This is a genomic window from Shinella sp. 1A1 (genome assembly GCF_055379515.1).
Genome location: NZ_AP039671.1, coordinates 2,326,143 through 2,437,627, shown reverse-complemented (window position 1 = coordinate 2,437,627; position 111,485 = coordinate 2,326,143). Strand labels below are relative to the sequence as shown.

Sequence of the window (111,485 nt, the reverse complement as noted above, 5' to 3'; positions counted from 1 at the left end):
CGCCGCTTCTCGTCGATTCGCGCGAGACCAAGCGCAGCCTCATCGAGAAATGCGGCCTCAAGACCCTGTTCGAACTTGCCGAGAACATGGATATCGCGGTGGTGAGCTGCGGCGATATCGGACCGGAGGCAAGCTCGCTGTCGCGCGACTTCATCGCCCGGCGGGAGCTGGAGGAGCTGATCGCGGCGGGCTGCGTGTGCGATACGATGTGCAATTTCCTCGATGCGGAGGGGCACACCATCGACCATCCGATCCGCCACCGGGTCATGTCGATCGATCTCGATACGGTGAAGAAGGCGCGACATATCGTGCTCGTCTCCGGCGGGGCGCATCGGGCGCCGGCCATCCGCGCCACCATCCGCCGCGTCGGCTGCAACACGCTGATCACCGACGAGGGCGCCGCGAAGGCGATGCTGGCGCTTGCCGAAACCTCCGCCGCGGCCTGACCGGATCATCGTGGGATTTGATTGCGGCACCGCCTGCTGCTAAGCGGAGCGAAAAGCAGCGGGAGACATCCGTGACACCGAGGGAAGAGAAGGCGGCCATCCGCAACGAGCGGCTGGCCCTGCGCGACGCGATGACGCCGGAGGCGCGCATCGAGGGCAGCCTTGCCATGGCCGGGCATGCGGGCGACCGCATCGAATTCGATCCCGGCACGGTGATCTCCGGCTTCTGGCCGATCCGCTCGGAGGCCGACATCCGGCCGCTGATGGCGCATCTGCGCACGCGCGGCGCGCGGCTCTGCCTGCCGGTGGTGCTCGACCGGGAGACGATCGTCTTCCGCGAGCTTGTCGTCGGCGCGCCGGTGGTCAAGACCGGCTTCGGCACGACCGGGCCGGGGCCGGAGGCGGCGGTCATCGATCCCGACATCCTCCTGATGCCGCTTTCCGCCTTCGACGCGGCGGGCAACCGCATCGGCTATGGCGCCGGCCATTACGACCGGGCGATCGACCGGCTGAAGGCGAAAGGCCGCACGCCGATGCTGATCGGCATTGCGTTCGACTGCCAGGAAGTGGCATCAGTACCGGCCGAGCCGCACGACGTTCCGCTGGATGCGATCCTCACGGAAAGCGGCTTGCGGATGTTCCAACAGGTTTCATAAGGCAGTTCGATGCGTTTTCTCTTTCTGGGCGACATGGTGGGCAAGACCGGGCGGACGGCCGTCTGGGAGCGCCTGCCGGGCCTGATCGGCGATTTCAAGCTGGATTTCGTCGTCGTCAACGGGGAGAACGCGGCCGGCGGCTTCGGCATCACCGAGGATATCTTCCTGGAGACGATCAATGCCGGGGCCGACGTCGTGACGACCGGCAACCATGTCTGGGACCAGAAGGAGGCCGTGGGCTTTGCCGGCCGGCACGACCAGTTCCTGCGGCCCGCCAACTATCCGGCCGGCACGCCCGGCCGCGGCGCCAACCTTTTCATCGCCCGCAACGGGGCACGCGTGCTGGTCGCCAACATCATGGGCCGCGTCTTCATGCATCCCGAGCTGGACGATCCCTTCACCGCGGGCGAGGCGATCCTGGCGTCCTGCCCGCTCGGCGAGCAGGCGGACGCCATCATCTTCGATTTCCATGCGGAAGCGACCAGCGAGAAGCAGTGCTTCGGCCATTTCGTCGACGGGCGCGCCAGCGTCGTCGTCGGCACGCATACCCATGTGCCGACGGCCGATTGCCAGATCCTCAACGGCGGCACGGGCTACATGTCGGACGCCGGCATGTGCGGCGACTACGATTCCTCGCTCGGCATGGACAAGGAAGAGCCGCTCAACCGCTTCATCTCCAAGATGCCGCGCGGACGCTTCGAGGCGGCCTCCGGCCCGGCGACGATCTGCGGGTTGGCGGTCGAGATTTCCGACCGCACCGGCCTTGCCGAGAAGATCGCGCCGCTGCGTCTCGGCGCGCGCCTTGCCGAGACGGTGCCGGATTTCTGGAACTGACAGCCCGCGTCAGATCATGTGGCGCAGGTGATCTGCCGAGCCGCTGCTGAAGGTCACATGCGCCTTCACGCCGACATCCGGCTCGTCGTCCGGGTTGAGGTTCGCCTTGGCGATCTCCCAGCCGAATTTCAGCCTGCTGCCGGTCGAGGCCCAGATTTCGGCGTCCTCGATCTCCAGCGCCAGCATGGTGAGCTGCGGATCGTGCTTGCCGTGGTCGAACCAGGCTTCGATGACGGAGCTCCAGTATTCGTCGATCTTGGCGGGATCCTTGCGAACGGAAATACGGCCGGCGACGCAGGCATGGTAATCGTGGTCCTTGCCGACCACGCAGAAATGCGCGCGGGCGCCGGGCGTGATCGCCTCGACGATCTCCGCATCCGTCTTGGTGAAGAACCAGATCGTCGCGGTCTGGCGATCAAGCTGCGGCGCCATCGGCTGCATGTGCATGTGGCTGCCCTCGATGCCGAGCATGCCGGCATGGATCCGGTCGATCTCGTCGAAAAGCTGTTCCTTCGGGTGTTCGCGCGCCCGGGTGAGGTTGGACATGGCTGTTCCTCTCATTCGTTGGGTTGACGCCCGGAGGAACGTGGGGCGGCGGACAAGGTTCCGGCGGCGCATGATCGCACGGCTTGCCGAAGCGGCTGGCGCTTTCTATTCTCCGCGGCTCCAGAGACCGGGATTTCTTCATGCGTCTTCTTCTTTCCGCTTCCCTCCTGCTCGTTTCCTCCGCCATCGCGCTTGCCGACGGCGCGCCGATGCCGGGCGGGCCGGCAGCGGAATCCGGCCAGCCGCACGGGGCGGCCAGGCAGCCGGTGGAGAAGGCGCCGGCGCGCTCCCTCGGGGTCGCGCAGGAATTTTCCATGCCCTCGGGCAATATCGGCTGCGTCTACATTCCCGAGGGCGGCACGGACGTCTACCAGCCGGAGGACGGCGGGCCGGAGCTTTCCTGCGACCGGATCGAGCCGAAATATGTGCGCGCCATTCTCGGCCGCAGCGGCAAGGGCAGGGTGCTTTCCAATGTCGGCGACCAGGGCTGCTGCGGGGCGAAGACGATCCTCGACTATGGCGAGGTCTGGCGCGGCGGTCCCTTCACCTGCCATTCGGAGCGCACGGGGCTGACCTGCGAGCGTGAGGACGGCCATTCCTTCCTCCTCAGCCGCGCACGCTTGAAGGCCGACTGAAATCCTCCTTCGCTTTGTTCGCCGGACTGCTGGACGCGCGGCGACAATGAAATTATAAGGCGGCATTCCAAAAATCGGGGCAGCAAGCCGGCGCGTCACCGCGGTCGTCCTGTCCCGCTCAAAGACCGGCGACCGAAACAAAGGGCGCCAAACCAAGACAGGGGTGCCATGGCTGGCCATTCACAGTTCAAGAATATCATGCACCGCAAGGGTCGGCAGGACGCCGTGCGGTCGAAAATGTTCTCCAAGCTCGCCCGTGAAATCACGGTGGCGGCGAAGACGGGCATGGCCGATCCGGCGATGAACCCGCGCCTGCGCCTGGCGATCCAGAACGCCAAGGCCCAGTCCATGCCGAAGGACAATATCGAGCGCGCCATCAAGAAGGCCTCCGGCGGAGATGCGGAGAACTACGAGGAAGTCCGCTACGAGGGTTATGGCCCGGGCGGCGTCGCCGTCATCGTCGAGGCGCTGACCGACAACCGCAACCGCACCGCCTCCTCCGTCCGCTCGACCTTCTCCAAGGCCGGCGGCGCATTGGGCGAAACCGGCTCGGTCTCCTTCTCCTTCGACCGCGTGGGCGAGATCACCTACAAGCTTTCAGCCGGCAGCGCCGACGCCGTCATGGACGCCGCCATCGAGGCCGGCGCCGAGGACGTGACGACGGACGAGGACGGCCACTCGATCATCTGCGGCTTCGAGGATATCGGCGACGTTTCCAAGGCGCTGGAAGACACGCTCGGCGAGGCCGAGACCGTCAAGGCGATCTGGAAGGCGCAGAACACCGTGCCGGTCGACGAGGAAAAGGCGCAGTCGCTGATGAAGCTCATCGACACGCTGGAAGACGACGACGACGTGCAGAACGTCTATTCGAATTTCGAGGTCTCCGACGAGGTCCTGGCCAAGCTTTCGGCCTGATCGGGGGAGCTGCGACGGCCCCTCATCCCGCTGCCGCGACCTTCTCCCCGCAAGCGGCGAAGGCGGCAGACGGGAATGGCTTCCTTCCCACCCATCGTCGAGATGGGAAGACGCCGGTACAACGAAACTCCTTCTCCCCGCTTGCGGGGAGAAGGTCGCGGCAGCGGGATGAGGGGCAATCCCTTACTCTGCCTCGGCCAGTTTCCTCTGCGCCCCTGCAAACAACCGCAGCGACTTCACCCGCGCCTCCATGTCGTGGACCGGCATGGAGACGATCAGCTCGTCCGCTTTGGTGAGGGAGAGGAAATCGGCGATCCGGCGCTCGATCTTCTCCGGCCCGCCGACGACGGCATATTGCAGAGTATGCTCCACCATGATGCGCTCCTGCTCGTTCCAGAAGCCGTCCATGCTGTCGACCGGCGGCGGGAAGGCTCCGGGCGTGCCGCGGCGAAGGCGCACGAAGGATTGCTGCATGGAGGTGAAGAGGTAATCGGCCTCCGCATCCGTATCGGCCGCCGCGCCCATCACGCCCACCATGACATGGGGCTTGTCGAGATATTGCGAGGGCTCGAAGCGCTCGCGGTAGATCTCCAGCGCCGTCAGCAGCATGTCCGGCGCGAAATGCGAGGCGAAGGCGAAGGGCAGGCCGAGCATGCCAGCCAGATGCGCCGAATAATGGCTGGAGCCGAGCAGCCAGACCGGCACGTTGCTGCCCGCGCCCGGCACGGCGACGACCTTCTGGTCCGGCGCGGGCGGTCCCATGAGCTGCATCAGCTCGATGACGTCCTGCGGGAAATTGTTGGCGGCGCTGTCGAGATTGCGGCGCAGCGCCTGCGCGGTGCGCATGTCCGTGCCCGGGGCGCGGCCGAGGCCGAGGTCGATGCGGTCCGGGAAGAGCGCGGCGAGCGTGCCGAACTGCTCGGCGATGACGAGCGGCGAATGGTTCGGCAGCATGATGCCGCCGGAACCGACGCGGATCGTCTCGGTGCCCGCCGCGACATGCTGGATGACGAGGGAGGTGGCGGCGCTGGCGATGCCGCGCATGCCGTGATGCTCGGCGAGCCAGAAGCGCTTGTAGCCGTGCACCTCGGCCTCCTGCGCCAGACGGCGGGAATTTTCCAGCGACTGGGCGACGGTGCCGCCTTCGATGACCGGGGACAGGTCGAGGATGGAGAAGGGCACCATGGGAGCGGCCTCTTTGTAAGGGATTTTGATCGCTTCCCCATGTAGGTTCAGTTTTCTCGAATCCAAGCAAGGAATTCCGGAATTCGCATAGTGATGCTTTGTTTTTGTTTTGTTCACATTTCGCTGGCAGGGTCCGGCGGACAGGGTTAGGGTTGGACAATGCAGGACACGATTCGCATCATCGGCATCGATCCGGGGCTTCGCCGCACCGGCTGGGGCATTATCGAGACGCTCGGCAACTCCCTGCGCTTCGTTGCCTCGGGCACCGTGACGTCGGATGGCGACATGGATCTCGCTTCGCGCCTCTGCCAGCTCCATGACGGCCTTGCCGAGGTCGTGCACAGCTACCAGCCCGACGAGGCTGCCGTCGAGCAGACCTTCGTCAACAAGGACGCGACCGCCACGCTGAAGCTCGGCCAGGCGCGCGGCATCGCCATGCTGGTGCCGGCCCGCGCGGGCCTGCGCGTTGCCGAATATGCGCCGAACGCCGTCAAGAAGGCGGTGATCGGCGTCGGCCACGGCGAGAAGCAGCAGATCCACATGATGCTGAAAGTGCTGATGCCGAAGGCCACTTTCGTAGGCAACGACGCGGCCGATGCGCTCGCCATCGCCATCTGCCACGCCCACAACCGCCAGGGCCTCTCCGGCCGCCTCGCCAAGCTCGCTGGTTGATTTGTTCTTGACTTGTTCCGGTTGCGACGATAAGTAATACCGCAGAGGTATTACCATGCGTGTGACGGAAAAAGGTCAGGTGACGATCCCGAAGGATATCCGCGACCGGCTCGCCATCGAGCCCGGTTCGGAGGTGGACTTCGTTGTCTCGAACGACGGCGTGATGCTGGTGAAGGTCGGCGACGGCAAAGGCGATTTCAAGGATTTCGACGCCTGGGCGGCCAGCGTCAGGGGAACGTGGGATCTCGACGGCATGACGCCCGACGAATATTTCGAATGGCTGCGGGGGCCGCGTGATGACCTCGACCGTCGTTGATACCAATGTTCTGATCGACATCCTCGGGCCGGATCGTCCGGAACGGGTCTGGTCACTTGCCGCCCTGAAACGGTGCGTGGAAGAGGGGGAGTTGGTTCTCCATTCCGTTGTCTGGTCGGAGCTTGCGGCATCGCCGCTCAGCGAACTGGAGCTGAACCTCGCCTTCGGTTGGCTTCGCATGCGGCGGGAACCCTTTTCCTATGAAGCGGCATTCGCTGCCGGCAAGGCGCACTATGCCTATCGCCGGGCGGGTGGGCTGCGGGAACGTACGCTGCCGGACTTCCTTGTCGGGGCGCATGCTTGCGTGCGTTCCCACCGGCTCCTCACCCGCGATGCCGCCCGCTACCGTACCTATTTCCCCGCGCTCGACATCATCTCCCCCGAAACCCATCCCTGACGGACCCATCCATGATCGGCAAACTCAAAGGCACCATCGACGAGATCGGCGAGGATCATGTGGTTCTCGACGTGCACGGCGTCGGCTATGTCGCCCATTGCTCGGCGCGCACGCTCGGCAGGCTCGGCTCGGCCGGGGAGGCGGCCGCGCTGTTCATCGAGACCTATGTGCGCGAGGACCAGTTCCGCCTGTTCGGCTTCCTGACGGCACTGGAGCGGGAATGGTTCCGGCTGTTGCAGAGCGTGCAGGGCGTCGGCTCCAAGGTGGCGCTGGCGGTGCTTTCCACGCTGACGCCGGGAGAACTGGCCAATGCCATCGCGCTGCAGGACAAGACGGCCGTCTCGCGCGCGCCGGGCGTCGGGCCGAAGGTGGCCGTGCGCATCATCACCGAGTTGCGCAACAAGGCGCCGGCCTTTGCGGGCGAGGCCTCGGCCGCCATCGGGCTCAAGCAGGAGATCGGCGAGGGCGTCGCCTCCGCGCCGGTCGCCGATGCGGTGTCGGCGCTCACCAATCTCGGTTACTCGCGCGACCAGGCGGCCAATGCCGTCGCGGCGGCGCTCAAGAATGGCGGGGAGGGGGCGGACAGCGCCAAGCTCATCCGCCTCGGTCTCAAGGAATTGTCGCGGTGATGCCGTTGCCTTCCTCCGCGGACAATGGGATTAGGGCTCAATGAGCGACGAGACGAGACTGCTTTCGCCGGACAAGCGCGGCGAGGACATCGACACGGCCCTGCGCCCGCAGACGCTGGACGACTTTACCGGCCAGGCGGAGGCGCGCGCCAACCTCAAGATCTTCATCGAGGCGGCGAAGAACCGCGGCGAGGCGCTCGACCATGTGCTCTTCGTCGGACCGCCCGGCCTGGGCAAGACGACGCTGGCGCAGATCATGGCCAAGGAGCTCGGCGTCAATTTCCGCTCGACCTCCGGCCCGGTCATCGCGAAAGCCGGCGACCTTGCGGCGCTGCTGACCAATCTGGAAGAGCGCGACGTGCTCTTCATCGACGAGATCCACCGCCTCAACCCGGCCGTCGAGGAAATCCTCTATCCGGCCATGGAGGATTTCCAGCTCGATCTCATCATCGGCGAAGGCCCGGCCGCGCGCTCGGTGAAGATCGACCTGTCGAAATTCACCCTCGTCGCCGCCACCACGCGCCTCGGCCTGCTGACGACGCCGCTGCGCGACCGTTTCGGCATTCCGGTGCGGCTCAATTTCTACACCGTCGAGGAGCTGGAATCGATCGTGCGCCGCGGCGCGCGGCTGATGGGGCTCGGCATGACGGATGGCGGCGCGCGGGAGATCGCCCGGCGCGCCCGCGGCACGCCGCGCATCGCCGGCCGCCTGCTGCGCCGCGTGCGCGACTTCGCCGAGGTGGCGCGGGCGGAGGCGGTGACGCAAAAGATTGCCGACGAGGCGCTGACGCGGCTTCTCGTCGACAATATGGGCCTCGACCAGCTCGACCGGCGCTACCTCTCGATGATCGCCCACAATTTCGGCGGCGGGCCGGTCGGCATCGAGACCATCGCGGCGGGGCTGTCCGAGCCGCGCGACGCCATCGAGGACATCATCGAGCCCTACATGATCCAGCAGGGCTTCATCCAGCGCACGCCGCGTGGCCGTGTTTTAACCGCAAATGCCTGGAAACATCTGGGCCTCACGCCGCCGAAGGATATCGAGGCGTCACAGTTCAGGCTCTTTTCCGAGGACGACTGAGTGATCACCCGCCGCGGTTTGCTGAAGGCCTTTGGAGGCTTGGTTGCCGCGGGTTTCGCCACTTCCGCCTACGCCGTCGGCGTGGAGCCGGTGCTGCGGCTCGGCACGACGATCTATCGCATCCGGCCGCCCGGCTGGCCGGAGGGGCAGAAGCTGCGAATCGTCGCGCTGGCCGATGTCCATGCCTGCGATCCCTGGATGAGCGTCGGGCGGATCCGCGCCATCTGCGAGCATGCGAACGCGCTCGGCGGCGATATCATCGTTCTCCTCGGCGATTATGTCTCCGACATGCGTGCCGTCTGGAACCATGTGCCGGCCGACGCATGGGCCGGGGCGCTGTCGATCCTGAAGGCGCCATATGGCGTCCATGCCGTCATCGGCAATCACGACTGGTGGAAGGACGGGGCGGCGCAGGCGGCGGGCGGCGGCGAGACGTTCAGCCACCGGGCCTTGCGGGATGCCGGTATCGCGGTCTATGCCAACCGCGCCGCGCGGATCGAAACGGCATCCGGCGCTTTCTGGCTGGCAGGCCTCGAAGACCAGCAGGCGCTCCATCCCGGGCGAAAATGGAACCGCACGCAGTTCGCCGGGCTTGACGACCTGCCCGGCACGCTCGCGCAGGTGACGGATGACGCGCCCGTCATTCTGATCGCCCACGAGCCCGACATCTTTCCGAGCGTTCCCGCGCGGGTTTCGCTGACGCTGTGCGGCCATACCCATGGCGGCCAGGTCCGGCTTTTCGGCTATGCGCCTGTGGTGCCGTCGCGCTACGGAAACCGCTATGTCTACGGCCATATCGTCGAGGAGGGCCGGCATCTGTGCGTTTCCGGCGGGCTTGGCTGTTCCGGCCTGCCGGTCCGCTTCGGCTCGCCGCCGGAGATCATGGTGATCGAACTCGGCTGAGCGCCGGCCTTGCATTTGCTGCCGCTTTGCGGGAGAGAGGCGGAAAATTCTTGCCGGACACCGATCATGACAGACCTCCCCCATCATCTTTCTGGCGAACTCAGCGAGGCAGGCCACCGGCTCGTGCAGCGCGTCTATTACGAGGACACGGATTTTTCCGGCGTCGTCTACCACGCCCGCTACCTGCATTTCATGGAGCGCGGGCGGACGGATTATCTGCGTCTGCTCGGCGTCGAGCAGGGCAGCCTCGTGCTGGAGGAGGACCGCGAGGGCCTCGTCTTCGTCGTTCATCGCATGGAGATCGACTTCAAGGCGCCAGCGCGGATGGACGATATCCTGACGATCCTGACGTCCACCGAGAAGGCGGGCGGGGCGAAGATGATCCTCAACCAGGAAATCCGCCGCGGCGACCAGCTTCTGATAGCCGCGCGCGTCATCATCGCGGTCATCAACGCGGCGGGCCGGCCGCGCCGGCTGCCGGAGGCGCTGGCGGCGCGTTTTCTTGCCAGGACGCAAGAAGTTTCGGCCGCGCATTAGCGGTAACACTCCCTTAACCATAATGATGTCTTACTCGACGGGTGAGGATTTTGTGCACTGCACGTCATCCTTTAACCAAAATTGCCGTGAAGAAGGCAGGTTGTAAGCGTTTGACCGGCATGGCGGCCGGCGGCATCAACCGGACATTCTTGACGGACTGCGAAGCGGGTGCGGGACGAAAACCCTGACTGCGACGCGCGTTATTGAATGCCGTAGCGGGTTTATCCTCCCAGAGGCCCGCCACGGCGGAATGTTACCCGGTTGGGCCGCAAAGCGCCCGTGCCGGGTGTTTGGATTCGGGGACATAGGTCTATGGAACAAGTGGGTTTGGAAGCGGCTGGCAGCGTGACCCTGTGGGGTCTCTTCATCCAGGCCGGATTCATCGTGAAGCTGGTCATGCTCGGCCTTCTCGCCGCGTCCGTCTGGACCTGGGCCATCGTGGTCGACAAGTCCGTGAGCTACGGCCGCGCGCGCCGCCAGCTCGACAGCTTCGAGCAGGTCTTCTGGTCGGGCCAGTCGCTGGAGGAGCTCTATCGCACGCTCTCCGACCGGCAGACCTCCGGCATGAGCGCCATCTTCGTGGCGGCGATGCGGGAATGGAAGAAGAGCTTCGAACGCGGGGCGCGCTCGCCCATAGGCCTGCAGATGCGTATCGACCGGGCGATGGACGTGACGCTGTCGCGCGAATCCGAAACGCTGGAAGCCCGGCTCGGCTCGCTCGCCACCATCGGCTCGGCGGCGCCCTTCGTCGGCCTCTTCGGCACGGTCGTCGGCATCATGACCTCCTTCCAGGCCATCGCCGGCTCCAAGCAGACGAGCCTTGCGGTCGTCGCGCCGGGCATCGCCGAGGCGCTGCTCGCCACCGCCATCGGCCTCGTCGCCGCCATTCCCGCGGTCATCGCCTACAACAAGTTCTCCGCCGACGCCGGCAAGCTGACGGCGCGCATGGAGGGCTTTGCGGACGAGTTCTCGGCCATCCTCTCGCGCCAGATCGACGAGAAGCTGCAGCCGCGCGCTGCGGCGCAGTAAAGCGCGGCGTTCAGGACAGACGGAGACGACGCCATGGGCATGTCAGTCGGAGCGAAGAATTCAGGCGGCGGTCGCCGCCGCCGCGGGGGCGGCAAGCGGGCCCCGATGAGCGAGATCAACGTGACGCCGATGGTCGACGTCATGCTGGTGCTGCTCATCATCTTCATGGTCGCAGCCCCCTTGATGACCGTCGGCGTGCCGCTCGACCTGCCGAAGACGCAGGCCAAGGCCCTCAACGCCGATACGCAGCCGATCACCGTTTCGGTCAAGGCCGACGGCCAGGTCTTCCTGCAGGAAACAGCGATCCCGATCGAGGAGGTCGCCGCCAAGCTCCAGGCCGTGGCCACCACCGGCTATACCGAGCGTATCTTCGTGCGCGGCGACGGCAATGCGCCCTATGGCGTCATGGCCGACGTCATGTCGCGCATCCAGGCCGGCGGCTTCACCAATATCGGCCTCGTCACCGAGCAGAAACCGGACAGGTAATCGCACGCCATGAAGGGCAGCCTTGCCACATCCGCCGTCATCCACGCCGTGGTCCTCACCTGGGCGCTGGTTTCGCTCGGCAGTCCCGAGAGCTTCGACGTCGCCGATGTCGAGGCCCTGCCGGTCGATATCGTGTCGATCGAGGAGCTGACGCAGATTCAGCAGGGCGACAAGAAAGCCGAAATGAAGGAAAAGGCCGCCCCCGTTCCGACCAAGAAGCAGACGCCGGTCGAGAACGCGGAAAATGTCGGCGACAACGAGATCGACCTGAAGAACCTGCCGACGCCGGAAGAAAAGCCGCGCGACATCGAGACCGCCGCTTCGCCGGAAAAGGCCGAGAAGGTCGTCCAGACGCCGGACAGCAAGCCCGTCGAGGAGGCAAAGCCGGTCGAAAAGGCGAGCGAGCCCTCGACCGAGGTCGCGGCCCTTCCCGAGGCCAAGCAGGAGGTCAAGCCCGACCCGAAGCCCGAGGCCAAGCCGGCTGAAGACAAGCCCGCCGAGGACCCGGAAGCCGAGGCGCTGCCGGACAAGGTGCCGCTGCCCGAGATGAAGCCGAAGGTCGAGACGGCCAAGGCCGAGCCGGAGAAGAAGCCGGAAGAGAAGAAGACCGAGACGGCGAAGGCCCAGACGGCCAAGACGCCCGACCGTAAGAAGGACGAGAAGAAGAAGCAGGAGAAGGCGAGCTCGCTGAACGACAGCGACTTCAACGCCGACGAGATCGCTGCGCTTCTCAACAAGGAAAAGGCGGCCGGCGGCGGCGCCAAGCGCTCGCAGGAACAGGCGGCGCTCGGCGGCAAGAAGACGACGACCGGCACCAAGCTTTCGATGAGCGAGATGGACGCGCTGCGCGGCCAGATCCAGAACAACTGGTCGATCATCCCCGGCCTTTCGGATGCCGCCGACGTGCGCATCAAGGTCACGATGCAGCTCGACCAGAACGGCGACATCATCGGCGAGCCGGAAGTCGTGGCGACCGGCGGCTCGGAAGCTGCCCGCCGGGCGCTTGCCGGCGGCGCGCGCCGCGCCATCATGAAATCGCGGCCTTTCAAGGGGCTGCCGCCGGAAAAATACGATGCCTGGAGCGAAGTCGTCGTGAACTTCGATCCGAGCGAAATGATGTAGGAACTAGGAAGGCCTAGATAGATGTACAGACGCAATCTTCTTCGTTTGCTGGTCGTGCTGACCGGCCTTGCGGTCTCTCTGCCGCAGGCCTTTGCGAAGGTCGAAATCAACATCAACAAGGGCAATGTCGAGCCGCTGCCGATCGCCGTGACGGACTTCGTCGCCGGCGGCGACCTCGGCCAGCGCATCACCGACGTCATCGCGGCCGACCTCAAGCGCTCCGGCCTCTTCGCGCCGGTCAACAAGCAGGCCTTCATCGAGAAGATCTCCAACCCGGACCAGCCCCCGCGCTTCGACGACTGGAAGGTCATCAACGCGCAGGCGCTCGTCACGGGCCGCGTGACGCAGGAGGGCGACGGGCGCCTGCGCGCCGAGTTCCGCCTCTGGGACACCTTCGCCGGCCAGCAGCTCACCGGCCAGCAGTTCTACACGCAGCCGGAAAACTGGCGCCGCGTGGCGCATATCATCGCCGACGCGATCTATGAGCGCCTGACGGGCGAGAAGGGCTACTTCGACACCCGCATCGTCTATGTCGCCGAAAGCGGCCCGAAGACGGCCCGCAAGCGCCAGCTCGCCATCATGGACCAGGACGGCTTCAACGCCCGCGCGCTGACGAATTCCAACGAGTTGGTCCTGACGCCGCGCTTCTCGCCGAGCCGCCAGGAAATCACCTACATGTCCTTCGAGGGCAACCAGCCGCGCGTCTACCTGCTCCAGCTTGAGACGGGGCAGCGCGAGGTGGTCGGCAACTTCCCGGGCATGACCTTTGCGCCGCGCTTCTCGCCGGATGGCCAGCGTGTCATCATGAGCCTGCAGCAGGAAGGCAACGCCAATATCTACACGATGGACCTGCGCTCGCGCACCACGACGCGGCTGACCTCCACCGCCGCGATCGACACCTCGCCCTCCTATTCGCCCGACGGCAGCCAGATCGTCTTCGAAAGCGACCGCGGCGGCCGGCCGCAGCTCTACGTGATGGGTGCCGACGGCTCGGGCCAGCGCCGCATCTCCTTTGGCGACGGTTCCTATTCCACGCCGGTCTGGTCCCCGCGCGGCGACCTCATCGCCTTCACCAAGCAGTCGGGCGGCAAGTTCTCCATCGGCGTGATGAAGACGGACGGTTCGGGCGAGCGCATCCTGACCTCGGGCTTCCACAATGAAGGCCCGACCTGGGCGCCGAACGGCCGCGTGCTGATGTTCTTCCGCCAGTCGGCCGGCGCGGGCGGCCCGCAGATCTACTCGATCGATCTGACGGGCTACAACGAGCAGCTCATCCAGACGAAGGGCTTTGCTTCCGACCCGGCCTGGTCGCCGCTGCTCGAATAGTCTTCGGAGCATCACAATTCGAAGCGGGTCTGCCGCGTTCTTGCCGCAAAGTCCTGTAAATCAGGCCATACGGCGAGAGGCGGCAGGCCCGCTTCCGTTTCTGCATGTCGCGCGGACATGTGCTCTGGTTTCGCGCTCCGACATGCAAGGCATGATGAAATGCGAGGGGCCGGGGACGGTCTTACAAGCAATCGTTAACCATAACCGTTGAAGGCGGATTAACCGCTCCGGGTTACAGTCTGGCAACCCTGATTGAAACCTGACGCTTCAACGAACTTGACGCAAGAACTGATGCAAGGAGACCGGCTCATGAGCCGCATTCATACTCCGGCCGCTGGCCGCATGCAGACCATCGCCCGCAACCCGGTGATGATCGCGCTCGTCATGACGCTCGCCCTGGCGGGCTGCGCCTCCAAGAAGAACCTGCCGAACAGCGCCGGCGACCTCGGCCTCAACGGCGCCGGCGGCGCTGCCACGCCCGGCTCGCAGCAGGACTTCACGGTCAATGTCGGCGACCGCATCTTCTTCGACACCGACTCCACGTCGATCCGCGCAGACGCCGCCGCGACGCTCGATCGCCAGGCCCAGTGGCTGCAGCGCTACCCGAACTACGCGATCACGGTCGAAGGCCATGCCGACGAACGCGGCACGCGCGAATACAACCTGGCGCTCGGCGCACGCCGCGCGGCTTCCACCCGCCAGTATCTCGCTTCGCGCGGTATCCCGGCAAACCGCATCAAGACGATCTCCTACGGCAAGGAACGTCCGGTCGCCGTCTGCGACGACATTTCCTGCTGGTCGCAGAACCGTCGTGCCGTCACCGTTCTCGGCGGCGCGGGCATGTAATTCCCCTTCCGGGAACGCATGGAAAAGGCGGCCCTTGCGGCCGCCTTTCTTTTTTCAACACACTTTGGCCGAACTCCGTTGCTTTTTGAGAGTATTTGGAAAACTCTTCGGCAGCGCTTCGGCGCACAATCGGACCAACAGGACGAAGATAGATGAAGAAACTTGTCGCGGCAGGCGTTCTCAGTCTCGCAGCGGTTGCAGGCACGGTCGGGCCGATCAGCGCATCGCCGCTTTCGACTCTGGCGAACGGCTTCCTTTCCCACAAGAGCCAGGGAGCGGGCAACGGAAACGTGGTTCTCGCGCAGGCCATGGACCCGCGGGTCGGCCAGCTCGAGGAAGAGATCCGCAACCTCAACGGCCGCATCGAGGAAATGAGCTACCAACTCCTGCAGATGCAGGAACAGATCCGCAAGGCGCAGGAAGACAACGAATATCGCTTCCAGGATCTGGAAAGCGGAAAGGGCAAGGCGGGCGGCAAGAGCGGCGCGCTCGACAAGCCGGTCAATGGCGGAACGCCCGACCAGCAGACCGCCTCGAACCGGGTACCGGCGGATGACACCGCCGGGGCCGCCACGCTCGGCCAGCAGGGCGGCGGTGGCGGCGGCGCGCAGCCGCAGGAACTCGGTTCCATCAAGTTCGACGAGAACGGCAACCCGATCGGCGCCGAGACCAATCCGGACCTGAACAACCAGAGCGCCTCCATCGGCAGCGACAACACGGTGCCGGGCGCCGATACCGGCCTGCCGCAGGCCTCGCAATCCTCCACCGCCTCGCTGGACAATCCCGACGATCTCTACCAGGCGGCCTATGGCCATGTGCTTTCGGGCGACTACCAGGTCGCCGAGCGCGAGTTCCGCGACTATCTCGATGTCTTCCCGAAGAGCGAGAAGGCCGCCGACGCGAACTTCTGGCTGGGCGAGGCGCAGTATTCGCAGGGCAATTTCAACGAAGCCGCCAAGACCTTCCTCAACGCCCACCAGAACTTCTCCAAGTCCAAGAAGGCGCCTGAAATGCTGTTGAAGCTCGGCATGTCGCTCGCCGCCCTCGACAACCGCGAAACCGCTTGCGCGACGCTGCGCGAGGTGAACAAGCGCTACCCGAATGCCTCCAAGGCCGTGAAGAATAAGGTTTCTTCCGAACAGAGCCGCCTGTCCTGCTGATTGCGGACGGAGGCAAGGCCGTGGCCCGCGCGGACAATCCCGTCGTCGAGGCAGCCGGTCGCCTGCTGACAAGTTTCAAACGCCCCGCCCGCCTGATGATCGCCGTTTCCGGCGGCAGCGATTCGACAGGGCTTCTCGTGGCGCTCGCCACGCTCTGCGCCACCGGGCGCCATCCGCACATTACCCTTTCGGCCTGCACCGTCGACCATGGCCTTCGCGCCGGCTCGGACGACGAGGCCGCCGCCGTCGCAACGCTTTGCGCGAGCCACGGTGTTTCCCATGTCATTCGGCGCTGGCAGGGTGCAAAGCCGCAGGCCGGCCTCCAGGCCGCCGCCCGCGCGAAACGCTACGAACTTCTTTGCGACGCGGCCGTGGAAATGCAGGCGGATGCCATCCTCTCCGCCCATACGCGCGACGACCAGGCCGAGACCGTCGCCATGCGCGCGGCGCGGGCGGCGGACGGCATCGGGCTTTCCGGCATGGCGGATGCGGTTCTCCTCGACGGTGCGGTCTGGCTGCTGCGTCCCTTCCTCGGCATCGACCGGGAGGCGATCCGCTCGTTTCTTCGCGAGAAGGGTGAAGGCTGGATCGACGACCCGAGCAATGCCAATCCCCGTTTCGAGCGGGTGCGTATCCGCACACGGGGCGATGCGGCGGCCGTACCGCCGACGCCGGGCGAGCGGATTTTGCTCGCGCAGCGCGCGGCAGGGTTCCTTTTCGGCAATGTGCGGGCGGAGCAGGGCCTTTTCGTGCTTGCGCCGGCCGCGGTCGAGGCGGCGCTCGCCGATCCCGCCGGCTGGCGGGGCCTGCTGCTGCTGGCGGCGACCGCCGGCGGGCGGGTGCATGTGCTGGAAACCCGCTCGGCCGGCCGGCTGCGGACCTTCCTTGCCAGCGGCACACTGTCGCGGATGACGGCCGGGCGCGTCGTGTTCGACCGCCGCCGCGACGGGCTCTATCTCTACCGCGAGTGCAGGGAGATCGCTCCTCTCGTCCTGCCCGCCGGGGCGGCGGGCGTTTGGGATGGCCGGTTTCGCCTCGCCAACGGCTCGCGGCGCACGATCATCGTCTCGGCGGCCGGGCAGGTGGCGGTGGAAGGCCTTCAAGGCCCTGCTCTCAGGGCCCGCCATGCCGCGCCCTGCCTGAAATTCGAGGACGGTGCGCCGGTGGGGGCGGGCATGGTCGATATCGCGCCGGTGATCGCGCCCTATGCGCGATTCCTTCCCCGATTCGACCTGCCGGCCGCGCAGGCGCTCGCGCAGCTTGCCGGCTGCCCATCTTTTGCGTCTCCGCCGAACGAATGAAGGCGCAGGCTGAAGCGTTGTGGTAGCATGACGTCAAGCGCCGGCATCGGGATGGTCCGCAAGGGGCCGTTCGGCCCGGCCTGTTGACGATAGTTTGAGAAAAGCCCCCGGGGCCGAGCGCTTTGCCTTGGCAAGGCCGCAAGGCGACCCTATGTTAGGCGGGAAAGAAGCGGTCAGGAGCCCTTGGCCGAGAAAGTGCCCGGAAAGCTCGATGAATCCTAACTTCCGAAACTTCGCCCTCTGGGCGATCATCGCCCTTCTGCTGATCGCGCTGTTCAGCATGTTCCAGACGAGCCCGACGCAGACCGGCTCGCGGGAAATCCCGTATTCGCAGTTCCTCAAGGAAGTGGACTCGAGCCGGGTCAAGGAAGTCGTCATCACCGGCGAGAAGATCGTCGGCAGCTATGTCGAGACCGGCGCGACCTTCCAGACCTATGCGCCGAACGGCGACAATTCGCTCGTCCAGCGTCTGGAGGCGAAGAACGTCGTCGTCAGCGCGCGTCCCGAGACGGATGGTTCCTCCGGTTTCCTCAGCTATATCGGCACGCTGCTGCCCATGCTGCTGATCCTCGGCGTCTGGCTGTTCTTCATGCGCCAGATGCAGGGTGGCTCGCGCGGGGCGATGGGCTTCGGCAAGTCCAAGGCGAAGCTTCTGACCGAAGCGCATGGCCGCGTCACCTTCGCGGACGTCGCGGGCGTGGACGAGGCCAAGCAGGATCTGGAAGAGATCGTCGAGTTCCTGCGCGATCCGCAGAAGTTCCAGCGCCTTGGCGGGCGCATTCCGCGCGGCGTGCTGCTCGTCGGCCCGCCCGGCACCGGCAAGACCTTGCTTGCCCGCTCGGTCGCGGGTGAGGCGAATGTGCCGTTCTTCACCATTTCGGGCTCCGATTTCGTGGAAATGTTCGTCGGCGTCGGCGCGAGCCGCGTGCGCGACATGTTCGAACAGGCCAAGAAGAACGCGCCCTGCATCATCTTCATCGACGAAATCGACGCCGTCGGCCGCCATCGCGGCGCCGGCCTCGGCGGCGGCAACGACGAGCGCGAGCAGACGCTGAACCAGCTCCTCGTAGAGATGGACGGCTTCGAGGCGAACGAGGGCATCATCCTGATCGCCGCGACCAACCGTCCCGACGTTCTCGACCCGGCGCTGCTGCGTCCCGGCCGCTTCGACCGCCAGGTCGTCGTGCCGAACCCGGACATCGTCGGCCGCGAGCGCATCCTCAAGGTGCATGTGCGCAACGTGCCGCTGGCGCCGAATGTCGACCTCAAGGTTCTTGCGCGCGGCACGCCCGGTTTCTCCGGCGCCGATCTCATGAACCTCGTCAACGAAGCTGCCCTGATGGCCGCGCGCCGCAACAAGCGCCTCGTCACCATGCAGGAATTCGAGGACGCCAAGGACAAGATCATGATGGGCGCCGAGCGCCGCTCCTCGGCCATGACCGAGGCGGAAAAGAAGCTCACCGCCTATCACGAGGCCGGCCACGCCATCGTCGCGCTCAAGGTTCCGCTCGCCGATCCGCTGCACAAGGCCACGATCATTCCGCGCGGCCGCGCGCTCGGCATGGTCATGCAGCTTCCCGAGGGCGACCGCTACTCGATGAGCTACAAGTGGATGGTCTCGCGCCTCGCCATCATGATGGGCGGCCGTGTCGCCGAAGAGATCACCTTCGGCAAGGACAACATCACCTCGGGCGCGTCCTCGGACATCGAGCAGGCCACCAAGCTTGCCCGTGCCATGGTCACCCAGTGGGGCTTCTCCGACCAGCTCGGTCAGGTCGCCTATGGCGAGAACCAGCAGGAAGTGTTCCTCGGCCATTCGGTCGCGCAGCAGAAGAACGTGTCCGAAGCGACCGCGCAGAAGATCGACAATGAGATCCGCCGGCTGATCGACGAGGCCTATGCCGAGGCCAAGCGGATCATCACCGAGCAGAACCACGAATTCGTGGCGCTCGCCGAAGGCCTGCTCGAATACGAGACGCTGACGGGCGACGAGATCAAGGCGCTGATCCGCGGCGAGAAGCCGGCGCGCGACCTTGGCGACGACACGCCGCCGCATCGCGGCTCGGCCGTTCCGAAGGCCGGCCAGAAGAAGGGCGGCGAACCGGAAAGCGGAATGGAACCGCAGCCGCAGTAATCGCCGCGACAGGAAACATGAAAACGGCCGGGAAATCTTTCCCGGCCGTTTTCTTTCGGTAACGCAGTGTAATGAATTCTGATTCCGGGATGGGTGTTCTTTGCCCGGTTTTGTGGCAAAGAAGCGCAAAAGCTGCGCGTCTTAAGCTTAAGGTTACCCGAGGGGGCTAGTATGCTCGCCTCGTTGGTGCCTCACGGAAGGCACCTTGGACGCGGCAGATGGGGCGCGTATCGCGTCGGCACGGCGGCATGCCGCCCGGCCGGCGAATTCAGGAGCGAACATGAAACGTCGTTACTTCGGCACGGATGGCATCCGGGGTCAATCCAACACCTTCCCGATGACGCCGGACCTTGCCATGCGGGTCGGTATCGCCGTCGGCACGATCTTCCGGCGCGGCGCGCACCGGCACCGCGTGGTGATCGGCAAGGACACGCGCCTTTCCGGCTACATGCTGGAAAACGCCATGGTGGCGGGCTTCACCGCGGCCGGCATCGACGCCTTCGTCCTCGGCCCGATCCCCACGCCGGCCGTCGCCATGCTGACGCGGTCGCTGCGCGCCGATATCGGCGTGATGATCTCGGCCTCGCACAATCCCTTCTACGACAACGGCATCAAGCTCTTCGGCCCGGACGGCTACAAGCTCTCCGACGAGCTGGAGATGGAGATCGAGGACCTGCTCGAAAAGGACATGATGGCGCAGCTCGCCAAGTCCGCCGAGATCGGCCGGGCCAAGCGCATCGACGGCGTGCACGACCGCTATATCGAGCATGCCAAGCGCACGCTGCCGCGCGATGTCACGCTGCAGGGCCTGCGCGTCGCCATCGACTGCGCCAATGGCGCGGCCTACCGGGTGGCGCCGGCCGCGCTCTGGGAGCTCGGCGCGGATGTCGTGACCATCGGCAACGAGCCGGACGGCCTCAACATCAATCTCGAATGCGGCTCGACCCATCCGGAAACGCTGCAGCGCAAGGTGCATGAGGTGCGCGCCGATATCGGCATCGCGCTCGACGGCGACGCCGACCGCGTGCAGATCGTCGACGAGAACGGCAAGATCATCGACGGCGACCAGCTGATGGCGGTCATCGCCGAAAGCTGGGCGGAGGACGGCATGCTGCGTGGCGGCGGCATCGTCGCGACCGTCATGTCCAATCTCGGCCTCGAGCGCTTCCTTACGGACAAGGGCCTCGGTCTCCAGCGCACCAAGGTCGGCGACCGCTATGTCGTCGAGCATATGCGCCAGCACGACTACAATGTCGGCGGCGAGCAGTCCGGCCATATCGTTCTGTCCGATTTCGGCACGACCGGCGACGGCCTCGTGGCGGCGCTGCAGATCCTTGCCTGCGTCAAGCGCAGCGGCAGGACGGTAAGCGAGGTCTGCAACCGTTTCGAGCCTGTGCCGCAGGTCCTGAAGAATGTCCGCGTCCAGGCCGGCCAGCCGCTGGAGGATGCGACGGTTCGTCAGGCCATCGCGGATGCGGAAAGCCAGCTCGCCAGGAACGGCCGCCTGCTCATCCGTCCCTCCGGCACGGAGCCGCTGATCCGCGTGATGGCGGAAGGCGACGACCGCGCCCAGGTGGAGCGCATCGTGGACGAGCTCGTCGGCGTCATCGGCGCGGTGCGCAGCGCCGCCTGAACGGATCGACCGCTATTTTTGAAGGCCGGGGCTTCGCTCCGGCCTTTTCTATTGGCTGCAAGTCGAAGTGTACTCTTTACTTAAAGATTTTCCGAGTTTGTGAACGGTTGTTAACGGATAGAGTAAACTTTTGTAGTTAATCGGGCCTTAACCTTTCTTCGCCATTATCCATAGCCGATCGAGGGACTTGGAAAGCCGGCTTGCCGGGCGTGCCAAGCACAAGCCTATTGGAGCAAGGCCATGAGGAAAGTTTTGAGTGGCATCGTCGCCGTCCTGCTGACAGGCACGTCGGGTTACGCGGCCGATCTGTATGAGCCGCAGGTCATCGAGGCCCCGGTGCAGGAGACCGCCATTGTCGAGACCAGCGGCTGGTATCTGCGCGGCGATGCGGGCTGGTCGTTTAACAAGATGCGTGGGGCGCATTATTTTCAGGGATCGAATAATACCGACGCCGATTTTGATACCACGCGGCTAAAAAGTGGTTTCACCCTTGGCGGCGGTGTCGGCTATCAGATCAACGACCATTTCCGTACCGATGTGACGCTCGACTATATGTTCAAGTCGAAGTTTCGAGGTTCCACGTCTTCAGCTGGTGGTGCGGTTGCTGGCGCATGCGTTGGCCCTTGTACATCAACCGATATAGCTTCGATGACGGCTCTCAGCCTGCTTGCTAACGCCTATGTCGATATCGCCACCTATGGCTCGATAACGCCCTACGTGGGCGCCGGTATCGGTGGTACTTATGTAAACTGGGGCGGGCTCAAAAATACTTCGTGCCCGGTTGGCGGTGGCCCTTGCGATCCGACCGAAGAACACGGCGGCAAGAAGAGCTGGCGCTTTACCTATGCGCTCATGGCTGGTGCTTCGATCGACCTGACATGCAACCTCAAGGCCGATGTCGGTTATCGCTTCCGTCATGTCACGAAGGGCGCGATGTTCGGCTACAAGGCTAACGGCGGTCCCGGCTACGACAAGGGCTTCTACAGCCACGAGGCTCGCGCCGGTCTTCGCTACTCGTTCAACGGCTGCGAAACGGCGACCTATATCCCGCCGGCCGATATTCCGATCGAGCAGCCGGTCTACAAGTAAGCCGCCTCGCCGGATGGATTTCAGGGCCGCCCTTCGGGGCGGCCTTTTGCATTCCAATGCGGCGGGGAGGGGCTTAACGGTTTCTTCATTCCTTAAGAAATATGGTTAACCGACGGTGTATGGCGGCGTGAGGCGGCCGGCACCGGGTCACCGCCGGGCTATCCGGTCTTCAGGGAATCGAGACATGTTCCGCCGCTTCGCATCGTTTGGCATGGCCGCCGTCGCAGCTTTCATCGCGACAAGCGCCGTTGCCGGCGACATCGAGATCATCGACGCGCCGGAAATCGACGTGTCGAAAAGTGCCAGCGCGCAAGGCTGGTACATTCGCGGCGATCTCGGCTATTCCGGCTGGATCAAGGGCGACCGTCCCCGCCTGACGGACGCGGGCGGCACGCGGGATTTCGATACGGCGCGCTTCTCCCGGCCGCTCTCCTACGGCGTCGGCATCGGCTACCAGTTCAGCGACCTGCTGCGTGGCGATGTGACCGCCGATTTTTCCAAGGACGGCTTCAAGGGGAGCGCGGCCTGCGCCGGCGGTCCCTGCGCCTTCAAGGCGGATTATTCCGCCGCCGGCCTGATGGCGAACGGCTATATCGACCTCGGCACGCTCGCCGGCTTCACGCCTTATCTCGGGGCGGGGCTCGGCGCGACCTGGCTCGACTGGCGGAACCCTGCATGCTCGGGCGCGGGTTGCCCCGGCGTGGAAGGGCGGGATGGCCTGCGCTTCACCTATGCGCTGATGGCCGGCGCCTCCGTGGATCTCACCTCCCGCGTCAAGCTCGATTTCGGTTATCGCTTTTCCGGCATGGGCGGCGGCAAGGCCTTCCGCTCCGCCGCAGGTGACGTGGATATCCGCGACCACGGGCTGCACAAGCACGAATTCCGTGTGGGGCTGCGCGTTCCTCTCTGGTAAGACATCGTCCAGCAGTTTTCGCGGCGCGTCGGGCAACCGGCGCGCCGTTTCCATTGCGCCCTATTATTTTTCGATCGCGACATATTCCGCTTGACTTGAAAACGGCTCTCCCATATCCACGGCGGCGGGACACTCCTCCCCAACGAGGAGCTATCTATCTGGAAGGATAGCGATCATGACGAAGACCGTCACACCGCCGGACGTGCGTCCGAACAATACCCATTTCTCTTCTGGCCCGTGCTCGAAGCGCCCCAACTGGTCGCTCGAAGCGCTTTCCGATGCTCCGCTCGGTCGTTCGCACCGCGCCAAGATCGGCAAGACCAAGCTCAAGCAGGCCATCGATCTCACCCGTGAAGTCCTGGAAGTGCCGGCGGATTACCGCATCGGCATCGTGCCGGCCTCCGATACCGGCGCCGTCGAAATGGCGCTGTGGTCGCTGCTCGGCCCGCGCGGTGTCGACATGGTCGCCTGGGAAAGCTTCGGTTCGGGCTGGGTTTCGGACGTCGTGAAGGAGCTGAAGCTCCCCGACACCCGCAAGATCACGGCCGATTACGGCCTGCTGCCCGACCTTTCCACGATCGATTTCGACCGTGACGTGGTCTTCACCTGGAACGGCACGACCTCCGGCGTGCGCGTTGCCAATGCCGACTTCATCCCGGCGGACCGCCAGGGCCTCACCATCTGCGACGCGACTTCGGCCGCCTTCGCGCAGAACCTCGATTTCGCCAAGCTCGATGTCGTCACCTTCTCCTGGCAGAAGGTTCTCGGCGGCGAGGGCGCACATGGCGTCATCATCCTGTCGCCGCGCGCCGTCGAACGCCTTGAAAGCTACACGCCGGCCTGGCCGATGCCGAAGATCTTCCGCATGACCAAGGGCGGCAAGCTGATCGAGGGCATCTTCCAGGGCGAGACGATCAACACGCCCTCCATGCTCTGCGTCGAGGACTATATCGATGCGCTTGTCTGGGCGAAGGACGTCGGCGGCCTCAAGGGCCTGATGGCCCGCGCCGATGCGAACGCCAAGGTCATCTTCGACTTCGTCGAGAAGAACGACTGGATCGCCAATCTCGCCAGGGACCCGGCGACGCGCTCCAACACCTCGGTCTGCCTGACGATCGCCGACAAGGACGTGCTGGCGCTCGACGCGGATGCACAGGCGGCTTTCGCCAAGGGCCTCGTCTCGCTGCTCGATAAGCAGGGTGTCGCTTATGACATCGGTGCCTATCGCGATGCCCCGTCGGGTCTTCGCATCTGGGCCGGCGCCACCATCGACACCGCCGACCTCGAGGCGCTGATGCCCTGGCTGACCTGGGCCTTCGAGACCCAGAAGGTGACGCTTTCCAAGGCTGCGGCCTGATTTCGCGACCGGCTTCGTCCCAGAGGCGGAGCCACCCTTTATCTCATCTTCCAAGACCGATTTAAGGAGGCCATCGTGGCACCTCGCGTACTCGTATCCGACGAACTCTCGGAAACCGCCGTCCAGATCTTCCGCGATCGCGGCGTAGACGTCGATTTCCAGCCGAAGCTCGGCAAGGACAAGGAAAAGCTCGCCGAGATCATCGGCAACTATGACGGCCTCGCCATCCGCTCCGCCACCAAGGCGACGGAAAAGCTGATCGCGGCGGCGACCAACCTCAAAGTCATCGGCCGCGCCGGCATCGGCGTCGACAATGTGGATATCCCGGCCGCCTCGCGCCGCGGTATCATCGTCATGAACACGCCCTTCGGCAACTCGATCACCACCGCCGAGCATGCCATCGCGCTGATGTTCGCCGTCGCCCGCCAGCTTCCGGCCGCCGACACCTCCACGCAGGCCGGCAAGTGGGAGAAGTCGAAGTTCATGGGCGTCGAGATCACCGGCAAGACGCTCGGCGTCATCGGCGCCGGCAATATCGGCGGCATCGTCTGCAAGAAGGCCATCGGCCTCGGCATGCATGTCATCGCCTACGATCCCTTCCTGTCGGCTGAACGCGCCGTGGAAATGGGCGTCGAGAAGGTGGAACTGGACGACCTGCTCGCCCGCGCCGATTTCATCACGCTGCACGTTCCGATGACGGACAAGACGCGCGGCATCCTGGGCAAGGAAGCGCTCGCCAAGACCAAGAAGGGCGTGCGCATCATCAACTGCGCCCGCGGTGGTCTGGTCGATGAGGCGGCGCTTGCCGAAGCCATCAAGTCCGGCCATGTCGCCGGTGCAGGCTTCGATGTGTTCGAGGTCGAGCCCGCGACCGAAAGCCCGCTCTTCGGTCTGGATAATGTCGTCTGCACGCCGCATCTCGGCGCGTCGACCACGGAAGCGCAGGAGAACGTCGCCCTGCAGGTCGCCGAACAGATGTCGGATTACCTCGTCAAGGGGGCCGTCTCGAACGCCATCAACATGCCGTCGATCACCGCCGAGGAAGCGCCGATCCTGAAGCCCTTCATCCGTCTTGCGGACGTGCTCGGCGCCTTCGTCGGCCAGGTCACGGAAAGCGCGATCAAGGAAATCGAGATCCTCTACGATGGCGCGACTGCTTCGATGAACACCAAGGCGCTGACCAGCGCGGTGCTTGCCGGCCTCATCCGCTCGCAGGTGGCCGACGTCAACATGGTCTCGGCCCCGGTGATGATCAAGGAGAAGGGCATCATCCTCTCCGAGGTCAAGCGTGACAAGTCGGGCGTCTTCGACGGCTATATCCGACTGACGGTGAAGACCGCCAACCAGACCCGCTCGGTCGCCGGCACGGTCTTCTCCGACGGCAAGCCGCGCTTCATCCAGATTAAGGGCATCAACCTCGATGCCGATGTCGGCCACCACATGGTCTACATCACCAACACCGACGTTCCCGGCATGATCGGCTTCATCGGCATGACGCTCGGCGAGGCCGGCGTGAACATCGCCAACTTCCAGCTCGGCCGCGAGAAGGAAGGGGGCGACGCCATCGCGCTGCTCTATGTCGACGGTGCGCTTTCCGATGAGGTGGTCGCCAAGCTCGGCGCCAACCCGGCGATCCGCCAGGTCAAGCCGCTCGTCTTCAACGTCGACTGATCTTCGTCCCTCCCAAGACGGAAATGGAAAGGCCCGCCGGAGCGATCCGGCGGGCCTTTTCCGTTTCAGCCGTTCTTTTCCTTCGGCCGGCCCCATTCGGCGACAGCGATGCCGCCGAGGACGAGGAGAAGGGCGAGGACATGGAAGAGCTGGATCGTCTCGCCGAGCAAAAGGACGGAGAGAATGGTGCCGAAGACGGGAATGGCGTTGATGAAGAGGCCGGCGCGGTTCGCGCCGATCATCTCGACGCCCCGCACATAGAGCACCTGCGAGAGCAGGGAGGGGAAGATGCCGGCATAGAGCACGACGCCCCAGCCGGTGGCGTCCGGGAAGATGGCCGCGCCGCGCGACAGTTCCCAGATGAAAAGCGGGATGGCGCTGAGGAGGGCACCGAAGGCGGGGGCGGCGATGAAGCTCTGCCAGTGCAGGTCCGGCTTCCAGCGCAGCGACACGGTATAGCCGGCATAGACGATGCAGGCGACGAGCATCAGGGCGTCGCCGAAATTGAACTGAAGTTCCGCCAGTGCCGAGAATTCGCCATGAGCGGCTGTTAACAGCACGCCGACAAGGGTCACGGTAAAGCCGAGAACCTGCGCGAGCGACGCCTGGATGCGGAAGAGCAGGAAGTTGAAGACGAAGATCAGCATGGGAATGCCGGCCTGTTCGATGACCGCATTGATGGCGCTGGTATAGCCGACGGCGGTGTAGAGCAGGGCGTTGAAGGCCGTGAAGCCGAAGACGCCGTAGAGCAGGAGCTGCAGCCAGTGGCGGCGGATCTTCGGCCAGTCGCGCTTCACCTGCGGCAGCATGAAGGCGAGGATGACGAGAAGGGCCACGATCCAGCGGAAGGTCGTCAGCACCATCGGGCTGACATGGCCGACGGCGAGCTTGCCGGCAACCGAGTTCGCGCCCCAGAAAAGCGTGGTGACGGACAGATAGATATAGGCTCTGCTGTTCAAGGCGGCTTGTCCGGGTGAGAAAGGCAGGGGCGGGATGGGTAGGCGGCGCCTCACATAAGGCGAAAATCCGCGCCATGTCATGCAAAAAGCGGATGCCGGCCGCCATAACAGGGTCGCATTCCCAAAGACAACACAGTATAGATGCGCGGGTTTCAGGTCAGGCGCACGTGCACGTGCGCGTAAACGAGTGAAGCGCTCGCGCGCGAAAACGGGAAAGATGAAATGGCAAGTGTCGTAGTTGTCGGTTCGCAGTGGGGTGACGAAGGCAAGGGCAAGATTGTCGACTGGCTTTCGGAACGGGCGGAGGTGATCGTTCGTTACCAGGGCGGCCACAATGCCGGTCATACGCTCGTCATCAACGGCATCAGCTACAAGCTGGCCCTGCTTCCGTCCGGTCTTGTGCGCGGAAAGCTCAGCGTCATCGGCAACGGCGTCGTCGTCGATCCTCACCATTTCGTCGCGGAAGTGGAAAAGCTGCGCGCGCAGGGCGTCGCCGTGACGCCGGAGGTGCTGCGCATCGCCGACAACGCGCCGCTCATCCTGTCGCTGCACCGCGATCTCGACGCGCTGCGCGAGGACGCTGCCTCCAGCAACGGCACCAAGATCGGCACGACCCGCCGCGGCATCGGCCCGGCCTATGAGGACAAGGTCGGCCGACGCGCCATCCGCGTGATCGACCTTGCCGAGCCGGAGACGCTGCGGCCGAAGATCGAGCGCCTGCTGACGCACCACAATGCGCTGCGCCGGGGCATGGGCCTTGCCGAAATTTCCGTCGAATCCATCGAGGAGGAACTGACCTCCGTCGCCGCGCAGATCCTGCCCTATGTCGACCGGGTCTGGGATGTTCTCGACAAGCACCGCAAGTCCGGCGCGCGCATCCTCTTTGAAGGCGCGCAGGGCGCGTTGCTCGACAACGACCACGGCACCTATCCGTTCGTGACGTCCTCCAACACGGTTGCCGGGCAGGCGGCCGCCGGTTCGGGCCTTGGCCCGACGGCGATCAGCTATGTGCTGGGCATCACCAAGGCTTATACGACCCGCGTGGGCGAGGGCCCGTTCCCCTGTGAGCTGGATGACGAGATCGGCAAGCATCTTGCGACCGTGGGCCGCGAGGTCGGCGTCAATACCGGCCGCCCGCGCCGTTGCGGCTGGTTCGATGCCGTGCTGGTGCGCCAGACGGTCAAGACCAACGGCATCAGCGGCATCGCGCTCACCAAGCTCGACGTTCTCGACGGGCTGGACGAATTGAAAATCTGCGTCGGCTACAAGCTGGATGGCAAGGAGATCGACTACCTGCCGGCGAGCCAGAGCCAGCAGGCCCGCGTCGAGCCGATCTATGTCACGCTCGAAGGCTGGAAGGAATCGACGGTCGGCGCGCGCAGCTGGGCGGACCTGCCGGCCCAGGCGATCAAGTATGTCCGTCAGGTCGAAGAGCTGATCGGCGCGCCGGTCGCCCTGCTTTCGACCAGCCCGGAGCGCGACGACACCATACTTGTGACCGACCCGTTTGAGGACTAATCTCAAGCTCAACACCAGTTCCGTGACCTATTCCAATAGGATAGCACGCGAACACGACGGAAAGTTCTGATGGCGGATTTTGTAGCAGTCATTCGAAGGGCCGTGGATGGCCTCTCGGACAACAATGCCGAGATGCGGCAGAAGGTTTACGAGAAAGCCCGCGGCGCGGTCCGCCGGCAGCTCGAATCCATGAACCCGCGCCCCTCCGATGAACTCATGAAGCGCCAGCTCGACAAGCTGGAAGCGGCGATCACGGACGTCGAGGGCGATCATGCCGAGGCGCTTCCGGCCGAGGAGCCCGCCTTCGAACCCGTCGAGGAACCCGTTGCAGCCGCGCCGGTGGCGGAAGAGCCCGCCGCCGTCGCGCAGCCGGAAGAAGAGCCTGTCACAGCCGCCGAGCCGGAGCCTTACGAGGAGCCGGCGGCCGTCGAGCATCATGCGGAAGAGCTGCCGGCGGAAGAGCCGGTCGCTTACGAGCCTGTCGCTCATGAACCCATTGCGCACGAACCGGTGGCCGAAGAGCCGGCTGCCGAGGAGCCCGTCGCCGTCAGCGAGCCGGACGCCGAGCCGGAGCCCGAACCCGTCGTCGAGGAGCAGATCGTTCATCACGAGCCGGTCGCCGTCGCAGCCCATGTCGAGCCGTCCTGGCAGGCGGAGGCCGAGCCGACGGAAGACTACGTTCCCTCCTGGCACGAGCCCGAGCATGACGTGACCGCCGAGGCGGGGGCCGAGACGGTGGAGGTCGTCGAGCCCGAGCCGGTCGCCTATCCCGTTCACGACGTGCAGGCGCCGGAGGCCGATCCGCTGGCGGAAGCCCGCATGCCGGCCGCAGAGGCCGCATGGGACTGGAACGAGGCGGCCACCACCGCGACCGTCGCCGAGAACCGCGACCAGCCCGCCGTCGAGCCCGATCCGCTCGCCTGGGAATGGCCCGAGGAAAAGGCCGTCCCGGCGGAAGCCCAGCCGGCCGACACCGCGAAGAAGAGCGATTGGGACGACCTCGACGACCTGATGGGCTTCCCGGCCAAGACGGAACCGTCCGTCACGGCGACGCCGCCGGCCTTCGATGACGGCCTTGCGGGGATCACCTCGACGGCAGCGGCAACAGCAGGCGCTGAGACGGCTCGCGCGCCGCAGCGTTCGTTCCGCGCCGAGCCGCGCAAGTCGCGTTTCGGCCTCGGTGCGCTTGCCGCCACCGTCGCGTTCCTGGCGATCGTCGGCGGTGCCGGCGCGGCCTACTGGTTCAACCGCGATACGGTGAACGGCTGGGTCAACGAGAAGATCGCCTCCTTCACCGCCCCGGCGGAAAAGACGCCCGCGGAGACGAAGCCGGCCACCGACACGGCGGATGGCGCACGCGACCTGCCGGCGAACACCACGCCTTCCACCCAGCAGACGGGCGATAATAATGCTGCCGGCACCACGGCGAACACCGAGGTCGCTTCCGCAGCGCAGAACGCCAGCGGCAAGTTCACCCAGCGCCTGATGACGGACGGCTCGGAGGTCGACAACGGCCCGGCGCCGGCGCTCGACGGCAACGGGACCGAAGAGGGCAAGTCCGTCGCGGCCCAGTCCACGGAAACCGCCTCGGCCGGGAACGACGGCAATGCCGGCGTGGCCGCGGGCACGGAAACGGCGCAGCAGACCCCGGCCGGTAACGGTACGGCGACGACGACTGGCGAACAGGTCCCGGCCGCAACCAGTGAGCAGCCCGCCGCGGGCGTGTCGCAGAAGATGTTCCTTTACGAGGAGCGTCTCGGCCAGACCTCGCCGACGGCCATCGAAGGCACGGTCGCCTGGTCGAGCGCCGAGGAATCGCCGGGCGGCGACGCCAAGCCCGAGCCGGTGGTGCGCGCGCAGATCAACGTGCCCTCGAAGGGCCTGACGGCGCTCATCACCTTCCGCCGCAACGCGGACAAGTCGCTGCCGGCAAGCCATATCGTCGAGCTGGTCTTCTCGCTGCCGGAGAATTTCGAGGGCGGCGGCATCGAAAGCGTGCAGCGCGTGGCGATGAAGCGGACCGAGCAGGACCGCGGCGATGCGCTCATCGCGGTGCCCGCCAAGATCACCGACGATTTCCACATGATCGCGCTCAACGACTTCCCCGAGGCGATCGCCAAGAACACGGAACTCATGCGCACGCGCTCGTGGATCGATATCCCGATCACCTACCGCAACGGCCGCCGCGCGCTGCTGACGCTCGACAAGGGCGCGGCCGGCACGGAAGCCTTCGACAAGGTGATGAAGGCCTGGGCCGCGGCCGGCAGCGCCGGCCAGTAAGGCTCCGCCAACAGGCAAAAAGAAAGGCCCGGCATTGCTGCCGGGCCTTTTTCATGTCGGGATGCCGTTCGCCTTATGCGTCTTCGATGACGCGGACGGCGCGGGCCTGTTCGGCCGCGTATTTCTGCACGGCTTCCTGCACCTTCTCGAAGGCGCGCACCTCGATCTGGCGCACGCGCTCGCGGCTGATGTCGAACTCGCTGGAAAGCTCTTCCAGCGTGACCGGATCCTCGGCGAGGCGGCGGGCCTCGAAGATGCGGCGCTCGCGATCATTGAGGACGCTCATCGCGCGGGCCAGCATGGCGCGGCGCGTTTCCAGCTCGTCCTGCTCGATCAGAGTCTGTTCCTGACTGTCGTGGTCGTCGACGAGCCAGTCCTGCCATTGGCCGCTATCGCCTTCAGACGCCTTGATGGGCGCGTTCAGCGAGGCGTCGCCGGACAGGCGGCGGTTCATCGAGACGACTTCGTCCTCGGAGACCTTGAGCTTGGTCGCGATTTCCTTCACCTGGTCGGGGCGCAGGTCGCCATCGTCGATGGCCTGGATCTTGCCCTTCATGCGGCGCAGGTTGAAGAACAGGCGCTTCTGGTTGGCGGTCGTGCCCATCTTCACCAGCGACCAGGACCGCAGGATATATTCCTGGATCGAGGCCTTGATCCACCACATGGCATAGGTCGCGAGGCGGAAGCCGCGTTCCGGGTCGAATTTCTTGACGGCCTGCATCAGGCCGACATTGCCCTCGGAAACGACTTCGCCGATCGGCAGGCCGTAGCCGCGATATCCCATGGCGATCTTTGCCACGAGACGAAGGTGGCTCGTGACGAGCTGATGGGCGGCGTTGCGGTCGCCGTGCTCCTGGTAACGCTTGGCGAGCATGTATTCCTGCTGCGGCTCAAGCATCGGAAACTTGCGGATTTCATCGAGATAGCGGTTGAGACCACCTTCTCCGGCCGTGATAGACGGCAGCGTATTGCGGGCCATTCAGCACCCCTTTCTGAGACGGCTTCCATTCCGGCAAGCCTTGGTTCGGAGCTTGATCCCGAGACCGGATCCCCGTCAGCGACCATGCTCCCCGTGGGTCATGGCGACCCCACTGATCCTACAGATAGGTATGGCGAAACAATGATTCAAGATTGCGCGCGCCTTCACGGCTGCGTGAAGGCGGCGGCGGAAAGGAATTTATGGCACATCCCCAAGATGGGGTCCGCCGCCTGGAAATCAAGGGGTTTACGCCTCATCCATGCTGCGCAGGGCGCCGATCAGCCGTTCCATGTCCGCCGGCGGGGGCGCCTCGAAATGCATGGTCTCGCCGGTCGAGGGATGCTCGAACTGGAGGAGGAAGGCATGTAGTGCCTGGCGGCGGAAGCCGTTGACGATCTTTCGCGCCTCGTCCGGCAGGCGGTTCGCCTTGGTGCGGAAGGCCGCGCCATATTCCGGATCGCCGATCAGCGGATGGCCGATATGGGCCATGTGTACGCGGATCTGGTGCGTGCGGCCGGTCTCCAGGTGGCACTCGACCAGCGAGGCGAGGCTCGTGCCGTCCTCGGTCTCGCCGTAGCGCTCCACCACCTCGTAATGGGTGATCGCCTCGCGGGCGTCGTCCGCATCCTCGCGCTTGACGGCGCGCTTGGTGCGGTCGGCGCCGCGGCCGAGCGGGGCGTCGATCGTGCCCTTGATCTGGCGCGGGCGGCCCCAGACGATGGCCTGGTAGGCGCGTTCCAGCGGGCCGGTGCGGCCGTGGTCGGCGAACTGGTCGGAGAGATGGCGGTGGGCCGCGTCGTTCTTGGCGACGACCATGACACCGCTCGTCTCCTTGTCCAGCCGGTGCACGATGCCCGGGCGGCGCACGCCGCCGATGCCGGAAAGGCTCGCCCCGCAATGGTGGATGAGGGCGTTGACCAGCGTGCCCGTCCAGTTGCCGACGGCGGGGTGCACGACGAGGCCGGCCGGCTTGACGAGCACGATCAGGTCGTCGTCCTCGTAGAGCACGTCGAGCGGGATGTCCTCGCCCTTCGGCTCGGGGTCGCGCGGGGCGGGCATGGTGAATTCGATCACGTCGCCGGGATGCACCTTGCGCTTCGGCTCGGTCATCGCCACGCCGTTGACGATGGCGGCGCCTTCCTCGATCAGCGCCTTGATGCGGCTGCGCGAATAGTCGCCGGCAAGCGTGGCGGCCAGCCATGCGTCGATGCGTCCTTCCGCATCTTCCGGCGCGGTCAGGACTTTTCTTGTGGCCTCGGCTTCTTTAAAGGGGTCGGTCATCGTTTCACTTATACTGATTGCCGGAAGGGCGCCCGACATGTCCAATATCGAAAACGACGATCAGGAAGACAAGCCGCTCGACCCGGTCATGGAGAATGTGCGCCGCAAGATGATGCGCCTGCAACTCGTTTCGGGCGGCATCATGCTTCTGATGTTCATGGCGGTGCTCGCGGCCATTGTCTATAAGATCAGCAACCGGGATGGCAAGCCGGAAGCGGTGGCGACCGCAAGTGGCCTTTCGGTGCCGAGCGATGCGCCGGTCAAGGCGACCGCGACGCTGCCGGCCGGTTTCGCCGTTTCGGCCGTGTCGCAGTCGGCGGGGCAGATCCTGTTCTACGGCGCGATGGCCGATGGCGCGCGCAAGGCCTTCCTCTTCGATATCGCCGCCGGCCGCGTCGTCGCCGAAATCGACATTGCGGGCAACTGATCCGGCATGGCCGCCGCGCCGATCCGCATATACGATCCCGGCGATCCGCGCATTGCCGGCTTCGTCTCGATCCGCGAGCGGGACCTGACGGGCCGCGACGGGCTTTTCATTGCCGAGGGCACCGTGGTGCTGCGCATGCTCGGGCAGGGCGCGGCGCGAGGCAACGGCTTTGCGGCGGAAGCCATCCTGCTTCTCGAAAACCGGCTGGCCGGGCTTGGCGACATGCTCGACGCCTTTCCCGAAAGCGTGCCGGTCTATGTCGCCGCGCAGCCGGTCTTCGATGCGATCGCCGGGTTCAACATGCATCGCGGCGTGCTGGCGCTCGGCCGCAAGCCGGCTGCGGACATCGGCGCCTCGCTGCTCGGCCGGTTGCCGGCGGCGAGCCTCGTCCTGGCCGGCTGCGGCCTTTCCAACCATGACAATGTCGGATCGATCTTCCGCAACGCCGCCGCCTTCGGCGCGGATGCGGTCTTCCTCGACGAGACGTCCTGCGATCCGCTCTACCGCAAGGCGATTCGCGTCTCGGTCGGCTCCGTGCTGACGGTGCCCTTCGTACGCGGCCTTGCCGCCGAGGCCATGCTGCGCGGGCTTTCCGAGGCGGGCTTCGAGATCTGGGGGCTTTCGCCGCGCGGTGCGGTACCAGTGACCGCCATCCCCGCCGCGCGCCGGATCGCGCTCGTGCTGGGGACGGAAGGCGAGGGGCTGCCGGACAGCATCCTTTCCTCGTTCCGCACCGCCCGCATCCCGCAACGTCCCGGCCTCGACAGCCTCAATGTCGCGACGGCGAGCGGCGTCGCGCTTTACCAGATCGCCCTGACGATGGGACGGGTGAGCTAGAGCATTTCCGCTTTTTTCGAATCGCGAAAACGCCCTAACTCTTTATTTCTACGCAATCCGGGACGCAAAACCGCTTCGCACTTTTGCTGGAACTGCTTCAAGCGGGACGATAGGTCAGCCGGATCACATTCTCGCCGATGCGGTCGCTCGCCACGAGGCGCAGCGGCGGGCGCGGGCCGGCGAAGAACGGCTTGCCGTGGCCGAGCACGACGGGGTGGAGATACAGCCGGTACTCGTCGACGAGGCCTAGATCGGTCAGGCTTCTCGCCAGTTCGGGTCCGGCAACCTCGATCTCTCCGTCGCGGTCGGCCTTCAGTTGCCGTATCGGCGCCTCGATGTCTCCGGCAAGAAGCGTGGCGTTCGGGCCGACGGATTTGAGCGAGCGCGACACGACCCATTTCGGCCGGCTGCGCCATGCCGCCGCATAGTCGCGCTCCGCCTCGCCCCATTCCGGGCGGTCGTCGTCCCAATAGCGCATCACGTCGTACATCCGTCGGCCGTAAATCATGCCGGTGAGGCCTCGTACGTCATCGATGAAATGAAGAAACACCGCCGGCTCCGGCGCAAATGCCGTGTGATCGACATAGCCGTCCAGGGACTGGTTCAGAGCGAATACGAGCTTCGCCATCCGCGGGACTCCTCAAAAGCGCTGGAAGGGCGTGGGGAATGCTACGCAGAAAAGGCACCGGCGACAATCCGGTGCTGTTTCGCGAGGCCACTCCGCTTCCGACTCGGCCCGCCCGCGGTCAGCTCTCGTCGTGGCCCATGCGCTCGCGCGCCCGGCGAGCGAGGCTCTGGTCGTCGCCCTCGAGATCGGGCTCGATGGTCGCGATGAGGTCGTGGACGGGGGAGCTTGCGCCTTCACGTGTGGCGGTCAGCACGATCATCTTGCTGGCGAGGTCGGCCATCTCCTCGCGCAGCGCGGCGTCGTTCGCATCGGTCCTGGCCGCCAGCAGGCGTTCCGTGAGCGCGGTGCTCTGGTTACGGGCATCCTCCTCCAGCGCGACGATGTCGATCGGCGGGACGGGCTGGAGCACCTTTTCGGCGCGGCGGTTGGAAATGCGGCTTGCCGCGATGTTGCGGGAGAGGCCGGTGGCGTGGCTGGCCTTCGCCGCTTCCTTGCTTTCTGCCGTCAAAGTCTTCACCTTCTCGCGCAGGCGGCCGATCTCCGCGATGCGCCGCTCGATCGCATTGTCCTTGTCGGCGCTGCCGGCCAGTTCCCGCGTCAGTTTCGCCTCGAGCTGGCGGGTCCGGCCTTCCTCGCGCGAAAGGCGGATTTCGAGCGCCTTCGCCTTCTCGATGGATGCCTTGATATCCTCGCGCAGCTTGTCCCGCTCGTCCTTCAGGTTGCCGATGCGGCTCTGGAGGTTCTCCATCACCGTGTCGCGCGCGGCAAGGTCGATCTTCATGTTGTCGAGATCGGCGCGCAGGCGGCCGATCGTGCCTTCGAGCTTTTCGATATCCGCCGCGCGCGCGCGGATCTCGCGATCGGCGCCGACGAGGGCGTTTCTCAATTGCTCGCTCTTCATTTCCTCGCGCCGGAGCGCCGAGCGCCGGTCGCCGGCCTCGATGTTCATGTCGGCGATCTGGGCGTGAAGTTCGGCATTTTCCGTGCTGATCGCGCCGGCCTCGGCGATCAGCTTCTCGGTGCGGACCATTTCCAGCGTATGCTTCTCGCGCGCGCGGCGGACATCCTGGGCGAGGCGGGCGTTTTCGGCGGCGAAGGCGGCGCGCGCCATGTCCTTCTGCGCGCGCACTTCCTGCGGGCTGAGCGGCATGGTGGCGAGCATGCGCTGTTCGGTGAACCTGACGATACGCTTCTGGATCGCCGGGGCGACAAGAAGGCCGGCCAGCGTGGCGGCGAGAAAGCCGAGTGCGAAGAGGAGGGCGTACTCGATCACGGATCCACTCGTTCCAAACATGGCCCAAAACGGGTCTCGAACGAGCGCACTATAGCGGCTCGTTCGAGCTTGCACAGGGGGCGTTCCCGCGAAATCGGCCTGCTTTTGCCTGACGGACGAGGCGTCGGCTTCATTCGTGTCAGAAAGGATTCCAGGTGGGCTGGCGCGTCAGCTTCAGATAGCCGGCGTTGATGCCGAGCCGGGCGCCGACGCCGGTGCGGATCGGCACGAGCACGATGTCGCGGTTGACGTTGACCTGCATGCCGAGGCCGGCAATGATATAGGCCGAGCCGGAGACGCCACCAAAGCGATCGTACAGCGAATCGACATTCGGCAGGTTGTAGACGAGCATCATGGTGCGGCTGCCCTGGCCGCCCCAGTCGAGGCCGAGCGAGGGACCCTGCCAGAAGACGGAGTGCTGGCCGGCATTCTTGGTGTTGAGCGTGCCTTCGCCATAGGTCAGGCCGGCAACGAAGGCGCCGGAGCCTTCCTGGCCGAGAATGTAGCCGTTCGGCAGGCCGTAGGATTCGAAGGCGCGTTCCACCAGCTTGGCAAGGCCGCCGGAGGTCTCGCCGAAGAAGCTGTGACCGGTGTCGACGATCTCCTGCATGGTATACTGGTTGCTCTGCTGCGCAGCCGCCGGCAAGGCGAAGAAGAGGGGCATGCACGCCGCTGCGGCGAGCCCCAATACCTTCGTCACCAGATGTGAAATAGCCATGTCCGTCCGCCTTCCTTCATGTCCCGGCCCCGTTCCATCAGCAATTTGACCCGATGATCTTAACAATCGGTTTACCAAATGTGGTGTCATTATGGCTGTCTTGAAATCGAGCACGCCTCGCGCAATTCCGGCGTGCTATGCGTCGCGCGGAATGTCCCCGCGTGTGCCCGCAATGGGCGGCCCGCGATGAACGAATGCGTGGATCTGGGAGAAATTTATGGCGAAAAATCCGAACCTTACGCTGACCGGTCCCGATCTGGCAGCGCTTCTGTGCAGCCGCGTCTGCCATGACGTCATCTCGCCCGTCGGAGCGATCAACAATGGCCTGGAACTGCTCGACGAGGGCGGTGCCGACGCCGAGGCGATGGATCTCATCCGCGCCAGCGCCCTCAACGCCTCCGTGCGCCTGAAATTCGCGCGCCTCGCCTTCGGCGCGTCCGGCTCGGTCGGCGCCTCGATCGATACGGGCGAGGCGGAAAAGGCGGCGCGCGACTTCGCGGCGGCCGAGAAGAAGACGGAGATCACCTGGACGGGGCCCCGCGCCATCGTCGCGAAGAACCGGGTCAAGCTGCTGCTCAACCTGTTCCTCATCGCCTATGGCGCGATCCCGCGCGGCGGCTCGATCGACGTGACGCTGGAAAACCCGGAATTCGACGCGGTGTTCAAGCTCGCCGTGAAGGGCCGCATGCTGCGCGTGCCGCCGAAGTTCATGGAAATCCTTTCCGGCACGCCGGAAGAGGCGGTCGATGCGCATTCCATCCAGCCCTACTATACGGTGCTGCTCGCCGACGAGGCGGGAATGGAACTCGACGTGACGGTGCATCCGGAAGAGATCGTCTTCTCCGCCCGCATGGTTGCGGCATCGGAATGATCGGTGGGCGGCCATGGTTCGTTAACCATGGCCGCTAACGCTTTGTTTGCCAGGTGCCGGTAGAGTTGCATCCTGTATCGTTCCCGCTCTGCGAGCGGGAGACCTAGGAGCAGCTAATGCAGCGGTTGATGATCGCCGACGGTTCCGATGTCGTCCGTAAGGTCGGCAAGCGTATTCTTTCCGGTTTCGATTTCCTCGTGCTGGAAGCCTCTAGCTCGCTTGAGGCGCTGGTGCGCTGCGAAGCCGAACTGCCCAACATCCTGATCGTCGATTCCACCATGGATGGCGCGCTCGAGCTGATCAGCAACGTGCGCAACCTGCCGCAGGGCAAGTCCGTGCGCATCTATTATTGCGTGGTCGAGGCCGACCTCAAGAAGATGATGATGGGCAAGCGCGCCGGCGCCGACGACTTCCTGCTGAAGCCGTTCGACCGGAAGATCCTGACCCAGGTCTTCGGCAATCTTTCGATCGCCGCCTGAAGAGATTTCCATAGCTGAACGAAAACGCGGCCGCTCCCAGGGAGCCGGCCGCGTTTGCTTGTTGAGCCTTATTTTCCCACCCACTGCCGTCATCCTCGGCCTTGAGCCGAGGATCCATCGTTTTCCAACGGCTTATGGATCTTGTCTGCGGTCTGGCGGCTGCCTCCGGAGGAGCCAGCCGCTGCTGCGTCTGGCCCGTTCTCGCAAACCCGACATTCGCGCAAAAGAAAACCCGCCGGCGAGCGGCGGGTCTGATGCGGGAGCGGGGAGGGGCGCTATCAGGCGCTTTCGAGATAGTCGCCGCCTTCGGGCTCGCGCAGCACGTAGCCGCGGCCCCAGACCGTCTCGATGTAGTTCGCGCCGCCGGCGGCGTTGGCCAGCTTCTTGCGCAGCTTGCAGATGAAGACGTCGATGATCTTCAGTTCCGGCTCGTCCATACCGCCATAAAGGTGGTTCAGGAACATTTCCTTGGTGAGCGTGGTGCCCTTGCGCAGCGAGAGCAGCTCGAGCATCTGGTATTCCTTGCCCGTCAGGTGCACGCGCTGGCCGCCGACTTCGACGGTCTTGGCGTCGAGGTTGACGATGAGCTCGCCCGTCGAGATGACCGACTGGGCATGGCCCTTGGAGCGGCGCACGATGGCGTGAATGCGGGCGACGAGCTCGTCCTTGTGGAAGGGCTTCGTCATGTAGTCGTCGGCGCCGAAGCCGAGGCCGCGCACCTTGTCCTCGATGCCGGCCATGCCGGAGAGGATGAGGATCGGCGTCTTGACCTTGGACAGGCGCAGCGTGCGCAGGACCTCGTAACCCGACATGTCGGGGAGGTTCAGGTCGAGCAGGATGATGTCGTAATCGTACAACTTGCCCAGATCGACACCTTCCTCGCCGAGGTCGGTGGTATACACATTAAAACTTTCGGACTTCAGCATCAGTTCGATGCTCTGCGCTGTCGCGCTATCGTCCTCAATGAGTAGAACCCGCATATCTGTCCCCTTTTCCGCCGCTCAAGGTACCTGGCCCCCTACGCGATACGGATCCAGTCGTTGCCTGATTTGGAGGCTGCCACGAAATGGTTAACAAATCCTGATTCACTTTGGCAAGAGCGTATCGGTCTGTTAATTATTTTAGGCAGGCTCCTGATTTCACACATGAATCGGAAATGTGTCTCTTAAACACAATTTTTAAGAAAACACGTTAACCGACTCTTTCGACTCATCAATGTGGCCACCTCGTTTTTCGCGAACCGCATTTACTGAGCCTTAAATCATCATCGCTATGATTAACGATGCCCGTAAACGAAAGGTTACCAGCGGTAGGATTTCATTAATCTCGCTGAATTTTTTTACGGTTCGGCAGGGTTTGCCGGTTACGGGTTGTCGTGACGGTCGGCGGTGCGCGGTGGAATGCCGCGCTTTCCAAAGGCCGGGTTGGAATGCCGAGTGGAGGTCCGCCAGCGTTTTCGGCGGCGTCCGCTCCAATGCCGGGGTCTCGCTATCCACGGGAGTATTGCGTATGAAGTCGCGTGAGAGCCTAGTTCGCCTGAAGGAATTTCAGGTGAAAGACAAGAGACGGCAGCTGGCACAGCTTCAGTTGATGATGTCCGAATTCGAACGGATGTCGAAGGAACTGGAAAGCCAGATCGCCATCGAAGAGAAGAAATCCGGGATCACCGATCCGGGCCACTTCGCTTATCCCACCTTTGCAAAGGCGGCGCGGCAACGCTCCGACAATCTTCAGGTCTCCATCCGGGAACTGAAGGTGCAGCAGGACGCGGCCGAACTGGCGCTGGAAGAGGCGGAGGCGGAATTCGCCAAGGCTTCGGCGCTGGAAGAGCGCGACAACGCGGTCCGGATGCGCGCCTGATTTAAGGTGCCATCCTGAAGAACCCTCGCGAGCGGCCGCAAGACCGCTCACGAGGGCTCTTCGCGTTTTTTTGGCGCGCCCGACGTGTTTGCGCGTGAAAACTGCCGCCTTGACGCTTCAGAGATTGACGACGTCGTGCCATTCCTTGTGGCGCATGGCCTGCGCCCGGAAGAACGGGCAGAGCGGCATGATCTTCCAGCCGCCCTTGCGGGCCTCTTCCACGGCATGGGCCGCCAGCGCCTGGCCGACGCCCTTGCCGCGCAAGGCGTCCGGCACGCCGGTATGGTCGATGATGATGAGCTGCGGGGAGGCGCGGGAATAGGTCATTTCCCCCTCATGCCCCTCGATGACCGCATAGTAGCGGCCCTTCGTGCCGCTGTCTTCGTGCAGGATGTCCATGACGCTCTCCTCGCTGTCGTTGCGCTGGAGGCATCCTTTCCTGTCCCGCGTGATCCCGCAAGCAGTGCGGCTGTGAACAGTGCGTGCTCTATCGAGGCATGATGCTCCGCCCCGGGGGCGGGCTTTCCGCAAAAGCATTGCGGCCGCATGAAGCGGCCGCAGGGTCTTGATCCGGAATGAAATGGTCTAGTGGCGGTACTGCTGGATGCGCGTGGTGCGCAGGCCGGCAAGGCCATGATCGTTGATGGAGGACTGCCAGGACAGGAATTCTTCGACCGTCAAAGTATAGCGTTCGCAGGCTTCTTCGAGGCTGAGAAGGCCACCGCGCACGGCGGCGACGACTTCGGCCTTCCGGCGAATCACCCAGCGCCGCGTATTGGCCGGCGGCAGATCGGCGATCGTCAGGGGGCTGCCATCGGGGCCGATGACGTATTTAACGCGGGGTCGTATCAGATCGGTCATTGGACTCTCTACATAAACTCAAGACCATATGTGAGGGACTCTAGCCTGCCACATTTAAGAATTGCCTAAGCGCATGCTAACAATTTTCTAATCTTTTGAGCGGCTTCGCCGGCACGGCAGCGAGGCGGAAAGGCCTGCCTTCCCTTACGTCCGGCGGTTTTCGCTGCCCTTTGCCTGCATGGGAGCCATGCAAATATTCCGTTTCCATTTTACTTAAATACTGCTATCAGGCCGCAAAATTCGGGGCGGCGTCGGGTCGATGCCATCGGAAGCCCCCAGGATGCATCCAAATGAATTGCCACTCCAAGCTGTTCCTTCGCGGGATACGGCTTTCGCGGCGTTTTTTCTTTTTCGCCTGTCGAGCGGGATGCGCCTGAAATTTTCCGGACCGGGAATGTACTGGAAACCCGGCGTTCACGCGCCGGTTGTTGGAAACGGAAAATGAGAGACCCAGACAACATGCTCGCGCAGCAGGGCCGGTCGCCAGAGTTCCTCTCCTCGGCCACTATCGAGGCGGTGCAGACCGAATACGAGGTGCTGCACCTCATGCGCCAGTGCGCCGGCCATTTCGGCTTCAGCCATTTCATGGTCGCACGCTTCCCGGCAAACGATCAGCAGCGGTTCGCCGAGCGCCTGCTCGTCAGCAACTGGCCGGCCGAGCTCGTGCGCAAATACGATGCGATGAGCCTCTTCCATGTCAGCCGGCTGGCGGTCGATACCGGCATGACCAAGCTGCCGGTGCAGGGCGACAGCGCGCTGATGGCGCCGGCCGACTGGGAAAACGCGCAGGCCGGCGAGGCGATCGCGCTCGCCGAGAGCCATGGCCTTTCCGCCTCGACGGCCTTCCTGCTGCATTCGACGACCGCCGATCCCTACCTGATGGTGTTTTCCGGAACGCGCGCGCCGCTCGCCCGGCCGGAGCTGGCGGAGCTGCATTTCGCCGCCCTCCAGCTTTTCGAATGCCTGGAAAAGACCTTCGTCGCCATGACGGCCGGGCGCGAAAAGCTCTCCAGCCGCGAGGTCGAGTGCCTGCGCTGGGCGGCGGCCGGCAAGAGCAGCGACGAGATCGCCATCATCCTCGGCATCTCGGTCTATACGGTGAGCAGCTATTTCAAGAGCGCGACCCGCAAGCTGCAGGCCGTCAACCGCATGCAGGCCATCGCCATCGCCCTGCGGCTCCGGCTCATCTGATCTTGGTTCGCGAGCCGGGGAGGAGGAGCTTTCCGGCCTTCTCTTGCCCTCGATGCGGCAAGTTTCTATATGTCGCCCGAAAGGCGTTCCGCGGATCGCGGGATGCCGCAACGGCCGGTTTCGGCCCCAATTCAAAGGTGCAGGACGGCAGCCTCGGCGCGGCCGGCACCGGAACGGACCTCGCGTGAACAGTCTCGATTTCGATCGCAAGCCGGAAGATACGCGCGTCGTCGTCGCCATGTCGGGCGGCGTCGACAGTTCGGTGGTGGCCGGCATCCTGAAACGCGAAGGCTACGACGTTCTCGGCATCACCCTGCAGCTCTACGATCACGGGGCGGCGGTGCACCGGGCCGGCTCGTGCTGCGCCGGTCAGGACATCGACGACGCGCGCCGCGTCTGCGAAACGCTCGGCATCCCGCATTACGTGCTCGACTATGAAAAGCGTTTCCGCGAGACGGTGATCAATCCCTTCGCCGAAAGCTATGTCGCGGGCGAAACGCCGATCCCGTGCGTCGCCTGCAACCAGACCGTAAAGTTCGCCGATCTCCTCGCCACCGCCAAGGAACTGGGCGCCGACGCGCTGGCGACCGGCCATTACATCCGCTCGCGCCCCAATCCGGCGCCGGACGCGCCGGGGCGCCGCGCGCTCTATCGCCCCGTCGATGCCGAGCGCGACCAGAGCTATTTCCTTTTCGCCACGACGCAGGAGCAGATCGATTACCTGCGCTTCCCGCTCGGCCATCTTTCCAAGGCCGAAACGCGGGCGCTGGCCGAGGAGATGGGCCTCGTCGTCGCCAAGAAGGCGGACAGCCAGGACATCTGCTTCGTGCCGCAGGGCAAGTATTCCGACATCGTCAACAAGCTGAAGCCGAATGCGGCGCTTGCCGGCGACATCGTGCATATCGACGGCCGCGTGCTCGGCCGGCACGAGGGCATCCTGCATTACACGATCGGCCAGCGCCGCGGCATCGGCATCGCCACGGGCGAGCCGCTCTATGTCGTCTATCTCGACGCCCGCTCGCGCCGCGTCATCGTCGGCCCCAAGGAGGCGTTGGAAACGCGACGCCTCTACCTGCGTGACATCAACTGGCTGGGCGACGGCGACCTCCAAGCCGTCGCGGTCGCCGGCTTCGACTGCTACGCCAAGGTGCGCTCCACGCGTCCGCCGCGCCCGGCCCGCCTCCAGGCGAACGAGGGCGGCATCTATGTCGAGCTTGCCGAAGGCGAGCCGGGCGTCGCGCCCGGCCAGGCCTGCGCACTCTATTCCGGCGAGGGCGAGGATGCCCGCATCTACGGCGGCGGCTTCATCCTGCGTTCCGAGCGCGAGGCGGATGCCGAGGACGCCCTGAAGCGCATTCTTTCCACCCCAGTCGCGGCCTGAAAAGCCGCGACCGGCAAAGCCCTTGCGGACAAAGCGAATTTTCTCAAAACCTCGCTTGACACCCGCGGGAAGCCCGCCTTATAAGCCGCGCACCGGACGGAAACGGACATCGCTCTCGATCGTCCCTTCGGGCGGCGGAGTAGCTCAGTAGGTTAGAGCAGAGGAATCATAATCCTTGTGTCGGGGGTTCGAATCCCTCCTCCGCTACCATTTTTTTCCCGCAATCGAATTGAACGCAACGCGCGGCCTCTACCGCTTCGCGTTGCGCGCGATGTGCTGTTCGAATGCCTTGCCGAAACTGGCGAGGAAATCGCGCGTTCCGTCGTTGGTGAGGTTCCCCGCATCGTCGAACAGGCTGCCGGTGCCGCCGATATAGGCTTCCGGCTGTTCCAGAACAGGCATGTTCAGGAAGCAGAGCGACTGGCGCAGGTGATGGTTGGCGCCGAAGCCGCCGATGGCGCCGATCGAGGTCGAGATGATCGCTGCCGGCTTGCCCATCAGGGCGCCCTGTCCATAGGGCCGCGAGGCGACGTCGATCGCATTCTTCAAAACGCCGGGTACCGAGCGGTTGTATTCGGCGGTGACGAAGAGGATGGCGTCGGCGGCCGCGACGCGCTCGCGCAGCGCGGTCCAGTCGGCCGGCGGCGTGGCTTCGAGATCCTGGTTGAAGTAGGAAACCGAGCCGATGTCGAGGAATTCGAATTTCAGGCCGGGGGTGAGGGAGACAAGCGCCTTGGCGACTTTGCGGCTGAACGACTCCTTGCGGAGGCTGCCGACGAGAACTGCAACGGTGGTCATGGGAAACTCCAGGCTACGTGGCGCGCCGATCCTCGCTCCTCAGGCGGGAAAACTCAATATCGAAAACGAAGCTTTTCCTCGCGTGGGCTGAGGGACGGCGAATCAGGCGCGGTCCGGCGCTGCGGTCTCGCGCCGGAAGGCGGCGGGGCTTCTGGCGGTCCACTTCCGGAAGGCGCGGTGGAAGGCGCTGGGTTCGGAAAAGCCGAGGCGGGTCGCGATCTCGCCGACCCCGAGCGTCGTCGCCTGGAGCATCTCGATGGCGAGGTCCCGGCGGATCTCGTCCCTGATGGCGGCATAGTTCTGGCCTTCCGCGGCGAGGCGGTGCCTGAGGGTGGACGGCGACATGCGCATCTGCGCGGCGAGATCGTCGAAAGCGTTCCAGGCGGTCGGCGGCATCTCGCGCAGGCGCTTGCGGACGCCGGCGGCAAGGCCGGCATCGTAGCGGTAGCGCACGAGGATATTGGCCGGGGCGTTGCGCAGGAACTGTTTCAGCGCCTGCTCGCTACGCGCGACGGGCAGTTTCAGCATGGCGGCGTCGAAGGCGAGGCGGCTCACCGGTTGGGAAAAGCGCACGGGCGCGCCGAAGAAGAGCCGGTAATCCGCGCCATGCTCCGGCTCGGCGCAGCGGAAATCGACCATCCGTAGCGGAATGCGGCGCCCGATGAGCCAGCAGGTGATGCCGTGCAGCAGAATCCAGTAGGTGCGGTAGGCGAAGGCGGAGCGCGGGCCCTGCCGGTCGGCAAGGACGATCTGGGCCAGCCCGTCGGCGATTTCGAGGCGGCCTTCCGGGTCCTCCAGCACGACATTGAGGAAGCGCAGCGCGCGCCGCAAGGCCTGGTCGAGGGTCCGGGCATGCAGGATGCAGTGGCAGAGCAAGGTGAAGCTGCCGCGCCGCATCGGCCTTGCACCCATGCCGAAGAATTCGTCGTCCATCTCCGCGGCGATGGCGAGCCAGAGGGCGCCATAGCTTTCGGCGGAGATCGGCGCCCCGGTGCGGGCCGGCAGGCCGGCGGCGGCGAGCACCTTCTCCGGCGCCTTGCCCTGCCGTTTCAGGCAGTCGATGGCCTCTTCCACGAAGAAGGGCGATATCATCCGCCGTCCGGTATCCGTCATCGTCATGTCCCGCGGGATGTGGTAAAACTGGCCGATCGTTCGAGACGCTTCGGTCATCGCATGCAATATCGTGCCGGCATAAAATAGGAAAGACGGAGGGCAGATCGCCCTGCCGGCGGATACGGCACCGGGAGGGCCGCATTCGGCCGGATCGCACGGAAATCGAATGCGCTGAGGGAGAGCAGCCATGTTGATCCGCGGAAAGACCTTTCTCGTCACCGGCGGCGGTTCGGGCCTCGGCGCGGCGGTGGCGCGCATGCTGGTGGGCGAGGGCGCGCATGTCGTGATCGCCGACGTCAATGTCGATGCCGGCCGCGGCATCGTCGGCGAGCTCGGGACCGGCGCAGCCTTCATCCAGACCGACGTGACGCAGGAAACGGATGGCCAGGCCGCCGTCGACCTCGCGCTGGAACGCTTCGGCCATCTGCACGGGCTGGTCAATTGCGCGGGTGTCGCGCCCGGCGAGAAGGTGCTCGGCCGCGACGGGCCGCACCGGCTCGACAGCTTTGCCCGCACCGTCGGCATCAACCTCATCGGCACCTTCAACATGACCCGGCTCGCAGCAGCCTCCATCGCGAAGGAAGAGCCTGAGGCGGACGGCGAGCGGGGGATTGTTATCAACACGGCCTCGGTCGCGGCCTTCGACGGCCAGATCGGGCAGGCGGCCTATGCGGCCTCCAAGGGCGGCGTTGCCGCCATGACGCTGCCGGTCGCCCGCGAGCTGGCCCGCCACGGCATCCGCGTCGTCTCCATCGCGCCGGGGATTTTCCAGACGCCGATGATGGCCGGCATGCCGCAGGAGGTGCAGGAATCGCTCGGGCGGAGCGTGCCTTTTCCACAGCGCCTCGGAAAGCCGGTGGAATTTGCCGCACTGGTGCGCCACATCTGTGAGAACGTCATGCTGAATGGCGAGGTCATCCGCCTCGACGGCGCGCTGCGCATGGCGCCGCGCTGAGGGAGTTTCGATATGGTTCTGCAGGATCCCATCGTCATCGTCGGTTCGGCCCGCACCCCGATGGGCGGCTTCCAGGGCGACCTCAGGGACGCCACCGCGCCGGAACTCGGCGCGGCCGCGATCCGCGCGGCGCTGGAGCGGAGCGGCGTCGCCCCGGATGCAGTGGAGGAGACGGTGTTCGGCTGCGTGCTGCCGGCCGGGCAGGGGCAGGCGCCCGCGCGGCAGGCCGCCATCGGTGCGGGCCTGCCTTTCGCGACCGGGGCGACGACGGTCAACAAGATGTGCGGCTCGGGCATGAAGGCCGTGATGCTGGCGCATGATCTCATCGCCGCCGGCAGCGCCTCGGTCGCCGTCGCCGGCGGCATGGAGAGCATGACCAATGCGCCTTACCTGCTCGACCGCGCCCGCGGCGGCTACCGGCTCGGCCATGGCCGCGTCATCGACCACATGTTCCTCGACGGCCTCGAGGACGCCTATGACAAGGGGCGCCTGATGGGCACCTTCGCCGAGGACTGCGCCGAGGCCTACCAGTTCACCCGCCCGGCGCAGGACGACTATGCCGTTACCTCCCTGACCCGCGCCCGCAGCGCCATCGAGACCGGCGCATTCGACGCCGAGATCGTCCCCGTCACCGTGAAGGCCGGCCGGTCCGAGACCGTCGTCAGCCGCGACGAGCAGCCCGGCAAGGCCAGGCTGGAGAAGATCCCGACACTGAAGCCGGCCTTTCGCGAGAACGGCACGGTGACGGCGGCCAATGCCTCCTCGATCTCGGACGGCGCGGCCGCGCTGGTGCTGATGCGGCGCTCCCGGGCCGAGCGCGAGGGCTTGACGCCGCTCGCCACCATCGTCGGCCATGCGACGCATGCGCAGGCGCCCAATCTCTTCGCGACCGCGCCCATCGGCGCACTGCGCAGGCTCGGCGAGCGCACCGGCTGGGGCCTCAAGGATGTCGACCTCTTCGAAATCAACGAGGCCTTCGCCGTCGTCGCCATGGCGGCGATGCGCGACCTCGACCTGCCGCATGACAAGGTCAATGTCCACGGCGGCGCCTGCGCGCTCGGCCATCCCATCGGCGCATCGGGCGCGCGCGTGCTCGTCACCCTGCTTGCTGCGCTGGAACGCTACGATCTGCGGCGCGGCATGGCGACGCTCTGCATCGGCGGCGGCGAAGCGACGGCGGTGGCCATCGAGCGGCACTGAGCGGTTTGGGGAGGAGACCGGACCATGATCCTGACGGAACAGCAGAGCCAGATCCGCGACATGGCCCGCGATTTCGCCCGCGAGCGGCTGGCGCCGGGCGCGGCTGAGCGGGATGCGGAGAGCCGCTTCCCCCGCGCGGAACTGAAGGAGATGGGCGAGCTCGGCTTCCTCGGCATGCTCGTGCCGGAGGCCTATGGCGGCTCGCAGACGGGTACGGTCGCCTATGCCGTGGCGCTGGAGGAGATCGCCAGCGGCGACGGGCCGTGCTCGACCATCATGAGCGTGCACAGCTCCGTCGGCTGCGTGCCGATCCTGAAATACGGCAGCGATGAGCAGAAGCAGCGCTTCCTGCCGAAGCTTGCCTCCGGTGAATGGATCGGCGGCTTCGCGCTCACGGAGCCGCAGGCTGGCTCCGACGCCTCCAATCTCAGGACCCGCGCCCGCCGCGACGGCGACCATTACGTCATCGACGGGGCCAAGCAGTTCATCACCTCGGGCAAAAACGGCGATGTCATCATCGTCTTCGCCGTCACCGATCCCGATGCCGGCAAGAAGGGCATTTCCGCCTTCATCGTGCCGACCGAAACGCCGGGCTACGAGGTCGTGCGGGTGGAGCAGAAGCTCGGCCTTCACTCCTCCGATACCTGCCAGATCGCCTTCAACGCCATGCGCGTTCCCGCCGGAAACCGGCTCGGCGCGGAGGGCGAGGGCTACCGGATCGCCCTTTCGAACCTCGAAGGCGGGCGCATCGGCATCGCCGCGCAGTCCGTCGGCATGGCGCGGGCGGCCTTCGAGGCGGCGCGCGACTATGCCCGCGAGCGCACGGCCTTCGGTTCGCCGATCATCGAGCACCAGGCCGTCGCCTTCCGGCTCGCCGACATGGCGACGCAGATCGAGGCGGCGCGCCAGATGGTGCTGCATGCCGCCGGGCTGAAGGAGGCGGGCCAGCCCTGCCTCACCGAAGCCTCGATGGCCAAGCTCTTCGCCTCGGAAATGGCCGAACGGGTCTGCTCCGACGCGATCCAGATCCATGGCGGCTACGGTTACATGGCGGATTATCCGGTGGAACGTATCTATCGCGACGTCCGCATCTGCCAGATCTACGAGGGAACGAGCGACGTGCAGCGCATCGTCATCGCGCGCAATCTTTGAGGCCGGGACCGTACCCGTCGCAGGGAGGCGGCGGGGCGGTCCACAAGGGAGGAATGACAGGACATGAACGAGGTTCCGCATCTGAGCCTTCACGTTCCCGAGCCGGCGGTCCGGCCCGGCGGCCAGCCGGATTTCTCCAACGTCAAGATCGCCAAGGCCGGCGCGGTGCCGCGCCCGGCGGTGGACGTCGCGCCGGAGGAGATCCGCGATCTCGCCTATTCCATCATCCGCGTGCTCAATCGCGACGGCGAGGCGGTCGGCCCCTGGGCCGGGCTGCTCTCCGACGAGGAGCTGCTGACGGGCCTGCGCAACATGATGAAGCTGCGCGCCTTCGATGCGCGCATGCTGATGGCGCAGCGGCAGGGCAAGACCTCCTTCTACATGCAGCATCTCGGCGAGGAGGCGGTGAGCTGCGCCTTCCGCAAGGCGCTCGCCAAGGGCGACATGAACTTTCCGACCTACCGGCAGGCGGGCCTTCTCATCGCCGACGACTATCCGATGGTCGAGATGATGAACCAGATCTACTCGAACGAGGCCGATCCCCTGCGCGGCCGGCAATTGCCGATCATGTATTCGTCGAAGGCGCACGGCTTCTTCACCATCTCCGGGAACCTCGCCACGCAATATGTGCAGGCCGTCGGCTGGGCCATGGCCTCCGCCATCCGCAACGACACGAAGATCGCCGCCGCCTGGATCGGCGACGGCTCGACGGCCGAATCCGATTTCCATTCCGCCCTCGTCTTCGCCTCGACCTACAAGGCACCGGTCATCCTCAACATCGTCAACAACCAGTGGGCCATCTCGACCTTCCAGGGCATCGCCCGCGGCGGTTCGGGCACGTTCGCCGCCCGCGGCCTCGGCTTCGGCATCCCGGCGCTCCGCGTCGACGGCAACGACTACCTCGCCGTCCATGCCGTCGCGAAATGGGCGGCCGAGCGGGCGCGGCGCAATCTCGGGCCGACGCTGATCGAATATGTCACCTACCGCGTCGGCGCCCATTCCACCTCGGACGATCCGAGCGCCTACCGGCCGAAGACCGAATCGGAGGCCTGGCCGCTCGGCGATCCGGTGCTGCGGCTGAAGAAGCACCTCGTCCTGCGCGGCGTCTGGTCGGAGGAGCGCCATGCGCAGGCCGAGGCCGAGATCCTCGACGAGGTGATCCAGGCGCAGAAGCAGGCCGAAAGCCACGGCACGCTGCATGCGGGCGGCAAGCCCTCGGTGCGCGACATCTTCGAGGGCGTCTATGCGGAAATGCCCGCCCATATCCGCCGCCAGCGGCAGAAGGCAGGATACTGACATGGCAAGAATGACGATGATCGAGGCGGTGCGCAGCGCCATGGACGTCTCGATGGGACGCGACGACGGGGTCGTCGTCTTCGGCGAGGACGTCGGCTATTTCGGCGGCGTCTTCCGCGCGACGCAGGGGCTGCAGGCCAAATACGGCAAGACGCGCTGCTTCGACGCGCCGATCAACGAATCCGGCATCCTCGGCACGGCCATCGGCATGGCGGCCTATGGGCTGAAACCCTGCGTCGAGATCCAGTTCGCCGACTACATGTATCCGGCCTATGACCAGATCACCCAGGAGGCGGCGCGCATCCGCTACCGCTCCAACGGCGATTTCACTTGCCCCATCGTCGTGCGCATGCCGACCGGCGGCGGCATCTTCGGCGGCCAGACGCACAGCCAGAGCCCGGAGGCGCTGTTCACCCATGTCTGCGGGCTGAAGGTGATCGTTCCCTCCAATCCCTACGATGCCAAGGGCCTGCTGATCGCGGCGATCGAGGACCCGGACCCGGTGATGTTCCTCGAGCCCAAGCGCCTCTACAACGGCCCCTTCGACGGCCATCACGAAAAGCCCGTCACGCCCTGGTCGAAGCATGAGCTCGGCGAGGTGCCGGAGGGGCACTACACGATCCCCATCGGCAAGGCGGAAATCCGCCGGCCGGGCAGCGCGGTCACCGTCGTCGCCTACGGCACGATGGTGCATGTGGCGCTCGCCGCCGCCGAGGAAACGGGGATCGACGCCGAGGTGATCGACCTGCGCAGCCTGCTGCCGCTCGACCTCGACACCATCGTGCAGTCGGTGAAGAAGACCGGCCGCTGCGTCGTCGTGCACGAGGCGACGCTGACCTCCGGCTTCGGCGGCGAGGTCGTTTCGCTGGTGCAGGAACACTGCTTCTACAGCCTCGAAGCGCCGGTGGTGCGCGTGACGGGCTGGGACACGCCCTATCCGCATGCGCAGGAATGGGACTACTTTCCCGGCCCCGCCCGCGTCGGCCGGGCGTTGCAGGAAGTGATGGAGGGCTGAGGATGGGCGAGTTCGTCATCAAGATGCCCGATGTGGGCGAGGGCGTGGCCGAGGCCGAGCTTGTGGAATGGCACGTCAAGCCGGGCGATCCGGTGCGCGAGGACATGGTGCTCGCCGCCGTCATGACCGACAAGGCGACGGTGGAGATACCCTCTCCGGTCGATGGCACGGTGCTCTGGCTCGGCGCCGAGATCGGCGACATCGTCGCCGTCAAGGCGCCGCTGCTGCGCATCGAGGTTGCGGGGGAAGGCGAAGCGCCCAACGAAGAGGCGGTCCTGCCACCCGCGACCGAACCCGTTGCGAAGGCCGAGCCGGTTACCGAAACGAAGTCGGTTGAAAAGGTAAGGGACCCGGCACCGGAAAAACCGGCCGAGCGTCCCGTCCATCGGGAGCCGGCGGAGCGGCCGCTTGCCTCGCCCGCCGTCCGGCTGCGGGCGCAGGAGGCCGGGGTCGATCTGCGGCAGGTGTCGGGCAGCGGCCCGGCCGGCCGCATCACCCATGACGATCTCGACCGGTTCATCGCGCGTGGGGGCGAGCCCGCCGCCGCGCCGGCCGGGCTTGCCCGCAAGACCGCGACGGAGGAGATCAAGGTCACGGGCCTGCGCCGCCGCATCGCCGAGAAGATGCGCCTTGCGGCCTCCCGTATTCCCCATATCACCTATGTGGAGGAGGTGGACGTCACCGACCTGGAAGACCTGCGCGCCACGATGAATGCCGGCCGCAAGCCCGACCAGCAGAAGCTCACCATCCTGCCCTTCCTGATGCGGGCGCTGGTGAGGACGCTCGCCGAGCAGCCCGGCGTCAACGCCACATTCGACGACGATGCCGGCATCGTCACGCGTTACGGCGCCGTGCATATCGGCATCGCCACGCAGACGCCTGCCGGCCTGACGGTGCCGGTCGTGCGCCATGCCGAGGCGCGGTCGATCTGGGACAGTGCGGCCGAACTCGTTCGTCTCGCCGATGCCGCCCGCAACGGCACGGCGGCGCGCGAGGAGCTTTCCGGCTCGACCATCACCATCACCTCGCTCGGCGCGCTCGGCGGCATCGTCACGACGCCGATCATCAACCACCCGGAAGTGGCGATCGTCGGCGTCAACAAGATCATGATGCGGCCCGTCTGGGACGGCAGCCAGTTCATCCCGCGCAAGATCATGAACCTGTCGTCGAGCTTCGACCACCGGATCGTCGACGGCTGGGATGCGGCGGTCTTCGTCCAGCGGCTCAAGGCGCTTCTCGAAACCCCCGCGCTGATCTTCATCGAAGGCTGATGACATGAAAGAGATCGTCTGCAAGCTCCTCGTCATCGGCGCCGGCCCCGGCGGCTACATCTGCGCCATCCGCGCCGGCCAGCTCGGCGTCGATACCGTCATCGTCGAGAAGACGAAGGCCGGCGGCACCTGCCTCAATGTCGGCTGCATCCCCTCCAAGGCGCTGATCCACGCGGCGGAGGAATTCGACAGGCTCCGCCATACGGCAGGCCTCAACGCGCTCGGCATCACCGTCGAGACGCCGCGGCTCGACCTTGCCCAGACCGTCCGCTGGAAGGACGGCATCGTCGGCCGGCTGAACAGCGGCGTGCTCGGCCTCCTGCGCAAGGCCAAGGTCAAGATTGTGCATGGCGCGGCGCGATTCCGCGACGGCAAGACGGTCGAGGTCGAGACCGAGACGGGAACCCAGCTCATCCGCGCCGAGACGGTGGTGATCGCCACCGGCTCCGAGCCCGTCGAACTGCCGGCGCTGCCCTTCGGCGGGGCGGTCCTATCGTCCACCGGGGCGCTCTCCCTGCCGGAGGTTCCGAAATCGCTTGCCGTCGTCGGCGGCGGCTATATCGGGCTGGAGCTCGGCACCGCCTTTGCCAAGCTCGGCGCGCGGGTGACGGTGGTCGAGGCGATGGCGCAGGTCCTGCCGCAATACGATGGCGAACTCGTCAAGCCCGTCGCCAAGCGTCTCGGTGAGCTTGGCGTGCGCGTGCTGACCGGCGCGAAGGCGAAGAACTATTCGGGTGAGGCGCTGGCGGTGGAGATCGCCGGCAAGGAGGAGCGGATCGCCGCGGACAAGGTGCTCGTCACCGTCGGCCGCAGGCCGCGCACGGACGGCTGGGGCCTCGAAGAACTCGACCTCGACCGCGCCGGCCGCTTCATCCGCATCGACGAGCATTGCCGCACCTCGATGCGCGGCGTCTACGCCATCGGCGACGTCACCGGCGAGCCGATGCTGGCGCATCGCGCCATGGCGCAGGGCGAGATGGTCGCGGAGATCGTCGCCGGGCGCAAGCGCGTCTGGGACAAGCGCGCCATCCCCGCCGTCTGCTTCACCGATCCCGAGATCGTCACCGCCGGCCTTTCGCCTGACGAGGCGCGCGCGCAGGGCTACGAGGTCCGCGTCGGCCTCTTCCCCTTCAACGCCAACGGCCGCGCCATGACGACCCAGTCGGAGGACGGCTTCGTGCGCGCCGTGGCGCGGGCGGACACCAACCTCGTGCTCGGCCTTCAGGCAGTCGGCGCTGGCGTCTCGGAACTCTCCAGCGCTTTTTCGCTGGCGCTCGAAATGGGCGCGCGGCTGGAGGACATCGCCGGCACGATCCATGCCCATCCGACCCGCAGCGAAGGCTTGCAGGAAGCCGCATTGAAAGCCCTTGGCCATGCCCTTCACATCTGAGACCCTGATCGACCGAACAGGCTCGCTCGGCCGCATCCGGCTCAACCGGCCGAAGGCGCTCAACAGCCTGACGCTTGCGATGGTGCGCGACATCGAGGCAGCACTGGATGCCTTCGAGGCCGATCCCGCGGTCGCCGCCGTGCTTCTCACCGGCGAGGGCGAGCGGGGGCTGTGCGCGGGCGGCGATATCCGCATGATCTATGACGGCGGAAGGGCCGGCTCGCCGGAGCCCGTCGATTTCTGGCGCGAGGAATATCGCATGAATGCGCGCCTCGCCCGGCTGGCAAGGCCCTATGTCACTTTCATGGACGGCATCGTCATGGGCGGCGGGGTCGGGGTTTCGGTCTATGGCAGCCATCGCATCGTCACGGAGCGGACGCGGTTCGCCATGCCGGAGACCGGCATCGGCTTCTTCCCCGATGTCGGCGCCTCGTGGTTCCTGACGCGGAGGAACGACGAGCTCGGCACCTATGCCGCGCTCACCGGCGAGCAGCTTGCGGCGGGCGACGTGATCGCCTTCGGCCTTGCCGACAGCCATATACCTTCGGAGCGCCTTACGGCACTGGCCGAAAAGCTGTCCGGCTTGCCGGCCACCGCTTCCCATGCCGATGTCTCGGCCGCCATTGCCGCCTTCGCGGAAACACCGACGCCGGGAGAGATCGCCGGGCAGCGGGTGCTGATCGACCGGCTCTTCGCCTTCGACACCGTGGAGGCGATTTTCGCGGCGCTGGAGCGGGACGGATCGGACTTCGCCGCAAGGGCGCTCGGCATCCTGCGGACGAAATCGCCGCTCAGCCTGAAGGTGACGCTGCGCCTGCTGCGGCTCGGGCGGAAGGAAGCCGCGCTCGAAGCCTGCCTGGAGCGGGAATTCGTAGCGACGGCGGCGGTGCTGCGCAGCCACGATTTCTACGAGGGCGTCAGGGCCGCGGTGGTCGACAAGGACCGCAATCCGCGCTGGCGCCCGGCGCAACTGGCCGACGTCACCGAAGAGGACATCGCCGCCTTCTTCGAGCCGGGGGCAAAGCCGCTCTTTGCCGGCGCAACGGGAAAAGGAGAACGCCCATGAACTCCATCGCATTCATCGGCCTCGGCCATATGGGCGGCCCGATGGCCGCAAATCTCGTGAAGGCCGGCCATGTCGTGCGCGGCTTCGACCTTTCCGCCGCCTCGCTCGACCTGGCGCGGGAAAACGGCGTGGCGACCGTCGCCTCCATCGGCGAGGCGGTTTCCCGCGCGGACCTCGTCATCACCATGCTGCCGGCCGGAACGCATGTGCTTTCGGTGTGGCAGGACCTCGTCGCCATCGTGCCCACCGGAACGCTGCTCATCGATTGCTCCACCATCGACATGGCGAGCGCCCGCAAGGCCCATGCGCTGGCCGAGGCGCATGGCTGTCCGGCGCTCGATGCGCCCGTCTCGGGCGGCACCGGGGGCGCTTCGGCCGGCACGCTCACTTTCATGGTGGGGGGCGACGCGGGGGTCTTTGCCGGGGCAAAGCCGGTCTTCGAGGCGATGGGCAGGAAGATCATCCATTGCGGCGGCGCCTCCGCCGGCCAGGCGGCGAAGATCTGCAACAACATGATCCTCGGCATCAGCATGATCGCCGTGGGCGAGGCCTTCGTGCTCGGCGAGCGGCTCGGTCTCTCGCATCAGGCGCTGTTCGACGTTGCCTCGGTCTCCTCGGGGCAATGCTGGTCGCTGACCACCTATTGCCCGGTGCCGGGGCCCGTCCCGACCTCGCCCGCTAACCACGATTACGAGCCGGGCTTCGCCGCGGCGCTGATGCTGAAGGACCTGAAGCTGTCGCAGGCGGCGGCGGAGGATACCGGTACCGTGACCCCGCTCGGCGCCGGGGCGGCGGCGCTCTACCAGCGATTCGCCGACGAAGGGGCGGGCGCGAAGGATTTTTCCGCCATCATCGCCATGCTGCGGGAGGGGCCTGCCGCCGGCTAGCGGCGCGACATGATGAACTTGTTAATTATGTTTCGCTCCTCCGGTCATGGCGGGGAAGGAGGATCGGGGCGGCCGGGGGCGTTTTCCGGTCGAAGGTCCTCTGTCGTCGGCTGCGCTGCAAGCACTGTGGAACCGGCGATCCGCCTGTTTCGAAGTGCTAAAACAGGCGCGCGAACGAGATGCTGCACGTGTTAAGTAGTGCAGATTTGTCAAGTTTAAATTTTTCTCTTCAAGTAATTGACGCCGCTCACGGAGCGCTATGTATATGGGCTTGTAAATAACGAATGCCAGTTTTTTCGTTTTTACATGCTAATGTATCCATGTCTCACAGGTGAGAAAAATGCGTGTTTTTACCGCCTTGTTCCCCATGTCTCTCGCCCTCGCTGTCGCATCCGGCGCCTTCGCGCAGGATGCCGAACTGGGCCAGAAGGTCTTCAACAAATGCAAGGCGTGCCACGTCGCCGATCAGGAAACCAACAGGGTCGGTCCGTCCCTGAAAGGGGTGATCGGGCGCACGGCAGGCACCTATGCCGGCTACAGCTATTCCCCGGCCATGAAGGAGGCGGGGGAAGGCGGTCTCGTGTGGAACGACGAGAGCCTGACCAATTACCTGCGCAAGCCGAAGGATGTCGTCCCGAAGACCAAAATGGCCTTCGCGGGGCTCAAGACCGACGAGGACATCGCCAATGTCATCGCCTATCTGAAGCAGTTTTCCCAGAACCAGTGATGCATCGGCAGTCCAACGAAATCGAATGAGGTGGGAAATGATGACTGAACAACCCTATATCGGCATGAGCCGGCGCCGGCTGCTGCAGATGATCGGCCTGACGGCCGGCACCGCGGCCATGTACCAGGCGATGACGACGCTCGGCCTTGCCGCCGAGTCCGGCTACAAGGGGCCGGTGAAACTCGACGGCGATCCCAAGGGCGCCTCGGTCCTGATCCTCGGCGCCGGCCTTGCCGGCATGCTGGCCGCGATGGAAATGCGCCAGGCCGGCTACAAGGTGAAGGTTCTCGAATACAACAACCGCGCGGGCGGCCGCAACTGGACGATCCGCGGCGGTGACACCGTGACGGAACTCGGCGGCTTCACGCAGAAATGCGAGTTCGACGAAGGCCTCTACATCAATCCGGGTCCCTGGCGAATTCCCTATCATCACAATGGCTTGCTCGCCTATTGCCGCCGGCTCGGCGTACAGCTCGAGCCATTCCAGCAGATCAATCACAATGCGCTCCTGCATTCCACCAAGGGATTTGGCGGCAAGCCGCAGCGCGTGCGCGACGTGAAGATCGACTTCCAGGGCCATGTCTCCGAACTGCTCGCCAAGGTCACGCAGAAGGGCAAGCTCGAAGAGGGCGTCGGCAAGGAAGACCAGGAGATCCTGCTCGAGGCGCTTCGTTCCTGGGGTGCGCTCGACAAGGACTACAAATATGCCAAGGGCGCGGTCTCGGGCGAGTTCCGCGGCTACGAGAAGGACCCGGGCGGCGGCCTTGGTGCCGAGCCGGTCCCCGGCGAGCCGCTGGCCTTCAAGGAACTGCTCTCCTCCGGCCTCTGGGGCGCGCTTGCCAACTTCGCGCTCTACGAGTTCCAGACCACCATGTTCCAGCCGGTCGGCGGCATGGGCCGGATCGGCGACGCCTTCGCCAAGGAGGTCAAGGACCTCATCACCTTCAACGCGAAGGTGGTGAAGATCGAGCAGGGCGACAAGGGCGTGACCGTCACCTATGAGGACACGAGCAAGCCCGGCGAGACCCATACGGAAAGCGCCGACTGGTGCGTCTGCACGATCCCGCTCACCATCCTCAGCCAGATCGACATCCAGGTCTCGGACAAGATGAAGGCGGCCATCGGCGCGGTGCCCTATGCATCGTCGGTCAAGGTCGGCCTGCAGATGAAGCGCCGCTTCTGGGAAGAAGACGATCTCATCTTCGGCGGCGTTACTTATACGGATCTGCCGATCACCAATATTTCCTACCCCAGCACCGACTTCAACAAGGGCGGGAAGGGCGTGTTGCTCGGCTGCTATACCTGGAACGGTCCGGCGTCCTACGAGTTCTCGGCGCTGGAGCCGCAGGACCGCGTCAAGAAAGCTGTCGAGCAGGGCATGATCATCCATCCCCAATACAAGGACGAGTTCGAAAACGGCGTGTCCTGGGCATGGCACCGCTCTCCGTTCACCCTCGGCTGCGCCGGCGACTGGACGGACGAAGCCCGCAAGGAGCACTACGACAATCTCTGCGAGATCGATGGCCGCATCGTTCTTGCCGGGGAGCACGCGTCGTACATTCCGGCGTGGCAGGAAGGTGCGATCCTCTCCTCGATCAACGCCATCGAGCGCCTGCACAAGCGGGTGATGCAGGGTTGAGCGTCCGGTTAGTTGAATCCCAAGAATTCAGTGAGGCATTCTGCCATGTCGAAAGATAGAAAATACGCCTGGGGGCTTGCGACGCTCTTCTCCGTGTCGCTGGCCGCCCTTTCCACGGGAACCGCGCTGGCGGATTCGGCCGGTGCGACGCTCAGTCAGGGCGACACCTTCTCCGAAAAGACCGGCGAGGCGATCTACTCCAATGTCTGCCAGGCCTGTCACATGCCTGAGGGCGCGGGGGCTGTCGGGGCGGGGAAATATCCGCCGCTCGCCAAGAACGAGAACCTCGAATCGGCGGGCTACCCGATCTATGTCATCCTGCACGGCCAGAAGGGCATGCCGCCCGTCGGGCAGATGATGACGGACGAGCAGGTCGCCGCCGTGGTGAACTATGTCCGGACCCATTTCGGCAACGACTACAAGGATGCAGCGACGGCCGAGGACGTGAAGGACGCGCGCTGAGACAATGGCGGCGGCCGCAGGGCCGCCGCCTTCGACATCACGGTCCCGGTGGGTTTTTCGCCGGGGCCAATCAGGATTTGAGCGCCTGCGGGACGGCTTCGTTCGCGGCGCTTTGCATGACGGAGCTTTGACAATGAAATTCATGACGGGTGCGATCGTTCTTTCGACATTGATGGCAACGGCCGGCGGTGCCTTCGCGGCGGAGGTGACGCGGCACAAGATCCCGAACTCGGATTTCCCCATTGCGCAGGCGGTCGAGATTCCGGCCGGCATGACGACGGTCTATGTCAGCGGCGCGCTGGCCTCGGTCGCCGACGAGAAGGCGCCGAAGGGCTCGATCGAAGCCTATGGCGATACCAAGACGCAGACCGTCTCGGCGCTCCAGTCGATCGAGAAGACGCTTGCCGGCATGGATCTGAAGATGAGCGACGTGGTGAAGATGCAGGTCTTCCTCGTCGGCGATCCTTCCAAGGAGAGCAAGATGGACTTCAAGGGCTTCATGGAAGGATATACCCAGTTCTTCGGGACCAAGGAGCAGCCCAACCTGCCGGCGCGCTCGGTGTTCCAGGTGGCCGGTCTTGCCGGTCCCGGCTTCCTCGTTGAGATCGAAGTGATCGCCGCCCGCCCCTGAGCGGTTCGGCCCCTCACCGGTCCGGAATATGTCATGCCTCCGTCGAGATCCTCGGCGGAGGCATTATCGTTGGGGACAGGGAGAGGCGGAGAGGGCGCGCCGCAGGGCGTCTTCAAGCTGGCGCTCGCTGAACGGCTTCGACAGGCGCAGCAGGTCCGCGCGCGCTTCCGGCGGCAGCTCGGAATAGCCGGTCGCTAGGATGACCGGGATGTGCGGCCAGCGCTCGCGCACGATTTCGCTCAGTTGCGAGCCCGTCATCTGAGGCATGGCCTGATCGGTGACGAGGAGATCGATAGGCCGCTCGGCGAGCACGGCCAGCGCTTTTGCGCCGGATGTGGCCTCGATGACGGTATGGCCCATGTCCTCCAGCATCATGACGGTGTTCATCAGGACGAGCGGATCGTCGTCGACCGCAAGCACGGTCAGGGTGGCCGCGGCGGGCGGGGTCTCGGCTGCCGTTCGGGCCTCGTCGGGTACGGTCTTCCGGAAGGGCTCCTCCATGATGGGAAGCCACAGCTCGGCCGTTGTGCCGGCGCCTTCCTGCGAGCGGAGCACGAGCTTGCCGTTCGTCTGCGCCATCAGGCCCTGCACCATGGAAAGGCCGAGCCCCGTTCCCTTGCCGACGCCCTTGGTGGTGAAGAAGGGCGCCGTCGCTTCCTTGAGCGTGGCCGGATCCATGCCATGACCGGCATCGATCACGGAAAGACAGATATAGGCCGCACCCTGCAGGTCCGCATGTGTCGCCTGCGGATCGCGCTCGAGGCGCGCGCCGATGAAGAGCGACCCGCCCTCCGGCATCGCGTCCCGGCCATTGATCGCAAGGTTGAGCAGCGCGTTGATCAACTGGTTCGGGTCGGTGCGGACGGGCGGCAGGTCCGGCGGAAAATCGGTCGTGACGACGATCGTCGGGCCGATGGCGCGCTGGAGCATGTCGGCGGTGTCGCGTACCAGGTTCGGCAGGTCGACCGGCTCGAAGTCGAGGTCCTGCCGCCGCGAGAAGGCGAGCAGCCGCTGTGTCAGCGAGGCGCCGCGCTGGGTGGCCAGCAGGGCGTTGTCGATGAGCGACTGGGCCTCCGGCGCCAGCGTGGTGCGTTTTTTCAGAAGATCGAGGCTGCCCTGGATCGCCATCAGCAGGTTGTTGAAGTCGTGCGCGACGCCGCCCGTGAGCTGGCCGAGCGCTTCCATCTTCTGCGCCTGGAAGAGTTCTTCGCGCGCCAGTTCGAGCGCCCTCTGCGCATCGCGCTTTTCCGTGATGTCGCGGGTGATCTTGGCAAAGCCGATCAGCTGTCCCCGGTCGTCCCGGATGGCGTCGATGATGGCATTGGCCCAGAACCGCGTGCCGTCCCGGCGCAGCCGCCAGCCTTCCGATTCGTAGCGCCCGTCACGCCTTGCGGCTTCCAGCGCCTGCTGCGGGACGCCGGCATTCCTGTCGTCCTCGGGGAAGAAGCGGGAGAAATGCTGGCCGATGATCTCATTCGGCCGGTAGCCCTTGATGCGCTCCGCGCCGGCGTTCCAGCTGGAGACGCGGCCTTCCGCATCCATCATGTAGATGGCGTAGTCCGTCACGCCCTGCACGAGAAGGCGGAACTGCTGCTCGGCCTTGCGCAACTGTTCCTCGGCCTGCCGGCGTTCGGTAAGATCCCGCGTGATCTTGGCGAAGCCGATGAGGGCGCCGTTCCTGTCGTGGATGGGATCGATGATGACATGGGCCCAGAATTCGGAGCCGTCCTTGCGGACATGCCAGCCTTCGTCCTCGAAACGGCCCTCGTCCATGGCATGTCGCAGCGCGCGTGCCGGAAGCCCGCGTTCGCGGTCGGCGGGGCGATAGAAGCGGGAAAAATGCGTGCCCAGGACCTCTTCTGCCGCATAACCCTTGAAGCGGCTCGCGCCGGCGTTCCAGCTGGCGATCCTGCCTTCCCGGTCGAGCATGTAAATGGCGTAGTCGGTAATCGCGTCGATCAGGAGCCGGTAGCGGTCCTCCACGTCGAGCATGGGTATTTCGGCTTTCAACATTTCGTCCCCCGCGGCTGGCCCACAAAAACGCGGCAGCATCCATTAGGTTCCCTGCCGCGAACCTTTATCGGGGCCTTCCGCCGGTTCTGCCGGCCGGAACGTTAGAAGTTGTAGCCTTCGGAAATATCGCGCTGCAGGGCTTCGCTCGCCGCCCTGGCGTTGCGGGCGACGATGGCGTCGTAGACGTCCTTGTGGTTCTGGGCGGAGCTCTGGAACATCGCCTCGTTCGGTACGGAATGACGCACGGACGGACCGATATGCATCCACAACGGTTCCAGAAGCTGGGCGATGAAGGAGAGGCGGCTCATTTCCGCGATCAGCATATGGAAATGGTAATTGGCTTCCAGGAAGAGGTCGAGGTCGTTGATCTCGGCCGAGCGGAAGATGTCGGCGACATGGGCCTTGAGCTTTTCCAGTTCCTCGTCCGTGCGGTTCTCCACCGCGCGCTCGAGGGCCGCGCTTTCGAGGATGGAGCGCAGGGTGCGGATATCCTGCAATTCCTTGGTGCTGAAGATCGGCACCATCATGGTCCGGTTGGGCGTGGAGACCACGCTGCCGACGCTTTCGAGCCGTTGCAGCGCGTCGCGAACCGGCATCAGGCTGGTGCCGAGGCTCTTGGCGAGGCCGCGTAGCGGGAGCTTCTGCCCGGGAGTGAAGCGGCCCATCATCAGGTTGCGCTTCAGCATGTCGTAGATCTGCTCGTGAAGCATGTCCCGGGATACCGGCGACAGTTCCGGCGCGTTCGCCCCAGCATCTGGGATGTCACGGATCGTCAAATAGGCTCTCCCCTTGTGCGCAACTCGTCATAACACCCAACAGATGGCTTGACACCAAAAACATCGGACGGCATGTTGAATGTGTTATAACACTAGACAGAAGAAAGGACAGTGCCTTCTTTCGCCGGAAGCGATCCATTCTAGGGCGGGACAAAACCACAATCCAGACGCGTGTTGTCGAAATCGTGGTCGCGTTCAGGCTCCATCTGTCGCAAACGCCCTCTGTCAGGCTCGATGACGCTCCCGCACCGGATTCGCGGGCGTTGACGGGTGAGCGCGCGGCGTGTCACTGCCACCGCCGGAGGCGGGCGCCCGGCGCGCCGCCTCCGGTTTTCGAACGGCCATCCCGAGGATGCCGAGACATATGCATGCGGCGGGCGCCTTGCATCCGCCGCCGGGGTTCCGCGCTGGCGGAAAAGCCCGAAGGAGGAATAGAAATGAGCGGCACGCTCTCCAATTCGCTGGCCCATGCGGATATCACGACCACCCTGCATCCCTATACGGATGCCCGCGCCCATGAGCGCCAGGGCCCGATGATCATCGACCACGGCAAGGGCATCTATATCTACGACGACGCCGGCAAGGAATATATCGAGGGTCTTGCGGGCCTCTGGTCGGTCGCCATCGGCTTCGACGAACCGCGCCTCGTGAAGGCCGCGGCCGATCAGATGGCCAAGCTGCCCTACTACCACACCTTCAGCCACAAGGCGCACGAGCCTTCCATCCGCCTGTCGGAGAAGATCGTCGAGATGACGCCGGAGCCGCTGACCCGCGTCTTCTTCACCAGCTCCGGCTCGGAAGCCAACGACACCATGATCAAGATGGTGTGGTACATGAACAATGCGCTGGGTCGCCCGCAGAAGAAGAAGTTCCTCGCCCGCACCCGCGCCTATCACGGCATCACGATCGCTTCGGGCAGCCTGACGGGCCTGCCGAACAACCACCGCGACTTCGACCTGCCGGCGATCCCGGTCCGTCACCTGACCTGCCCGCACTTCTACCGCTTCGGCCAGCCCGGCGAGAGCGAGGCGCAGTTCACCGCGCGCCTGATCGCCGAAGCCGAGGCCGTGATCCTCGAGGAAGGCCCCGAAACCATTGCCGGCTTCATCGGCGAGCCGCTGATGGCTGCAGGTGGCGTCATGCCGCCGCCGGCCGGCTACTGGAAGGGCATCGAGGCGCTCTGCCGCAAGTACGATATCCTGCTCATCGCCGACGAAGTGATCTGCGGCTTCGGCCGCCTCGGCACGAGCTTCGGCTGCGAGCACTATGGCTTCACGCCCGATATCATGGTCATTTCCAAGCAGCTGACCTCGTCCTACATGCCGCTTGCGGCCGTCGTCTTCACCGAAGCGGTCTATAACGCGATTGCCGACAACACTGCGAAGATCGGTACCTTCGGCCATGGTTTCACCGCCTCCGGCCACCCGGTCGCGACCGCCGTCGGCCTCGAGAACCTCAAGATCATCGAGGAGCGCGACCTCATCGGCAATGCCGCCCGCATGGGCGCAATCTTCCAGGCGCGCCTGGCGGAACTGGCCGATCACCCGCTGGTCGGGGAAGTACGCGGCGCCGGCCTCATCGCCGGCATCGAGATGGTGGCCGACAAGGAGACCCGCCGTCCCTTCGCCGCTGCCGGCAAGGCGGGCGCCCGCGCCTTCGCCGCCGGCCATGAACATGGCCTCATCGTCCGCGCCATCGGCGACGTCGTTGCCCTCTGCCCGCCGCTCATCATCACCGAGGAGCAGGTGCACGAGACGGTGAACCGCCTGCGCAAGGCGCTCGACGACACCGCCAAGTGGCGCGCCGAAGAAAACCTGAACTGAGACGGCAAGGGGCGCTGCGTCGACCGCGGCGCCCTTTTTCCGCCTTCCGGCTGATCTGGAGACCCATCCCATGAAGACCTATTCGATCGCGCTCATCCCGGGCGATGGCATCGGCACGGCCGTCACCGAAGCCGCATGGGCGGTTCTCGAAAAGGCGGCGTCCGGCACTTTCAAGCTCACGGGCACGACCTTCCCGTGGTCCTGCGCCTTCTACAAGGAAACCGGCGCGATGATGCCGCAGGACGGTATCGCGACGCTGCGTGGCTTCGACGCCATCCTGCTCGGCGCGGTCGGCTGGCCGGCGGAGGTTCCCGATTCCGTTTCCCTGCACGGCCTGCTGCTGCCGATCCGCAAGGCCTTCGTGCAATATGCCAATATCCGCCCGCACCGCCTGCTGCCGGGCGTCGAAGGCCCGCTGCGCGCGGAAGGTTTCGATATTCTCTGCATCCGTGAGAACACGGAAGGCGAATATTCCGGCGCCGGCGGGCGCGTCCATCAGGGCACGGCGGACGAGGTGGCGGTGGAGACCTCCATCTTCACCCGAACGGGCGTCGAGCGCATCCTGCGCTTCGGCTTCGAGCAGGCGCGCGCCCGCAGCGGCAGGCTCGCCTCCGTCACCAAGTCCAATGCGCAGAAATATTCGATGGTGTTCTGGGACGAAATCACCCGGCAGCTTTCGGCCGAGTATCCCGACGTCGAGGTCACCAGCTATCACATCGACGCCATGGCCGCCCGCATGGTGATGGCGCCGGAAAGCCTCGACGTGGTCGTCGCCTCCAACCTCTTCGGCGATATCCTGACGGACCTCGGCGCGGCGATCCAGGGTGGCCTCGGCTTTGCCGCCTCCGCCAATATCAATCCCGACCGCAGCGCGCCCTCGATGTTCGAGCCGGTGCATGGCTCGGCGCCCGACATCGCCCATCTCGGCATCGCCAATCCCATCGCCGCCATCTGGTCCGGCGCGATGATGCTCGATCATCTCGGCGAGCGCGAGGCCGCCGCCCGCGTCATGGCCGCCATCGAGCGCACCACCGCGCGCGGTATCGGCGTCAAGCCGGGCAAGGACAGGACGGATGCGATTGCCGCCGCCGTGCTTGCGGCGCTCGACTGAAATGGAATGCCGCCTCCGCCTGGAAGGGCGGAGGCGATTCAGATCGGGTCGGGCAAGGGGCAGTCCAGCTTGACCGTCCACGGGCGGATGTCGCCGATGATGGTATCGATCAGTCCCACGCCGTTTTCGAGCTGGTCGCGCTTGCGGGCGAGCGAGCGGTCTCCGGGAATGCGCACCGGATCATGCCCCGGCGCGACCGCGCTCGCCCTGCATCGTTCGGCAAGCCGTCCCATCTCCTGCTCGAAGGTCGCGCGGCCGGCGAAATGTTCGGGGTCGATGGCCTGCACGAAGACGCCGTTCGCCTCGCTGTCGCCGGTCTGCGAACCGCGGCCGAAACCGCCCAATGCGCCGGAGAGCGCTTCGGTGAGGAGGGCGAGGCTGAAGCCCTTGTAGCCCTGTTCGGTGCCGCCGATAGGCAGGATGCCGCCGCCCCGTTCGACGAATTCGGCGGGATCGTCCGTGACTGTGCCATCCTGCGCGACAATCAGGGGCGTTGGCAGTGTCTGCCCGAGCCGATAGCTGCGGTTGAGCGGGCCTAGCGCGGACATCGCGGCCGTCGTGTCGATGAGGATGGGGTCCCGGTCCGTCGGGATGCCGGCGGCGATCGGATTGCAGGAGAAGACGCGGCTCAATCCGCCATGCGGCACCACGACGGCCTCGGTCGGTGTGCTGGCGGTGATCATCACCATGATGCCGCGCCGGGTCGCGCGCTCCAGGTAGCTCGCAAGGCAGGCGATGTGCTGCGCCCGGCGCACGACGACGGTGCCGGTTCCCTCGGTCTTCGCGATATCGCAGGCGCGGTCCACCGCCTTGGCGGTGATCCACGGGCCGGGCAGGAATTCGGCGTCCCAGACCTCGTTGCTGCGGGATGCGCTAAGGACCGTGTGGTCGCCCTCCCGGCGCGTTTCGCCACTGAGCAGCCATTCGACATTCGTCGGCAGGCGCTGCATGCCGTGGGTCGAATAACCGAGAAGGTCGGCTTCGAGGAAGAGCGAGCCGACGGTTTCCGCCCGATCGCGCGCAAGGCCGGCGCGTTCGAGCAGCCGCGTGGAGAAGTGCATGAGGTCCGTGTAGCGGTAGCGTTGCATGGTTTCTCCTTCGCGGCTGTCTCGCGACCTGTTCAGTGCAGGATCTGGCTGAGGAAGAGCCGCGTGCGCTCGTGCTGGGGATTGTCGAAGAACTCGGCCGGCGAGTTCTGCTCGACGATCTGGCCCTGGTCCATGAAGATGACGCGGTTGGCGACCTGACGGGCAAAGCCCATTTCATGCGTCACGCACAGCATGGTCATGCCCTCTTCGGCCAGCGACACCATCGTGTCGAGCACTTCCTTGACCATTTCCGGATCGAGCGCCGAGGTCGGCTCGTCGAACAGCATGATCTTCGGCTTCATGCACAGCGAGCGGGCGATCGCCACGCGCTGCTGCTGGCCGCCGGAGAGCTGGCCGGGATATTTGTGGGCCTGTTCCGGGATCTTGACGCGCTTGAGGTAGTGCATCGCCACTTCCTCGGCGTCCTTCTTCGGCATCTTGCGCACCCAGATCGGCGCGAGCGTGCAGTTTTCCAGGATCGTCAGGTGCGGGAAGAGGTTGAAGTGCTGGAACACCATGCCGACCTCGCGGCGCACCTCGTCGATCTTCTTCAGGTCGTTGGTCAGCTCGATGCCGTCGACGACGATCTGGCCCTTCTGGTGCTCTTCGAGACGGTTGATGCAGCGGATCATGGTGGACTTGCCGGAGCCCGAGGGACCGGCGATGACGATGCGCTCGCCCTTCATCACCTTGAGATTGATGTCGCGCAGAACGTGGAACTCGCCGTACCACTTGTTCATGTTGGTGATCTCGACGGCGACGTCAGTCGCGGAGACCTGCATTTTTGTCGTGTCGGCATCGAGATCGTCGGCACGTACTACGTTTTCGCCCGCCATCGAGCATCCTCCTGCATTGCTGCGCCTTGCCTCCTCGGCGGCGCGGTTGATCGTTAGAGAGTGGCCAGCACCTCGTCGCAGACCTGCAAAAGCTCGTCCGCGTCGGCGATGGAGAAGGGCAGCGGCGGCCGGATCTTCAGCACATGGCCGAGCGGCCCCGATGCGCTGATGAGCACGCGGCGGCGGCGGAGCGCGTTGACGAGGTCGCCCGCGACGCCAGGAGAGGGCGTGCCGTCGGCACCGAGAATGTCGACGCCGAGGAAGAGGCCCTGGCCGCGGACATTGTCGATGGCGTCATGGCGCTTTGAAAGCGCTTCGAAGCCGGCCTTCATATGCGCGCCGACCTTCGATGCATTTGCCATCAGGTCCTCGTCCCGGAGGATATCGAGAACCGCTGTGGCGGCGGCGCAGGCGACCGGGTTGCCGCCGAAGGTGTTGAAGTAGCGCGCCTCGCGGGCGAAGCGTTCCAGCACCTCCTCGCGCGCAACGACGCCGGCAATAGGATAGCCGTTACCCATGGGCTTGCCCATGGTGACGAGGTCCGGCACCAGCCCGTGGCGCTGGAAGCCCCACATATGCGAACCCATGCGGCCGAAGCCGGCCTGCACCTCGTCTGCGATGAAGAGGCCGCCCGCCTCGCGGATTGCGGCGACCGCGCCGGCAAGGAAGCCGGCCGGCTCGGAAAAGACGCCGTCGCTGGAGAAGATCGTGTCGACCAGCAGCGCGGCGGGGCGGATGCCGTGGCGCTGCATGTCGGCGATGGCGGCCCGCACCTCGCGTTCGAAGAAGGCGCCGACCGCTTCCGGTGAACCGGCAAGGCGCGGGTCGGGCGCCGCGACGGTGCGCACGTCAACGGCCAGCGGCACGTTTGGGCCGAGGGACGGGGACATGGCGGCAATCGCGTGGCTGATGCCGTGATAGGCGTTGGCGGTGACGATGAAGCCGGTGCCGCCGGTGTGGTTGCGGGCGATGCGCAGGGCAAGGTCGTTGGCCTCGCTGCCGGTGCAGGTCAGCATCAGGCGGTTGGTCTCGGCCGGGAAATGGGCAAGCAGCCGCTCGGCATAGCCGACGATGCTCTCGTCGAGATAGCGCGTGTGCACGTTGAGCCGCGCGGCCTGCTCGGCGATGGCTGCGACGACGCGCGGATGGCAATGGCCGACGCAGGGCACGTTGTTATAGGCGTCGAGATAGGCATTGCCCGCCGCATCGTAGAGGCGCACGCCGCTCGCCCAGTCGAAATGCACCGGCTCCTCGTAGAACATGCGATAGGGCTGGCCGAGGACGCGCTGGCGGCGCTCCACGAGGTCGCGCGTGCGCTCGTCGAGGTTTGCGGCGTTCCTGCTGTCGAACGCGTTGATCATCACGGGTACGCTCATGGCATGCACCTTCGTTCTCTAGAGGGCGGTCCTGAATGGATTTTGCGGAAACGACGACAGCCGCTCCAGCCGCATCCAGGAGGCGGGATTGTTCTTCATGATATAGGGGCGGTTGACCGGGTCGCGGTCCGCGAGGATTTCCGTGGCCACGACATTGATCACGCAGCGCGCGATCATGAATTCCGGCAGAAGCTCGATCTCCAGCGCACCCAGCGGCGAGGCCCGGTGATAGGCGCTGATGACATCGGCCGCATCTCGCAGGTCATCCTCGTTGCCGCGAACCTGCAGCAGCGCCGCGCCGGCGAGATCGACGAGACGAGGCGCGTGGACGAGATCGCCGAAGTCGAGGAAGCCGGAAAGACGGTCCGTCGCATCGCTATCGACGAGGATGTTCTGGCCGTTCATATCGCTATGGACGGCTTGCGTGGGCAGCGCGGCCATGTGCGGCCCCGCCACCGCCTCGAAGCGGTCGAGCATGGCTTCGGCGAGCGGCCGGCGCGCCTCGTCGATCAGCGTCAGGGAAGGACGCAGGCGGGCGATCTGTTTGACGTCCCAGATGAGATCGCGCTCGCGCGAAAAGGGACGGTCGAAGCTCGCCAGCGCCATGTCGAGGCGGGCGACGGCGTCTCCGATGGCGTGGCGCAGCGTCGGTGTCGGCGCCTCGATGAAGGAAAACGGCGTGCCTTCGAGATAGGTCAGCAGGCGCAGGTAGCGGCCATCTGCAGTGCCCAAGAAGACGGCCTCTTCGCCGGTAAGGGCGGGCACGACACGCGGGGCTGCGATATCAGGGGCGGTGCGCGCGATGTGGAGAAGCGCGGCGCTTTCGAGCATGGTGCCCTCGGCGCTTTCCGCGGGGTCGGAGACCTTCAGCGTGAAGGTAGCGCCCTCGGCCGCGCGGATGCGAAAATTCTGGGTGCGCTCGCCGCCGAGCTCCGTCGCGCGGCCATCCACGCCGAAATGGCGAAGGGCGAGGGCCTCGGCTTTCGAAGTGTCGAGCCGCGCCCTCATTCGTCCGCCCCCTGGAAGGAATCCGCGAGGATGCCGAAGCAGTTGACGACGTCCGATACGACGGCCTTGCGCGCCGCTGCCGCGTCATTCGCGGCGATGGCCGCGAAGGCCGTCTCGTGGTCGGGAATGGCGTCGGTCAGCTTGCCGGGCTCGGCCTTGGCGAGGCGCACCGATGGGCCCATGCGCAGCCAGAGCGGTTCGATCATGTCGCGCAGGATCGGCGAATTGCTCATGTCGGCGATATGCAGGTGGAAGCGGGCATTGGCACGCAGGAACCGGCTGGTGTCGTTGGCATGGGCGGCCTCGGCCATGGCGTCGAAATGGACGCGCAGGCCCGCGAGGCTCTCCGGCGTTGCCGCCCGGGCCGCGCGCGCAGCGGAAAGGCCTTCCAGCGCTACGCGGATATCGCGGATTTCCGTGAGTTCCGCGATGGTCAGCAGCGGCACGATGAAGGTGCGTTCGAGCCGCAGGGCCCCGAGGCTTTCGAGCTTCTGCAGGGCGTCGCGCACCGGCACCACGCTCGTTCCGAGGGCGGCCGCGAGGTTTCGGAGGACCAGCCGGTCGCCGGGGCGGAATTCCCCGATGATCAGCTTCTCCTTGATCTGCTGGTAGATCTGCTCGTTGAGCGTATCCTGGACGAGCGTCCGGTAGGTGGGCATGGAACTGCCGTCCGCCAGTGCGATTTCCTTACTGTCCATGCCTAGTGCTTCTCGCTGGAGAACTCCCGCTCGAGGCGGCGGGAATGGAGGGAAAGGATGAAGCAGAAGACGAAGAAGGCGCCGCCGACGACAAGGTAGGCCTCGCGGTAGAAGCCCAGCCATGCGCCGTCGGCGATCGCCCCGCGTGCTCCGCCAAGCACGTCGATGAGGCCGATGATGCTGATCAGCGTCGTGTCCTTGATGGACTCGATGAAGGTGTTGATGATCGCCGGCAGCGCGATGCGGAAGGCCTGCGGCAGCACGATGAGGCGGGAGATCAGGCCGCTGGAAAGCCCGAGGCTGTGGCCGGCCTCCGACTGGCCGCGCGGCACGGCTTCGAGACCGCCGCGGATCGCTTCTGCCAGATAGGCCGCCTGGAAGAGGATCAGCGCCACCTGCGCGCGCAGGATATTGTCGATCAGGTTGCCGCCGGGCAGCAGGAAGGGCAGCATGGTTGAGGCGATGAACAGCACCGCGATCAGCGGCAGGCCGCGCACGATCTCCACATAGAGCGAGCAGAATCGGCGGATGACGGCGGCCTTGGAGCGGCGGCCGAGCACAATGAAGACCGACAGCGGCAGGGCGAGCACGATGCCGAAGGCGGAAAGGCCGACGGTGAGCGGCAGGCCGCCCCAGCGGCTGGTGGAAACCGAGGGCAGGCCGAGGATGCCGCCACCCATCAGGACGAGGCTGATCACCATGACGGCGATCCAGGCAAGCGCCAGCGCCGGCTTCCAGAAGCGGCGGAAGCCGCTGAGGATGAGGATCGCCAGCACCAGCACCACGGCGAGCGTCGGGCGCCAGTACTGGTCGGCCGGATAGCTGCCGAAGAGGATGATGTGGTAGCGCTCGTGCAGGAAGGCCCAGCAGGCGCCCGCCGCCGCGCGGCAGGTATCGGGCGAGGCCTGTCCGAACACCGCGTCGGTGACGGCCCAGCGGTAGAAGCGCGCGAGGACGTAGAGGAGGCCGCCGGTGATCGCCACCGTCAGCAGGGCATGCGGCCACGGATTAAAATAGGGGCGCAGCCAGCCGGCGAGGCCGCCATTGGAGGGGCGGGGGAGTGCGGCGGTAATTTCGCTCATGACTTCACCAGTTGCGCGCGCTTTTCCAGCCAGCGGATGACCGCGGAGGTCACGAGGCTGAGCGACAGGTAGATCAGAAGGTAGATGGACACGGTCTCGATGGCGCGACCGGTCTGGTTGAGCGCGGTGTTGCCGACGGAAACCAGATCCGGATAGCCGATGAGAACGGCGAGCGTCGTGTTCTTGATGGCGTTGAGATACTGGTTGGCGAGCGGCGGCAGCATGAGCCGCAGCGCCTGCGGGGCCAGCACCAGATAGAGCGTCAGGATGGGGCTGAGACCCAGCGAGTGGGCGGCTTCAGACTGGCCCTTCGGAAGGGCGGCGAGGCTGCCGCGCACGATCTCGGCGATGAAGCCGGACGTATAGAAGGAAAGCCCCACCAGCATTGCCAGATATTCCGGCGTCATGCCCATGCCGCCGCGGAAGTTGAAGCCCGTCAGCGTCGGCTTCTGGATCTCGCCCCAGCCGAGCGCATAGACGATGACGCCGATGAGCGCGGCAGCCGAGAGAAAGAGGCCACCGGTCGCGGGCCGCGGGAAGTGACCCGTCTCGTTGCGGCCGCGCACCATGGCGCGCCAGAAAAGGAAGCCGCAGGCAAGGGCCAGCACGGCGACGGCCGCAAGGACCGGGCCTGCATCGCCGACGAGCACCGTCGGGATATAGAGGCCGCGACTGGAAATGAAGATGGATTCCCCGAAGGTCCAGGCCTGACGCGGCGGCGGCAGAACGCGGACGGCGGTGGCGCAGACGACGAGGATGAGCAGCAGCGGCGTGTTGCGCGTCACCTCGATATAGGCTTTTGCGAGGGCACGGAGCTGCGGATGGGCGGTGCGGCCCGCAAGGCCGATCAGGATGCCGAGCAGGGTGGAGAGCACGATGGCGGCAAGCGCCAGCTTGACCGTGTTGAGCAATCCGACCAGCAGCGCCCGGAAATAGGTGTCGCCCGAACCGAAGGAGATCAGCGACTCGCCGATCGGGAACGACGTGGCGCTCCACAGGAAGCCGTAGTCGATGCTGATGCCGCGGGCGGCGAGGTTGGACGCAAGATTGTGCGACAGCCACGCAAGAACTGCGATGGCTGCCGCGACAAACAGCGCGTTTTGAAGGCGCTCGCTACGCATCAACGCAACGGGGCCGCATACATGAGACCGCCCTTCGTCCACAGGTCGTTGAGACCGCGGTCGAGCTTGAGGGGCGAGGCCTTGCCGAGATTGCGTTCGAAGCTCTCGCCGTAGTTGCCGACGGACGAGACGATCTTGACGACCCAGTCTTCCGAGAGGCCGAGGTCCTTGCCGTTGCCCGGGGTCGTGCCGAGCAGCTGCTTGACTTCCGGATCCGGGGAGTTCTTGGCGAGGTCCGCGACATTGGCCTGCGTGATGCCGAGACGTTCGGTTTCGACGAGGGCGAACATGACCCAGCGTGCGACGAGGAAGAGTTCTTCGTCACCGCTCTTCACGGCCGGTGCATAGGGTTCCAGCGTGATGAAGTTCGGGAAGATGATGTAGTCGTCGACATTGCCGTTGCCGGCGCGCGAGCCGGCGAGGTTGCCGTAGTTGCCGCCGAAGGCGTCGCAACGGCCGCCGAAGAAGGCCGCGTCGAGCTGCTCCCAGGCGCTGAGGACGAGCGGCGTGTAGTTGAGGCCGCGCGACTTGAAGAAGTTCTCGGTGTTCACCTCGAAGGTCGAGCCCTGCAGGATGCAGACGGTGGCGTCAGCAAGCTGGTCGGGGCTATCGACGCCGAGCGACTTCGGCACCATGAAGGTGTAGCCGTCGAAATAGTTCGGCGAGGCGAAGCGCGCGCTCTGGGCGCCTTCGCGGTTGAGCGTGGTCGTCGTGTCGTGCGCCAGCACGTCGATCTCGCCCGACGAAAGCAGGACGAAACGCTCGGAATAGGAGGTCTGGCGGTAGGTCACCTTGGAGGCGTCGCCGAGAATGGCGGCAGCCATGGACTTGCAATAGTCGACGTCGATGCCGGCGAGTTCGCCATTGGCAGCCGGTGCGGAAAAGCCCGGAACGGCCTGGCCGACGCCGCAGACGAGATTGCCGCGGGCCTTGATGGCGTCGAGCGCAGCACCGGCCTCGGCGGTGCCGGCGAAGGACATGGCGCCCATCAGCGCGGTCGCGCAGGCGAGAACTCCCAGTTTCAGTGAAGTCGCAAGTTTCATGTATTTCCCCTTTTCATGCGCATTCAGGTGAGGCCCGCAGGCACCATTGCCGGCGGGCTGCATTTCCGGCCGGCCGTCAGGCTGCCGATTGGGTGATGCAGACGTATTTGAGCTCGAGGAATTCCTCGATCCCGTATTTGGAGCCCTCGCGGCCGATGCCGGATTCCTTCACGCCACCGAAGGGCGCGACCTCGTTCGACACCAGGCCCTCGTTGACGCCGACAATGCCGGACTCGATCTGCTCGGCGACCCGCCACATGCGGTCGAGGTCACGGGTGAAGATGTAGGCGGCAAGGCCGGAGGAGGTGGCGTTCGCGGCCTTGATGACGCTCTTCTCGTCCGAGAAGCGCTGGATCGGGGCGACGGGGCCGAAGGTCTCCTCGCTCTCGAAGAGCATGGTGGCATCGACATCCGTCAGCACGGTCGGCTCGAAGAAGGTCTGGCCGAGGCCGTGGCGCTTGCCGCCGGTGGCGACCTTGGCGCCCTTGCCGAGTGCGTCCGCCACATGGCGCTCCACTTTCGTCAGAGCTGCTTCGTTGATCAGCGGGCCCTGCTGCACGCCGTCGACGAAACCGTCGCCGACCTTCAACGCACCGACGGCCGCCGAAAGGCGCGTAACGAAGGCGTCGTGGACGTTTTCATGCACATAGATGCGGTTCGGGCAGATGCAGGTCTGTCCGGTATTGCGGAACTTCGCGTTGATGACACCCTGCACGGCGACGTCGAGATCGGCGTCCTCGAAGACGATGAGCGGGGCATTGCCGCCGAGCTCCATCGCCACCTTCTTCACGGTGCTGGCCGACTGTTCCATCAGCAGCTTGCCGACGCGGGTGGAGCCGGTGAAGCTGATCTTGCGCACGATCGGGCTGGAGGTCATCTCGCCGCCGATCGCTGTCGCGTCACCCGTGACGATGTTGAAGACGCCCTTGGGGATGCCGGCGCGTTCGGCAAGCTCGGCCAGCGCCAGCGCAGAGTAGGGCGTGAATTCGGAGGGCTTGACCACGACAGAGCAGCCGGCGGCGAAGGCCGGGGCGCATTTGCGGGTGATCATGGCCGAGGGGAAATTCCACGGCGTGATGGCGGCGACGACGCCGATGGGCTGCTTCAGCACCATGATGCGGGACTGGGCGCGCGGGGCGGGGATCAGGTCGCCATAGGCACGCTTGGCCTCTTCCGAGAACCATTCGGCGAAGGAAGCGGCATAGCGGATTTCGCCCTGGCTCTCGGCCAGCGGCTTGCCCTGCTCGGCGGTCATGATGGCCGCGAGATCGGGAAGGTTTGCGACGATCAGGTCGAACCAGCGGCGCAGCACGACGGCGCGGTCCTTGGCGGCCAGCGCCGCCCAGCCATGACGGGCTTCCTCTGCCGCCTCGATGGCGCGGCGGGTCTCGGCGGCGCCCATGTTCGGCACCGTGCCGATCTCGATGCCCGTTGCCGGGTCGGTCACGGTGACCGTATCGCCGCCATCGGCATTCACCCACTGGCCGTCGATATAGGCCTGATGACGCAACAGGGAAGGGTCCGCCAGACGCCCGATAAGGGCGTGACGCGTAATTTGGTGCACGGTCATGGATGAAAGTTCCTAGTTCACTCCAACAATCTGTCGAGTGTTATAACAAGCATCAAATTACAAAGAGTCAAGCCCCGTGCGTCGTCACGACGAGCGAAATGCCGGTCTTTTTTGAAGTGAGGGAAAGGGGGAGGTGCAGCGGCCGAATCGTTCGGCGGCTCTGGCTCGTACCGCCAGCTTTAAATTCAAAAGCGTGTTTGGGGGAGCTTCGGGCATTCGCCCAGGGGCATCGGCTGTTTGGGCCGGAAGCGGGACCGGAGGCCGAAGCCTCCGGTCCGCGGATATCAGAGGAGGCCTTCTTCCTTCAGGGCGGCCTGTGCCTTCGGGCGCGCCATGACGCGTTCGCGCAGCTTCAGGGCCTTCGGATAGGCGCCGAGGTCGAGCTTGAGGCCGACGCCCCAGCCGATGATGACGGAGGCATAGGCATCGGCCTGGGTGAAATCGCCGAGCCAGTAGGGCTTGTCGTCCGACAGCATCGCCTCGAACTGGCCCATGCGACGGTTGATGTTGGCGATCACGCCGGCCTTTGCCTCGTCCGAAAGGTTGGGCGCGAAGAGACCGCCATAGGCGCCGTGCAGGTCGGAGCAGAAGCCGAGGGCTTCCTGCAGCCGGGCGCGCTCCAGCGTGCCGTAGGCGGGCTTGAAGGCGGGGACGTCGGAACGATCGCCGATATACTGGAGGATCGCGGCGTTCTGCGTGATGACGACGCCGGGCTCCACTTCCAGCGCCGGGACGGCGCCGCGCGGATTGATCCCGAAATAGTCGGCATCGTGCTCGGTCTTCTTGGCCTTCAGGTCGACGGCTTCGAGCGTATAGGAAGAGCCGGATTCGCTGAGGACGATATGCGGCGCGAGGGAGCAGGCGCCTGCCTTGTAGTAGAGCTTCACTGAAATCTCCTGTCAGATTGCAGCCGGCTTCTATCAAGTCTGGCGCGCGCGGCAACAAAGCGGATGACAATTTTTCGTGTATGGCGGCCGCATCCCGGCCGGTCGCCGATCGGTAACCATATCTTCAAGAGATCGTCGCAATGTCCCGTGCAGGAGACAGACGATGGCGAAGAAGACGACCCGGCGAAAGAAGGCCTCGGGAGCGAAGCGCTCCGGCGCGCGGCGCGGCGGCGGCATGGCGCACTGGTATGTGCTCGGCGCAGCGCTTGTCGGCGGCATTCTCTACATGGACAACTGGACGCCCGGCCCGGAAAAGGGCGCGGCAGCGATCCGCACCGCCTCCATCGAGCGCAGGGAGAAGAAGCCCGCGCGCGAGACGGCGCTGGTGCGCGCCATGCCGACGCCCGCCGAACGGGTGGAGCAGAAGCTGCCGGCGGCCGAAAAGTTGCCGCCCTTTGCCGGGAAATGGTTCATCTGCACGACGCAGACCGATTATTGCGTGCTGGACGGCAGCACGATTCTCTATGCCGGGCGCAAGGTGCGGCTGGCCGATATCGATGCGCCGTCGATTTCCGATGCGCGCTGCGACGCCGAGCGCTCGCGGGGCGGGGACGCCAAGCTGCGGCTGCGCGAGATCCTCAACGAGGGCGACATTTCGCTGGTGGCGGCAAGGAGCCGTGCCGCCGGCAAGGCGGGAGCGGCGCCGCATATCGTGATGCGCGGTGGCCAGTCCATCGGCCAGAGGCTGGTGCGCGAAGGCTTTGCCCGGCCCTGGGCGGGGCGGCACCAATCCTGGTGCGGCTGATGTTTTGACCTTGCAGACCTTGTGTCTTTCCGGCACAAGCCAGACGCAAGCCTGCGTCCCTAAGCTTTCCGTTAACCGGGATGGTGCCGGCTGGAAAGGGGACAATGACATGTCGAACGACCTCGAGCGCTACAGCGATCCGGACAATGCAACGGTTGCGCTCTTCCTTCTCGAAAACGATGCCGACGAACTGACGGACATTCTGGTGGCCGCGCTGGACGAGGCCTTCCGTATCCTCGACGAGGACATGTCGCCTGCCACGGTGCACTGATCGCTGAGACGAAAGAGGGGCCTTCAAGGCCCCTCTCGCTTTATCCGTCTGTTTCCACGCAATTCCCGGCCGGGTCAGCCGGCCGCCACGGCCTGGCGCTGGACGCCGAGGCCGGCAATGGAGACTTCCATGCGGTCGCCGGGCTTGAGGTAGCGCGGGGGCTTCATGCCCATGCCGACGCCGGGCGGCGTGCCGGTGGTGATGATGTCGCCGGGTTCCAGGATCATGAACTGCGAGATGTAGTGCACGAGGAAGGGCACCTTGAAGACCATGGTGCTCGAAGAACCGTTCTGCACCAGCTCGCCGTTGACGCTGAGCTTCATGGCGAGATCGCTCGTGTCCACCTCGTCCTTCGTGACCAGCCAGGGGCCGATCGGGCCGAAGGTCGGGCAGCCCTTGCCCTTGGTCCACTGGCCGCCGCGCTCGATCTGGTAGGCGCGCTCGGAAACGTCGTTGCAGACGCAGTAGCCGGCGACATAGTCCAGCGCCTCGGCTTCCGAGACATAGGAGGCGCGCTCGCCGATGACGACGGCAAGCTCGACTTCCCAGTCGGTCTTTTCCGAACCGCGGGGAATGAGGACCGTATCGTCCGGACCGACGATGCAGGACGGAGCCTTGTTGAAGAGCACCGGCTCGCTCGGAACGGCCATGCCGCTTTCGGCGGCGTGGTCGGCATAGTTGAGGCCGACGGCGATGAAATTGCCGACGCGACCGACGCAGGCGCCGTAGCGGCTGCCTTCCGGGGCGAGCGGCAGGCTGTTCGGGTCGATGGCGCGCAGGCGCTCCAACCCGGCGCGGCCGAGAACCTCGCCCGCAATGTCCGGCACGATGCCGGAAAGGTCGCGGATCTTGCCGTCCGCGTCGATCAGTCCGGGCTTTTCCGCGCCCGCCGCGCCAAAGCGCACCAGCTTCATAGTATCCTCCGTTGAGTGCCGGCCTTGCCGATTTCGGTTGCGCGTACCTTCCATCCGGTTTTACATGAAGTCAATGATTTTCGAAAATCCTTGCGAGTTTATAAGATGCGCAGTCAAACGGACCAGAAGCGGGCAGGCGGGCGGACGCTGGCGGGCGATGCCTACGAGGCGATCCGGCAGGCGATCCGCGCGGCGCGGTTCAAGCCCGGCGACCGGCTGCGCTTCGCCGATCTGCAGGCGCTCTGCGGCATGAGCGTGACGCCGGTGCGCGAGGCGCTGGCGCGGCTGACGGCGGAAGGGTTCACGGTCCTCGACGATCATCGCGGCTACAGCGTCGCGACGCTGTCGCTGGAAGAGCTGCGCGACATCACGGCCGCCCGGCAGCTTTGCGAGGGCGAGGCGCTGCGGCTGGCGGTGGAAAAGGGGGATGCGGACTGGGAGGCGCGGGTGATCGCCGCCCATCACCTTCTCGCGCGCATCCCGCAGGTGCGCGAGGACATTCCCTCGGCGATCCGGGAGGACTGGGAGGAGCGGCACGCCGCCTTCCATGCGGCGCTGATCTCGGCCTGCGGGTCGCCGATCCTTCTGGAAATCTGCGAGAAGCTGTTTTCGCGGGCCGACCGCTACCGGCGCATGTCGATCAGCCTCTCCGGCGGGGCGCGCGATGTCGAGGGCGAGCATCGCCGGCTGATGGAGCTGGCGCTCGCGCGCGACGGGGAGGGCGCGGCGGCGGCCCTGCGCGAGCATTACGGCCGCACGGCCGCCGCGCTCGACACGTTCTTCGAAACCGAAAGCGGCGGTCCCGCCTAGGCCGGACCGCCGCTTCGAATTCTCTCACTATATATATATGCCGCCGGATGAGGCGCCCGGCGACCGCCCGACTGTTTACCGGCTGGCGACGGTCGGCGAACCGATCTCCGCGCCACCGCCGATCGCGACGTTGAGCGAGACATAGTCGCGGGCCAGCTGGCGGATCGCTGAAGCGAGCGACAGGCGGGCCGAGGCGACGTTGCGTTCTGCATCGAGCACGTCGAGGATCGTGCTGGCGCCGCCGCGATAGCTTTCGCGGGCAAGGTTCAGCGTCTGCTCGTAGGATTGCACGACCTTGCGCAGGGCGGCGACCGTCTGGCCGTCGCGGATCAGCGCGCTCTGGGCGTTCTCGACTTCTTCCACCGCGTTCAACACCGTCGACTTCCAGGCCAGGTACTGCTGCTCGGCTTCCGAGCGGGCAACCTTCACCCGAGCCTTCAGTTCACCGCCGTTGAAGATCGGCAGCGAGAGGGACGGACCGAAGGACCAGAGCGTGCCGTTGGTCACGCCGGGATTGGTGAAGACGCGCGACGCGTTGATCGAGCCGCTGAGTTGGATGCTCGGATACAGGTTCGCCTCGTTGACACCGATCTCTGCCGTTGCGGCCTGCAGGCGACGCTCGGCCGCGCGGATGTCGGGGCGGTTGCGGATGAGGTCGGCCGGAACGCCGGTGCGCGTCTTGTAACGCGGCATGGGCTGGGCCGAACCCTTCGTGAGGCTTCCGGTGATCGTGCCGGCCGGCACGCCGAGCAGCGTGGCGATATGGTTGGCCGACTGCAGGAAGCCGGTTTCAAGCGCGGGCAGATCCGCTAGCGTCTGGTTGACGAGACCTTCGGCCTGCAGCACGTCGAGGCTCGAAGCCGCGCCGGCTTCCTTGATCTCGTTCGTCAGCTTCAGGGTCTCGCGGCGCGATTCCAGGTTCTTGCGGTTGAGGGCAAGCGCTTCCTGATAATAACGTGCGTTCACGTAGCTCGACGCAAGATCGGAAAGGTAGGCGAGGCGCGCCACGTTGACGTCGTCATAAGCGGCATCGAGCGAGGCATTCGCCGCTTCCTTGGCACGGCGATACTGGCCGAAGAAATCGAGCAGCCACGAGGCGTCCGCCCCGGTGCTCAGCGTCTTCTTGGAGACCGAGTTGTGACCGCCCTGTGCCGTCGCATTCGCTCCGACGCCAAGATCCGGCAGGCCGCCGGCGCCGGCGATGATGACGTTCGCCTGGGCAGCCTCGATGCGCTCGAGCGCGGTCATGACCGAAAGGTTTTCACCGAGGCCCTGATGCACGAGGTCGTTCAGCCGCTTGTCGCGGAAGGATTCCCACCACGGATTGAGCGTCACGTTCTCGGCGCTCGATGTCTTGCTCTCGGTGAATTTGGCCGGAAGCGCGGTGTCGGGCTTCTGGTAATCGGGGCCGACCACGCAGCCCGACAGGAGGAGCATGCTCAGAGGGAAAAGCGTCCGTGTGAAATTCATGTTCATACCCTGCCGGTCACTGCGGCTTAATTAACACAACAAAATCGCGATTCACTCTTTATTCATGTTTCACCGGAAGATCGAGCCTCCATCGCGAAAAAGAATGGTCCCACAGCGTTTTTTCCCCGCTTCGCTTCGGGTGTGTGTCCCATGGGCAACTGGAGCATTTGCCCAATGCAGCGATCTTCGCCCATAGGGTGAGGTGGCGGCCTTTCTGCGCCGCCGCAGGGTTGCGTCACGGCTTTTCCCCGGAATGTCCGTCTTGGCGACATATTTTCCTGGAATATGCTGCAAGCGCGAAAACTATTTTGCGATTCGAATTGTCACACAAATCCGGCAGTAATTTTTTCCAAAATTCTACGGATTTCCTTGACAAGGAAAGGAGAGCCGCTTATGTGTTGGAGCATCGCATGAGGACCGCATGCGTCTGTTTCGGTCCGTCTCTGACGCGTCCTTTTTTCAGCGTCAGCGCCAACCAGAGGGAGTGTGTCATGTACGATATCAACTGCATCGCCTCCGTGCGTGTGGCGTGCTCCTGTCGTGAAACGATCAAAGGGAAAGTGCATACGGCCCTCCGCCGAATGTGAACTGAAGTCCCCTCCGTCGAATAAGCGCAAATTGAATTGGCTGTGCCTTTAGGCGCGGCAGGAGTTGTTATGCAAAAGCAGGTTATCGAAATCGGTGGTGAGGCTGTCGGCGTCGTCGTTCCCGACGAGGATCGGCTGAAGTTCGTCGCCGTCAAATATTCCGTGTGGGACCTGGATTCCCAGCGTTTCTCCTCGGCAGACGAGGTGCGCGCCGCGATCCGCCGTCTCCTCAACGATCCGTCCGCCTCGACGCGGGCGATGTCGCCGGCCCATATCGCGGCCGCCTGAACCAAATTCCAGACGCTCCGGCGCAGTCGCGCCGGCATCGGCCGGCCTCGCCATCAGCGGGGCCGGTCTTGTTTATGGATGTCTCGTTTTGTGGACAGTGCATTCACCGGGCGCCGGCTGGCGCGGATGGCCAAATCCTGATTGGGTGCTCGCGAAAGGAGGTGCCCCATGACAAGCGGCATCCATCACATCACGGGCATTACCCGAAAGATCCAGGCGAACGTCGATTTCTATGCGGGCTTCCTCGGCCTCAGGCTCGTCAAGCGGACGGCCGGCTACGAGGATGCCGACCAGCTCCATCTCTTCTATGGCGACGCGGCGGCAAGCCCCGGCTCGCTGGTCACCTTCCTTGCCTGGGAAGACGGTTCCCCGGGGCGGGTCGGGCTCGGCCAGCCGTTGGAGATCGCCTTCGCCACCCGGCCGGAAGCCATCGGCTTCTGGCTGACGCGCGCCCTGACGCAGAATATCGCGATGACGGGACCGGCGCAGGAGTTCGGCGAGCCCGTGCTCCGGCTGAAGGACCCCGACGGCATCATCGTCAAGCTCGTCGGCGAGGCGGGCGTGGAAGGCCCGGCGCCGCATGTCACGAAGGACATCGCGGCGGGCGACGCCATCCAGCGCATCCGCGGCGCGACGATCCTGTCGGAAAGGCCGGCAGAGACCGCCGCCTTCATCGGCGGGCATTTCGGCTTCCGCAGGGCGGCCGAGGCGGACGGCATCGTGCGGCTCGCCGGCGATGCGGGCGACGTGCTCGACATCCGCGATGCGAGCGGCTTCTGGACCTCGGCGCCCGGCACGGGCACGATCGACCATGTCGCATTGCGGGCGCCGGACCGGGCGGCCGTGGAAGCGGCGGCAGGCCGGCTTGCCGCCGAGGATGCGGGCGATACCAACATGCACGACCGCACCTATTTCTACTCGCTCTATGTCCGCGAGCCGGGCGGCTCGCTCGTCGAATATGCGACGGACGCGCCCGGCATGACGGTCGACGAGCCGCTGGAAACGCTCGGCACCAGGCTGTTCGTTCCCCGGCATTTCCGCGCCGATCCGGACGATGTCCGTGCCCGGCTTCCGCAATTTTCCCTGCCCGGAGAAGAAAGAATGAGTGAACGGGACCTGCCCTTCATCCACCGGGTTCATCGCCCGGAAAATCCCGATGGCACCGCGGTCGTGCTGCTGCACGGCACCGGCGGCAACGAGACCAGCCTGTTGCCGTTCGGCGCGCGGCTTGCGCCTAATGCGGTGCTGCTCAGCCCGCGCGGCCGCAGCATGGACGAGGGCTATCCGCGCTTCTTCCGCCGCCTGACGGCCGTCACCTTCGACCAGAAGGAGCTCGCCAGCGAGGCGGACGCCTTCGCGGCCTTCATGGAAGGGGCGAACGCCGCCTATGGGCTCGATCCGGAGAAGACGCTGTTCGTCGGCTATTCCAACGGCGCGAACATGATCGGGGCGGTGATGTTGCTCCATCCGGGCGTCATCCGCAACGCCGTGCTGCTGCGCGGCATGAACGTTCTGGAGACGGTGCCCGCCGCCGATCTTTCCGGCGCGAACGTGCTGATGGTGAGCGGTGAGGCGGATCCCTACGGCCGCTATGCCGGCGACCTCGAGGTGCACCTTGCAGCAGCCGGCGCGACGGTGGAGCACAAGCTGCTCGCCGCCGGCCACGATATAGGCATCGCCGATCTCGACCTGGCGAAAGCCTACAAGGAACGCGTCGTCGGCTGAGATCTGCGACGACACAATATAAAAAGGGGCGCGCCGCAAGGCGCGCCCCTTTTTTGCCGGTTAGTCCTTGAAGTTGGCGACGAAGGCGGCGAAGCCGGCGATGAAGTCGCGCAATTTCCTTTCGGTCGCCTCGTCGACGATCCGGCCGTCCTCGATGACGGTGGCGGCGCGCGAGACCATCAGCTTGGCGCCGAACCATGGCACGGTGCCGAGTGTGCGCATGGTGGGAAGCCAGGCTTCCTGCGAGAGCAGCGTGCCGAAATTGCCGGGCGAGGCGCCGGCGATGGCGAAGGGCTTGCCGCCGAACACGCGGGGAATATCGGCCGGCGGGCGGCTCATCCAGTCGATGGCGTTCTTGAAGACGCCGGGAATGCCGTTGTTGTATTCCGGCGTGAAGAGGATCGCGCCATCGGCTTCGGCCACCTGGTCCTTGAGGCGGGCGACCGCCTGCGGGATACCGTCGGAGGCTTCCACGTCCGCATCGTAGAGCGGAATGCCGCGGATGGTGCCCTCGAGGATCTCGACGCCCTCCGGCGCCATGTCGAGGGCGGCGCGCAGCAGCGCCGTGTTGAAGGAGCCCTTGCGCAGGCTGCCCGAGATTGCCACCAGTCTGGTCATGTCTTTTCTCCGCTGTGAGGGTGCAAAAACCCCGGCGGGGGTTCAGCCACGCCGGGGTTTTGGTTGGGGTCAGGCGAGCGGCTTCAGCCGGGCCTCGATCTGCGCGCGGCGCGGCTCGAGGAAGGGCGGCAGCGACAGGCTCTCGCCGAGGGTTTCGAGCGGCTCGTCCACGGCGAAGCCGGGGCCGTCCGTCGCGATCTCGAACAGGATGCCGTTCGGCTCGCGGAAATAGAGCGAGCGGAAGTAGAAGCGCTCGACCTCGCCGCTGGAAGGAACGCGGAAGCCGCGCAGCCGCTCCGTCCAGGCATGAAGCGCCTCTATGTCCGGGGCGCGGAAGGCGACATGGTGCACAGCGCCCGCGCCCTGGTGGGCGACCGGCAGGTCCGGCTCGACGGCGACATGCAGTTCGGCCGCCGGCCCGCCGTCGCCCATCGAGAAGACATGAACCTCGCCCGCCCCGTCCGGGTTGGGATAGGTCGAGGTCTCCGCCATGTTCATCACCTCGGTCAGCACGATTTCCGTGTTGCGGAGATCGGGCACGCTGAGCGTGATGGGGCCGAGGCCCTTGATCTGGTGTTCGGCCGGAACGGGGCTCTTCTCCCAGGGATTGGAAGGCGCGCCGGCATTGTCCACGGTCAGGCGGAAGCGCTGGCCTTCGCCATCCTCGAAATCGAGCGTGGCGCGGCCGCCGACATCGCGGATCTCGCCGGTCTTGACCTTCAGGTCGGCAAGGCGGGCCTTCCACCATTCGAGCGTGTCGAGACTTGCGACGCGAAGGCCCGTGCGCGAGACGCTGTGCGTGCCGCGGCGCTCATGGCCGACCGGCCAGTCGAAGAAGGTGAGGTCCGTGCCGGGCGAGGCGAGGCCGTCGGCATAGAAGAGGTGGTAGGCGGTCGTGTCGTCCTGGTTCACCGTCTTCTTGACGAGGCGCAGGCCGAGCACCTGCGTATAGAAATGCAGGTTTTCCGCGGCGTTCGCGGTGATCGCCGTCAGGTGATGGATGCCTGTGAGCTTAAGGGTCATGATAACTCCTCCCCGGAACCGTCCGGGATGTTCGGGTGCGGCGTCGGTTTCGGCGCCTTGCATTGAGGCGAATATCGCCCTTTGCGCCGCCTGCCGGAAGGCCGGGCCGGGCGAACGCATTGTTCACTTTTTCCGAACGGTCCTCCCGAGGGCGCCGCAGCCGTGAAATGCGCTCCGATGCCCTGAAAAACCGGCCTTCGGGAAAAGCGCACCAGCCGGCATTCCGTTCCGAATATCGTTCATTCGAATTTTATCGTTTCATAAACCAGTACGCGCTTACGCTCCGGGTCTGCGAAATGACTTCGTCTCTGTTTCGCCGCGTCCGCCGGCATGTTTCCGCCATTTCCCGACGAATGCCGGTGCGTGCCTGCACGCCCGGATGCAAGGAGACGTTTCATGCTGCCAAAGACTGCGACTGCCCGGAACATGTTCGCCATCGTGGCGGCCGGCGTTGCCACCACCGTCGCGACCGCGGGCGTTCTGCTCTGGCTGTCCTACCGGGCGGTGGAGGAACGGTCGATCTCGGAAATGGTGAATGCTGCCGAGGCGAGCGCCGGCAAGGTCGAAACCTATTTCGCCAAGGTCAAGGCACTGAGCTGGAACATGCGCTCCACCCTCTATGCGGTGAAGGCGACGGGTACGCCGAGCCGCGAGACGATGAACAGCATCTTCGACCGCCTGATGGCGGACAATCCCTATGCGCTCGGCGTCAGCACCGGCTGGGAGGCGAATGCCTTCGACGGCAAGGACGAGGAATACAGGAACAAGCCGGGCCACGACGCGACGGGCCGCTATATTCCCTATTTCGTGCGCAACGAGGGCAAGGTCGGCATGGAGGCGCTGGTCGACTACGACAAGCCCGGCCCCGGCGACTACTATCAGGTGCCCAAGGCGACCGGGAAGGACTTCCTGACCGAGCCCTACAGCTATGTCATCGGCGGCAAGAACGTGCTGATGACCTCCTTCATGGTGCCGCTCCTGTTCGACGGCGAATTCAAGGGCGAGACGGGCGTCGACATCGCGCTCGATTCGCTTGCCGCCGACATGGCGCGGCTGAAGCCGCTGGGCGAGGGCTATGTCGCGCTGCTCAGCCAGGGCGGCAGCATCATCAGCCATCCCGACCAGGCCGCGCTCGGCAAGACGCTCGGCGATTCCGGCCTTGATGCCGAGGTCTGGAAGGCGCTGCTCGCCAACCCCGAAAAGGCGATGGAAATCAAGGACGTCGGTGGTGTTTCGTCCATCGCCGTCGCCGTGCCGGTGCCGCTGGTGCCGGGCACCACATGGTTCACCGTCGTCTCCGTGCCGAAGTCGGTGCTGTTCTCGCATCTTTCCGCGCTGGCGCTTACCTCGACGGTCGTCATCGCCATCGCCGCCGGGCTGATGGTGGCGATCGGCTGGCTGCTGGCGGCTCGCTTCCGCAAGAGGCTCGACAAGGTCATCGTCGCCACCAGCGAGATCGCCGCCGGCCGCACGGATGTCGATCTTTCCGAATCCAGCCGCCAGGACGAGATCGGTGAAATGGCCCGGTCGCTGGCCGTGCTGCGCGATGCGACGCTCGCCAAGATCCGCCTCGAAGGCGAGGCGGAGCAGAATCGCGCGCTTTCCGAGGACGAACGCCGCCAGCGCGCCGAGGAGGCCGCCGAGCGCGAGCGCCAGACCCGCATGGCCGTCGAGGCGCTTGCCGAGGGGCTTCAGAAGCTTGCCGACGGCGACATGACGCACCGGATCGAACAGGCCTTTGCCGGCTCGCTCGACCAGGTCCGCCACGACTTCAATATCTCCGTCGAGAAGCTGCAATCGGCCCTTCGCTCGGTCGGCAGCAATGCCAATGCCATCCAGGCCGGCTCGGCGGAAATCCGCACGGCTTCCGACGACCTCGCCAAGCGCACCGAGCAGCAGGCGGCTTCCGTCGAGGAGACGGCGGCGGCGCTGGAGGAGATCACCACCTCGCTCAAGGACGCGACGCGCCGGGCGGAAGATGCCGGCCATCTTGTCGAGCGTACCCGTGCCAGCGCGGAAAAGTCCGGCGACGTCGTGCGCCGGGCGGTGGGTGCGATGAGCGGCATCGAGGCTTCCTCGCGCGAAATCTCCAACATCATCGGGGTCATCGACGAAATCGCCTTCCAGACCAACCTTCTCGCCCTCAATGCCGGCGTGGAAGCGGCGCGGGCAGGGGAGGCCGGCAAGGGTTTTGCCGTCGTCGCGCAGGAAGTGCGCGAGCTCGCGCAGCGCTCGGCCAATGCCGCCAAGGAGATCAAGGCGCTCATCACCAAGTCGGGCGAGCAGGTGAATCTCGGTGTCGCGCTTGTCGGCGAGACCGGCTCGGCGCTCTCCGAGATCGTCGACCAGGTGCAGGAGATCGACCAGAACGTCGCGGCGATCGTGCGCTCGGCACGCGAGCAGTCGACGGGTCTCAACGAGATCAGTTCGGCGGTCAATTCCATCGACCAGGGCACGCAGAAGAATGCGGCCATGGTGGAGGAGCAGACGGCGGCAAGCCATGCGCTGGCGACCGAGGCCTCGGCCCTCAACACGCTGCTCGCGCAGTTCCGTCTCGGAATGGGCGCCACCGATGCACGGCCCGCCGTGGCTTCGTCCGCCGAGCATCGCCCGGTCGCATCCGGTGCGCGGGCTCTCGGCAGCAAGCTCGCCCGCGCCTTCGGCAGTGGCGGACAGCCGGCCGCGGCGGGCGCTGCGGCGCAGGACTGGGAAGAATTCTGAGATAGCCGCCGGGAACGGAACCGGGGCTGGGGAGAGGGGCGGTCCGCCAAGGGCCGCCCTTCTTTTGCGCTCGGGATTTGTACTTTGCCCAGCTTTTGAACAGATCGGGTTGACGCGCCCGCCGAACTGCCGTGACGGATAATCGTCAAGCCATTGAATTTACATGTCTGTGTGTCGTCTTCCGCGATTGGCACGCTTCCTGCTTTTCTTCGGGAAGGTCCAGAGGGGACCGAGAGAAGCGCTGGAAAACGGCGCTCCGATAAAGCCGCCGTGCAGCCGCAGAGAAACACCAACGTTTCCGGGCTGCCCGGCGGCTTTCTCGTCTTGAAGGACGGGCGACGGCTACGTCCCTGAGGCGAATGACTTCTTCTATTTTTCGCCGCAGCACGTTCCCCGATTGGCTTTTCGGAAAGACTTCGCCACACTCTGCCCCGGCACGCTCAACGCCCGATGGCGTGAAGGCTTGCCAGTCTGCTCTTCGCGATATAATGAGGACCCACATTAAATGGGGTGTCTGCAACGGTGGAGACGACGATGACCCGATCGGGCAGAATGATGCTGGCAGCGCTGCTGCTGTCCGCCACGGCCATGCCGGCGCTTGCCGATGGCGCGTCGCGTCCGGTGCGCACGGCGCCGGTCCACTTCGAGGAACGCGAGCAGACGGTCACCATCACCGGCGAGGTGGTGGCGCGGGTGGAGACGGATCTGTCCTTCCGTGTCGGCGGGCGCATCACCGGATGGTTCGTCGATGTGGGCGACGCGGTGAAGGAAGGCCAGGTCCTGGCCCGCCTCGATCCCGAGGAGCAGAAGGCGGATGTGGAGGCCGGGGAGGCCGGCGTCCGCGCCGCCGAGGCCCAGCTCAAGCTCGCCCGCGCCAATTTCGACCGCCAGAAATCCCTCCTCAACGACGGTATCAGCACACGGCGCGATTTCGACGATGCGGAGACCGCGCTGCGCACGGCCGAAAGCGCCCGTGAGGCCGCCATCGCCCAGAGCGACACGGCGAAGGAACTCCTTTCCTATACCGAGCTGCGCGCGCCGGCGGACGGCATCGTGACCGCCCGTCTTGCCGAGGCGGGGCAGGTGGCGCAGGCCGCGCAGACCATGTTCACCATCGCCGATACCGGCCCGCGCGACGCCGTCTTCAACGTCTACGAATCGCTCTTCTTCGAGCAGCCGTCCAAGGACGGCGTGATCGTCACGCTGCTCCGCGACGACAAGGTCCGCACGACCGGCCATGTGCGCGAGGTCTCCCCGACCATCGACACGCAGACCGGCACCGTGCGCGTCAAGATCGCCATGGACCAGACGCCGCCGGAAATGACGCTCGGCGCGTCCGTCGTCGGCGTCGGCGCGCTCGCGCCCCGCCGCGTCGCGGTCGTGCCGTGGCAGGCGCTTTCCGGCGTCGGCAGCAGGCCGGCGCTCTGGATCGTCGACAAGGCGAACAACACCGTCAGCCTTCGCCCGGTCGAGGTGCTTTCCTTCGAGACCGGCTCGGCGCTCGTTTCGGGCGGCATCGAGGAAGGCGAGACCTATGTCGCCGACGGCACGAAGCTCCTGCGGCCCGGCCAGACCGTCACCGCCCTCGAAGGAGGCGCCCAATGAGGATGTCCGTTCCGCTGGCCATTGCCGTCGTCGCCGCGCTGGCGCTTGCCGGCTGCAAGAAGGAAGAGGAGGCGGCCGCGCCGCCCCGGCCGGTGCTGTCGCTGGTCGTCGCGCCCTCCGCGCTGCCCGGCACGCGTTTTGCCGGCACGGTGCAGGCGAAGGTCCAGGCCGCGCTCGGTTCGCGCGTCGCCGGCCGCCTCGTTTCGCGCAGCGTCCATGTCGGCGACCTCGTGCAGAAGGGCGACGTGCTCGCCGTGCTCGACGCCACGGCCTATGAGCTCGCCGTCCGCTCGGCGCGCGCCGAGCTTTCCAGCGCGGAGGCGACGCTTGCGAGCGCCGTCGCCAACCAGGAGCGGCAGAAGACGCTGCTCCAGTCGAACGCCGCCGCCAAGGCGGCCGTCGAGAGTGCCGAGCAGTCCCGCGAGGCGGCCGATGCCGGCGTGACGCGGGCGCGCACGGCGCTGGTGAAGGCGGAAGAGCAGCTTTCCTATACCCGCATCCTGGCCGAATTCGACGGGGTCGTGGTGGCGACGGGCGCGGAAGTCGGCCAGACGGTCTCGCCGGGCGAGGCCATCGTCACGGTCGCGCGGCCGGACGAGCGCGATGCGGTCGTCGACATTCCGGAAACCTCCGGCGGCGTTGCCGTCGGCAGCCGCTTCGAGGTGTCGCTGCAGATCAATCCCGCCGTCACCGTCAAGGGCGTGGTGCGCGAGGTCGCTCCCTCCGCCGATGCGGCGACCCGCACGCGGCGCGTCAAGATCGCGCTGGAGAACCCGCCGGACACGGTGCGGCTCGGCACGACGATCACCGCCGAACTCGAAGGGCCGGACCTCACCGCCCTCATGGTGCCGGAAAGCGCGGTGCTGACCAAGGACGGCAAGCCGCATGTCTGGCTGGTCGATGCGGGCAAGGGCGAGGTGCATCTCGTGCCCGTCGAGACGGGCATGACCGCCGGGCACTCCCTTGCCGTGACGAGCGGCATCAAGGAGGGCGACCGTGTCGTCACCGCCGGCGTGCACAGCCTTGAAGAAGGCCAGAAAGTGAAGATCGAGGACGAGGCAAGCCTATGAAGAAGTTCAACCTTTCGGACTGGGCGCTCGAACATGCTTCGCTCGTCTGGTACTTCATGATCGTCTTCGCGCTGCTCGGTTTCTTTACCTACCAGAATCTCGGCCGCGAGGAGGACCCGTCCTTCGTCATCAAGACGATGACGATCAGCGCGGCCTGGCCCGGCGCCTCCGTCGAAGAGACGACGCGGCAGGTGACGGAGCGCATCGAGCGCAAGCTGGAAGAGCTGGAATCGCTCGATTTCAGCCGCAGCATCACGACGCCCGGCCAGACGCTCGTCTTCGTCAACCTGAAGCCGACGACCCGCGCGCGCGACGTCGCGCCGACCTGGCTGACCGTCCGCAACATGATCAACGACATTCGCGGTGAGTTTCCCTCTGGCGTCGTCGGCCCCGCCTTCAACGACCGGTTCGGCGACGTCTTCGGCAATATCTATGCCTTCACCGCCGACGGCCTGACCTCCCGCCAGCTTCGCGACTATGTGGAGGACGCCCGCCGCCGCGTGCTCACCGTGCCGAATATCGGCAAGGTCGACCTCATCGGCGCGCAGGACGAGGTCATCTATCTCGAATTCTCGACGCGCCAGCTCGCCGCGCTCGGCATCTCCACCCAGCAGGTGGTCGCCACGCTGCAGGCGCAGAACGCGATCGCACCCTCCGGCGTGGTGCAGGGCGACGGTGAGCGCGTCGCCGTGCGCGTCGGCGGGCAGTTCACTTCGCAGGAAAGCCTTCGCGAGGTGAACCTTCGCGTCAACAACCGCTTCTTCCGCCTCAGCGACATCGCCACGATCACCCGCGGCTACCAGGACCCGCCGTCCTCGCTCTTCCGCTTCAACGGCGAGCCGGCCATCGGCCTTGCCATCGGCATGAAGCAGGGCTCGAACCTCCTGGAATTCGGCGCGGCGGTCGAGAAGGAGATCGAGCAGCTTTCGCACGAGCTGCCGGTGGGCGTCGACGTGCATCTCGTTTCCGACCAGCCGAAGGTGGTGGAGGAGGCCGTTTCCGGCTTCACCCGCGCGCTCTTCGAGGCGGTCGCCATCGTGCTCGTCGTCAGCTTCGTCAGCCTCGGCCTTCGCGCCGGGCTCGTCGTGGCACTCTCCATCCCGCTGACGCTCGGCATCACCTTCGTCTTCATGTATTACGACGGCATATCCCTGCAGCGCGTGTCGCTCGGGGCGCTTATCATCGCGCTCGGCCTTCTCGTCGACGATGCCATGATCGCCGTGGAGATGATGGTGGCGCGGCTGGAGGCGGGGGATTCGCTGCGCAAGGCGGCGACCTATGTCTATACCTCCACCGCCTTCCCGATGCTGACCGGCACGCTGGTGACGGTCGCGGGCTTCATCCCGATCGGCCTCAACAACAGCGCGGCCGGCGAATTCACCTTCAGCCTCTTCGTCGTCATCGCGATCTCGCTCGTCGTCTCCTGGGTGGTCGCGGTGATCTTCACGCCGCTGCTCGGCGTCACCATCCTGCCGAAGAGCATGAAGAAGCATCACGATGAGAAGGGCTGGTTCGCCCGCACCTTCGCGCGCATCCTCGACACCTGCATGCGCTGGAAGTGGACGACCATCGTCGCGACCGTGCTCATCTTCTTCGTCTCGGTCTTCGGCATGCGCTTCGTGCAGGAGCAGTTCTTCCCGTCCTCGGACCGGCCGGAACTGGTGATCGACTGGGGCCTGCCGCAGAATGCCTCGATCGCCGACACCAATGCGCAGATCGCGAAACTCGAGGAGGAAAAGCTCAAGGGCAATCCGGATATCGAGCGCTGGTCCTCCTATGTCGGCGAGGGCGCGGTGCGCTTCCTGCTCTCCTTTGACGTGCAGCCGCCGTCGCCGGCCTTCGGCCAGACGGTCATCGTCAGCAAGGATCTTGAGGCGCGCGACCGTCTCAAGGCGGACCTGCAGGATTACCTGCGCAAGACCTTCGTCGGCACGGACGCGCTCGTGAAGCTCCTCGACATCGGCCCGCCGGTCGGCCGGCCGATCCAGTACCGCGTCAGCGGGCCGGATATCCAGGAAGTGCGCAAGCAGGCGCTCGCCTTCGGCGAACTCATCGGCAAGAACGACCATCTCGGGGACATCGTCTACGACTGGAACGAGCCGGCCCGCGTCGTGAAGGTCGATGTGCTGCAGGACAAGGCCCGCCAGCTCGGCGTGACCTCGCAGGACATTTCCTCGGCGCTGAACGGCGTCGTCGGCGGCACGACCGTCACCCAGATCCGCGACGACGTCTACCTGATCGACGTCATCGGCCGGGCGCGGGCGGACGAGCGCCAGTCCATCGAGACGCTGCGCCAGCTCCAGCTCCCGACGGCGAACGGGACGTCCGTGCCGCTCGCGGCCGTCGCGAATTTCCGCTACGAGATGGAACAGCCGGTCGTCTGGCGCCGCTCGCGCCAGCCCACCATCACCGTCAAGGCGAGCGTCACCGGCGGCGTGCAGCCGGCCACCATCGTCTCGCAGCTGGACAAGGACGTCGCGAGCTTCCGGCAGGCCATGCCCTCCGGCTACGAGGTCGCCGTCGGCGGCACGGTGGAGGAAAGCGCCAACAGCCAGGCGCCCATCGTCGCCGTCGTGCCGCTGATGCTGTTCGCCATGGCGACGATCCTGATGCTGCAGCTGCAAAGCTTCTCGCGGCTCTTCCTCGTCTTCGCGGTGGCGCCGCTGGCGCTCATCGGCGTGGTCATCGCGCTGCTCGGCAGCGGGGCGCCGCTCGGCTTCGTGGCGATCCTCGGGGTGCTGGCGCTCATCGGCATCCTGATCCGCAACTCGGTCATCCTCGTCGTGCAGATCGAGGACCTGAGGCGCGAGGGCATGCATGCCTGGGATGCCGTGCGCGAGGCGACGGAGCATCGCATGCGGCCGATCATGCTGACGGCGGCGGCGGCGAGCCTCGCGCTCATTCCCATCTCGCGCGAAGTGTTCTGGGGGCCGATGGCCTATGCCATGATGGGCGGCATCATCGTTGGCACGGTGCTGACGCTGCTCTTCCTGCCGGCGCTCTACATCGCCTGGTTCCGCATCAAGCCGGAGGACCGGGACGGGGAGGTGCCTGCGCCCGAGCCCGAACCCGTCGAGCCGCTTCCGGCAGTGTGAGATGTGCGGAATGATTGGCGCGGTGTGACTTGCGTAGCGTAGCTTTCAGGGCGTGACGTGCGGCTTGCGTCGCGACGTCACCCGCGCCCTCTCCTCGGTCATGCTCGGGCTTGATCCGAGCATCCACACGCAGCGGATGGAGCATGAATCCTCGGGTCAAGTCCGAGGATGACGTCGGGATTGGGAATCGGTCAATTTCCCCGGCCCGCGCTCCACCCCGTTCTCGCCGCGATGAAGTTCGGATTGGCGAAATCCGCGTCGTGGGGCTGGTTGCGCTTGCCGTAGGTGAGCGGCGTGCCGTCGAGCATGCGTGTTTCGCCGCCGGCGGCGCGCAGCACGGCGTCGCCGGCCGCCGTATCCCATTCCATCGTCCGGCTGAAGCGGGGATAGACGTCGGCGAGGCCCTCGGCGACGAGGCAGAATTTCAGCGACGAGCCGATGGCGGTGCAGGCGTCGATGCCGTGGTCGTCGAGGAAGCGCGCCGTCTCGGGCGTGTCGTGCGAGCGGCTGGCGACGGCCGTCAGCGCGCCGCCGCGGCCGCGGCAGCCGATCGGCCAGCGTTCGACGATCGCACCGCCGTCGACCGTGAAGCCTTCGGCGCGCCCGTCGACGGCGGTGAAGCCGTTCGACAGCGCCGGCGCGTAGACGATGCCGGCGATGGGCGCGCCGTTTTCGACAAGGGCGATGTTGACGGTGAACTCGCTGCGTCCGGCGACGAATTCCTTCGTGCCGTCGAGCGGATCGACGAGGAAGAAGAGACCGCCGGAAATATCAGGCACCAGCCCCGCCGCGACCGCTTCTTCCGCAACGACGGGGATGGCCGGAAAATGCGTCAGCAGGGCGGCGAGAATCAGCCGCTCGGCCTCCTCGTCGGCTTCCGTCACCGGGGAGCTGTCGGGCTTGTAATGCACGTCCGCTCCGCTGCCGCGGATCGTCATGATGGCGCGGCCCGCGGCGAGCGCCGCGTCTTCCATCACCTGTCTCAGCTCTTCGAGGTCGCTCTGCATGGCTCATGGCTTAGCTCCCGCATGGGGCGAAAGCAATGTGGCGCATCGCTGCAACCATGTGGAAAGAACCGTGCGACAGGGGCTGCGACGCTCTCCCGTCTTGCCGTTTGTGCTGCATATGCGAATGTGTGTCGACTGATCCGGGATTTCGCATGCGCTACTCCGCCTTTTCCATCCTGAAACAAGCCTTTGCCGGAAACCTCGGCTGGAAGCCCGCCTGGCGGGAGCCGCAGCCGAAGCCGCATTACGACGTGATCATCGTCGGGGGCGGCGGGCACGGGCTCGCGACGGCCTATTACCTTGCGAAGGAATTCGGCATCCGCAATGTCGCGGTGGTGGAGAAGGGCTATCTCGGCTCCGGCAATGTCGGCCGCAACACGACCATCGTGCGCTCCAACTACATGCTGCCCGGCAACGAGCCTTTCTACGAATTCTCCCTGAAGCTCTGGGAAGGGCTGGAGCGGGAACTCAACTACAATGTGATGTTCTCGCAACGCGGCGTCATCAATCTCTATCACAATGACGGGCAGCGCGACCGGTATGTCCGGCGCGGCAATGCCATGATGATGGAGGGCGTCGCGGCCGAGCTTCTCGACCGCGAGACGCTGAAGAAGATGATGCCTTTCCTGAACTTCGACCATGCCCGCTTCCCCATCATGGGCGGTCTTTTGCAGCGGCGCGCGGGCACGGCGCGGCACGATGCCGTCGCCTGGGGCTTTGCGCGCGGCGCGGACCGGCTCGGCGTCGACCTCATCCAGAACTGCGAGGTCACAGGCATCCGCCGCGAGAACGGCGCCGTCACCGGCGTCGAGACGACGAAGGGCTTCATCGGCTGCAACAAGCTGGCGCTCGCCGCCGCCGGCAATTCCTCCCGTGTCGGCGAGATGGCCGGGCTGAAGCTGCCGATCGAGACCCATGTCCTGCAGGCCTTCGTCACCGAGGGGCTGAAGCCCTGCCTCGACCATGTCGTCACCTATGGCGCGGGCCATTTCTACATTTCCCAGTCCGACAAGGGCGGGCTGGTCTTCGGCGCGGAGCTGGATGGCTATTCCTCCTATGCCCAGCGCGGCAACCTTGCGACCGTGGAGCATGTGATGGAGGAGGGGGTGGCGATGATTCCCGGTCTTTCCCGCGTGCGCGTGCTGCGCGCCTGGGGCGGCGTCATGGACATGTCTATGGACGGCTCGCCGATCATCGACCGCACGCCCGTCGAGAACCTCTATCTCAACTGCGGCTGGTGCTATGGCGGCTTCAAGGCGACGCCGGCGTCCGGCTTCTGCTTCGCGCATCTGATCGCGAAGGAGGAGAGCCATCACGTCGCGCGGGCGCTGCGTCTCGACCGCTTCCAGCGCGGGTTCCCCATCGACGAGCTGGGCGCCGGCACCCAGCCGAACCTGCATTGAGGCCAGCATGGCGAGCCTGATTTCCTGTCCGCATTGCGGCACGCGCCCCAAGGAAGAATTCTACATCCGCGGCGATGCGACGCCCGTCCGTCCCGCGCCGCTCGCCGATGACGAGGCCTGGCACGACTATGTGCATGTGCGCGCCAATCCGCGTGGGCGCATCCACGAGCACTGGCATCATGCGGCCGGCTGCCGGCGCTGGCTGGTGGTGGAGCGGGACAATGTCACCCATGAAGTCTTTGCGGTAACCGATGCGGCAGCACAGAAGGAGGGCGCGGCATGACCGGCTATCGCCTTACCTCCGGCGGCCTCATCGACCGCAGCCATGCGGTGCGTTTCTCCTTCGACGGCGCAAACCTTGCCGGCCATGCCGGCGACACGCTCGCCTCGGCCTTGCTGGCCAATGACAGGCTGCTCGTCGGCCGCAGCTTCAAGTATCATCGCCCGCGCGGCATCGTGACGGCCGGCCCCTCCGAGCCGAATGCGCTCGTCACCGTCGGCAGCGGCGCGCGGCGCGACCCGAACACCAGGGCGACGGTCGCCGAACTTTACGACGGCCTCGTCGCCACCAGCCAGAACCGCTGGCCGAGCCTTGCCCGTGATATCGGCGCGGTGAACGACCTTATGTCGCGCTTCCTGTCGGCGGGGTTCTACTACAAGACCTTCATGTGGCCGGCGGCCTTTTGGGAGAAGGTCTACGAGCCGCTGATCCGCCGGGCGGCGGGCCTTGGCCGCACCAAGCTGCCGCGTGACCCGGACGGCTACGAGAAGAGCTGGGCGCATTGCGACCTGCTTGTGGTCGGCTCGGGGCCTGCGGGCCTTGCGGCCGCGCTGGTCGCGGCGCGCGCGGGGCTGCGGGTTATCCTCGCCGAGCAGGATTTCGTGTTCGGCGGCGCTTTGCTCGGCGAGACGACGCGGCTTAATGGCGAGGCGCCCTTCCTCTTCGCCCGTCATGCGGTCGACGAACTGCATAACAGCCCGAACGTCACGCTCCTGCCGCGCACCACTGTCTTCGGCTGGTACGACGACAATGTCTTCGGCGCCCTCGAGCGCGTGCAGAAGCATGGCGCCGCAATCGACGCCGCAAGGCCCGTCGAGCGTCTGTGGCGCATCGTGGCGAAGCACGCGATCCTCGCTGCCGGCGCGGAAGAGCGGCCGCTGGTCTTCGGCGGCAACGACCGGCCGGGCGTCCTGATGGCGGACGCCGCGCGCATCTATGCCAACCGCTTCGGCGTCGCCGTCGGCAAATCCGTCGCGGTCTTCACCAACGGCTCGTCCGGCTACCGCACGGCCGCAGACCTCTCGGCGCAGGGCATCGAGGTCGCCGCGCTCATCGATACGCGCTCGGACGCCCCGGATGCGGCGCCGGAAGGCGTGCGGCTCATTCGCGGCGCTTCCGTCGTCGATACGAAAGGCCGGCAGCGGGTGCGCGCCGTCGTCAGCGACCGCGGCGGCTTCGAGGAGCTGATCGCCTGCGATGCCGTGGCCATGTCCGGTGGCTGGAGCCCGGTGATCCACCTTGCCTGCCAGCGCGGCGGCAAGCCCGTCTGGTCGGAGGCGCTGCAGACATTCCTGGCGCCGGATGCCGGCCCGGGGCTGATCACGGCCGGTGCCGCGGCGGGGCACTACCGCCTTTCGGAATGCTTCGAGGACGGGGCGCGCAAGGCAGCGGCCATCGCCGAGGCGCTCGGACGGCCCGCTGCCGCATTCACGCCGCCTGTCGTCGGCGAGGAGGCGGATCCGTCCTTCACGGCGCTTTGGCATGTGCCCGGCGCGAAATCCAAGGCCTTCGTCGATTTCCAGAACGACGTCCATACCGGAGATCTCGGCCTTGCCGTGCGCGAGGGCTTCGGCCATGTCGAGCATGCCAAGCGCTATACGACGAGCGGCATGGCGACCGACCAGGGCAAGCTCGGCAACATCAACGCCGTCGGCATCCTGGCGGGCATGCGCGGCGTCAGCCCGGCGGAAGTCGGCACCACGACTTTCCGGCCCTTCTACACGCCGGTTTCCTTCGGCGCGCTTGCGGGAACGTCGGCGGGCGAGCATGCCATGCCGGTCCGCCGCTCGCCGCTGCATGGCTGGGCGGCGCGCAACGGCGCGGTCTTTATCGATGCGGGGCTCTGGTATCGCCCGGCCTGGTACGCGCGGGCAGGGGAGACGGCCTGGCGCGAGAGCGTCGACCGCGAGGTGCGCACCGTGCGCGAGAGCGCCGGCCTCTGCGATGTCTCGACGCTCGGCAGGATCGAGGTCTTCGGGCCCGATGCCGCCGAATTCCTCAATCGGCTCTACTGCAACCCCATGCTCCGGCTGCCCGTCGGCAAGGCCCGCTACGGCCTCATGCTGCGCGAGGACGGCATGGTCTTCGACGACGGCACGGTGAGCCGGCTCGGCGAGGAGCATTTCCTGATCACCACCACGACGGCCATGGCCGGCGGTATGCTGACGCATATGGAATTCGCCGCGCAGGTTCTGTGGCCGGAGCTTCGCGTGCGCTTCCTGTCCGTTTCCGACCAGTGGGCGCAGATGTCGATTGCCGGGCCCAAGGCGCGGACGATCCTCCAGGCGCTGGTCGAGGATGACATTTCCAGCGCGGCCTTCCCCTTCCTTGCCGCCCGCGAGGTGCGCCTCAAGGGCAATCTCAGGGCGCGGCTCTTCCGCATCTCCTTCTCGGGGGAACTGGCCTATGAGCTGGCGGTGCCGGCCGGCTACGGCGAGGCGGTGGCGGATGCGCTTATGCGGGCGGGCGCGCCGCACGGCATCTGCGCCTATGGCGTCGAGACGCTCAACGTGCTGCGCATCGAGAAGGGCCATGTCACCCATGCCGAGTTCGACGGCCGCGTCACGCCCGACGATGCCGGCCTCGGCCGGATGCTGGCGGGCGGCAAGCCGGACTTCATCGGCAAGCGGCTCTCCACCCGCTTCGGCCTGACGGCGGCTGATCGCGCGCAACTCGTCGGACTGCGCGCGCTGGAGGCCGACAAGGATATCCGCGCCGGGGCGCATCTCCTGAAGGACGGTGCCAAGCCGTCGACGCTCAACGACCAGGGCTGGGTCAGCTCCGCCTGCTTCTCGCCGACGGTGGGCGGGCCCATCGCGCTCGCCTTCCTGAAATCGGGGCGCGAGCGCTACGGCGAGAAGATCGTGGTCTGGGACCAGTTGCGCGGCGCCGAGACCATGGCGGAAGTCTGCGATCCGGTCTTCGTCGATCCGGGCAATGCAAAGCTGATGGCGTGAGGTAGGGGCGATGGCTTACGATTATCAGGCGGTTCATCCGCTCGACGGCACGATCGGCGCGATCTCCGCGCGGCGCGCCAATCATCTCGCCGTCCACCGGGCGCTCGCGATCGCCGTGGTGCTGGCGGCGCCCGGCCGCAAGGCGGAGGCGGCCGGCATCCTCGTCGCCGACGGCGCATTCGAGGCACGCTTTGCCGGCCCCGGCGAATGGTTGGTCCTGTCGGAGGCGCATGCGCCGGAAACGCTGGCCGCCGAGCTTGCCGTCCGGCTCGGCGATCATGCCCATGTCGTCGACCAGAGCCACGGCCGGACGGCCGTGACGCTTTCCGGTCCCGATGCCGCGCGCATCCTGGCAAACGGTATCGGCATCGATCTGCATATCGACGCGTTTCATGTCGGGCGCGCGGCGAACGTCCTGTGCAACCACCTCTCCGTCAATCTCGCCCGCACCGGAGAGACGCGTTTCGATCTCGTGGCGATGCGCAGCTTCGCCGGGGCGCTGGTGGACGATCTCAAGATCATGGCACGCAGCCACGATCTGTCGGTGGATTTCGCGACGCGATGAGACATCTGTTCCGCATTGGAGCAGGCGTCTCGTGATTCTGCGCATCCTTGAGGGCAAAATGCCGATTTCGCTGCCGAATTTTTGGTTTTCGTGGCGTTAAACGCGCCATTTAACGCTTCCGGCCAAAGAAATTGTCGATCCGGGCATTTTGGGCTTCCCTTTTGTCTCGAAAGCGGTATGGAATCCTCTTGTCGAACAAGCTCTAAAATGAGCGGTAAGAAAAAGAGATGCGGCCCTTCAGGAACCGCATCCGGGGGATTATATATATGGAATACTTCGTGCAGCAGCTCGTCAACGGGCTGACTCTTGGCTCGATCTACGGGCTGATAGCCATTGGCTATACCATGGTTTACGGCATCATCGGCATGATCAACTTCGCCCATGGCGATATCTTCATGCTCGGCGGATTTGCCGCTCTCATCACCTTCCTGATCCTGACCAGCGTGTTCGCCGGCCTTCCGGTCGTCATCCTGCTGCTGGTGATGATCGCCGCGGCGATGCTGACGGCGTCGCTGTGGAACTGGACGATCGAGAAGGTGGCCTACCGGCCGCTGCGCGGCTCGTTCCGCCTTGCGCCGCTGATCACGGCGATCGGCATGTCGATCGCGCTGTCGAACTTCATCCAGGTCACGCAGGGTCCGCGTAACAAGCCGATTCCGCCGCTGGTCTCCTCGGTCTACAACGTCTTCGGCATCGCGATCTCGCTCAAGCAGATCATCATCATGGTGCTGACGGTCGTGCTGCTGACGACCTTCTGGTACATCGTCAACAAGACCTCGCTCGGCCGCGCCCAGCGCGCCACGGAGCAGGACCGCAAGATGGCGGCGCTGCTCGGCATCGACGTCGACCGGACGATCTCCGTAACCTTCATCATGGGCGCATCGCTGGCCGCCGTCGCCGGCACCATGTACCTGATGTATTACGGCGTGACCGTCTTCACCGACGGCTTCATCCCTGGCGTCAAGGCCTTCACGGCTGCTGTTCTGGGTGGCATCGGCTCGTTGCCGGGCGCCGTGCTCGGCGGCATGCTGATCGGCCTCATCGAGAGCCTGTGGTCCGCATACTTCACCATCGACTACAAGGACGTCGCGACGTTCTCCATCCTCGCCATCGTCCTGATCTTCAAGCCGTCCGGCATTCTCGGACGACCGGAAGTCGAGAAGGTTTGATCCATGTCCAACATTTCGAATACCAATGAGAGCGCCGGCGGGAACCTGACGGCGCGGGCTCTGCGCGAGGGCTTTTTCGCCGGCCTCGTCTCGCTCGGCCTCTTCGTCCTCTTCGTCGGCCTCGAGACCACCCAGAACATCCGCAACGAGCTGGTTCTCAACCAGCGCTGGGGACTGCTGGCGATCTTCGTGATCGTCGCCGCCGTCGGCCGCTTCCTCACCGTCGCCTATCTGCGCCCCTGGATGGCCGCCCGCAAGGCCGCCGCCGCGGCAAAGCCGGCCGTGGAGGCCGAAGAGAGCTTCTTCAAGCGCAACTTCAGCAAGATCGCCATTGCGTTCCTGCTGATCTATCCTTTCCTCGCCATATCGATCTTCGGCGTGCAGGGCTCGCTGAAATGGGTCGATAACTTCGGCATCCAGATCCTGATCTACGTGATGCTCGCCTGGGGCCTCAACATCGTCGTCGGCCTTGCCGGCCTGCTCGACCTCGGCTACGTCGCCTTCTATGCGGTCGGCGCCTATTCCTATGCGCTGCTGTCGCAGTATTTCGGCCTGTCCTTCTGGGTCCTGCTGCCGCTGGCCGGCATCCTTGCCGCCTTCTGGGGCATAATCCTCGGTTTCCCGGTGCTGCGCCTGAAGGGCGACTACCTCGCCATCGTGACGCTCGCCTTCGGCGAGATCATCCGCCTCGTCCTCATCAACTGGACGGAAGTCACCAAGGGCACCTTCGGCGTGTCGGGCATTCCCAAGGCCTCGGTCTTCGGCATCTGGTCCTTCGACGTTTCCGCGCCGAACAACTTCACCAAGGCCTTCGGCCTGCCGATGTCCTCGGCCTATTACAAGATCTTCCTGTTCTATCTCATCCTGGCGCTGGCGCTGCTCACCGCCTATGTGACGATCCGCCTGCGCCGCATGCCGATCGGCAGGGCCTGGGAAGCGCTGCGCGAGGACGAGATCGCCTGCCGCTCGCTCGGCATCAACACGGTGACGACCAAGCTGACGGCCTTCGCCACGGGCGCCATGTTCGGCGGTATCGCCGGCTCGTTCTTCGCCGTGCGCCAGGGCTTCGTCTCGCCGGAAAGCTTCGTCTTCCTCGAATCGGCGATCATCCTCGCCATCGTGGTTCTCGGCGGCATGGGCTCGCTGGTCGGCATCGCTGTCGCCGCGGCGCTGATGGTCGGGGGCACGGAACTCCTGCGCGAGATGCAGTTCCTCAAGCAGGTCTTCGGGCCCGACTTCACCCCGGAACTCTACCGCATGCTGATCTTCGGCCTCGCCATGGTCACCGTCATGGTCTGGAAGCCGCGCGGCTTCGTCGGAAGCCGTGAGCCGACCGCCTTCCTCAAGGAGCGCAAGGCCGTCTCCGGCAGCTTCACCAAGGAAGGGCACGGCTGATGGCGCCCGGAACGGATACAACGACCCATACGATGACGAAAGATCCCATTCTCAAGGTCGAGCATCTGTCGATGCGCTTCGGCGGCCTGATGGCCATCAACGACTTCTCCTTCGAGGCCGAGCGCGGCGAGATCACCGCGCTGATCGGTCCCAACGGCGCGGGCAAGACCACGGTGTTCAACTGCGTCACCGGCTTCTACAAGCCGACCATGGGCATGATCACCATGCGCCAGAAGGGGGGCAGGGAATTTCTCCTCGAGCGCATGGCGGATTTCGAGATCACGCGTGACGCCAAGGTGGCGCGCACCTTCCAGAACATCCGGCTCTTCTCGGGCCTGACCGTGCTGGAGAATCTGCTCGTCGCCCAGCACAACAAGCTGATGAAGGCCTCGGGCTACACGATCCTCGGCCTCCTCGGCCTGCCGGCCTACAAGAAGGCTTCGGCGGAATCGATCGATGTCGCCAAGCACTGGCTGGAGAAGGCGGACCTCATCGAGCGCGCCGACGACCCGGCGGGGGACCTGCCCTATGGTGCGCAGCGGCGCCTGGAAATCGCCCGCGCCATGTGCACGGGGCCGGAATTCCTGTGCCTCGACGAGCCGGCGGCCGGCCTCAACCCGCGCGAATCCCTCGCGCTCAACGAACTGCTGCGCTCCATCCGCAAGGACAGCGGCACGTCGATCCTGCTCATCGAGCACGACATGTCGGTCGTCATGGAGATCTCCGACCATGTGGTCGTGCTCGAATACGGGCAGAAGATCTCCGACGGCACGCCGGAGCATGTGAAGAACGATCCGAAGGTTATCGCGGCCTATCTCGGTGTCGAAGATGATGAGGTCGAAGAGGTGATCGAGGAAATCGAAGAGATCGAAAGCACTGAGGGAGGATCGCAGGAATGAGCGATACGCTTCTCAGTGTGAAGGGCGTGGAGACCTATTACGGCAATATCCGCGCACTGGCCGGTGTCGACGTCGAGGTCAACAAGGGCGAGATCGTCTCGCTGATCGGCGCCAACGGCGCCGGCAAGTCGACCCTGATGATGACGATCTGCGGCAGCCCGCAGGCCCGCGCCGGCACCGTCACCTTCGACGGCGAGGACATCACGCGCCTGCCGACGCACCTGATCGCCCGCCGCCGCATCGCCCAGTCGCCGGAAGGCCGCCGCATCTTCCCGCGCATGACGGTGTTCGAGAACCTCCAGATGGGGGCGAGCCTCGACAACCTGAAATATTTCAACGAGGACGTCGAGAAGATCTTCACGCTCTTCCCGCGCCTCAAGGAACGCCAGGCCCAGCGCGGCGGCACGCTTTCGGGCGGCGAGCAGCAGATGCTGTCCATTGGCCGCGCGCTGATGGCCCGTCCGAAGCTGCTGCTTCTCGACGAACCCTCGCTCGGCCTCGCGCCGCTGATCGTCAAGGGCATCTTCGACGCCATCAAGGTGCTGAACCAGGAACAGGGCCTGACCGTGTTCCTCGTGGAGCAGAACGCCTTCGCCGCCCTCAAGCTCTCCGACCGGGCCTATGTGATGGTCAACGGCCAGGTGACGATGAGCGGTTCGGGCAAGGAACTGCTGGCCAATCCGGAAGTGCGCGCCGCCTATCTCGAAGGCGGCAGGCACTAGACGGGTCCGGCAGGGGAGACAGGACAATGCAGGGAATTCTCTACGAAGAACCGTCGATCTGGCAGTTCCTCTTCATCACCGTCATCATGGGCGGCTGGACCGCCTGGCGCACCGGCAAGAGCGTTGCGGAGAACTGGCAGAGCTACGGCACGCTCGTCATCTACGTGCTGCTGCTGGGCGCCGGCATCCGCTTCATCCACCACGCGCTCTTCCACGGCACCATGCTCACGCCGCAATACTATGCCGTGGACACCGTCGTGCTTTTGCTGTTTGCTACGCTCGGCTACCGCTACTACCGTACGCGGCAGATGACCAACAACTACTACTGGCTCTATGAAAAGGCCTCTCCCTTCTCCTGGAAAGCCAAATAATCAGAGGGAACCCCGCAGCCGGCTTCGGCGGCGGAATAAATACCGGCGCAATGAATGCGGGTGTTGCGCCCGGTCGAAATCAACCCGCTTCAAATTGGGAGTAATAATATGAAGAAGTCTCTCATGTCGGCTGTTGCTTTGGCTGCAATGGTCGCTTTCAGCGGCAGCGCCTGGGCCGATGTGCTTTTGGGTATCGGTGCTCCGATCACGGGCCCCAACGCCGCTTTCGGCGCGCAGATCCAGAAGGGCGCCGAGCAGGCGGTCGCAGACCTCAACGCAGCCGGCGGCATCAATGGCGAACAGATCAAGGTCTCGATCGGCGACGACGTGTCGGACGCCAAGCAGGGCGTTTCGGTCGCCAACAAGTTCGTCGCTGACGGCGTGAAGTTCGTTGTCGGCCACTTCAACTCGGGCGTTTCCATCCCGGCTTCGGAAGTCTATGCCGAAAACGGCATCCTGGAAGTCTCGCCGGCGGCCACCAGCCCGACCTATACGGAGCGCGGCCTGTGGAACACGTTCCGCACCTGCGGCCGTGACGACCAGCAGGGCTCCGTGGCAGGCTCCTTCATCGCGGCCAACTTCAAGGACGCCAAGGTTGCCGTTCTGCACGACAAGACGCCTTACGGCCAGGGCCTTGCCGACGAAACCAAGAAGTTCATGAACGAAGCCGGCGTGACCGAGACCCTCTATGAAGGCGTCAATGTCGGCGACAAGGACTTCTCGGCCCTCATCGCCAAGATGAAGGAAGCCGGCGTGACGGTCGTCTACTGGGGCGGCCTGCACACCGAGTTCGGCCTTATCGAGCGCCAGTCGGCCGACCAGGGCCTGAAGGCCCAGTTCATCTCGGGCGACGGTATCGTTTCGAACGAATTGGCTTCGATCGCCGGCGACGCCGTCGACGGCACGCTGATGACCTTCGCTCCGGACCCGCGCAAGAACCCCGCCGCCAAGGAGCTCGTCGAGAAGTTCCGCGCTGCCGGTTTCGAGCCGGAAGCCTACACGCTCTACGCTTACGCGGCCGTTCAGGTCATCGCGCAGGCCGCAGCAGCAGCCGGCGGCAACGACCCGCAGGCCGTGGCCGAAGCCCTGAAGTCGAAGGGTCCGTTCAAGACCGTCATCGGCGAACTGAGCTTCGACGAGAAGGGTGACATCACCCGTCCGGACTACGTCCTGTACACCTGGAAGAAGGGTGAAGACGGCAAGTACACCTACTCCCAGAACGAATAGTCCTCGTTCCGGAACGGGCGGCGCATGCACGCCGCCCGACCGCCTCGATTTCGGCCCGGCCTTCGCGCCGGGCTTTTTCGTGGGCGAAGGGGCCGGGCGCGTGCCCCGTCACTTGCGCGAGCAGCCGCATCGGTTCCGGCCAACGGCGGGACAAGCACATGGTGCTGTCATCGCCGAAGACGGCTTCGCCCTCGGAAAAAGCTGCATCCTCGCATTTCGCACTTGCTTGATGGCGTTGGCGTGCCGAAAATCGGGAATCTCTAGAGGACAATCGACGGATCGCCGATGAACCTGACACCCCGTGAAAAGGACGAACTGCCGATCGAGGCGGGTGCGCATGTCCTGACGCACGACCGGGCCATGGAGCGAATCCCCGGAATGATCCACGACGCCCAGGTGAAAGCGACCTTTTCCGGCGGCACGAAGCGCGTGACCGTCCACGAACCGATACGGTAGGCCCATGCTCGAGATCAGACCGAACTGCGAATGCTGTGACCGCGACCTTCCACCGGAGAGCCGCGAGGCGATGATCTGCACCTTCGAATGCACGTTCTGCGCGGATTGCGTTACGGGCGTCCTCGGCGGCGTCTGCCCGAATTGCGGCGGCGAGTTCGTCCCCCGGCCGATCCGGCCGGCGGCGCTTCTTGCGAAATATCCGGCATCCACCAAGCGGGTCCTGAAAGCCGAAGGCTGCGGGCCGGCAGAAGCTGCATGAGGAAAGCATGATCCCGAGGGAAATTATCGCCGCCGAAGGCGACCGGCCGAGCCAGGTCGGCAGCCACTACCATTCCAATCTCCTCCGGACCGGCACGGTCCGGCTCATCCCCTTTGTCGGCAATCGGGAAATCCACGGTCTGCGTCCATGCATGATGGGGAGGCCCTGAGATGCGTCGCCACCTTCTTCTCGCGTCCGCGGCACTCCTCCTTTCATCCGCCTTCGCCATGGCGCAGGCGGAAGAGCCCGAGGTCGATTGCGACAACGCCATGACCCAGGCGGATATGAACATTTGCGCCCGGCGCGACTATGAGGAGGCCGACAAGGCGCTCAACGTCGCCTATCGCAAGGCGATGGCCGCGGCGCAGACGATGGACGCGGACGCCCGCGGCATGGGCGAGCAATATGTCGGCGCCGTCAACGCGCTGAAGAACGCCCAGCGCGCATGGATCGGCTATCGCGACGGCCAGTGCGAGCTTGCCGGTTTCGAGGCGCGCGGCGGCTCCATGGAGCCGCTGCTGGTTTCCGGTTGTCTTGCCGACCTCACGCGCAAGCGCACCGAGGAGCTGAAAGCCGTCTACGAGCAGGAAAACTGAGGGGGCATCGGTGTCGCGCAGGATCGTCATCGTCGGCAACGGCGACATTCCGGACGGGGTGGCGGGAACGATCGACGCCGCGGATATGGTGATCCGCTTCAACGGGTGCCGCTCGGCGGGGCGCGGCGGCCGCAAGACCGACGTCGTCGCCGTGTGCAATACCGGCCGCCCGGCGATGGAGATGCTTGCCGGCGGAGGATGGAAGGCGAGCGAGACCGTGCGGCAGGCCGGGGAAATCTGGTGCGTGCGCGCCTCGGAGGTCTTCGCCGCGCTGCGTGCGCCGCTTGCCGAAAGCCACCCGGACCTCGATGATTTCTGCGACGACCATACCGACGGCTTCCGCACCTTCGCCGAGATGACGGGCCGGCGCCTGAAGGTTGTTCCCGCCGCCGTGCATCACGCGGTCGTCGCCTCGCTCCGGGTCTTCGACCCGGCGCCCTATGTGGTGCCGAGTTCCGGGCTTATCGTCATCGCCCATGTGCTCGACAGCGTGGCCGGGGCCGGCGACCATGTATCCCTTGCCGGTTTCGGCCATGAGGGCTGGATGTGGCATCCCTTCGCCGCCGAGCGGCGCTGGGTGGACGCCCGCATCGCCGCTGGCCGCCTCGACCGTCTCGATCCTCCTTCCGCCTGCCGGAGAAGCTGATCCCGTCTATAGGATGCCGGGCACATGCGCGTGCGCCTCTCCGTCTAATTCGACATGAAGCGCAGCGACGGTCGACTGGATCGTCGATGTCCTCAGGGTCGAGGGCGGGCTTTGATCAGACGCGCCGCAATGCCTCGGGATCGCCTATATGGACGAGGCGGCCGCGCACGCTGACGCCGTGGCCGCGCAGCAGCGAGAAGGCGCGCGAAAGCGCTTCCGGCGCGAGGCCGAGCTTTCCGGCAAGCAGGCTCTTCTGGTAGGGCAGGCGGAAGCTGGAAGGCTTGCCGTCCACCGAGCAATGGGAGAGCAGGTAGCGCGCGACGCGTTGCGGCGCGGTGTGCAGCCGGTCGTCGGAAAGGCTTGCGAAGGCCCGGCCGAGCTGGCTGGAAAGGGTTGTGGCCAGCGCCATGGCAAGATCGGGCCGGCGGGCGGCGATGTCGCGCACGCGCTTCAGATCGAAGCGGGCGATGAGCGACGGTTCCGCCGCCTGCGCGGTGGCCGGGTAGCGCCCGCCCTCCAGCATGACGCTGGCGCCCACCACGTCGCCGGGGCCGTAGAGCTCCACGTCGGCCTCACGCCCGTCGGGGTCGAGCTTGTAGACGCGGATATAGCCCGAGAGCACGCAATGCAGCATGTCGGCGGGCTCGCCCTCGCGGAACAGCATCTGGCGCGCCGGCAGGTTGCCGATCACCGCGATCTCCATCATCGCCGCGACGCTCTCCACGCCGAGCATGGAAAGAAGGCCGGCGTTCAGCAGAGTTTCGCGTTCCCGTGCACCGGGTTTCATCAGCCTGTTCATCGATCTCACTCCGGGCTCCCGCAGGCATCCTGTGGTCTTGGATGGAAGAACGATAGTCGAGGATCGGCCAGGCTTGCTTGATTTCGATCAAACAACGAAAACGGCCGGCCCGCTTTTGCGAGGGCCGGCCGTTTTATTTCGGCGGGTGGCGCCTATTCGGCTGCGAGCGGCGAGTGATGCACCACGCTGAAGGGCTTGCGCTCGCCGTTCTTCCTTTCGAGCGTGTCGATCCGCTTTTCGAGATCGGCGACGTCGCGGGCGGTCTGGTCGGCAAGGCGGGTGAGGTCTTCCGGCTTCATGGCGAGCTGCTCGTCATCCTTTCTGCCGACGAAGCGGCCGAAGAGCCAGCCGAGGAATCGCGAGACGTCGTCCATGATGAGGAAGAAGGACGGCACGACGACGAGCGAGAGCACGGTCGAGACGATGATGCCGCCGATCACCGCGATCGCCATGGGCGAGCGGAACGAGCCGCCTTCGCCGACGCCGAGCGCCGAGGGCAGCATGCCTGCTGACATGGCGATGGAGGTCATGACGATCGGGCGGGCGCGCTTGCGGCCGGCCTCGATCATCGCATGCACGCGCTCCATGCCGTGGTGCATCATCTCGATGGCGAAGTCGACGAGCAGAATGGCGTTCTTCGTCACGATGCCCATCAGCATCAGGATGCCGATGAGGACGGGCATGGAGAGCGCGTTCTGCGTCAGGATGAGGCCCGCCGCCACGCCGCCGATGGCGAGCGGCAGCGAGAGGATGATGGTGAAGGGCTGGATCACGTCCTTGAAGAGCAGGATCAGCACCATCAGCACCAGCAGCAGGCCGAGCAGCATGGCGTTGCCGAAGGACTGCTGCATCTCCGCCTGCACCTCCGCGTCGCCGCTTTCGGCGAACTGCACGGTCGGCGGCATGTCGATGCCGGAGGCGATCTCCTTGAAGCGGGCGGTCGCCGTGTCGAGGGCGACGCCCTGCCTGAGGTCGGAGCCGATGGAGACGACGCGGTTGCGGTCATGCCGCTTCACCGAGCTCGGTCCTTCCGAATAGTCGATGTCGGCGACCGAGGAGAGCGGCACGAACTGGCCGGCCGCCGTCTGGATCTTCAGGTTGCGGATGGCGGCAAGGTCGGTGCGGAAGCTGCGGTCGACCTGGACGCGGATCGGAATGAGGCGGTCGTCGAGCGAGACCTTGCTGAGCTGGGAGTCGATATCGCCGATGGTGGCGACGCGCACGATCTCGGCGATCTGCGCCGTGGTGATGCCGAAGCGGGCCATCTGGTCGTCGCGCGGGCGGATCTGCAGCTCCGGCCGCGGCAGCGAGCCTTCCGAGCTGACATTGGCGAGCAGCGGATCGGCACGCAGCCTGGATTCCAGCACCGCGACGGTATCGTTGAGGGCCGCCTCGTCGTTGGAGAGCAGGTTGAAGGCAAGGTCGCGCTCGCCGCGGTCGTTGAGCTTGATGATGCGCACGTCGGGAATGTCGCGCAGGGTCGCGAAGAGCTCCTTCTCGATATCCCATTGCGGCCGCAGCCGGCCCTTGGCCTCCATCTTCGGCAGGTACGGGCCGATGAAGGGGATGCGGCCCAGCACGTCGTTCACCAGCTTGTGGGTGAGCGAATGCTCCAGCTTGTCGAGGATGACGGTGACGGAGGCGCGGCGCAGTTCCAGGTCGCCCTTCGGCGAGGAGCCGCCGAGCACGAAGACGCTCTGCACGCCGTCGATGTTCTTGATGCGGTCGTAGATCTGCGTCGTGGTGCGATCCGTGTCGTCCAGCATGGCGTCCGGCGGCAGCTCGACCGAGAGCACGACGCGCGAGGCGTCTTCCGGCGGCAGGAAGCTGCCGGGCACGGTGGAGAGCAGGGCGACGGAGGCGACGAGGAAGGCGATGGCCGCAAGCAGCGTCGCATAGCGGGCATACCACCTGCTCGTCGTCTTGCTGACGAGCCAGGTATAGAAGCGCATGAAGGCGCCTTCCTTCTCCTCGCCATGGCCGTCCGCATCGCCGGAGCGCATGAGATAGGCCGCCATGACGGGCGTGATGAGGCGCGCCACCATGAGCGAGAAGAACACGGCGACGGCGACCGTCAGGCCGAACTGGATGAAATACTGGCCCGGAATGCCCGGCATGAAGGAGACCGGCACGAAGACCGCGATGATGGTGAAGGTCGTCGCGATGACGGCAAGGCCGATCTCGTCGGCGGCTTCGATGGCGGCCCGGTAGGGCGTCTTGCCCATGCGGATATGCCGCGCGATGTTCTCGATCTCCACGATGGCGTCGTCGACGAGGATGCCGGTCGCCAGCGTCAGCGCCAGGAACGAGACGAGGTTCAGCGAGAAGCCGAGAAGGTCCATGACGAAGAAGGTGGGGATTGCCGACAGCGGCAGCGCCACCGCGGAAATCAGCGTCGCCCGCCAGTTGCGCAGGAAGAGGAACACGACGATGACGGCGAGCAGCGCGCCCTCCATCAGCGTGTGAAGCGCCGCCTCGTAGTTGCCGTAGGTGAAGTAGACGGAATCGTCGACCATCTCGATGGAGACGTTCGGATATTGCGTGCGCACCTTTTCGAGCGATTTGGCGACGGATTCGGCCACCGTCACCTCGCTGGCGCCCTTGGAGCGGAAGACCGCGAAGGTCACGACCGGGGTGCCGTTGAAGCGCGAGAAGGAGCGCGGTTCCTCATAGGTGTCGCTGATCTTGCCGAGCTCGGAGAGCCGCACGAAGCGGCCGTTCGGCAGCGCGATCATCGTGTTGGTGAGCTTTTCCACCGAGCGGGCGTCGCCCAGCGTGCGGATCGCCTGTTCGGCGCCGGCGATCTGGCCGCGGCCGGAGCCGGCATCCGCATTCATGCTGCGGATCTGCCGGTTCACGTCCGCGGCGGAGACGCCGAAGGATTCCAGCTTGTCGGGATTGAGGTCGACGCGCACCTCGCGGTCGGCGCCGCCGAAGCGGTCGATCTTGCCGATGCCGGGCTGACCCTGCAGGGCGCGCTTGACCTTGTCGTCGACGAACCAGGACAGCTCTTCCAGCGTCATGTTGGGCGAGGAGACGGCGAAGGTCTGGATCGCCTGGCCCTCGACGTCGATCTTGGTGACGACCGGCTCCTCGATGGAGGCCGGCAGATCGCTGCGGATGCGGTCGATGGCGTCCTTGACGTCCTGCAGCGCCTGATTGGTCGGCTTCTCGATCTCGAAAAGCACCGAGGTGACGGAGCTGCCGTCGGTGACGGTGGACATGATGTCCTTGACGCCCTCGATGCCGGCAACCGCGTCCTCGATCTCCTTGGTGACCTGCACCTCGAGCTCGGCCGGCGCGGCGCCGCTCTGCGTCACGGAAATGGCGACGACGGGCACGTCGATATTCGGGAACCGCGTGATCGGCAGCGAATAGAACGACTGGATGCCGACATAGAGCAGCAGGAAAAACGCGAGCAGCGGCGCAATCGGGTTGCGAATGGACCAGGCTGAAAAATTCATGTCCCCAAAATCCTCTTTGCGAGACCGGACGTTCCCTCGGAGCGATCCGCCCCGGATCGTCCGTCATGCCGCCGGGCGCCCCAGCCCGGCATCGCAGCCCCGCGACCTGCGGGGCCTCCCGTCATTTCGTGGCCGAGGCTTCCTCGGCATGGACCGGGTTGATGCGGTCGCCGTCGCGCACATAGGCGCCGGCCTTCGCGACCACCTCGTCGCCGGCCGCAAGACCGCTGACGATCTCGATCACCTGGCCGTCCTGAATGCCGGTTTCCACTGGGACCAGCTTCACCACGCCGTTCTCCACCCTGCGGGCCACCGTCTTGCCGTCCGCCGTCGTGATGGCGGAAAGCGGCAGGACGATGCCCTGCCGTTCCTCGATGACGATCTCCGCGCTCGCGAACATGCCGGCGCGCGCCTTGCCCGGCTCGTCGAAGCGGATATAGACGCGGCCGAGCCGGCTTTGCGCGTCGAGCGTCGGCTCGACGAGGCGCACGTCGCCCTTGAGCTTCGCCGCGCCGCCGGCGAGCGTGACGGTCGCCTTCTGCCCCGGCGCGAGCTTGAGGATCGCGTCTTCCGAGACGTCGGCCTTCAGTTCGATGGCCCCGTCGCGGATGACGGTGAAGAGGGGGGAGGAGGCGCCGCTGGCGATTGCGCCGATCTTGGCCGTGCGGGCGGAAACCACGCCGGCGACCGGCGACTTGACGGCGGTGCGGGCAAGCTTCAGGTCGATGTCGTCGATCTGCGACTGCGCCACCTTGATGTCGGCTTCGGAAACGGCGATCGCCTGTTCGGCGGAATTGACGCGGGCGAGCGCGGCATCGGCCGTGGCGACGGCCTGATCGGCATTCGCCTGTGACTGTGAGCCGGACTTGACG

Annotated in this window: 105 protein-coding genes and 1 tRNA gene (2 of these 106 cut by a window edge); 73 read left to right on the top strand and 33 right to left on the bottom strand. The window is 65.5% G+C overall.

The window, feature by feature from the left end; all coding sequences use genetic code 11:
- The 3 genes from ACZ48C_RS12040 to ACZ48C_RS12030 all read left to right on the top strand — a co-directional run.
- Positions 1-446 carry the 3' portion of a sugar-binding transcriptional regulator gene (locus tag ACZ48C_RS12040; protein WP_464781246.1) on the top strand. It extends 541 nt beyond the left edge of the window, so the window shows 446 of its 987 coding nt (coding positions 542-987); its start codon lies off the left edge, out of view; its stop codon occupies positions 444-446.
- A gap of 71 nt (positions 447-517) precedes the next feature.
- Entirely contained in the window at positions 518-1,102 is a 585-nt protein-coding gene (locus tag ACZ48C_RS12035) for a 5-formyltetrahydrofolate cyclo-ligase (RefSeq protein ID WP_119256711.1), read from the top strand.
- A 9-nt stretch (positions 1,103-1,111) separates the two neighbouring features.
- Positions 1,112-1,936 carry a TIGR00282 family metallophosphoesterase gene (locus ACZ48C_RS12030; RefSeq protein ID WP_454631985.1) on the top strand — a complete coding sequence of 275 codons (825 nt, stop codon included), beginning with the start codon at positions 1,112-1,114 and terminating at the stop codon, positions 1,934-1,936.
- 9 nt (positions 1,937-1,945) lie between these two features.
- Here ACZ48C_RS12030 and ACZ48C_RS12025 read toward each other — a convergent pair whose 3' ends face one another.
- On the bottom strand, positions 1,946-2,482 hold the full coding sequence (locus tag ACZ48C_RS12025) for a pyridoxamine 5'-phosphate oxidase family protein (RefSeq protein ID WP_318909836.1): 537 nt from the start codon (positions 2,480-2,482) through the stop codon (positions 1,946-1,948).
- Between the two features lie 140 nt (positions 2,483-2,622).
- On the opposite strand from ACZ48C_RS12025, the gene ACZ48C_RS12020 reads away from it, so the two are divergent.
- On the top strand, positions 2,623-3,117 hold the full coding sequence (locus ACZ48C_RS12020; RefSeq protein ID WP_464781245.1) for a hypothetical protein: 495 nt from the start codon (positions 2,623-2,625) through the stop codon (positions 3,115-3,117).
- 168 nt (positions 3,118-3,285) lie between these two features.
- Positions 3,286-4,032: a YebC/PmpR family DNA-binding transcriptional regulator gene (locus ACZ48C_RS12015; RefSeq protein ID WP_119256715.1), complete on the top strand. Its 747-nt coding sequence runs from the start codon at positions 3,286-3,288 to the stop codon at positions 4,030-4,032.
- A gap of 183 nt (positions 4,033-4,215) precedes the next feature.
- Here the strand turns inward: ACZ48C_RS12015 and ACZ48C_RS12010 are convergent, their stop codons facing one another.
- Positions 4,216-5,217 (bottom strand): LLM class flavin-dependent oxidoreductase, encoded by a 1,002-nt coding sequence (locus tag ACZ48C_RS12010; RefSeq protein ID WP_464781244.1) that lies wholly within the window; start codon positions 5,215-5,217, stop codon positions 4,216-4,218.
- A gap of 159 nt (positions 5,218-5,376) precedes the next feature.
- Between ACZ48C_RS12010 and ruvC the strand changes: the two genes are divergently transcribed.
- From ruvC to serA, 20 genes are all read left to right on the top strand, one after another.
- Positions 5,377-5,889, top strand: coding sequence for a crossover junction endodeoxyribonuclease RuvC (ruvC, locus tag ACZ48C_RS12005; RefSeq protein WP_318909833.1), 513 nt, complete (start codon positions 5,377-5,379; stop codon positions 5,887-5,889).
- Positions 5,890-5,944: 55 nt separating this feature from the next.
- The gene (locus ACZ48C_RS12000) at positions 5,945-6,205 is read left to right on the top strand and encodes an AbrB/MazE/SpoVT family DNA-binding domain-containing protein (RefSeq protein WP_318909832.1); all 261 of its coding nucleotides are present in this window, start codon (positions 5,945-5,947) and stop codon (positions 6,203-6,205) included.
- The gene (locus tag ACZ48C_RS11995) at positions 6,186-6,602 is read left to right on the top strand and encodes a type II toxin-antitoxin system VapC family toxin (protein WP_318909831.1); all 417 of its coding nucleotides are present in this window, start codon (positions 6,186-6,188) and stop codon (positions 6,600-6,602) included. The genes ACZ48C_RS12000 and ACZ48C_RS11995 overlap by 20 nt, the downstream gene beginning before the upstream one ends.
- A gap of 11 nt (positions 6,603-6,613) precedes the next feature.
- The gene (gene ruvA, locus ACZ48C_RS11990; RefSeq protein WP_464781243.1) at positions 6,614-7,231 is read left to right on the top strand and encodes a Holliday junction branch migration protein RuvA; all 618 of its coding nucleotides are present in this window, start codon (positions 6,614-6,616) and stop codon (positions 7,229-7,231) included.
- A gap of 40 nt (positions 7,232-7,271) precedes the next feature.
- A complete protein-coding gene (gene ruvB / locus ACZ48C_RS11985; protein WP_464781242.1) occupies positions 7,272-8,312 on the top strand; it encodes a Holliday junction branch migration DNA helicase RuvB in 1,041 nt (346 codons plus the stop codon).
- Complete coding sequence (locus tag ACZ48C_RS11980) at positions 8,313-9,215, top strand: metallophosphoesterase (protein WP_119256722.1); 903 nt, start codon at positions 8,313-8,315, stop codon at positions 9,213-9,215.
- Positions 9,216-9,281: 66 nt separating this feature from the next.
- Entirely contained in the window at positions 9,282-9,752 is a 471-nt protein-coding gene (gene ybgC, locus ACZ48C_RS11975; protein ID WP_119256723.1) for a tol-pal system-associated acyl-CoA thioesterase, read from the top strand.
- Between the two features lie 312 nt (positions 9,753-10,064).
- A complete protein-coding gene (gene tolQ / locus ACZ48C_RS11970) occupies positions 10,065-10,781 on the top strand; it encodes a protein TolQ (RefSeq protein ID WP_464781241.1) in 717 nt (238 codons plus the stop codon).
- A 33-nt stretch (positions 10,782-10,814) separates the two neighbouring features.
- Positions 10,815-11,267 carry a protein TolR gene (gene tolR, locus ACZ48C_RS11965; RefSeq protein ID WP_119256725.1) on the top strand — a complete coding sequence of 151 codons (453 nt, stop codon included), beginning with the start codon at positions 10,815-10,817 and terminating at the stop codon, positions 11,265-11,267.
- A gap of 9 nt (positions 11,268-11,276) precedes the next feature.
- Positions 11,277-12,389, top strand: a complete 1,113-nt coding sequence (locus tag ACZ48C_RS11960) for a hypothetical protein (protein WP_119256726.1) — start codon at positions 11,277-11,279, stop codon at positions 12,387-12,389.
- 21 nt (positions 12,390-12,410) lie between these two features.
- Positions 12,411-13,715, top strand: a complete 1,305-nt coding sequence (gene tolB / locus ACZ48C_RS11955) for a Tol-Pal system beta propeller repeat protein TolB (protein ID WP_119256727.1) — start codon at positions 12,411-12,413, stop codon at positions 13,713-13,715.
- 309 nt (positions 13,716-14,024) lie between these two features.
- On the top strand, positions 14,025-14,561 hold the full coding sequence (gene pal / locus ACZ48C_RS11950) for a peptidoglycan-associated lipoprotein Pal (protein ID WP_119256728.1): 537 nt from the start codon (positions 14,025-14,027) through the stop codon (positions 14,559-14,561).
- A 152-nt stretch (positions 14,562-14,713) separates the two neighbouring features.
- A complete protein-coding gene (ybgF, locus tag ACZ48C_RS11945; protein WP_464781240.1) occupies positions 14,714-15,721 on the top strand; it encodes a tol-pal system protein YbgF in 1,008 nt (335 codons plus the stop codon).
- A gap of 20 nt (positions 15,722-15,741) precedes the next feature.
- On the top strand, positions 15,742-17,022 hold the full coding sequence (gene tilS / locus ACZ48C_RS11940) for a tRNA lysidine(34) synthetase TilS (protein WP_464781239.1): 1,281 nt from the start codon (positions 15,742-15,744) through the stop codon (positions 17,020-17,022).
- Between the two features lie 211 nt (positions 17,023-17,233).
- Positions 17,234-19,156, top strand: a complete 1,923-nt coding sequence (gene ftsH / locus ACZ48C_RS11935) for an ATP-dependent zinc metalloprotease FtsH (protein WP_119256731.1) — start codon at positions 17,234-17,236, stop codon at positions 19,154-19,156.
- Between the two features lie 280 nt (positions 19,157-19,436).
- On the top strand, positions 19,437-20,789 hold the full coding sequence (gene glmM / locus ACZ48C_RS11930) for a phosphoglucosamine mutase (protein WP_119256732.1): 1,353 nt from the start codon (positions 19,437-19,439) through the stop codon (positions 20,787-20,789).
- Positions 20,790-21,029: 240 nt separating this feature from the next.
- The gene (locus tag ACZ48C_RS11925) at positions 21,030-21,878 is read left to right on the top strand and encodes an outer membrane protein (RefSeq protein ID WP_464781238.1); all 849 of its coding nucleotides are present in this window, start codon (positions 21,030-21,032) and stop codon (positions 21,876-21,878) included.
- 184 nt (positions 21,879-22,062) lie between these two features.
- Positions 22,063-22,791: an outer membrane protein gene (locus ACZ48C_RS11920; protein WP_464781237.1), complete on the top strand. Its 729-nt coding sequence runs from the start codon at positions 22,063-22,065 to the stop codon at positions 22,789-22,791.
- Between the two features lie 175 nt (positions 22,792-22,966).
- Positions 22,967-24,148 carry a phosphoserine transaminase gene (locus tag ACZ48C_RS11915; RefSeq protein WP_464781236.1) on the top strand — a complete coding sequence of 394 codons (1,182 nt, stop codon included), beginning with the start codon at positions 22,967-22,969 and terminating at the stop codon, positions 24,146-24,148.
- 75 nt (positions 24,149-24,223) lie between these two features.
- Positions 24,224-25,819, top strand: a complete 1,596-nt coding sequence (gene serA, locus ACZ48C_RS11910; protein ID WP_318909823.1) for a phosphoglycerate dehydrogenase — start codon at positions 24,224-24,226, stop codon at positions 25,817-25,819.
- A 65-nt stretch (positions 25,820-25,884) separates the two neighbouring features.
- Here serA and ACZ48C_RS11905 read toward each other — a convergent pair whose 3' ends face one another.
- Positions 25,885-26,778, bottom strand: a complete 894-nt coding sequence (locus ACZ48C_RS11905; protein WP_464781235.1) for a DMT family transporter — start codon at positions 26,776-26,778, stop codon at positions 25,885-25,887.
- Between the two features lie 222 nt (positions 26,779-27,000).
- On the opposite strand from ACZ48C_RS11905, the gene ACZ48C_RS11900 reads away from it, so the two are divergent.
- Complete coding sequence (locus ACZ48C_RS11900; protein WP_119256737.1) at positions 27,001-28,296, top strand: adenylosuccinate synthase; 1,296 nt, start codon at positions 27,001-27,003, stop codon at positions 28,294-28,296.
- Positions 28,297-28,365: 69 nt separating this feature from the next.
- Entirely contained in the window at positions 28,366-30,576 is a 2,211-nt protein-coding gene (locus ACZ48C_RS11895; protein WP_464781234.1) for a hypothetical protein, read from the top strand.
- A 73-nt stretch (positions 30,577-30,649) separates the two neighbouring features.
- On the opposite strand, the gene rpoH is transcribed toward ACZ48C_RS11895, so the two are convergent.
- Positions 30,650-31,555, bottom strand: coding sequence for an RNA polymerase sigma factor RpoH (gene rpoH, locus ACZ48C_RS11890; RefSeq protein ID WP_119256739.1), 906 nt, complete (start codon positions 31,553-31,555; stop codon positions 30,650-30,652).
- 246 nt (positions 31,556-31,801) lie between these two features.
- Positions 31,802-32,836, bottom strand: coding sequence for an RluA family pseudouridine synthase (locus ACZ48C_RS11885; protein ID WP_464781233.1), 1,035 nt, complete (start codon positions 32,834-32,836; stop codon positions 31,802-31,804).
- A gap of 37 nt (positions 32,837-32,873) precedes the next feature.
- On the opposite strand from ACZ48C_RS11885, the gene ACZ48C_RS11880 reads away from it, so the two are divergent.
- Both ACZ48C_RS11880 and ACZ48C_RS11875 read left to right on the top strand, forming a co-directional pair.
- Positions 32,874-33,263, top strand: a complete 390-nt coding sequence (locus tag ACZ48C_RS11880) for a hypothetical protein (RefSeq protein ID WP_464781232.1) — start codon at positions 32,874-32,876, stop codon at positions 33,261-33,263.
- Positions 33,264-33,269: 6 nt separating this feature from the next.
- Positions 33,270-34,100 carry a TrmH family RNA methyltransferase gene (locus tag ACZ48C_RS11875; protein ID WP_464781231.1) on the top strand — a complete coding sequence of 277 codons (831 nt, stop codon included), beginning with the start codon at positions 33,270-33,272 and terminating at the stop codon, positions 34,098-34,100.
- Between the two features lie 97 nt (positions 34,101-34,197).
- On the opposite strand, the gene ACZ48C_RS11870 is transcribed toward ACZ48C_RS11875, so the two are convergent.
- The 3 genes from ACZ48C_RS11870 to ACZ48C_RS11860 form a co-directional block, all read right to left on the bottom strand.
- A complete protein-coding gene (locus tag ACZ48C_RS11870; protein ID WP_464781230.1) occupies positions 34,198-34,728 on the bottom strand; it encodes a dihydrofolate reductase family protein in 531 nt (176 codons plus the stop codon).
- A gap of 118 nt (positions 34,729-34,846) precedes the next feature.
- A complete protein-coding gene (locus ACZ48C_RS11865; RefSeq protein WP_464781229.1) occupies positions 34,847-36,001 on the bottom strand; it encodes a hypothetical protein in 1,155 nt (384 codons plus the stop codon).
- 139 nt (positions 36,002-36,140) lie between these two features.
- Positions 36,141-36,719: a DUF1134 domain-containing protein gene (locus tag ACZ48C_RS11860; protein WP_464781228.1), complete on the bottom strand. Its 579-nt coding sequence runs from the start codon at positions 36,717-36,719 to the stop codon at positions 36,141-36,143.
- Between the two features lie 217 nt (positions 36,720-36,936).
- Between ACZ48C_RS11860 and chpT the strand changes: the two genes are divergently transcribed.
- Together chpT and ACZ48C_RS11850 are read left to right on the top strand one after the other, a co-directional pair.
- Entirely contained in the window at positions 36,937-37,590 is a 654-nt protein-coding gene (chpT, locus tag ACZ48C_RS11855; RefSeq protein WP_119256746.1) for a histidine phosphotransferase ChpT, read from the top strand.
- Positions 37,591-37,706: 116 nt separating this feature from the next.
- Entirely contained in the window at positions 37,707-38,069 is a 363-nt protein-coding gene (locus ACZ48C_RS11850; protein WP_119256747.1) for a response regulator, read from the top strand.
- Positions 38,070-38,347: 278 nt separating this feature from the next.
- On the opposite strand, the gene ctrA is transcribed toward ACZ48C_RS11850, so the two are convergent.
- The gene (gene ctrA / locus ACZ48C_RS11845) at positions 38,348-39,049 is read right to left on the bottom strand and encodes a response regulator transcription factor CtrA (protein ID WP_119256748.1); all 702 of its coding nucleotides are present in this window, start codon (positions 39,047-39,049) and stop codon (positions 38,348-38,350) included.
- 529 nt (positions 39,050-39,578) lie between these two features.
- On the opposite strand from ctrA, the gene ACZ48C_RS11840 reads away from it, so the two are divergent.
- Positions 39,579-39,929: a flagellar export protein FliJ gene (locus ACZ48C_RS11840; protein ID WP_119256749.1), complete on the top strand. Its 351-nt coding sequence runs from the start codon at positions 39,579-39,581 to the stop codon at positions 39,927-39,929.
- Positions 39,930-40,046: 117 nt separating this feature from the next.
- Here ACZ48C_RS11840 and ACZ48C_RS11835 read toward each other — a convergent pair whose 3' ends face one another.
- Entirely contained in the window at positions 40,047-40,328 is a 282-nt protein-coding gene (locus ACZ48C_RS11835; protein WP_318909815.1) for a GNAT family N-acetyltransferase, read from the bottom strand.
- Between the two features lie 186 nt (positions 40,329-40,514).
- Positions 40,515-40,790, bottom strand: coding sequence for a CtrA inhibitor SciP (gene sciP / locus ACZ48C_RS11830; protein ID WP_023515011.1), 276 nt, complete (start codon positions 40,788-40,790; stop codon positions 40,515-40,517).
- 441 nt (positions 40,791-41,231) lie between these two features.
- Between sciP and ACZ48C_RS11825 the strand changes: the two genes are divergently transcribed.
- The 3 genes from ACZ48C_RS11825 (at position 41,232) to ACZ48C_RS11815 (ending at position 43,572) form a co-directional block, all read left to right on the top strand.
- Positions 41,232-41,981 carry a helix-turn-helix transcriptional regulator gene (locus ACZ48C_RS11825; protein WP_464781227.1) on the top strand — a complete coding sequence of 250 codons (750 nt, stop codon included), beginning with the start codon at positions 41,232-41,234 and terminating at the stop codon, positions 41,979-41,981.
- A 184-nt stretch (positions 41,982-42,165) separates the two neighbouring features.
- Positions 42,166-43,362 (top strand): tRNA 2-thiouridine(34) synthase MnmA, encoded by a 1,197-nt coding sequence (gene mnmA, locus ACZ48C_RS11820; protein WP_464781226.1) that lies wholly within the window; start codon positions 42,166-42,168, stop codon positions 43,360-43,362.
- A gap of 133 nt (positions 43,363-43,495) precedes the next feature.
- Positions 43,496-43,572, top strand: a tRNA-Met gene (locus ACZ48C_RS11815).
- A 39-nt stretch (positions 43,573-43,611) separates the two neighbouring features.
- On the opposite strand, the gene ACZ48C_RS11810 is transcribed toward ACZ48C_RS11815, so the two are convergent.
- Both ACZ48C_RS11810 and ACZ48C_RS11805 read right to left on the bottom strand, forming a co-directional pair.
- Positions 43,612-44,160, bottom strand: a complete 549-nt coding sequence (locus tag ACZ48C_RS11810; protein WP_464781225.1) for an NADPH-dependent FMN reductase — start codon at positions 44,158-44,160, stop codon at positions 43,612-43,614.
- Positions 44,161-44,262: 102 nt separating this feature from the next.
- The gene (locus ACZ48C_RS11805; RefSeq protein WP_464781224.1) at positions 44,263-45,273 is read right to left on the bottom strand and encodes an AraC family transcriptional regulator; all 1,011 of its coding nucleotides are present in this window, start codon (positions 45,271-45,273) and stop codon (positions 44,263-44,265) included.
- 187 nt (positions 45,274-45,460) lie between these two features.
- On the opposite strand from ACZ48C_RS11805, the gene ACZ48C_RS11800 reads away from it, so the two are divergent.
- From ACZ48C_RS11800 to ACZ48C_RS11740, 13 genes are all read left to right on the top strand, one after another.
- The gene (locus tag ACZ48C_RS11800; protein ID WP_464781223.1) at positions 45,461-46,228 is read left to right on the top strand and encodes a 3-hydroxyacyl-CoA dehydrogenase; all 768 of its coding nucleotides are present in this window, start codon (positions 45,461-45,463) and stop codon (positions 46,226-46,228) included.
- Positions 46,229-46,240: 12 nt separating this feature from the next.
- The gene (locus tag ACZ48C_RS11795; protein ID WP_464781222.1) at positions 46,241-47,428 is read left to right on the top strand and encodes an acetyl-CoA C-acyltransferase; all 1,188 of its coding nucleotides are present in this window, start codon (positions 46,241-46,243) and stop codon (positions 47,426-47,428) included.
- 24 nt (positions 47,429-47,452) lie between these two features.
- The gene (locus ACZ48C_RS11790) at positions 47,453-48,580 is read left to right on the top strand and encodes an acyl-CoA dehydrogenase family protein (protein ID WP_464781221.1); all 1,128 of its coding nucleotides are present in this window, start codon (positions 47,453-47,455) and stop codon (positions 48,578-48,580) included.
- 63 nt (positions 48,581-48,643) lie between these two features.
- Complete coding sequence (locus ACZ48C_RS11785) at positions 48,644-49,876, top strand: thiamine pyrophosphate-dependent enzyme (protein ID WP_464781220.1); 1,233 nt, start codon at positions 48,644-48,646, stop codon at positions 49,874-49,876.
- 1 nt (position 49,877) lies between these two features.
- Positions 49,878-50,891 (top strand): alpha-ketoacid dehydrogenase subunit beta, encoded by a 1,014-nt coding sequence (locus ACZ48C_RS11780; RefSeq protein WP_313193680.1) that lies wholly within the window; start codon positions 49,878-49,880, stop codon positions 50,889-50,891.
- A 2-nt stretch (positions 50,892-50,893) separates the two neighbouring features.
- Complete coding sequence (locus ACZ48C_RS11775; RefSeq protein ID WP_464781219.1) at positions 50,894-52,162, top strand: dihydrolipoamide acetyltransferase family protein; 1,269 nt, start codon at positions 50,894-50,896, stop codon at positions 52,160-52,162.
- Between the two features lie 4 nt (positions 52,163-52,166).
- On the top strand, positions 52,167-53,552 hold the full coding sequence (lpdA, locus tag ACZ48C_RS11770; protein ID WP_464781218.1) for a dihydrolipoyl dehydrogenase: 1,386 nt from the start codon (positions 52,167-52,169) through the stop codon (positions 53,550-53,552).
- Complete coding sequence (locus tag ACZ48C_RS11765) at positions 53,536-54,618, top strand: enoyl-CoA hydratase/isomerase family protein (RefSeq protein WP_464781217.1); 1,083 nt, start codon at positions 53,536-53,538, stop codon at positions 54,616-54,618. Before lpdA ends, ACZ48C_RS11765 begins: the two co-directional genes overlap by 17 nt.
- Positions 54,615-55,505, top strand: a complete 891-nt coding sequence (gene mmsB / locus ACZ48C_RS11760) for a 3-hydroxyisobutyrate dehydrogenase (protein WP_464781216.1) — start codon at positions 54,615-54,617, stop codon at positions 55,503-55,505. Before ACZ48C_RS11765 ends, mmsB begins: the two co-directional genes overlap by 4 nt.
- 340 nt (positions 55,506-55,845) lie before the next feature.
- Positions 55,846-56,232: a c-type cytochrome gene (locus ACZ48C_RS11755; protein WP_119256763.1), complete on the top strand. Its 387-nt coding sequence runs from the start codon at positions 55,846-55,848 to the stop codon at positions 56,230-56,232.
- A 37-nt stretch (positions 56,233-56,269) separates the two neighbouring features.
- Positions 56,270-57,871, top strand: a complete 1,602-nt coding sequence (locus ACZ48C_RS11750) for a flavin monoamine oxidase family protein (protein ID WP_464781215.1) — start codon at positions 56,270-56,272, stop codon at positions 57,869-57,871.
- 45 nt (positions 57,872-57,916) lie between these two features.
- Positions 57,917-58,333, top strand: coding sequence for a c-type cytochrome (locus ACZ48C_RS11745; protein ID WP_454632050.1), 417 nt, complete (start codon positions 57,917-57,919; stop codon positions 58,331-58,333).
- Positions 58,334-58,466: 133 nt separating this feature from the next.
- Positions 58,467-58,964 carry a RidA family protein gene (locus ACZ48C_RS11740; protein WP_205536200.1) on the top strand — a complete coding sequence of 166 codons (498 nt, stop codon included), beginning with the start codon at positions 58,467-58,469 and terminating at the stop codon, positions 58,962-58,964.
- A gap of 63 nt (positions 58,965-59,027) precedes the next feature.
- Here the strand turns inward: ACZ48C_RS11740 and ACZ48C_RS11735 are convergent, their stop codons facing one another.
- Positions 59,028-60,977, bottom strand: coding sequence for a hybrid sensor histidine kinase/response regulator (locus ACZ48C_RS11735; RefSeq protein ID WP_464781214.1), 1,950 nt, complete (start codon positions 60,975-60,977; stop codon positions 59,028-59,030).
- 101 nt (positions 60,978-61,078) lie between these two features.
- Positions 61,079-61,753 carry a GntR family transcriptional regulator gene (locus ACZ48C_RS11730; RefSeq protein ID WP_162911374.1) on the bottom strand — a complete coding sequence of 225 codons (675 nt, stop codon included), beginning with the start codon at positions 61,751-61,753 and terminating at the stop codon, positions 61,079-61,081.
- Between the two features lie 437 nt (positions 61,754-62,190).
- Between ACZ48C_RS11730 and ACZ48C_RS11725 the strand changes: the two genes are divergently transcribed.
- Together ACZ48C_RS11725 and ACZ48C_RS11720 are read left to right on the top strand one after the other, a co-directional pair.
- Complete coding sequence (locus ACZ48C_RS11725; protein ID WP_464781213.1) at positions 62,191-63,576, top strand: aspartate aminotransferase family protein; 1,386 nt, start codon at positions 62,191-62,193, stop codon at positions 63,574-63,576.
- 70 nt (positions 63,577-63,646) lie between these two features.
- On the top strand, positions 63,647-64,687 hold the full coding sequence (locus tag ACZ48C_RS11720; RefSeq protein ID WP_464781212.1) for a tartrate dehydrogenase: 1,041 nt from the start codon (positions 63,647-63,649) through the stop codon (positions 64,685-64,687).
- Positions 64,688-64,725: 38 nt separating this feature from the next.
- On the opposite strand, the gene ACZ48C_RS11715 is transcribed toward ACZ48C_RS11720, so the two are convergent.
- The 10 genes from ACZ48C_RS11715 to gst all read right to left on the bottom strand — a co-directional run bounded on the left by ACZ48C_RS11715 (position 64,726) and on the right by gst (position 75,396).
- The gene (locus ACZ48C_RS11715) at positions 64,726-65,775 is read right to left on the bottom strand and encodes an Ldh family oxidoreductase (RefSeq protein WP_464781211.1); all 1,050 of its coding nucleotides are present in this window, start codon (positions 65,773-65,775) and stop codon (positions 64,726-64,728) included.
- Positions 65,776-65,807: 32 nt separating this feature from the next.
- The gene (locus tag ACZ48C_RS11710; RefSeq protein WP_424548546.1) at positions 65,808-66,611 is read right to left on the bottom strand and encodes an amino acid ABC transporter ATP-binding protein; all 804 of its coding nucleotides are present in this window, start codon (positions 66,609-66,611) and stop codon (positions 65,808-65,810) included.
- Positions 66,612-66,664: 53 nt separating this feature from the next.
- The gene (locus ACZ48C_RS11705; RefSeq protein ID WP_464781210.1) at positions 66,665-67,987 is read right to left on the bottom strand and encodes an aspartate aminotransferase family protein; all 1,323 of its coding nucleotides are present in this window, start codon (positions 67,985-67,987) and stop codon (positions 66,665-66,667) included.
- 18 nt (positions 67,988-68,005) lie between these two features.
- A complete protein-coding gene (locus ACZ48C_RS11700; protein WP_464781209.1) occupies positions 68,006-68,995 on the bottom strand; it encodes a phosphotransferase in 990 nt (329 codons plus the stop codon).
- A complete protein-coding gene (locus ACZ48C_RS11695) occupies positions 68,992-69,693 on the bottom strand; it encodes a GntR family transcriptional regulator (RefSeq protein WP_464781208.1) in 702 nt (233 codons plus the stop codon). Before ACZ48C_RS11695 ends, ACZ48C_RS11700 begins: the two co-directional genes overlap by 4 nt.
- A 2-nt stretch (positions 69,694-69,695) precedes the next feature.
- Positions 69,696-70,775 (bottom strand): amino acid ABC transporter permease, encoded by a 1,080-nt coding sequence (locus ACZ48C_RS11690; protein ID WP_464781207.1) that lies wholly within the window; start codon positions 70,773-70,775, stop codon positions 69,696-69,698.
- Positions 70,772-71,896 carry an amino acid ABC transporter permease gene (locus ACZ48C_RS11685; protein WP_464781206.1) on the bottom strand — a complete coding sequence of 375 codons (1,125 nt, stop codon included), beginning with the start codon at positions 71,894-71,896 and terminating at the stop codon, positions 70,772-70,774. Before ACZ48C_RS11685 ends, ACZ48C_RS11690 begins: the two co-directional genes overlap by 4 nt.
- On the bottom strand, positions 71,896-72,939 hold the full coding sequence (locus ACZ48C_RS11680) for an amino acid ABC transporter substrate-binding protein (protein WP_464781205.1): 1,044 nt from the start codon (positions 72,937-72,939) through the stop codon (positions 71,896-71,898). Before ACZ48C_RS11680 ends, ACZ48C_RS11685 begins: the two co-directional genes overlap by 1 nt.
- Before the next feature lie 76 nt (positions 72,940-73,015).
- A complete protein-coding gene (locus tag ACZ48C_RS11675) occupies positions 73,016-74,509 on the bottom strand; it encodes an NAD-dependent succinate-semialdehyde dehydrogenase (protein WP_464781204.1) in 1,494 nt (497 codons plus the stop codon).
- A gap of 284 nt (positions 74,510-74,793) precedes the next feature.
- The gene (gene gst, locus ACZ48C_RS11670) at positions 74,794-75,396 is read right to left on the bottom strand and encodes a glutathione transferase (RefSeq protein WP_464781203.1); all 603 of its coding nucleotides are present in this window, start codon (positions 75,394-75,396) and stop codon (positions 74,794-74,796) included.
- A 163-nt stretch (positions 75,397-75,559) separates the two neighbouring features.
- Here gst and ACZ48C_RS11665 point away from each other — a divergent pair, with 163 nt between their 5' ends.
- Together ACZ48C_RS11665 and ACZ48C_RS11660 are read left to right on the top strand one after the other, a co-directional pair.
- A complete protein-coding gene (locus ACZ48C_RS11665; RefSeq protein WP_464781202.1) occupies positions 75,560-76,201 on the top strand; it encodes a thermonuclease family protein in 642 nt (213 codons plus the stop codon).
- Positions 76,202-76,310: 109 nt separating this feature from the next.
- The gene (locus ACZ48C_RS11660; protein ID WP_162911383.1) at positions 76,311-76,472 is read left to right on the top strand and encodes a hypothetical protein; all 162 of its coding nucleotides are present in this window, start codon (positions 76,311-76,313) and stop codon (positions 76,470-76,472) included.
- A gap of 74 nt (positions 76,473-76,546) precedes the next feature.
- On the opposite strand, the gene ACZ48C_RS11655 is transcribed toward ACZ48C_RS11660, so the two are convergent.
- Positions 76,547-77,386, bottom strand: a complete 840-nt coding sequence (locus ACZ48C_RS11655; RefSeq protein ID WP_464781201.1) for a fumarylacetoacetate hydrolase family protein — start codon at positions 77,384-77,386, stop codon at positions 76,547-76,549.
- A 105-nt stretch (positions 77,387-77,491) separates the two neighbouring features.
- Between ACZ48C_RS11655 and ACZ48C_RS11650 the strand changes: the two genes are divergently transcribed.
- The gene (locus ACZ48C_RS11650; RefSeq protein ID WP_464781200.1) at positions 77,492-78,196 is read left to right on the top strand and encodes a GntR family transcriptional regulator; all 705 of its coding nucleotides are present in this window, start codon (positions 77,492-77,494) and stop codon (positions 78,194-78,196) included.
- Between the two features lie 75 nt (positions 78,197-78,271).
- Here ACZ48C_RS11650 and ACZ48C_RS11645 read toward each other — a convergent pair whose 3' ends face one another.
- Positions 78,272-79,666 carry an efflux transporter outer membrane subunit gene (locus ACZ48C_RS11645; protein WP_464781199.1) on the bottom strand — a complete coding sequence of 465 codons (1,395 nt, stop codon included), beginning with the start codon at positions 79,664-79,666 and terminating at the stop codon, positions 78,272-78,274.
- Between the two features lie 656 nt (positions 79,667-80,322).
- Between ACZ48C_RS11645 and ACZ48C_RS11640 the strand changes: the two genes are divergently transcribed.
- Both ACZ48C_RS11640 and ACZ48C_RS11635 read left to right on the top strand, forming a co-directional pair.
- A complete protein-coding gene (locus ACZ48C_RS11640; RefSeq protein ID WP_119256815.1) occupies positions 80,323-80,541 on the top strand; it encodes a hypothetical protein in 219 nt (72 codons plus the stop codon).
- A 168-nt stretch (positions 80,542-80,709) separates the two neighbouring features.
- The gene (locus ACZ48C_RS11635) at positions 80,710-82,266 is read left to right on the top strand and encodes a VOC family protein (protein ID WP_464781198.1); all 1,557 of its coding nucleotides are present in this window, start codon (positions 80,710-80,712) and stop codon (positions 82,264-82,266) included.
- A 60-nt stretch (positions 82,267-82,326) separates the two neighbouring features.
- Here the strand turns inward: ACZ48C_RS11635 and ACZ48C_RS11630 are convergent, their stop codons facing one another.
- Both ACZ48C_RS11630 and ACZ48C_RS11625 read right to left on the bottom strand, forming a co-directional pair.
- Positions 82,327-82,884 carry an NADPH-dependent FMN reductase gene (locus ACZ48C_RS11630; protein WP_464781197.1) on the bottom strand — a complete coding sequence of 186 codons (558 nt, stop codon included), beginning with the start codon at positions 82,882-82,884 and terminating at the stop codon, positions 82,327-82,329.
- 69 nt (positions 82,885-82,953) lie between these two features.
- Positions 82,954-83,907 (bottom strand): ring-cleaving dioxygenase, encoded by a 954-nt coding sequence (locus ACZ48C_RS11625; protein WP_464781196.1) that lies wholly within the window; start codon positions 83,905-83,907, stop codon positions 82,954-82,956.
- 396 nt (positions 83,908-84,303) lie between these two features.
- Between ACZ48C_RS11625 and ACZ48C_RS11620 the strand changes: the two genes are divergently transcribed.
- The 4 genes from ACZ48C_RS11620 to ACZ48C_RS11605 all read left to right on the top strand — a co-directional run bounded on the left by ACZ48C_RS11620 (position 84,304) and on the right by ACZ48C_RS11605 (position 92,398).
- Entirely contained in the window at positions 84,304-86,628 is a 2,325-nt protein-coding gene (locus ACZ48C_RS11620) for a methyl-accepting chemotaxis protein (RefSeq protein ID WP_464781195.1), read from the top strand.
- 534 nt (positions 86,629-87,162) lie between these two features.
- Positions 87,163-88,233, top strand: coding sequence for an efflux RND transporter periplasmic adaptor subunit (locus ACZ48C_RS11615; protein ID WP_464781194.1), 1,071 nt, complete (start codon positions 87,163-87,165; stop codon positions 88,231-88,233).
- Complete coding sequence (locus ACZ48C_RS11610; protein WP_464781193.1) at positions 88,230-89,303, top strand: efflux RND transporter periplasmic adaptor subunit; 1,074 nt, start codon at positions 88,230-88,232, stop codon at positions 89,301-89,303. The genes ACZ48C_RS11615 and ACZ48C_RS11610 overlap by 4 nt, the downstream gene beginning before the upstream one ends.
- Entirely contained in the window at positions 89,300-92,398 is a 3,099-nt protein-coding gene (locus ACZ48C_RS11605; protein WP_464781192.1) for an efflux RND transporter permease subunit, read from the top strand. Before ACZ48C_RS11610 ends, ACZ48C_RS11605 begins: the two co-directional genes overlap by 4 nt.
- Before the next feature lie 191 nt (positions 92,399-92,589).
- On the opposite strand, the gene cysQ is transcribed toward ACZ48C_RS11605, so the two are convergent.
- Positions 92,590-93,405, bottom strand: a complete 816-nt coding sequence (gene cysQ, locus ACZ48C_RS11600; protein WP_464781191.1) for a 3'(2'),5'-bisphosphate nucleotidase CysQ — start codon at positions 93,403-93,405, stop codon at positions 92,590-92,592.
- Positions 93,406-93,557: 152 nt separating this feature from the next.
- Between cysQ and ACZ48C_RS11595 the strand changes: the two genes are divergently transcribed.
- The 14 genes from ACZ48C_RS11595 (at position 93,558) to ACZ48C_RS11530 (ending at position 106,350) form a co-directional block, all read left to right on the top strand.
- On the top strand, positions 93,558-94,808 hold the full coding sequence (locus ACZ48C_RS11595; RefSeq protein WP_464781190.1) for a sarcosine oxidase subunit beta family protein: 1,251 nt from the start codon (positions 93,558-93,560) through the stop codon (positions 94,806-94,808).
- 7 nt (positions 94,809-94,815) lie between these two features.
- Positions 94,816-95,091 carry a sarcosine oxidase subunit delta gene (locus ACZ48C_RS11590; protein ID WP_454632099.1) on the top strand — a complete coding sequence of 92 codons (276 nt, stop codon included), beginning with the start codon at positions 94,816-94,818 and terminating at the stop codon, positions 95,089-95,091.
- Positions 95,088-98,045, top strand: coding sequence for a sarcosine oxidase subunit alpha family protein (locus ACZ48C_RS11585; RefSeq protein WP_464781189.1), 2,958 nt, complete (start codon positions 95,088-95,090; stop codon positions 98,043-98,045). Before ACZ48C_RS11590 ends, ACZ48C_RS11585 begins: the two co-directional genes overlap by 4 nt.
- 10 nt (positions 98,046-98,055) lie before the next feature.
- Positions 98,056-98,610: a sarcosine oxidase subunit gamma gene (locus ACZ48C_RS11580; RefSeq protein ID WP_464781188.1), complete on the top strand. Its 555-nt coding sequence runs from the start codon at positions 98,056-98,058 to the stop codon at positions 98,608-98,610.
- Positions 98,611-98,876: 266 nt separating this feature from the next.
- The gene (locus tag ACZ48C_RS11575) at positions 98,877-99,779 is read left to right on the top strand and encodes a branched-chain amino acid ABC transporter permease (RefSeq protein ID WP_119256827.1); all 903 of its coding nucleotides are present in this window, start codon (positions 98,877-98,879) and stop codon (positions 99,777-99,779) included.
- Positions 99,780-99,782: 3 nt separating this feature from the next.
- On the top strand, positions 99,783-101,174 hold the full coding sequence (livM, locus tag ACZ48C_RS11570; RefSeq protein WP_318909773.1) for a high-affinity branched-chain amino acid ABC transporter permease LivM: 1,392 nt from the start codon (positions 99,783-99,785) through the stop codon (positions 101,172-101,174).
- The gene (locus ACZ48C_RS11565; RefSeq protein ID WP_464781187.1) at positions 101,174-102,073 is read left to right on the top strand and encodes an ABC transporter ATP-binding protein; all 900 of its coding nucleotides are present in this window, start codon (positions 101,174-101,176) and stop codon (positions 102,071-102,073) included. Before livM ends, ACZ48C_RS11565 begins: the two co-directional genes overlap by 1 nt.
- Positions 102,070-102,795: an ABC transporter ATP-binding protein gene (locus ACZ48C_RS11560; RefSeq protein WP_119256830.1), complete on the top strand. Its 726-nt coding sequence runs from the start codon at positions 102,070-102,072 to the stop codon at positions 102,793-102,795. Before ACZ48C_RS11565 ends, ACZ48C_RS11560 begins: the two co-directional genes overlap by 4 nt.
- Before the next feature lie 26 nt (positions 102,796-102,821).
- The gene (locus tag ACZ48C_RS11555; protein WP_119256831.1) at positions 102,822-103,166 is read left to right on the top strand and encodes a DUF6867 family protein; all 345 of its coding nucleotides are present in this window, start codon (positions 102,822-102,824) and stop codon (positions 103,164-103,166) included.
- A 108-nt stretch (positions 103,167-103,274) separates the two neighbouring features.
- Complete coding sequence (locus ACZ48C_RS11550) at positions 103,275-104,393, top strand: branched-chain amino acid ABC transporter substrate-binding protein (RefSeq protein ID WP_119256832.1); 1,119 nt, start codon at positions 103,275-103,277, stop codon at positions 104,391-104,393.
- 285 nt (positions 104,394-104,678) lie between these two features.
- Positions 104,679-104,849, top strand: coding sequence for an urease subunit gamma (locus ACZ48C_RS11545; protein WP_454632106.1), 171 nt, complete (start codon positions 104,679-104,681; stop codon positions 104,847-104,849).
- 4 nt (positions 104,850-104,853) lie between these two features.
- Positions 104,854-105,108, top strand: coding sequence for a DUF1272 domain-containing protein (locus tag ACZ48C_RS11540; protein WP_464781186.1), 255 nt, complete (start codon positions 104,854-104,856; stop codon positions 105,106-105,108).
- A gap of 170 nt (positions 105,109-105,278) precedes the next feature.
- Entirely contained in the window at positions 105,279-105,704 is a 426-nt protein-coding gene (locus tag ACZ48C_RS11535) for a lysozyme inhibitor LprI family protein (protein WP_119256835.1), read from the top strand.
- 10 nt (positions 105,705-105,714) lie between these two features.
- Complete coding sequence (locus ACZ48C_RS11530; protein WP_424547272.1) at positions 105,715-106,350, top strand: Urease operon accessory protein; 636 nt, start codon at positions 105,715-105,717, stop codon at positions 106,348-106,350.
- A gap of 115 nt (positions 106,351-106,465) precedes the next feature.
- Here ACZ48C_RS11530 and ACZ48C_RS11525 read toward each other — a convergent pair whose 3' ends face one another.
- The 3 genes from ACZ48C_RS11525 to ACZ48C_RS11515 form a co-directional block, all read right to left on the bottom strand.
- Positions 106,466-107,149: a Crp/Fnr family transcriptional regulator gene (locus ACZ48C_RS11525; RefSeq protein WP_464781185.1), complete on the bottom strand. Its 684-nt coding sequence runs from the start codon at positions 107,147-107,149 to the stop codon at positions 106,466-106,468.
- Between the two features lie 152 nt (positions 107,150-107,301).
- Positions 107,302-110,613: an efflux RND transporter permease subunit gene (locus ACZ48C_RS11520; protein WP_464781184.1), complete on the bottom strand. Its 3,312-nt coding sequence runs from the start codon at positions 110,611-110,613 to the stop codon at positions 107,302-107,304.
- Positions 110,614-110,734: 121 nt separating this feature from the next.
- Positions 110,735-111,485, bottom strand: partial view of an efflux RND transporter periplasmic adaptor subunit gene (locus tag ACZ48C_RS11515; RefSeq protein WP_464781183.1) — the 3' portion only. The gene runs 410 nt beyond the window's last position; the window shows 751 of its 1,161 coding nt (coding positions 411-1,161); its start codon lies off the right edge, out of view — the gene reads right to left on this strand; its stop codon occupies positions 110,735-110,737.

Bases quoted from the DNA above. Each gene is read 5' to 3' on its own strand.
- ACZ48C_RS11735 (WP_464781214.1), bottom strand. From the start codon at position 60,977: ATGTTGAAAGCCGAAATACCCATGCTCGACGTGGAGGACCGCTACCGG.
- ACZ48C_RS11650 (WP_464781200.1), top strand. From the start codon at position 77,492: ATGCGCAGTCAAACGGACCAGAAGCGGGCAGGCGGGCGGACGCTGGCG.
- ACZ48C_RS11665 (WP_464781202.1), top strand. From the start codon at position 75,560: ATGGCGAAGAAGACGACCCGGCGAAAGAAGGCCTCGGGAGCGAAGCGC.
- ACZ48C_RS11710 (WP_424548546.1), bottom strand. From the start codon at position 66,611: ATGGCGGGCGAAAACGTAGTACGTGCCGACGATCTCGATGCCGACACG.
- ACZ48C_RS11780 (WP_313193680.1), top strand. From the start codon at position 49,878: ATGGCAAGAATGACGATGATCGAGGCGGTGCGCAGCGCCATGGACGTC.
- pal (WP_119256728.1), top strand. From the start codon at position 14,025: ATGAGCCGCATTCATACTCCGGCCGCTGGCCGCATGCAGACCATCGCC.
- ACZ48C_RS11615 (WP_464781194.1), top strand. From the start codon at position 87,163: ATGACCCGATCGGGCAGAATGATGCTGGCAGCGCTGCTGCTGTCCGCC.
- ACZ48C_RS11785 (WP_464781220.1), top strand. From the start codon at position 48,644: ATGAACGAGGTTCCGCATCTGAGCCTTCACGTTCCCGAGCCGGCGGTC.
- lpdA (WP_464781218.1), top strand. From the start codon at position 52,167: ATGAAAGAGATCGTCTGCAAGCTCCTCGTCATCGGCGCCGGCCCCGGC.
- ACZ48C_RS11960 (WP_119256726.1), top strand. From the start codon at position 11,277: ATGAAGGGCAGCCTTGCCACATCCGCCGTCATCCACGCCGTGGTCCTC.
- ACZ48C_RS11700 (WP_464781209.1), bottom strand. From the start codon at position 68,995: ATGAGGGCGCGGCTCGACACTTCGAAAGCCGAGGCCCTCGCCCTTCGC.
- ACZ48C_RS11880 (WP_464781232.1), top strand. From the start codon at position 32,874: ATGTCCAATATCGAAAACGACGATCAGGAAGACAAGCCGCTCGACCCG.
- ACZ48C_RS11675 (WP_464781204.1), bottom strand. From the start codon at position 74,509: ATGACCGTGCACCAAATTACGCGTCACGCCCTTATCGGGCGTCTGGCG.
- ACZ48C_RS11925 (WP_464781238.1), top strand. From the start codon at position 21,030: ATGAGGAAAGTTTTGAGTGGCATCGTCGCCGTCCTGCTGACAGGCACG.
- ACZ48C_RS12015 (WP_119256715.1), top strand. From the start codon at position 3,286: ATGGCTGGCCATTCACAGTTCAAGAATATCATGCACCGCAAGGGTCGG.
- ACZ48C_RS11805 (WP_464781224.1), bottom strand. From the start codon at position 45,273: ATGACGGATACCGGACGGCGGATGATATCGCCCTTCTTCGTGGAAGAG.
- ACZ48C_RS11795 (WP_464781222.1), top strand. From the start codon at position 46,241: ATGGTTCTGCAGGATCCCATCGTCATCGTCGGTTCGGCCCGCACCCCG.
- ACZ48C_RS11725 (WP_464781213.1), top strand. From the start codon at position 62,191: ATGAGCGGCACGCTCTCCAATTCGCTGGCCCATGCGGATATCACGACC.
- ACZ48C_RS11545 (WP_454632106.1), top strand. From the start codon at position 104,679: ATGAACCTGACACCCCGTGAAAAGGACGAACTGCCGATCGAGGCGGGT.
- ACZ48C_RS11595 (WP_464781190.1), top strand. From the start codon at position 93,558: ATGCGCTACTCCGCCTTTTCCATCCTGAAACAAGCCTTTGCCGGAAAC.
- ACZ48C_RS11640 (WP_119256815.1), top strand. From the start codon at position 80,323: ATGCAAAAGCAGGTTATCGAAATCGGTGGTGAGGCTGTCGGCGTCGTC.
- ACZ48C_RS11560 (WP_119256830.1), top strand. From the start codon at position 102,070: ATGAGCGATACGCTTCTCAGTGTGAAGGGCGTGGAGACCTATTACGGC.
- ACZ48C_RS11625 (WP_464781196.1), bottom strand. From the start codon at position 83,907: ATGACCCTTAAGCTCACAGGCATCCATCACCTGACGGCGATCACCGCG.
- ACZ48C_RS11915 (WP_464781236.1), top strand. From the start codon at position 22,967: ATGACGAAGACCGTCACACCGCCGGACGTGCGTCCGAACAATACCCAT.
- ACZ48C_RS11755 (WP_119256763.1), top strand. From the start codon at position 55,846: ATGCGTGTTTTTACCGCCTTGTTCCCCATGTCTCTCGCCCTCGCTGTC.
- ACZ48C_RS12020 (WP_464781245.1), top strand. From the start codon at position 2,623: ATGCGTCTTCTTCTTTCCGCTTCCCTCCTGCTCGTTTCCTCCGCCATC.
- cysQ (WP_464781191.1), bottom strand. From the start codon at position 93,405: ATGCAGAGCGACCTCGAAGAGCTGAGACAGGTGATGGAAGACGCGGCG.
- ACZ48C_RS12025 (WP_318909836.1), bottom strand. From the start codon at position 2,482: ATGTCCAACCTCACCCGGGCGCGCGAACACCCGAAGGAACAGCTTTTC.
- ACZ48C_RS11920 (WP_464781237.1), top strand. From the start codon at position 22,063: ATGTTCCGCCGCTTCGCATCGTTTGGCATGGCCGCCGTCGCAGCTTTC.
- ACZ48C_RS11810 (WP_464781225.1), bottom strand. From the start codon at position 44,160: ATGACCACCGTTGCAGTTCTCGTCGGCAGCCTCCGCAAGGAGTCGTTC.
- ACZ48C_RS11550 (WP_119256832.1), top strand. From the start codon at position 103,275: ATGAAGAAGTCTCTCATGTCGGCTGTTGCTTTGGCTGCAATGGTCGCT.
- ACZ48C_RS11895 (WP_464781234.1), top strand. From the start codon at position 28,366: ATGGCGGATTTTGTAGCAGTCATTCGAAGGGCCGTGGATGGCCTCTCG.
- ACZ48C_RS11555 (WP_119256831.1), top strand. From the start codon at position 102,822: ATGCAGGGAATTCTCTACGAAGAACCGTCGATCTGGCAGTTCCTCTTC.
- ruvA (WP_464781243.1), top strand. From the start codon at position 6,614: ATGATCGGCAAACTCAAAGGCACCATCGACGAGATCGGCGAGGATCAT.
- ACZ48C_RS11875 (WP_464781231.1), top strand. From the start codon at position 33,270: ATGGCCGCCGCGCCGATCCGCATATACGATCCCGGCGATCCGCGCATT.
- ACZ48C_RS11525 (WP_464781185.1), bottom strand. From the start codon at position 107,149: ATGAACAGGCTGATGAAACCCGGTGCACGGGAACGCGAAACTCTGCTG.
- ACZ48C_RS11620 (WP_464781195.1), top strand. From the start codon at position 84,304: ATGCTGCCAAAGACTGCGACTGCCCGGAACATGTTCGCCATCGTGGCG.
- ACZ48C_RS11765 (WP_464781217.1), top strand. From the start codon at position 53,536: ATGCCCTTCACATCTGAGACCCTGATCGACCGAACAGGCTCGCTCGGC.
- ruvB (WP_464781242.1), top strand. From the start codon at position 7,272: ATGAGCGACGAGACGAGACTGCTTTCGCCGGACAAGCGCGGCGAGGAC.
- ACZ48C_RS11720 (WP_464781212.1), top strand. From the start codon at position 63,647: ATGAAGACCTATTCGATCGCGCTCATCCCGGGCGATGGCATCGGCACG.
- chpT (WP_119256746.1), top strand. From the start codon at position 36,937: ATGGCGAAAAATCCGAACCTTACGCTGACCGGTCCCGATCTGGCAGCG.
- ybgF (WP_464781240.1), top strand. From the start codon at position 14,714: ATGAAGAAACTTGTCGCGGCAGGCGTTCTCAGTCTCGCAGCGGTTGCA.
- ybgC (WP_119256723.1), top strand. From the start codon at position 9,282: ATGACAGACCTCCCCCATCATCTTTCTGGCGAACTCAGCGAGGCAGGC.
- ACZ48C_RS11695 (WP_464781208.1), bottom strand. From the start codon at position 69,693: ATGGACAGTAAGGAAATCGCACTGGCGGACGGCAGTTCCATGCCCACC.
- ACZ48C_RS11520 (WP_464781184.1), bottom strand. From the start codon at position 110,613: ATGAATTTTTCAGCCTGGTCCATTCGCAACCCGATTGCGCCGCTGCTC.
- ACZ48C_RS11825 (WP_464781227.1), top strand. From the start codon at position 41,232: ATGAGAGACCCAGACAACATGCTCGCGCAGCAGGGCCGGTCGCCAGAG.
- ACZ48C_RS11540 (WP_464781186.1), top strand. From the start codon at position 104,854: ATGCTCGAGATCAGACCGAACTGCGAATGCTGTGACCGCGACCTTCCA.
- ACZ48C_RS11900 (WP_119256737.1), top strand. From the start codon at position 27,001: ATGGCAAGTGTCGTAGTTGTCGGTTCGCAGTGGGGTGACGAAGGCAAG.
- ACZ48C_RS11685 (WP_464781206.1), bottom strand. From the start codon at position 71,896: ATGCGTAGCGAGCGCCTTCAAAACGCGCTGTTTGTCGCGGCAGCCATC.
- ACZ48C_RS11840 (WP_119256749.1), top strand. From the start codon at position 39,579: ATGAAGTCGCGTGAGAGCCTAGTTCGCCTGAAGGAATTTCAGGTGAAA.
- ACZ48C_RS11870 (WP_464781230.1), bottom strand. From the start codon at position 34,728: ATGGCGAAGCTCGTATTCGCTCTGAACCAGTCCCTGGACGGCTATGTC.
- ACZ48C_RS11750 (WP_464781215.1), top strand. From the start codon at position 56,270: ATGATGACTGAACAACCCTATATCGGCATGAGCCGGCGCCGGCTGCTG.
- tolQ (WP_464781241.1), top strand. From the start codon at position 10,065: ATGGAACAAGTGGGTTTGGAAGCGGCTGGCAGCGTGACCCTGTGGGGT.
- ACZ48C_RS11645 (WP_464781199.1), bottom strand. From the start codon at position 79,666: ATGAATTTCACACGGACGCTTTTCCCTCTGAGCATGCTCCTCCTGTCG.
- mmsB (WP_464781216.1), top strand. From the start codon at position 54,615: ATGAACTCCATCGCATTCATCGGCCTCGGCCATATGGGCGGCCCGATG.
- ACZ48C_RS11590 (WP_454632099.1), top strand. From the start codon at position 94,816: ATGGCGAGCCTGATTTCCTGTCCGCATTGCGGCACGCGCCCCAAGGAA.
- ACZ48C_RS11705 (WP_464781210.1), bottom strand. From the start codon at position 67,987: ATGAGCGTACCCGTGATGATCAACGCGTTCGACAGCAGGAACGCCGCA.
- tolB (WP_119256727.1), top strand. From the start codon at position 12,411: ATGTACAGACGCAATCTTCTTCGTTTGCTGGTCGTGCTGACCGGCCTT.
- ACZ48C_RS11605 (WP_464781192.1), top strand. From the start codon at position 89,300: ATGAAGAAGTTCAACCTTTCGGACTGGGCGCTCGAACATGCTTCGCTC.
- ACZ48C_RS11995 (WP_318909831.1), top strand. From the start codon at position 6,186: ATGACCTCGACCGTCGTTGATACCAATGTTCTGATCGACATCCTCGGG.
- ACZ48C_RS11585 (WP_464781189.1), top strand. From the start codon at position 95,088: ATGACCGGCTATCGCCTTACCTCCGGCGGCCTCATCGACCGCAGCCAT.
- rpoH (WP_119256739.1), bottom strand. From the start codon at position 31,555: ATGGCCCGCAATACGCTGCCGTCTATCACGGCCGGAGAAGGTGGTCTC.
- ACZ48C_RS11715 (WP_464781211.1), bottom strand. From the start codon at position 65,775: ATGCAACGCTACCGCTACACGGACCTCATGCACTTCTCCACGCGGCTG.
- ACZ48C_RS12030 (WP_454631985.1), top strand. From the start codon at position 1,112: ATGCGTTTTCTCTTTCTGGGCGACATGGTGGGCAAGACCGGGCGGACG.
- ACZ48C_RS11565 (WP_464781187.1), top strand. From the start codon at position 101,174: ATGGCGCCCGGAACGGATACAACGACCCATACGATGACGAAAGATCCC.
- ACZ48C_RS11610 (WP_464781193.1), top strand. From the start codon at position 88,230: ATGAGGATGTCCGTTCCGCTGGCCATTGCCGTCGTCGCCGCGCTGGCG.
- ACZ48C_RS11835 (WP_318909815.1), bottom strand. From the start codon at position 40,328: ATGGACATCCTGCACGAAGACAGCGGCACGAAGGGCCGCTACTATGCG.
- ACZ48C_RS11655 (WP_464781201.1), bottom strand. From the start codon at position 77,386: ATGAAGCTGGTGCGCTTTGGCGCGGCGGGCGCGGAAAAGCCCGGACTG.
- ACZ48C_RS11775 (WP_464781219.1), top strand. From the start codon at position 50,894: ATGGGCGAGTTCGTCATCAAGATGCCCGATGTGGGCGAGGGCGTGGCC.
- ACZ48C_RS11790 (WP_464781221.1), top strand. From the start codon at position 47,453: ATGATCCTGACGGAACAGCAGAGCCAGATCCGCGACATGGCCCGCGAT.
- ACZ48C_RS12010 (WP_464781244.1), bottom strand. From the start codon at position 5,217: ATGGTGCCCTTCTCCATCCTCGACCTGTCCCCGGTCATCGAAGGCGGC.
- glmM (WP_119256732.1), top strand. From the start codon at position 19,437: ATGAAACGTCGTTACTTCGGCACGGATGGCATCCGGGGTCAATCCAAC.
- ACZ48C_RS11860 (WP_464781228.1), bottom strand. From the start codon at position 36,719: ATGGCTATTTCACATCTGGTGACGAAGGTATTGGGGCTCGCCGCAGCG.
- ACZ48C_RS11885 (WP_464781233.1), bottom strand. From the start codon at position 32,836: ATGACCGACCCCTTTAAAGAAGCCGAGGCCACAAGAAAAGTCCTGACC.
- ACZ48C_RS11745 (WP_454632050.1), top strand. From the start codon at position 57,917: ATGTCGAAAGATAGAAAATACGCCTGGGGGCTTGCGACGCTCTTCTCC.
- ACZ48C_RS11680 (WP_464781205.1), bottom strand. From the start codon at position 72,939: ATGAAACTTGCGACTTCACTGAAACTGGGAGTTCTCGCCTGCGCGACC.
- ACZ48C_RS11635 (WP_464781198.1), top strand. From the start codon at position 80,710: ATGACAAGCGGCATCCATCACATCACGGGCATTACCCGAAAGATCCAG.
- ACZ48C_RS11575 (WP_119256827.1), top strand. From the start codon at position 98,877: ATGGAATACTTCGTGCAGCAGCTCGTCAACGGGCTGACTCTTGGCTCG.
- ACZ48C_RS11630 (WP_464781197.1), bottom strand. From the start codon at position 82,884: ATGACCAGACTGGTGGCAATCTCGGGCAGCCTGCGCAAGGGCTCCTTC.
- ftsH (WP_119256731.1), top strand. From the start codon at position 17,234: ATGAATCCTAACTTCCGAAACTTCGCCCTCTGGGCGATCATCGCCCTT.
- ACZ48C_RS11690 (WP_464781207.1), bottom strand. From the start codon at position 70,775: ATGAGCGAAATTACCGCCGCACTCCCCCGCCCCTCCAATGGCGGCCTC.
- ACZ48C_RS11660 (WP_162911383.1), top strand. From the start codon at position 76,311: ATGTCGAACGACCTCGAGCGCTACAGCGATCCGGACAATGCAACGGTT.
- ctrA (WP_119256748.1), bottom strand. From the start codon at position 39,049: ATGCGGGTTCTACTCATTGAGGACGATAGCGCGACAGCGCAGAGCATC.
- ACZ48C_RS11800 (WP_464781223.1), top strand. From the start codon at position 45,461: ATGTTGATCCGCGGAAAGACCTTTCTCGTCACCGGCGGCGGTTCGGGC.
- ACZ48C_RS11850 (WP_119256747.1), top strand. From the start codon at position 37,707: ATGCAGCGGTTGATGATCGCCGACGGTTCCGATGTCGTCCGTAAGGTC.
- sciP (WP_023515011.1), bottom strand. From the start codon at position 40,790: ATGACCGATCTGATACGACCCCGCGTTAAATACGTCATCGGCCCCGAT.
- livM (WP_318909773.1), top strand. From the start codon at position 99,783: ATGTCCAACATTTCGAATACCAATGAGAGCGCCGGCGGGAACCTGACG.
- tolR (WP_119256725.1), top strand. From the start codon at position 10,815: ATGGGCATGTCAGTCGGAGCGAAGAATTCAGGCGGCGGTCGCCGCCGC.
- ACZ48C_RS11535 (WP_119256835.1), top strand. From the start codon at position 105,279: ATGCGTCGCCACCTTCTTCTCGCGTCCGCGGCACTCCTCCTTTCATCC.
- ACZ48C_RS11580 (WP_464781188.1), top strand. From the start codon at position 98,056: ATGGCTTACGATTATCAGGCGGTTCATCCGCTCGACGGCACGATCGGC.
- ruvC (WP_318909833.1), top strand. From the start codon at position 5,377: ATGCAGGACACGATTCGCATCATCGGCATCGATCCGGGGCTTCGCCGC.
- ACZ48C_RS12000 (WP_318909832.1), top strand. From the start codon at position 5,945: ATGCGTGTGACGGAAAAAGGTCAGGTGACGATCCCGAAGGATATCCGC.
- ACZ48C_RS11740 (WP_205536200.1), top strand. From the start codon at position 58,467: ATGAAATTCATGACGGGTGCGATCGTTCTTTCGACATTGATGGCAACG.